We start from the raw sequence: 115,343 nt of genomic DNA, 5'->3' as shown, positions 1-115,343 counted from the left end.
ACCTCGTGCCAGAGCACGAACCGGGCCCGGCCGGGATCGCGCTCAGTGTGCGCGGAGATGAGCACGACCGCTCGCCGCCCCAGCCGGTAGCACCGATCCCCGCCGAATCCTTCGTGGACGTACACCTGCAGCTTCCGCAGACCGAGGCGTTTGAGCAGCACCTCCGCGTTGTCGGGCAGCGGCACCGCCGCCTCGGACCTGGCCGTCGACTGCCTGATCCGCCGGAGCACCTGCAGCGGGACGGTGAGCAGCACCAGCACGATGAAGCCGCCGGCCACGGCGAGCACGATCTCGGGGCCGGAGGTGTTCCAGGTGGTGGCGAGCAGACCCGCGTACAACAAGGTCCAGAGCAGCAGTGCGGCCGTCAGGCTGCCCAGCCACGCCCGCCTGGGGACATCGGCCGCGCGGTCGCGAAGCTCTTCCAGTACCGGCGCGATGCAACTGGCCACCGTCTCCGGGCAGCACTTCGCGTGGTCGGACAGCGACGGCGCGGTGTGTATCAGTTGCGCGGCCGGCCCTTCCAGCAGGACTGTGAGCAGGTCGATGGTGGTGACGGCGGTGCGGTTGTCGGCCCGGGCGCGCTGCATGGCCGCCTCGATCACGGCCTTGGCCTCCGCGGCGAACACGACGCCGCCACCACCAATGGGCTCGGGCGGGAAGCGCGCGGCACCCGCGGCTCGAAGGGTCTCGACGTCCGCGCCGAGCGCGTGTTTGGCACCGCCTTCGGCTTCGGCCAGGCCGAGCAGCAGATGCCACGCGGCGACCTGGCCGCCGGCCGCCTTCGCGGCGAGCTCGACCGCGCGCCTTGCCTGATCCGTGAGCCGCATGGGCACGAGGGTGCCACAGCGGCCGGCCCGGACGCTCACCGCGCCCGGGCCGCGTCTGCGGAGCCTTACAGCTTGCCGGCTCCCGCGCCGGAGGTGACCGACGCCTTCACCGTCGAGACGTCCTGGGCCGTGTACGCGTAGGGGATCGCGGCGACCGTGCCGTTGGTCTCGCACGGGCCGGAGTTGGTGAGGGAGTTGTTGCGGGCGACCAGGCGGCCCGGGGCCGAGTCGGCGTAGCCGCTGGCTGACCAGCAGGCCTGCTGGACGTTCTCGAACACGTTGGCCTCGACCAGGAGGCCGGCGTTCATCGTGGAGGCGATGGCGTAGGAGGACGTGTTGTGGTTGATGTTCGTGTAGTAGTTGTTGTACACGTGGACCGTCTCGCCGAAGCGGACGCGGGGGCTGCGTTCGAACGTGTTGTCGAACCAGTTGTGGTGGTACGTCACGCGCAGGTGGCCGGTGTCCTCGGAGGCGTTGCCGTCGGAGTGGCCGACCAGTGACGTCTTCCAGTGGTCACGGATGATGTTCCAGCTGACCGTGACGTAGTCGCCGGCGTGGGTGATGTCGATCATCCCGTCGTAGACGTCCGGGTCGTTCTCGATCGTGCTCCACATGGTGTTGTGGTCGATCCAGATGTGGTCGGCGTTCTCGATCTGGATGGCGTCGTTGCCGAGTACGCCGCGGATGTTCAGGTTCTGGATGATGACGTTCGCCGGGGCCATGTCCTCGATGTTCAGGGTCGCGCCGGAGATGCCCGAGTTCGCGCCGACGCCGCGGATCGTCTTGTCGGCGCTGATCTCGACGGTGCCGGAGCCGGTGAGCGCGCCGTTGACGAGGATCGTGCGGGCGCCCGCGGCCTGGGCCTGGGCGCGGAAGTCGGCGAACGTGCTCACGGTGACCGTCGGTCCGGCCGCGCCGCCGGTCGTCCCCGCGCCCCAGCCGACGGCCGAGCCCACCGGCGGCGGGGGACCGGTACTGACCGAAGGTGTCGGCGACGCTGACGTCGGGGCGGGCCCGGCGGCGTCGCTGACGACCACGTCGTCGAAGGCGCCGGCGACGTAGTTGGCCAGAAGTCCCACGCGGCCGGTGCTGTAGGAGGTGTCGGTGGCCGCGACGACCTGGGTGCCGTTGACCGAGCCGGTGAGCGCGCTGCCGTTGGCGGCCAGGGACAGCGTGTAGGCGGTGCCGGTGGCGGCGCTGAACGGCGCGGACGCGAGCGTGGTCGTCGCGCCCTTCCTGATCTGTACGGCGTTGGCGGTGAGGACGAGCGCGTAGAAGTTCGACGAGCTCTGGGCCCGGGCGGCGACGCCGATCCCGCGCGATGCCGAGCCGCCGAACGTGGACGCGGTGACCCTGGCCGTCACTGTTGTGGTGGACCAGGTGGTACTGCCGGCCAGGGCCTTGGCGGAGGCGCTGGAGCTGCTCTGCGCGTAGGCGCCGGAGCCGGCCGACCAGCTGCCGCCGGACGTGCTCCAGCCGTTGGCGTTACCGTCGTTGAAGTCGTCGGAGAAGAGCGTGGCGGCACTGGCGGCCGAGGCCAGCGCCACGACCACCGCCACGGCGGCACCGGTGGCGAGTCCAGCCTGGACGAGTTGCGCTTTCCGCACGGTGACCTCCTTCGGTCAGGGAATGCGCTTTCCTGAACACGTTCCGAGATCAAGAGAAGTCGGTCAATGGCTGGGCGTGTGCAGGTTTGTTGCAGGCTCAGGGCGCGATGCGCTCACGGGTCGCGGTGGGCGTCGTGGACGCGCTGCGCCGCCCCGATCTCGTCGACGTTGTCCCGGATCCAGGTCACCACCTCGGCCAGCCGGATGGCCAGCCCGTGGCCCAGCGGTGTCAGCCCGTACGTCACGCTGGGGGGCGCGGTCGCCCGGACCGTGCGGTAGACCAGGCCGTCCCGGGACAACGTCCGGAGGTTCTGCGCCAGCATCTTCTCGGTGATCCCGCCGATGCGGTCGCGCACTTCGTAGAAGCGCAGCTCGCCGTCGTGCAGCAGGGCCAGGATCAGCATTCCCCAGCGGTTCGTGACGTGCTCGAACACCACGCGGCCCGGGCAGGCGTTGTTGAATACGTCACCCGGGTCGTCGCCGCTGCCCACTTTGACCTCGAAGCCACCCCGCACGACCGGAGCTTACCTGTAGGTATGAGCTATCTCGGGGATAGCTCGGGTCGCTAGGTTCGCTGCTATGCATTCGAAGGCTTCGGTGCTTGTCACCGGTGCGACCGGCAACGTCGGCCGGCACGTTGTCGCGCAGTTGCGTGCTCAGGGCACGCCGGTCACCGCGTTCGCGCGCACGATCGAGGACGACGGTGTGCGGGCCGTGCGCGGCGACCTGACCAGACCCGAGACGATCCCGCCGGCCGAAACCGTCTTCCTCCTCTGGCGAAATCTGCCGTCCGCGGCCGCACCGGCCGTCATCGACCGGCTGGCCGTGCACGCCAAGCGGATCGTGCTGCTGTCGTCGGCGGTGGTCGGCGAACGAAACCCCGTCGGCGAACCGAACCCCATCGGCGAGCTTCACAAAGACCTCGAGGATCTCGTGGAGCGGGCCGGGGTCGAGTGGACGTTTCTGCGTCCGGGGCAGTTCGCCGCCAACACTCTTGAGTGGGTGCCGCAGATCCGGGGCGGTGACGTGGTTCGCGGGAGCCACGGCGACGCGGCGCTCACGTTGTTGCACGAGCGCGATCTGGCCGCCGTCGCGGTCGCGGCGCTCACCGGGGACGGGCATGCCGGGCAGCGGTATGTGCTGACCGGGCCCGAGGTGCACATCCGGGCCGGGCTGGTGCCGATCATCGCGCGGGTGCTCGGCCGGGACCTGCGCTGGGAGGAGGGCAGCGAAGCGGAGGAGCGGGCGCGCATGCGGGCCTGGATGCCGGCCGCGTTCGTCGATGTCGTGCTCGCGAGCCGGTACCACCGGCCGCATCACACCACGACCGTCGAAGCGATCCTCGGTGCGCCGGCGCGTGGCTACCGGGAATGGGTCGAGGATCACATCGCTGATTTCCGGAATGCCCCACCAAAACAATAGGTTGCGCGGGGTATGACAACGATCGGACTCATCGGCAGCGGCAACATCGGCAGCACCGTGGCCAAGCTGGCCGTCGACGCCGGCTACGACGTGGTGCTGAGCAACTCGCGCGGGCCGGAGACCCTGGCCGACCTGGTCGCGGCGCTCGGGCCGAAGGCTCGCGCGGCCCGCCCGGCGGAGGCGGCGGCGGCCGGGGACATCGTCGTGGTGACCGTGCCGCTGAAGGCGTATCGGGACGTGCCGGCCGAGCCGCTCGCGGGCAAGGTGGTCATCGACACGAACAACTACTACCCGGAGCGCGACGGGCAGATCGCCGAGCTCGACAGCGGTACCGCCACCACCAGCGGCCTGCTCCAGGAGCATCTCGGCACCGCGAAGGTCGTCAAGGGCTTCAACAACATCTACTTCAAGCACCTCGCCGAGCAGGGCCGCCCGAGCGGCACCGCGGACCGCGCCGCGCTGCCGATCTTCGGTGACGCCCCGGACGCGAAGCGCGCGGCCACCGAGTTCCTGGACACCATCGGCTACGACGCCGTCGACGGCGGGACCCTGGCCGACAGCTGGCGCTCCGAGCGGGACACGCCCGTCTACGTCCAGCCCTACCGCGACGCCCAGGCCGACACCGCGAGCGTCCGCGCCCGTCTCGACGAGGCTGCCCGCTGACACTCCCGGCGGGGGGTACATACACCCCCCCCGCCGGACCTACCTGGCGAACTGGGACGGTATCCACTCCGAGAACGCCGGGACGTACGCCAGCAGGATGATCGTGGCGAACATGACGGCCATGAACGGCAGCATCGGCCGCAGCATGTCCACGATCTTGATCCGGGCGATACCGCACACGATGAAGCAGGCCGACCCCAGCGGCGGCGTGACCAGGGAGATGCCGAACACCGCCAGGCTGAAGATGGCGAAGTGCAGCTCGCCCATGCCGGCGTCGCGGGCCAGGGGCATGAACAGCGGGATGAGCACGACGAGAGCCGGCACGCCGTCGAGGAGCGCGCCGAGGATCCAGAACAGGATCATCACGATCGTGACGAACAGGAAGTAGTTGCCGGTGAACTGCCCGGCCCACTCGGCCAGGACGACCTCGACCTGGTCGTAGGCGAGCATGTAGGCCAGCAGCTGCGCCACCCCGACCAGCGACAGCACCACGCCCGAGGTGCGGCCCGCGTTGACGAACACGGACGTCCACTCACCGCGCGGGATCGTGCGGTACACCAGAGCCAGCAAGGTCGCGTAGAGGACGGCGACGGCGGCCGCCTCGGTCGCGGTGAAGACGCCCCAGAGGATCCCGCCGAGGATGATGACCGGGGCGATGAGCGGCGGCAGGGCGGCCAGGCCGGCCCGGCCCAGCTCGCCCGGGGTGACCCGGACCCGCTCGGTGGTCGGCTCGCGATACTTGGCGTAGAAGTAGATGACGAAGCCCTTGCCGATCGCCACGACCACCGCGGGGACCAGCGAGGCCAGGAACAGGTCGCGGATCGAGAGGTTGGCGACGGTACCCAGGACGATCATGGTGATCGAGGGCGGGATGAGGATGCCCGTCCCCGACGCGGCCGCCACGATCGAGGCCGACCACGGCCGGCGGTACCCGGCTTTCGTCATCGGCGGGATCATCGTCGAGCCGATCGCGGCCGCGTCGGCGTTCACCGAGCCGGACAGGCCGGAGAACAGCATGGTCGAGGCGACCACGCTCATCCCGAGCCCGCCGGTCATCCAGCCGACGAGCATCGTGACGAAGCGGATGAGCCGCTCGGCCGCGCCCGACCGGTGCAGGATCTCGCCGGTGAGCACGAACAGCGGGATCGCCAGCAGCGTGAACGAGTTCAGGCCGTGGAACACCGCCTGCGAGGCGATGGACAGCGGCACGTCGTCGGTGCTGGCCTGGATGAGCCCGACCGCGCCCAGGGCGGCCACGATCGGCACGCCCAGCACGATGAACGCGATGATGCCCAGGAAAGCCAGCCCGAAGCTCATGCCGCCACCTCGACAACCTCTGGTACATCGGCGCCGCGCGCGAGATCGACGATGTGCGTGACGATGTGGATCAGCCCGAGCACGGCACCGAGGGGCAGCGGCAGGAAGGCCGCCCACAACGGGATGCCGACGGGGGAGACGACGTCGCGCTGCTCCCACAGGTACATCGCGCCGCCGATCCCGATGCAGGCCAGGACCACGCCCAGCACGAGCAGTTCGGCGACCCGCAGCCAGCGCCGCGTCCGAGCCCCGATGCGGCGCTCGAACAGGTGCAGGGCCACGTGGGCGTTGTCACGGATCCCGATGGCGAACCCGACGAACGCGATGTACACCAGCAGGTCGGTCGCCACCTCGTTGGACCACGACAGCGGCTGCTCCAGGGCGTAGCGGAAGAACACCTGCGCGAGGATCACCAGGACGGTGCCCGCGAGCAGGGCGAAGATGAGCGCGTTCTCGACAACGCGCAGGACTTTCGACACGTCAGGCCACCGGGAGGTACTTCACCAGGTCGCCGAACGTGGCGCGGTTCTTCTCCAGCACGGGCTTCACGGCCTGCTGGAACGCGGCGACGTCGACGTCGTCGTTGATCTTCGCGCCCTTGTCGGTGGCCTCTTTGACATACTTGTCGGTCTCGTCGGTCCACAGCTCCCGCTCGCGCTGCTCGGCCTCCTTGCCGGCCTGCACGAAGGCGTCCTGGTGCTCCTTGGACTGGTCGTTGAACCACTTCTTGCTCACCAGCAGCGCGTCGATGCCGAACTGGTGGCGGGTCCAGGACCAGAACTTGGCCTCCTCCACGTGCTTGTTCGTCACGTAGAAGATCGGGTTGTTCTCGGCGCCGTCGATGACGCCCTGCTGCAGCGCCGAGTAGATCTCGTTGGTGGCCAGGGGCGTGGCCTGGGCGCCGAGGGTGTTGAACGTGTCGATGGCGACGGCGTCCTGCGGCACCCGGATGCGCATGCCCTTGAGGTCGGCCGGGGTCTTGATGGCGTGCTTCTTGTTGTAGACGTTGCGGGCGCCGGAGTCGAACCAGCCCAGCACCTTGAGGTCGTAGCCGTCGAGGACGGAGGCGAGGTTCTTGCCCAGGTCGCCGGCGAGTGCGGTGAAGAGGTCGGCCTGCTTGGTGAACGCGTAGGGCACCGAGAGCACGCCGAGCCGCTTGTCGAACGCGGTCAGGTTGGCGAACAGCGTCTTGGTCATCTGCAGGGTGCCGTTGCGGACCTGCTCGTTCATCCGGTTGTGGTCGCCGAGCGTGCCGTTGGGGAAGACCTTGACCGTGTAGGCGTTGCCGGTCAGGTTCGCGAGCCGCTCGCCGAAGTACTTCTCGGCCGCGATCTCCGGGTTGCTGTCGTTCACGGTGTCGCCGAGCCGCACGTCGGTCTTACCACCGCTGCCGCCGCCGCTGCTGCCACAGGCGGCCAGGGAGGCCGCGGCAGCCGTGCCGACGGAGATCTTGATGAAGTGCCGCCTGTCCATGGCGCGAAGTCCTTCCGGTTTCAGGGGTGTCCGGAGACATTGACGGACTGTACTGTGTTCCGTGAGACGGAACAAGCTTCTGTACGATGGAACGGAGTCTTACATGGAAGTGCGCCACGCGTCGTCCCCGGAGGACGTCGACCGGATGGGCACCGAGGAGCTGCGGGGGCGCTTCCTGGTGCCGGGCCTGGTCGCCGGGGCGATGGTCCGCCTCGTGTACAGCCACCACGACCGCCTGGTCGTCGGCGGAGTCACGCCCGGCACGGAGAGCGTCGCGCTGCCCAATCCGGGTGCACTGCGCTCGGAGTACTTCCTGGAGCGCCGCGAGCTCGGCGTCGTCAACGTGGGCACGGCGACCGGCCGCGTGACCGTCGACGGCGAACAGTTCGAGCTGGCGCCGAAGGAGTGCCTGTACGTCGGCCGCGGCGCGCGGGACGTGGCGTTCGCCGGGCACGGGGCGAGCTACTACCTGGTCTCGACCCCGGCCCACGCGGCCTATCCGACGCGCTGCGCGGGGCTGGCCGACGCCGAGCCGGTCAAGCTCGGCGGGATCGAGGGCTCCAACGAGCGCACGATCTACAAGTACATCCACCTCAACGGCATCCGCAGCAGTCAACTGGTGCTCGGGGTGACGGTGCTGGCCCCCGGCAGCATGTGGAACACGATGCCGTGCCACGTGCACGACCGCCGCACCGAGGTGTACTTCTACTTCGATCTCCCCGCGGACCAGCGCGTCGTACACCTGATGGGGCGGCCCGATGCCACCCGCAACCTCATCCTGGCCGGTGGCGATGCCGTGATCTCGCCGCCGTGGTCCGTCCACTGCGGCTTCGGCACGCGCAACTACGCGTTCGTGTGGGCGATGGGCGGGGAGAACCAGGCGTACGACGACGTCGAGGTCGTCGCCGTCCAGGATCTGCGGTGACCCCGTTCGACCTGGCCGGGCGGGTCGCGCTGGTGACCGGGGCGGGCAAGGGCATCGGGCGGGCGATCGCGATCGGGCTGGCCCGGGCCGGGGCCGACGTGGTCCTGCACGGCCGGCGCGACGCCGACCTGGACGAAGTGGCTTCGGCGGTACGGCGGGAAGGCCGGACCGCCGAGCGCTGGGTCCAGGACCTCGCGGCCGAGCCGGAGGCGCTCGCCGTCGCCGCGGCCGCCCTCGGGGCCGTGGACATCCTGGTCAACAACGCCGGCGTGATCCACCGGTCGCCGGCGCTGCAGCAGACGTACGACACCTGGCGGGGCGTCCTCGCGGTGAACCTCGACGCCGTCTTCGTGCTCACCCGGGCCCTCGGCGCGGGCATGCTCGCCCGCGGCCGCGGCAAGGTGATCACGGTGGCGTCGCTGCTGTCGTTCCAGGGCGGGCTCAACGTCGCCGGCTACACCGCGAGCAAGCACGCCGTGGCCGGGCTGACCCGCGCCCTGGCCAACGAGTGGAGCGCCCAAGGTGTGCAGGTCAACGCGATCGCGCCGGGATACATCGAGACGGCCAACACGGACCCGTTGCGGGCCGACGCCGATCGGGAGCGGGCCATCCGCGACCGGATCCCGGCCGGCCGCTGGGGGAGCCCCGAGGACCTCGCCGGCGCCGCCGTCTTCCTGGCGTCCCCGGCCGCGGACTACGTGGCCGGTCACGTGCTCGTCGTCGACGGCGGCTGGATGGCCCGGTGAAGATAGGGTGGTCCGGTGACGACCGGGATGCCCAGCGGGTCCATCGACAAGGCCCTGACCGTGCTGGAGGCCCTGGCCGAGCACAGCCGGCTGACCGACATCGCGGCCGCCTCGGGCCTGCCGAAGTCGACCGTCCACCGCATCCTGCAGTCGCTGATCGGCTGGGGGTTCGCGCTGGCCGACGGCAACGGCGGCTACCTGCCGGGCCCGCGCATCCTGACCCTCGCGGGCCGGGTGATGAGCCGCTTCGACCCGGCCCAGCACGCCCGCGCCGCCCTGCGCGACCTGCGCGACCGCACCGGCATGACCGTGCACTTCGCGATCCGCGGCGGCGACGAGATCGTCTATGTCGACAAGATCGAGGGCCGCCGGCCGTACCAGATGAAGTCCCGCGTCGGCATGAGCGTCCCGCTGCACACCACCGCGATCGGCAAGGTCGTGCTGGCCCAGCTGGACGACGCCGAGACCGCCGCGATCGTCGGGCGCACCGGCCTGGCCGCCATCACCGCACGGTCGATCACCGACCCGGCGGTGCTGCGCGAGCAGCTGGGAGCGGCTCGCGTCCACGGCTACGCGGTCGACGACGGCGAGAACGACACCGAGATCCGCTGCATCGGCGCCGCGGTCTTCGACCACACCGGCAACGTGCTCGGCGGCATCTCCATCTCGGCGCTGTCGTTCGAGCTCGACCTGGCCAGCGAGGCCCTGATCGCCGAGGTGACGGCCGCCGCCGACGCGGTGTCCCTGGCCCTCGGCGCGCCCGCGGCCCGCCTCGAACTTTCGTCATAGACATCTTGGAGCGTCAATGCCAAACATCACCGTGGAACTGCTGTCCGGTCGCACCCTGGACCAGCGCCGCGAGTTCGCCGAGGCCGTGACGGCCGCGGCTGTGCAGATCCTCAACGCGAAGCGGCCGTCGGTCCGGATCCTGTTCCTGGAGATCGAGAAGTCCGACGTCGCGAACGGCGGCGTGCTGGAGTCCGACAAGGACTGACCCGTTGTGTGCGGTGGCCTCCTGACACGGGGTCACCGCAGCAATGGCACCAGCTGATCCCCCTGCCGCGCGATCTCCGGCAGATACGGCGTGTCCGAGAGCACGAAGTGCGTGACGCCCAGCTCGCGGTAGCGGTTGAGGGACTTCGCGACGTCCGCGGCCGAGCCGACGAGCCACGTGGTGCCGGCCCCGGCCCCGCCGACCCGCCCCGGCGCCGTGTACAGGTTGTCGTCGAGCACGTCACCGCGCGCCGCCAGCTCCTGCAGCCGGCTCTGCCCCACGGCCGCGTCCCAGTCGGCGCTGCGGGCGACTCCGGTCGCGGCCATCGTCGCGACCCGGGCCTCGGCCTCCGCCCACGCCTCCGCGGCCGTGTCCCGGACGACCGTCGTGATCCGCAGCCCGAAGTCCAGCGGCGCGTGCTCCCGGCCCACCTCGGCCTCCAGCGCACGCAGCCGGGCGATCCGCTCCCGCACCCCGTCGAGCGGCTCCCCCCAGAACAGCTGCACGTCGGCCTCGGCGGCGGCCACCCACTCGGCCTCCGCCGAGGCACCCCCGAAGAACAGCCGCGGCGGCTTCACCGGACGGGGAGTCACCGTCGAGCCACTGACAGCAAAATGCTTCCCGTGGTACTCCACGTCGTCGCGCGTCCACAGGAGCCGGACGAGCCGCAGGAACTCCCGCGTCCGTTCATAGCGCGCGGCCCGGTCGGTCGTGTCGTCGCCGTACGCCGCCAGGTCGTCGCGCCCCGTGACGACGTTGACGAGCACCCGCCCGCCGCTGAGGTGGTCGAGCGTCGCCGCGGCCGCCGCGAACTGGGCCGGCCGCCAGTACCCGGGCCGGATCGCGATCAGCGGCCGGAACGTCGTCGTGCGCGCGGCGAGCGCCGTGGCGACGGTGAACGTGTCGGGCCGCCCCCACCCGGCCCCGAGCAGCGCACCGTCCCAGCCGTACGCTTCCAGGGCCCGGGCGTGCTCGGTCAGCGTCTCCAGGCTGTTGTGCCCGTCGACGACGTCGTCGCCACGGTGGCCGGGCCGATTCTCGTTCGGGATGTACCAGAGCAGCATGTCTTAATCCTACTCAACCGATCGAGTTTAGGTCACGAGCGAACGGGCCCGCGGGCAGCTCGGCCGGCACCGCCTGCGACAACGACGCCCACCTCAGCCGCGACCGGGCCGCCACGAACTCGGCGAAGTCGTCCATGCCCCACCCCCTCTGCCTCAACAACGCGATGGGCCGCGTGCGGCGTTAACACTCGGCGCCGCAAGCCCGTCCGCCGACCGACCAACCCAGATCCACCACCGGAGCAGCCGCGGATGTGGTCGGGTTCGTGCCGTGCGGCCTCACCGACGGGCGTGGCACCGTGGCCGCCGCGCGCAAGCACGCTCGAAGGGCCACGTTGGGTCACGGACGTCGACGCGGCCGGTGCGCTGAAATGCCGATGTGCGCGCACGTGATCCTGGCGAAGAAAAATGTGTGCCTGAGTCCTGCCTGGGCTGTGAAGTGGGCTCCGGCTCAGAGATCGGGGAGCTGATCATCAGTATCCGGGTACCGGCCGTGTTGCAGCCGGAACATGAAGGCTCGAAGGTCGGTCTTGAGGTCACCGGACAGGTATGCGAGAAAGTCACGCGCGCCTTCGGCGGCCTCGAGCTCATCCGCGTTCGCCCCGCCGGCGGTCCACTCGTCGACCAGCGCCGCGACATGCTCCTCGACCTGGCCTCGCGCGTCCCACCACGCGCGGACGGCGTCCGGTGTCCACCGTGAATTGCCGTCGCAGGCGTAGCCGTCGAACGGGTCCTCCACAGCGGCCGACAGCAGGCACTCGACCTCCGCCCGGGTCTTGGGCTGGCGGTACACGAACTCGCTGTAGTACTCGCCGCCGTACAGTACGTGACGGGGCGCTGACAGCCGACCGGTCCAACAGGTATCGGTCTGGCCTGTGTAGAAGGGGCCAGGCACGTTCAACCAGTGCTTCTCGGCCCACTTCTTGCGGTCTTGGGGCGTGAAGAAGCCCGGCGGAACGTACGAGATCGGATCCCCAGGCGCAGGTATCTCGGTCACGCCATCATGATCCCCAACGCCTCTGGGCGCCGCCACCTCCAGCGTTCCCGCTCTGACAAACCTGCAGGGGTCCGATGATGGCTGAGATTTCTCCTCGGCGTGTCGCCGGGGCCGCCGATGACGTTGTCGGCCCGGCGTTGTCCAAGTGCGACGGTGAGCCTCGCGAGATCGCACAGCGGCGGATGGCCGCTTTTCGCCCGTGTTGCACACATTCGCCGCATCGAGTGACCCATTGACAGTGGCCTCGCACGCATTCGATACTCCTAATCATGTTAGGCGAAGCGAATCGAGATAGGAGATCCGAACGGCGTACGGCGACCCGTCGCGAGATCATCGACGCCGCCTGGGTGGTCGCCCGCGAGAAGGGGCTGGCCGAGGTCACCCTGCGCGACGTGGCCGGCCTGGTGGGCATGAGGCCGCCGTCGCTGTACACCCACTTTGCCTCCAAGCACGCCATCTACGACGCGATGTTCGGCGACGCCTGGACGCAGTACCTGGTGTACGCCAAGACGGCCGAGGCGGACGAGCCGCGCGAGAGCCGGGCCGCGCTGCGCTTCTACGCCCGGGTCTTCTTCGACTTCGCGGTGGACTTCCCGGCCCGCCACCAGCTCATGAACCAGCGCACGATCCCCGGCTTCACCCCGAGCCCCGACGCCTACGCGCCGTCCGTCGCCGTCATGCAGGACTTCATCGCCCGCATGGCCCGCCACGGCGTGCGCGGACAGGACGACATCGACCTCTTCGTCGCGATCGTCGGCGGCCTGGTCGACGCCCAGCTCGCCAACGACCCCGGCGGCACCCGCTGGTCCGGGCTGCTCGACCGCGCCATCGACATGTACGCCGACAACGTCGGCATCACCAGCGAGAGGAGCCGGCCATGACCACCACCGCCTTACCCCGCAGCGCCGCCGCACCGCGCCGCGCGGGCCTCGACCGGGCCGAAATAACTTCGCTCGCCGCGGCCGAGTACGCCCGCTGCGCCGAGCTCTTCGATCGCCTTGAGCCCGCGCAGTGGTCGGCGCCGACCGCCAACACCGGCTGGGACGTGCGCGACACGGCCGGTCACATGCTCGGCATGATGCGAATGGTCGCGAGCTGGGGCCAGTTCGCCGGGCAGCTGTCGACCTCGATGTGGCAGTCCAAGCGGGCCAAGGCGGCGGTGTCGGTCGACCACCTCACCGCGCTGCAGGTGCGACAGAACGCCGGCCTGACCACTGCCGAGCTCGCCGCGCGGTGGCGGACGCTGGCTCCGCCGGCCGTGCGCAACCGAGGCCGCCTGGTCCGGCTGGTCGGCGGGCGGACACTGCCGGAGCTGCAGCTGGTCGGCGGGCAACTGGAGCGATGGACCTTCGGCTTCCTGATCGGGGTGGTGCTGACCCGCGATCCGTTCATGCACCGGCTGGACATCTGCGCGGCGACCGGCCTCGATCCGCAGCCGGCGGCCGCGCACGAGGGGCGGCTCGTCGACGACGTCGTGCGCGAGTGGGCCGCTCGGCACGGACGCCCGTTCCGCCTCGAGCTCACCGGTCCCGCCGGCGGCAGTTGGGGCGACGGGGACGAGCCGATCGCTCTCGACGCCCTGCAGTTCTGCCGGATCCTTTCCGGCCGCGGTACCGGCGACGGCCTGCTCACCACCGCCGTGCCGTTCTGAGCTTCTGCTTCTCGCCCGCCACTCATCGCCCCACCGCTGCCGACACCGGCGACAGGACGCGGTCGGCACCGGCGCGGCCAGCGTCAGTTGGCATCCGGGTGTGCAGAGCGGCGGAAATGCCACTGCTGTAGTTCAGGTCGGGGTCTTGACCAGCGGAAACACCGAGTCATGATCGAACCATGAGTGTCGTGCTGCATGCCGGAGGCTGGCGGGTCGAGGAGACCGTCTGCGACCTGGACGAAACCGGCATCCGCACCTGGTTTGAAGCTGTCGATCCGTGGGGGGCTCAGCATTTCGTGACGACCGGGGGCCTGCAACAGTTGCTCCGCCGGCACGGTCTCGACGTCGGCGACCTCCGGATGGTCGCCCCGGACCGGCTTGGCGAGTTCGACGACGGCTGCGAGTAGCGGCCCCCGCCCAGCGCGCACAGCGAATTCCTGCGCGGCCGTCGGCGCGACGACCTGGCTACTCGGGGTCGGCCAGGCCGTTCCGGTACGCGTACACGACCGCCTGCACCCGGTCGCGCAGGTCGAGCTTCGTCAGGATCCGCGACACGTACGTCTTCACGGTCTCCCCGCTGATGACCAGCGTGGCCGCGATCTCGGCGTTGGACAGCCCGGTCGCGATGAGCCGCAGCACCTCCAGCTCCCGCGGCGCCAGAACCTGCCCCGCGACCGCCCCCGGCTCGGCCGGCCGGACGCGCGTCCCGAACCGCCCGATGAGCTGCCGGGTCACCGCCGGTGCGAGCAGGGCCTCGCCGGCCGCGACGGTCCGCACGCCGGCGATGAGCTGCTGCGGGGTGGCGTCCTTGAGCAGGAAGCCGCTGGCGCCGGCGCGCAGGGCTTGGAAGACGTACTCGTCCAGGTTGAACGTCGTCACGACGAGGGTCTTGACCGGCTCGGCGACGCCCGGGCCGGCCAGCTGCCGGGTCGCCTCGATCCCGTCCAGCACCGGCATCCGGATGTCCATCACAACGACGTCGGGCCGCAGCCGCCGGGCCAGGTCGACGGCCGCCCGCCCGTCGCTGGCCTCACCGACGACCTCGAGGTCCTCCTGGGCGTCGAGGATGGTGACGAACCCGGTGCGGACCAAGGCCTGATCGTCACAGACGAGGACGCGGATGCTCATGCCGACACCTCCGCAAGCTCCGGCGCCGGCCTGAGCCGAACCTGTGCCGGCCGGGTCGCGGCCACTCCGCTTCGCTGCGTACCGCTCATGTGGTGTCTCCGGCGGGGATGCGGGCGGTCACCATGAAGCCGCCGGTGGACGTCGGGCCGGCGGTCAGCTCGCCGCCGAGGATCTCGACCCGGTCGCGCAGCCCCTCGAGGCCACGCCCGGAGCCGCCGACCGGTCGGGCCGGCGCCGGTCCGGGGTCGTTGCTGACGCTGATGTGCACGCTGTCGCCGCGGTGCGCGAGGTGGACGCGGGTCGGCCGGCCGGGCGCGTACTTCAGCGCGTTGGTCAGCGCCTCCTGCACGACCCGGTAGGCGGTGAGCTCGCGCCCGGATCCCAGCCCGCCGGCCCGCCCGTCCTCGACGAGCTCGACCGGCTGCCCGGCGGTGCGGGTCTGCGCGACGAGATCGGGGAGCGCGGCCAGGGTCGGCAGGTCACCGCGGGGCGCGACCCGGTCCGGGTCCAGCACGCCCAGCAGGTCGCGCAGCTCGCTGAGGGCCCGCCGCCCGGTACCGCTGATCGCCTCCAGGTTCGCCGTCACCTTCTCCGGCGCCTTGGCCAGGAACTGCGCGGCATCGGCCTGCACCACCATCGCCGTCACGTGATGGGTGATGACGTCGTGCAGCTCCTGCGCGATCCGGGTCCGCTCGCCGGCCCGGGCCGCGGCCGCCGCCGCCCGCCGCCGCTCATCCTCCGCGATCCGCCACCGCCGCACCTGCGCCCCGGCCGCCCACCCGACCGCGACCAGGAGGAAGAACAGCGCATAACCCTGGAACGGCGTCGGCGAGCCGGCCGCGTGCAACGCGAAGGCCAGCCCGACGTACGCGCCGGCCGCCAGGACCGTCATCCAGCCCCGGAACCGGTCCTGGTGCGTCGCCGCGCTGTACAGCGCGACCAGGAGTCCGGCCCCGGCGAACGTCGGATACCCCCGCAGCTCCTGCACCGCGAACCCGGCCGCGGTCACCGCGAGCACGGCGGCCGGCCACCGCCGCCGCCCGGCGAGCGGCAGGGTCTGCGCGAGCACGGCGAGCACGGCCAGACCGTCGACCGGCCGGTGCGGCAGCTCCCCGAGCCGCGTGCCGTTCCCGTCGAACGGCGGCACGAACGCGATGAGCGCCAGCAGCACCCCGAGAGCCCCGTCCCGCACCAGCACACTCCGCGCCCGCCACCACCCGAGCGCGGCCGCTCCCCGCCGACCAAGCGGCACACGCAACACGCCCGCAGCGTAGCGACCGTCCCGAATCGATGCCGCCGGGGTCATCGCCAACCACCTCTCTCTGTGCGCATTGCGGGTGCCGATATGTCGCGCGCTGCGCGCCCCGCTTCGCTCGACACATCGCGTTTATCGCCTGCCGGGGTATAAGTCCGACATGTCGCGGCGCGGAGCGCCCGACATGTCGTGGCCACGTCAACGGCGAGCGCGGTGGACGAAGCGGCCGTTGCGGGCGGCGTGGCGGAGGAACAGGGCCGTGGCCACGGCGCCGGCCAGGATGGCGATGACGCTGCCCTCGGGGCCGAAGGTGCCGCCGCTGATCAGGTCGGAGCCGGTCGCGGCGCCGCGCAGGAGGCCGTGGGTGCCGGTCGTGCCCGAGACCACGGTGCCGAAGAGGCCCGACTCGGCGAAGTTCCAGCCCAGGTGCAGGCCGATCGGGACCCACAGGGAGCGGGTGGCGGTGTAGGCGGCGCCCAGCATCAGGCCGGCCTCGGCGGCGATGGCCAGGGCGCCCCACAGGGTGGCGCCGGGGTTGAACAGGTGCAGGGCGCCGAACAGCACGCCGGAGACGGCCAGCGCGACCCACGTGCCCAGCCACTCCTCGACCAGGCGGAACAGGGCGCCGCGGAAGAGGAGCTCCTCGGCCACGGCGGCGCCGATCATGGTGCCGAAGGTGGCCAGCATCGCCCAGAAGGAGCCCCAGCCCTCGATCGTGTACCCGCCGAACAGCGCGATGACCCCGATCGTCAGCATGAACAGGGCGATCCCGGCGGCGGTGAAGCGCAGGAGCTGCGGCCGCAGGTTCGCCGCGGCGATCTCGGTGACCGGTCGCTGTTCGAGTTTGCCGACGATCCAGCGGTACACCCACAGCCCACCGGCCGCCGTGAGCGCCCCGAAGATCAGTGCGGTCGCGAAGTTGCCCGCGGCCACGGCGTTGACGGCGGCCGAAGCCACGAGCACGATCCCGAACACCACCAGCATGACGAGCAGGCGCAGCCCGATCCGGCGGGCTGTCGGCGCCGTCTGAGTCTCGGTCATCGTGAACCCCTTCACCAGGTGCGCGGCTCCCTGCCGCGCCGATGCCGATGACGCTATGGCCCACCACCCGGCCGAAACGTCCCCGCGCGGTGGGCATCGGCTTGTAGCTCGCGCGGGGGACAACTGTCGATCGATTCCGCGGGATTCACTCCGGAGAGGGATCGAATCTTCGCTCTTCGTATAAGAGAGCCGGTTAAACGTCGCAGGATGGACTAGTTGCCATTGAAGACACAGCACAGGATGGGAAACGTGGAGCTGTCTGTGCGGCAGTCGCTCGATGGGGAGCGGTGTCTGCTGGAGCTGTCGGGCGTCGTGGACTACGCGTCCGCGCCCTACCTGCGCCAACTCGTATTCCGGGAACTCGACGCCGGGGCGCGCGAGGTGGTGCTGGAGGTCGCGCGGCTGCGGCTGCTCGACGCGGCCGCGATCCGGGTCATGCTGTATCTGCGCCGCCGGGCCGAGCAGCACGGAGCGTGCGTGCGGATCGCCGGCACGGGCGGTGCGGTCCTCGCCGCGCTGGAGATCGTCGGGGCGGCCAAGCGGCTGTCCGCGTACGACGAGTTCCGCTGGCCGCCGGAGCGGCTCCAGCGTGAGGTGGTCGAGCTGGCGGGGCTGCCGGCGATGCCGGGGCAGTTCCCGGCCGAGGTCACCGAGCTGGTCCGGCGGTTCCGGGAGCTGGCCGAGGGTGACCCGGCGCGCAAGCGGGCCCGCAACGACGTGATCGAGGTGTGCCTGCCCGCGGCCCGCCGCCTGGCCCGCCGCTACGGCCCGCCGGAGGCCCGCGGCGACCTGATGCAGGTGGCGGCGCTCGGGCTGGTCAAGGCGGTCGACCACTTCGACCCCGAGCACGGCGTCGACTTCGGGGCCTACGCGACACCGACGATCCTGGGGGAGCTGAAGCGGTACTTCCGCGACCGCACCTCCGGCGTGCGCGTCCCCCGCCGCCTGCAGGACCTGCGGCTGCGCCTCAACCGGGCCCGCGAGGAGCTCACCCAGACCCTGCGCCGCCCGCCGTCCGTCGCCGAGCTGGCCGCGCACCTCGGCGTGCCGCCGCGGGACGTGCTCGAGGTCTACGGTGCCGGGGCCGTGTTCCGGCCGCTGTCCCTGGAGGAGCCGGCGATGTCCGGCGAGCCGCAGGTCACGGTGGGTGAGACCGTCGGGGCCTACGCGCCCGAATACGAGCTGGTCGAGCACCACGAGGCCCTGCGCCGGCTGATCGCCCGGCTGCCGGTGCGGGAGCAGCGGATCCTGGCCCTGCGCTTCTACGGCAACCAGACCCAGGCCGAGATCGCCCAGGTCGTGGGGCTCTCGCAGATGCACGTGTCGCGGCTGCTGGCGCACGCACTGGACTTCCTGCGGCGGCATCTCAACGCCTGACGCTTCGGGGGTACCGCCGGTTGGTACCGTTTTGCTCCATGGCCGATGGTGCACCGATCTCGCTGTACAACTCGCTCACCCGCAAGGCGGAGCCGCTGCGCCCGCTCGTCCCCGGCGAGGTCGGCCTCTACACCTGCGGCCCGACGGTGTACTCCTACGCCCACCTCGGCAACATGCGCCCCTACGTCTTCAGCGACACCCTCCGCCGGGTCCTCGAGTGGAAGGGCCTGCGCGTCCGCCAGGTCGTCAACATCACCGACGTCGGCCACACGGTCGGCGAGACCGACCTGGGCGACGACAAGGTCGAGGCGGCCGCGCGCCGGGAGCTCAAGTCGGTCCGCGAGGTCACCGACCACTACACCGAGGCCTATCTGCGCGACATCGGCCGGCTCAACGTCCGCACGCCGTCCGACCTGCCCCGGGCCTCGGCCTACGTGCCGCAGATGATCGAGTTCGCGAAGGTGCTGGACGAGCGCGGCTACACCTACCAGCTCGACAGCGGCCTCTACTTCGACACGTCCCGCTCGCCCGGCTACGGCACCCTGGCCCAGATCTCGATGGAGGGCCAGCGCGAGGGCGCCCGCCTGGAGACCGTCCCCGGCAAGCGCAACAAGGCCGACTTCGCCGTCTGGCGCACCGAGGCCCCGGGCCAGCGCCGGGTCATGCGCTGGGACTCGCCGTGGGGGACCGGCGTCCCCGGCTGGCACCTGGAGTGCTCGGTGATGAGCATCGACCTGCTGGGCCGGCACTTCGACATCCACACCGGCGGCGTCGACCATCGCGAGATCCACCACGTGAACGAGATCGCGCAGAGCGAGGCCTACCTCGGCGACGCGGCCACCCCGTGGGTCTCCCTGTGGCTGCACAACGAGTTCGTCCTGCTACGGGCCCGCAAGGTGGCCAAGTCCGAGGGCGGCGCGCCGCTGCTGGAGGACCTCGTCGAGGACGGCGTGCACCCGCTCGCCTACCGCTACTTCCTGCTCACCGCCCACTACCGCAGCCAGCTGGAGCTCACCGACGCCGCCGTCCGCGGTGCCGTCGCCGCCCTGCGCCGCCTGGCCGGCCGGGCCGAGTCCCTGCGCCCGCTGCCCGACCTGCCGACCCTGGCCGCAGCCGCGGCGGCGATGACCACGGACGCCGGCCGGGCCGCCCTGCACCGCCTCGACGAGGCCGTCGCCGAGGACCTGAACACCCCGCGGGCCTTGGCCGACCTCAACACCACGCTCCGCGACGCCGACCTCCCGGACGCCGACCGGGCCGCGCTGCTGGCCGCGGCCGAGGTCGTCTTCGGTCTCAGCCTCGGCACGCTGACCGGGCCGGAGCTGACCGGTCAGACGGACGCGGCCTCGGCCGATGCGACGGTGCAGTCGCTCCTGTCCCAGCGTGAGGACGCCAGGCAGCGCCGCGACTGGGCCGAGTCCGACCGCATCCGCGCCGAGATCGCCGAGGCCGGCTGGCGCGTGGTCGACACCCCCGAGGGCCCCGTCCTGGAGCCGGTCTCCTAAACGGTCCGGGCTTTCGGCGGCCGGGGGAGGAATCCGCTCGTGCGGGCCAGGTAGTCGGCGTACTCGGGCCCGCGCGACCGGCTCATCCGCCGCTCCAGCAACGCCTTCCCGCTCTTGGCGACCAACATGTAAGTCATCAGCGCAGGTGCGAAGACGGTGACCAGGCCGAGCCAGTGCGAGCAGGCGAGCAGGAACAGCCCGGTCCACACGACGGAGTCGCCGAAGTAGTTCGGGTGCCGGGTCCAGGCCCACAGCCCGCGGTCCATGAGCCGGCCCGCGTTCGCCGGGTCGCGCTTGAACCGGGCCAGCTGGGCGTCGCCGATCGCCTCGAACGCGAACCCGACCGCCCAGACGACCACGCCGGCCCACAGCACGGCGGGGATCGGCTTCGCGACGTACATAGCGACCTGGACCGGCAGCGAGACGACCCACATGATGGCGCCCTGCGGGAAGTAGATGGTCCGGACGACGTACGGCACCAGTTTGCCCTGGTTGCGCTTCAGCAGTGCGGCGTAGCGCGGGTCCTCGCCCTTGCCCCGGTTACGCGCGTAGATGTACCCGCCGAGCCGCAGACCCCAGATCGCGGTGAGCGCCAGGGCCACCACCCGCTGCCGGGTGTCGCCATACGCGGCCGAGAGGAAGAACGACACGATCGCGATGACCACGAACCCGAGGCCCCAGATGGTGTCGACGATGCTCTGCTCCTGCTTGCGAAGCGCATAAGCCATCGTCAGCGCCATGACCACGACAACCGCCACGAGGGTCAGCCCCAGATTGAGCGCCAAAGCAGCAACGCTCACGGCAATGTCTCCTCGGCGAAGTCGGCGAAGGCGTCCTGGGCGGTGCGGTATTCGTGCGGCTTCCCGGCCCGGCTGGTGTCCAGCAGCGCGGCCAGCCCGGCGGCGTCGACCGTCTCCGGCACCCTGACCGTGCCCCATTCCACGGAGCTGGTCGCGCGCAGCGAACCGTTCGCGGCCACGATCACCTCGCCGTTGAGGGTGCCGTCCGGGTCGACCAGCGCGGCCACGACCGGGGCGACGGACTCGGACGTCATGGAGTCGCGGAACCGGTCGGCCATGCCGGCGTCGGTCATCTGCGTCGTCGCATAGGGCAGGAGCACATTGGTGTACACCCCGCGCGGTGCACCTTCGCAGGCGATCGTGCGGCCCAGGGCGATCACCGCCCCCTTGCTGGCGGCGTAGGCGGACACGGTCGGCTCCCCGTGCAGTCCGGCGGTGCTGGCCACGAGGACGATCCGCCCACCGCCCGCGGCCCGCATGTGCTTGGCGGCGGCGGCGACCACCCCGACGGTGCCGAGGACGTTGACGGCCTGGACGGCGGCGAACGCGTCCACGGAGGTCTTGTGGAACATGGCGGGCCCGCTGATCGCGGCGCTGGTGACACAGAAGTCGAGCCGACCGAACGCCGAGAGCGCGAGGGCGACCAGGTCCTCGCCGGCGTGGGGGTCGGCCACGTCGCTGTAGTCGGCCACGGCGCGCCCGCCCGCGGCCTCGATCTCGGCCACCACCCGACCGGCCGAGTCGACCTCGCGGTTGCGGTTGTTGACCACGATCGCCGCGCCGAGCGAGGCCAGGTGCAGCGCGAAGGCCCGCCCGAGCCCCTTCCCGCCGCCGGTGACGACACCGACCCGGTGCGAGAGATCCGGCATGCTCACGCGTCCACCCGCTCGACCAGCACCGCGACGCCGAGACCCGCGGCGCCGCTGACCGCGGCCACGCCGTAGCGGCCGCCGCGCTGGCGCAGCTCCTCGACGCACTGGCCCAGCAGGATGGCGCCGGTCGCGCCGAACGCGTGGCCCATGGCGATCGTGCCGCCGTTCGGGTTCATCCGGTCCGGGCCGGCGTCCAGGTCGCGGCGGAACTTCAGGCACAGCGCCGAGAACGCCTCCGCGAACTCGAACACGTCGATGTCGGCGGGGGTGAGGCCGGCCTTGGCGATGACCTTCTCCACCGCCTGCTGGCCCGCGGTGAGCATGATGACCGGGTCGGTGCCGCAGGTGGCGGCCGCGACGACCCGCGCTCGCGGGGCCAGGTGCGCGGCGGCCGCGGCGTCGCGGGTGCCCAGGAGCACGAGGGCGGCGGCGTCGGCGATGGCGGGGGAGGTGCCGACGGTGTGCCGGTGGTCGATGGTGCCGGCCTCGGGGTGAGCGGCCAGGGCGATCGCGTCCTGACCGGCGGCACCGAGCTCGGCGAACGCGGGCGGGAGGGCGGCGAGGGCCTCGAGGGTCGTGCCCGGGCGGACCAGCTCGTCGCGGTCGAAGCCGTCTATCGGTACCACCGCGGCCTTGAAGAAGCCCGACCCCCACGCGGCCGCCGCTTTGCTCTGGGTCTCGACGCCGTAGGCGTCCAGCTGCTCACGCCGCCAGCCGTCCAGGGTCGCGTTGAGGTCCGCGGCGATGCCCATGTGGATCGAGCCGACCCGGCGGATCGTGTCGGGGTCGCTCCAGAGCGGGCCCTCGTCGGAGAACATCGGCACCCGGGAGACGCTCTCCACGCCGCCGGCCACGGCCAGGTCGAGGTCGGACGCCTTGACCCGGGCCGCGGTCTGTGCGACGGCGTCGATGCCGGAGGCGCAGAACCGGTTCAGGCTGACCCCGGGCACGTGCTCGCCCCAGCCGGCGAGGAGCGCGGCGGTGCGGGGGAGGTTCGCGCCCTGCTCACCGTTCTGCGAGGCGAGGCCGAGGGTCACGTCCTCGATCCGGGCCGGGTCGAGGCCGGTGCGCTCGATCAGGGCGCGCTGGAGGCGCACGACGAGTTCGGTCGGGCTCAGGTGGTGCAGCGAGCCCCTCGCGGAGCCCTTGGCACGGGCCGTGCGCAGGTACTCCAGGACGTACACGTCACGTGTTGTCACTCTGTCAGATGTAGTCTGAAGCGACGGAATTGGCAAGAGCACCCCTAGGTCAGGACGCTTACACGTTGACGAGCGACTCTGCTTGTTGTAGTAAAAAAGCATGGCAACGTCGAGTACTTGGGTCGTCGGTGGGTTTCAGACGGACTTCGCCCGCAACTGGGCGCGGGCCGGCCACGGATTCGCGGAGCTCTTCGCGGAGGTGACGACCGGGACGCTCGACGCCTCGGGCATCGACCCGGCCGCCATCCAGGTGATCCACGTCGGCAACGCCTTCGGTCAGCTCTTCACCGGCCAGGGGCAGCTCGGCGGCATGCCCGCCACCGTCGACGAGCGCCTCTGGGGCATCCCCGCCACCCGCCACGAGGCCGCCTGCGCCTCCGGCGGCACCGCCATCCTCGCGGCCATGGCCGACCTCGAGTCCGGCCGCTACGACGTCGCCCTCGTCCTCGGCGCCGAGCTGGAGCGGACCGTCCCCGGTGACCAGGCCGCCGGCCACCTCGGCGCGGCCGCCTGGATCGGGCACGAGGGGCAGCAGGCGAAGTTCATGTGGCCGTACATGTTCAGCGCGCTCGCCGACGAGTACGACAAGCGGTACGGCATCGACGAGCACCACCTGCGCGCGATCGGCCGCCTCAACTTCGACAACGCCCGCGTCAACCCCAACGCCCAGACCCGCGCCTGGACGTTCACCGACGCGAGTTTCACCGCCGACGACACGGCCAACCCGCCGGTCGAGGGCCGGCTCCGGCGCAACGACTGCAGCCAGGTCACCGACGGCGCGGCCGGGGTCGTGCTGGTCTCCGACCGCTACCTCGCCGCCCACCCGGACCTGGCCCGCCGCCCGCTCGGGCGCATCCTCGGCTGGGGCCACGCCACCGTCGGGCTGTCCCTCGAGCAGAAGCTGCGCCGCAGCGCCGACGACCCGTACGTCCTGCCGCACGTGCGCAAGGCCGTCCTCGACGCGTTCGGCCGGGCCGGGATCGGCGGCGTGGACGACGTCGACGGGATCGAGACGCACGACTGTTTCACGATGTCGCAGTACGCGGCGATCGACCACTTCGGCATCACCGCCCCCGGCGAGAGCTGGAAGGCGGTCGAGTCCGGCGAGCTCGCGATCGGCGGTCGGATCCCGATGAACCCCAGCGGCGGCCTCATCGGCGGCGGGCACCCCGTCGGCGCGACCGGCGTGCGGATGCTCGTCGACGCCTACCGCCAGGTCACCGGCCAGGCCGGCCCCTACCAGGTCCCGGGCGCGCGGACCTTCGCCACCCTCAACATCGGCGGCAGCACCACCACGACGGTCAGCCTCGTGGTCGGCGCGGCCCAGTAGAAGGACGACTCATGGATGTCGAGCTGGTCGGCCACGCCCTGTCCACGCTGCCGGAGGACGACGACCACCCGTACCGCACCGGCCCCTGGCAGCCGCAGACGAGCGAGTGGCGCGCCGACGACCTCACCGTCACCGGGTCGATCCCGGCCGACCTGGACGGCGTCTACCTGCGCAACACCGAGAACCCGGTGCACCCGGCGATCGCGGGCAAATACCACCCGTTCGACGGCGACGGCATGATCCACGTGGTCGGGTTCCGGGACGGCAAGGCGTTCTACCGCAACCGGTTCGTGCGCACCGACGGCTTCCTGGCCGAGCAGGAGACCAAGGAGCCGCTGTGGGCGGGCCTGGCCGAGCCCCCGAGCAAGAGCGTCCGCCCCGGCTGGGGTGCCCGCGGCGGACTCAAGGACAGTTCCAGCACCGACATCGTCGTGCACGCCGGGGTCGCCCTTTCAAGCTTTTATCAATGCGGCGACTTGTACCGCCTGGACCCGCTCACCCTCGAGACGCTCGGCAAGTCGAGCTGGGGCGGGCGGTTCCCGTCGCAGTGGGGCGTCTCGGCCCATCCGAAGAGCGACGAGCACACCGGCGAGCTGCTGTTCTTCAACTACGGCAAGGAGGCGCCGTACCTGCACTACGGTGTCGTCGACGACCGGAACCACCTCGTGCACTACATCGACGTGCCGCTGCCCGGGCCGCGCCTGCCGCACGACATGGCCTACACCGAGCACTACGCGATCCTCAACGACTGCCCGCTGTTCTGGGAGCCCGCGCTCCTGGAAAACGGCATCCACGCGGCTCGGTTCCATCCGGAGCTGCCGCTGCGGATCGGCGTCGTGCCCCGGCGCGGTACCAGCGAGCAGGTCCGGTGGTTCGAAGCCGACCCGACGTACGTCCTGCACTGGGTCAACGCCTACGAGGAGGGCGACGAGATCGTCCTCGACGGCTTCTTCCAGGACGACCCGGAGCCCCAGGACCGCGGCGACGGCTCCTACTACCAGCGCATGTTCCGCTTCCTGGCCCTCGACCGGATGCAGTCGCACCTGCACCGCTGGCGGCTCAACCTGGTCACCGGCCAGGTCCGCGAGGAGCGGCTGCGCGACACGGTCACCGAGTTCGGCATGATCAATGGCCGGCACGGCGGGCGCCGCAACCGCTACGCCTACGCCGCCACCGGGGTCGAGGGCTGGTTCCTGTTCGACGGCGTCGTCAAGCACGACCTGGAGACCGGCCACGACGAGCGGTACGCGTTCGGCGAGGGCGTCTTCGGCAGCGAGACCGCGATGGCGCCGCGGGTGGGATCCACCGCCGAGGACGACGGCTACCTGATTACGATCGTCACCGACATGAACCGCAACCTCTCCGAGTGCCTGGTCTTCGACGCGCAGCGGGTCGCCGACGGCCCGGTCGCCCGGGTCGCGCTGCCCGAGCGGGTGTCCAGCGGCACCCACGCCACCTGGGCCGCCGGCGCCGCCATCCCGGGCTGGGCGACCGCCGACACGATGGCCGCCGGCCTGCGAATGGGCCCGGTGTGACCGCGGACCTGGGAGACACACCGACACAGCTGGAGGCGGGTGCGCAGAACGCGGTCGCGCACGCGCTCGGGATCATCGGCGACGAGTGGACGCTGCTGATTCTGCGCTACGCGACGGCGCTGGGGGTGCGCCGCTACAGCGACTACCTCGAACGGCTGCCCATCTCCAACTCGGTGCTCACCAACCGCCTGTCCCGCCTGGCCGAGCTCGGCCTCATGGAGAAGGTCGCCTACCAGCAGCGCCCGCAGCGCTTCGAATACCGCCTCACCAAGCGCGGCCGCGACACCTGGCCCATCCTCCTGGCCATCTGGGCGTGGGAGGCGACGTGGGTGCCCCAGCACGAGGAGCAGCTGCCGCTGATGCGCCACAGCCGCTGCGGCCGGCCGTTCCAGCCGCTGCTGCTGTGCGCCGCCTGCGGCAAGCCGGTCGAGCCCCGCGACGTCACCGGTGGCTTCGGCCCGAGCGGCACCTGGGAGCGCAGCGTCCCCGCGGCCACCACCCGCCGCCGCTCCTTCACCGGCGGCGGCGCCAGCCCCGGCCTGTTCCCGCAGACGATGGCCCTGATCGGCAACCGCTGGTCGTCGGCGCTGCTCGGGGCCGCGTTCCTGGGCGCGCACCGGTTCAAGGACTTCGAGCAGCGCCTGGGCGCGCCGCCGACGATGGTCGCCGATCGACTGCGCACCTTCTGCGACCTGGGCGTGCTCGACCCGGCGCCGGGGACGGAACGGGCCGACTGGCTCAGCTACCACCTGACCGCGAAGGGCCGCGCGTTCTTCCCGGTCGTCATGTGCACGCTCGACTGGGGCCACCGCTGGTTCAAGGCCCCGGAAGGGCGGGCGCTGGTGTACCGCCACACGGAGTGCCGCCGCATCTTCACCCCGCGCCTGGCGTGCGACCAGTGCCGGGAGCCCCTCCGCGGCGGCAGCGACGTCGCCATCGAACGCAAGGAACCATCATGAGCGACTGGGCCCTGCTGCGGCAGGTCGTGCTGGCCACGGCCGACATCGCGGCCGACGACCACTTCCTGCGCGAGCACTACGGCCTCGGCACCGGCTTCGCCGACCCCGAGCTGGCCGCGATCGGCATGGCCGACGACACCCTGGCCCTGGCCGGCGGCTCCTACCTGGAGCTGGTCGCCCCGCTGTGGCCCGACGTGTCGATCGCGCGCTGGCTGGCCAAGCGCGGCCCCGGCGGCTACGCCCTGTCGGTCCAGCACAGCGACCCCCTCGCGGCCCGCGACCGGGCTTTGGCCCTCGGCGTCCGGGTCGTCGCCGACCAGCTCGTCATGGGCCACCCGATCGTGCAGCTGCACCCGGCCGACGTGGGCCTGCGGCTGGAGCTGGACGGGATCGCCGACCGCGACGCCTGGTTCTGGGACGGCCTCGGCGTGGACCCGTCGCCGCACGCGCTCATCGACGACGTGGTCGCGGTCGAGGTGCCGGTCCCCGACCCCGAGGCGACCGTGAAACAGTGGGCGCAGATCCTCGGCTACGACGCCGCGGCCGCCGACACCATCGACCTCGGCGGACGCACGGTCCGGTTCCGGCCGGCCGACGAGCACTCCCGCTGGACGATCACCCTGCTGCGCTCGGCCCTCGGCACCGCCCTGCGCGAGGAGACCCTGCTCGGCGTGCGCTGCCGGTACCGCTAAGATTGGCTTACTGTGATCGGGCTATCGCGCTTCGTGGCGTAAGATCGTCCGATTTGGATGGGCCGGGTAGCATGAGGTTTGGAACAGCGCGCGGCCGCCGGAGTCACGCGCGGGCGGAGTGTCAGTTGTAATTCGTTCGCCGTCGACGTGTTGCCGGGGTAGAACGACGGGGTGACTGAGCATCGGCTGCCCGGCGGGCGCACGTTCGGAGCTGTCCGCGTCGGCGACGAGGTCCGCCGCCCCGCCCAACCGTCCACGGCATCGGTGCACGCGGTGCTGCGCCACCTCGAGGCGGCCGGCTTCGCCGGCGCACCCCGGGCCCGCGGCTTCGACGAGCAGGGCCGCGAACGCGTGACGTACCTCGAGGGCCGCACCCTCGGCGAGGAGGGCCCGACGTGGCCCGACTTCCTGCGCTCCGACGGCGCACTCGAGCAGGTCGGCGCCTGGCTGCGCCGGCTGCACGACACCACCGCGACCTTCGAGCCGCCCGCCGACGCCGTCTGGTTCACCGGCCAGCAGTGGGCACCGGGCCTGGTGATCGCCCACCTCGACGCGGCACCGTGGAACGCGGTCTGGGACGGCGACACCCTGGTCGGCTTCGCCGACTGGGAGCTGGCCAGCCCGTCCCCGCGCGAGGGCGACCTGGCGTTCTCGGCCCTGACCTGGACACCACTGCTGACCGCCGGCATCACCGAGCCCGCCGGCTTCAAGGACCCCGACGACCGCCGCCGCCGCTTCCACCTGTTCCTGGACGCCTACGGCTACACCGGCGACCGGCTCGCGATCCGGGACGCGATCCTCGGCCGCGTCGAGCGCAACGTCGGCGTGATCCGGCACCTGTCGTCGCAGGGCATCCCGACGTTCCAGCAGATGCTGCCCTGGGCCGCCGACCTCGAACAGTCCGGCACCGAGGTCGCCGCGCGGCCCGACGACTTCTGGCGGCAGTAGGGGTCAGGCGGTGTAGGCCGCGCGCAGGGTGTGTTTGAGGAGCTTGCCGGAGGCGTTGCGGGGCAGGGCTTCGACGACGTGGACCGCGATCGGGCACTTGAAGTGGGCCAGGCGGTCGCGGCACCACGGGATGAGGTCGTCGACGTCGCCGGAGGCCACGACGACGACGATCGGGGACTCGCCCCAGCGGTCGGACGGCACGCCGACCACGGCGACCTCGAGCACGTTCGGGTGGGCGGTCAGCACGCTCTCGACCTCGGCCGGGTACACGTTCTCGCCCCCGGACACGATCATGTCCTTGATGCGGTCGTGCAGGTACAGGTATCCGTCCTCGTCGAACGATCCGCCGTCGCCGGTGCGCACCCAGCCGTCCACGACGGTCGCGGCCGTTGCCGCCGGTCCGCACGCCGGCCGCCAGCAGCGCCTGCGCGACGCGGTTGGAGCGCTCGTCCAGCTCACCGAACGTCGTGGTCCGGCCCGGCTCGATGACCGCGGTGGCGTCCGGTGTGGCGGCGGCCCGGCGGCGGATGATGTCGGCGACGGTGGAGACCCGGTGGCCGTCGGGGTGGCGGGCGAAGAAGTCCCTCATGACCAGGCGCCGAAGACGGTCGGTCGCAGGATGCCGGGCGGGGCGGCGACCACGAGCGGGATGGCGTTGAGGACCGGGCCGGCCGTCACGTACTGCGCGGCCGTCGTGCGCACCCCGGGCTCGTCCGGCTCGACCAGGTTGAGTGTCATCACCACGCCCGGCCGGCCGTGCATCCGGATCGTCCAGTGGTCGCGGCCGGCGTACCGGGGCAGCTTCGGGTCCATCGTCCAGATGATCGACAGGGTGATGAACCGCTCCCCGCCGAGGATCCCGTGCCACCGCCACTCCGTCGCCACGACCGTGCCCGCGGGGATGACACCGGCGGCGACGCTCAGGTCGGCCGCCGCGAACTCGAGGTGGTGGTCGGGCTCGATCCGGTCGTACGTCACCCCGAGCGCGTCGGCCATGAAGTGCAGCGTCTCGGAGTAGAGCTCGTCGAACGTGGCCGAGACGTCGACCGACGACGAGCCCATGCCCATCACGTTGAACACGAAGTCCGGGTCGGGCATGGCGCTGGCGTCGAGGACCTCGTCGATCTCGATGCGGTCGAGCCGCACCGCCACCCCGGACAGGGCCACGGTCAGCCGCTCGCCGATGACGCCGGGGCTGACCCCGACGCCGAACAGCGTGCTGCCGCCGTCCCGGCCGGCCCGCTCGAACTTCGCGCGCCGGTCCGGGGCCGGGTAGTGGTGGCCGACGGTGGTGATGACGTTCTTGCCCGAGCGCAGGAGGCGGCAGATGTCGTCGTCGTGCGCGCCGTAATCCGGGCGCAGGCGGGGTGCGTGGATGACGACGTCGGCGTCGAGGGCCAGGATCGCCTCGACGTCCCGGGTGGCGACCACGCCGGTCGGGTCGCGCCGCGCGATGTCGCCGGCGTCGCGGCCGGCCTTGCGGTCGCCGTAGACGTACAGGCCGACGAGGTCCAGGTCCGGTGCGTCGAGGACCGCGCGCAGCGTCGTCTTGCCGATGGCGCCGGTGGCCCACTGGATGACGCGGGTACCCACTAATCCCGTCCTGTCCGCAGCGTCGTCTTGTGGACCAGGCGGCCCAGGCTGCGCTCGTAGCGGACCGGGTCGCGGGCCAGCCGGGCCCGGGCGTCGACGGCCATCCAGTCGGTGTCGAACGTCCACTCGCCCTTCGCGGCCGCCTTCAGGCCGGTCCTGGCGATGTCCCGCGGGTCCTCCTTGCGGCCGTCGACGTGGTCGGACATGCGGGTCTCGACCGAGCCGACGATGAGCGCGGTCACCTTGGTGCCCTGCGGCTCCAGCTCGGCCCGGGTGATGCCGGAGAGGAAGAGGGTGGCCGCCTTCGCCGGGGAGTAGCCGCCCATGAACGCCGTCGGCACGATCCCGGCCACCGACAGGACGTTGATGATCTGGCCGCCGCCGTTGGCCCCGAGCACGGGCGCGAACGCCCGCGTCATGTTCAGGGTGCCGAAGTAGTTGACCTCCATCTCGGCCCGGCCGGTGTCCGGGTCGTCGGTCTGGACGAGGCGGCGGTTGAGGAAGATCCCGGCGTTGTTGACGAGCAGGTTCACGTCGGTGCAGTGGGCCGCAGCCGCGGCGACCTGGGCCGGGTCGGTGATGTCCAGCTCCACCGGGATGGCGCCCGGGGTCTGCACGGCGGCGGGGTCGCGGCTGCCGGCGTAGACCTTGGCGCCCTGTTCGCGCAGCTCTTCGACAAAGGCCTGGCCGATGCCGCGGTTCCCGCCCGTCACCAGGGCAACGACGACGCTCATGCCTGGTACACCGGGTCGTTGGGGTGCTTCGCGCCTCGTTGCAGTACCCCCGGATCCGCAACGAGCAGGCCGAAGATCCAGCCTTCCGTGCGGTCCATGTCGTGATTCCACTCCCAGAGCAGCCGCCGGTGCCGGATGCCCCAGCGGCCGTCCGCGCGCTCGAACACGTCGAGCATCCGGGCCGCGGTGAGCGTGTCACCCTGCCGCACCCGGGCGAACGCGGTCACGTAGCACTCGACGTCGGCCCGGTCGCCGTCGAGCTCGATGAGCACGTTCGACAGCAGGTGCGTGGTGATCGACCTGGGGTGGGTGAGGGTGCGGGCGATGCTGTCGACGTACGCGCCGGCCGGCCCGCTGTACACCCCGCCGTGCTCCTCGATCGCGCCCGGCAGGTAGCAGGCCCGCAGCGCCTCGAGGTCGCCCCGGTCGACGGCCCGCATGTAGCGGGTGAGCACCTCCGTGATTTCCTGCTTGTCCAGCAGTGCCTGCAGCGACACTCAGCCGACCCTTCGCTCGTGACCTTCCCAGAGCGGCTCGCGCAGCACGCGCCGCAGAACCTTCCCGGACGCGTTGCGCGGCAGCGCGTCGACGAACCGGACCGCGACCGGGCACTTGTAGTGGGCCAGCCGGTCGCGGACCCACACGATCAGCTCGGCCTCGGTCAGCTCGCTGCCGGGCTCGCGGACGACGACGGCGACCGGTGACTCGCCCCACCGCTCGGACGGGGCGGAGACCACCGCGACCTCGGCGACCTCGTTGTGGGCCTGCAGCGCGCGCTCGACCTCGGCCGGGTACACGTTCTCGCCCCCGGACACGATCATGTCCTTGGCCCGGTCGACGAGGTAGAGGTACCCCTCCGCGTCGAGCCGCCCGACGTCGCCGGTCCGCATCCAGCCGTCCGGCAGCAGCGTGTGCGCCGTCTCCTCGGGCCGCTGCCAGTAGCCGGCCATCACCTGCGCGGAGCGGATCAGGACCTCGCCGACCGGTGCGTCCTCGAGGGTCACCGGATCGACGGTCCGCAGCTCGCTGCTCGGGTCCGGCCGGCCGCACGACAGCAGCAGGCCCGGCTCGTCGCGGGCCCGGTCGTGGTCCTCCGGGCTCAGGAACGTGGCCCCGCCCGAGATCTCGGTCAGCCCGTAGGACTGCTCCATCGCCGCGCCGAGCCGCTTGGTCGCCTCGACGAGCACCGGGGCCGAGATGGGCGCGGAGCCGTACAGGATGAGCCGCAGACTGCTGAGGTCGGCGGTGTCGAGCCCGGGGCTGCGCAGCACCACGTCGATGAGCGCGGGGACGAGCACGGCGATCCGGACCCGTTCCTCGGCGATCATCGGCAGCAGGGCGGTGGGGGCGGCGTCGCGGACCTGGGCGATGACGGCGCCCTGGCGGATGCTGTGCACGGCCCAGGCGAAGCCGAGGACGTGGAAGTAGGGCGAGACGTTCAGCGAGGCGTCGCCCGGGTCGAGCTGCCAGCGGCGGCGGGCCACGTCCAGCATCGAGTGCAGGTTGCGGTTGCGGATCATGACGCCCTTGGGCAGGCCCGTTGTCCCGGAGGAGTACAGCAACACGGCGAGCTCGTCCGGGTCGGTGACGACACCGGGGTCGGCCTCGGGCTGCGCGTCGAGCCACGCTTCGTAGTCGCCGTCGAGTCGCAGCGCGGTCCCGCCGAACGAGTCCGCGACGAGCGCGGCCTGGGCCGGTTCGGCGAACAGGACGACCGCGCCCGAGTCGGACAGGACCGTGGCCAGCTCGGGCCCGGCCAGGCGAAAATTGATCGGCACGGGCACCGCGCCCACCTTGGACGCCCCGGCCACGATGTCGAGGACGTCGGTGCGGTTCAGCCCGGCGTAGGCGACCCGGTCACCGCGCTGGACGCCGAGCGCGAGCAGGCCCGCGGCGACCCGGCTGGAGCGCCGGTCGAGCTCGGCGAAGGTCGCGGCCCGGCCCTGTCCGGAGACCGCGGGGGCGTCGGGGCGCTGCTTGGCGGCCTCGCGCACGACCTCGGCGATGGAGAACATCGTTGACCTCCAAACAACCCGTACGGGTGCTCACAAGCTACAACTACAAGAGTGACTTGCACAGGGGGATGGTGGCGAAATATTTCTGGCCTGTTTCACCGATGGCTGCCGCTGTCGTCCGCAGGCATCGTGAGCAGCTAGTCCTTCTGGCCGTCGGCCAAGACCATTGACGGGTTACTCCGACTGTTGTAGTAACACCAGTAGCACTGTCAATTGAAGTAAGGCCCCTCGAAGTGGAGGCGTGGCCCGTGTCAGATGCGGCTCGCTCACCGTCCTGGAGAACACCGTCAAGGCCCAGAACAACGCCGCCCCGACCAACTCCTACACCGTGAACGGCTGGGTCATCGGCGACCTGATGATCGACGTGTTCAAGAAGGCCGCGGCCTCGCCCTCGAAGCTCAGCCACGCGGGCATCATGGAGGCGGCCCGGGTGCAGGAGTACCAGCCGCCGATGTTCATCGACGGCATCAAGTGAAAGATGGCGCCGGCGGCCCCGCTCGGTATCCTCGCCTTCCGCCCGTTCCAGTGGGACGCGACGGCGGTGGCGTTCAAACCCTTCGGCGGCGTCATCGACATCTCCAGCAAGTACATCACCAAGTAAGGGGGCTTCGGGCATGCCGGGACGGAAACTGCATCCGCCGGAGCGCGTGGAGGAGTACACCGCGCGCGGCTGGTGGTCAGAAGACACCATGGACGCACTGTTCCGGGCGCAGGTCGCCCGGCAGCCCGACCGGCTCGCGGTCGTCGACCCGGCCAACAAGGCCGCGCTCGTCGGCTCCGGGCCGCGCCGCCTCACCTGGGCCGAACTGGATCTGGAGACCGACCGCCTGGCCGCCGTCCTGCTGGGCCTGGGCGCGGAGCCGGGCGACGTGTTCGCCGTGCAGCTGCCCAACACCGTCGAGCTGGTGGTCGCCTACCTGGCGGCCTGGCGGCTCGGTCTCATCGTCACGCCGTTCCCGGTCCAGTTCCGCGAGCACGAGATCGTGGAACTGGCCGGGCTGGCCGACCCTCGATTTTTCCTGACCACGCAACGGATCGGCGACCGCAGCCACGCGGAGGAGGTCGCCGGCTACGGCCTTCCCGCGGTAGCACTGGCACACGGTTCTGACCTTCCCGAGGGCGTGCTGCCGGCCGACGCGCTCATGGCCGAGGCCGATGTGTCCACGGTGGGCGTCCATGAGGCCGATCCGAACGACTGCGTCACCATCTGCTGGACGTCCGGCACCGAGAGCACCCCGAAGGGCGTCCCCCGCTGCCACTACGACTGGCTGGCCATCTGCTGGGCCACCGTCGAAGCGCCCCGCCTCACCGAGGACGACGTGTTGCTCAACCCGTTCCCGATGGTGAACATGGCCGGCATCAACGGCATGTTCCTGCCGTGGCTGCGGGTCGGCTGCGTCCTGGTCCAGCACCACCCGTTCGACCTGCCGACGTTCCTGGGGCAGATCACCGCCGAGAAGGCCACCTACACGGTCGCCCCGCCGGCCCTGCTGACGCTGCTCCTGCAGCGCGAAGAACTCCTCGCGAAGGCCGACATCAGCAGTCTCAAACAGATCGGATCGGGTTCGGTACCGCTCCAGCCGCCGATGGTCCGCGGCTGGCAGGACAAGCACGGCATCGGCATCATCAACTTCTTCGGCTCCAACGAGGGCATCTCCCTGCTCACCGACCCCCACGACGTCCCCGACCCCGAGCAGCGGGCCCGGTTCTTCCCCCGCTACGGCGTGCCCGGCTACACGTGGAGCTCCCGGGTCACCGAGTGGACCAGCGTCCGCCTGGTCGACCCGGCCACCGGCGACGAGGTCACCGCGCCCGGCGTCCCCGGCGAGCTGCGGCTCAAGGGCCCCACGGTGTTCGCCGGCTACCTGCACGGCGACCGCCTGGCCAGCCCGTTCGACGAGCAGGGCTACCTGCGCACCGGCGACGTGTTCGTGATCGCGGGGGCGGACGGGCAGTTCCTCGAGTACGTCGACCGGGCCAAGGACCTCGTCATCCGCGGCGGCATGAACATCGCCCCGGCCGAGCTGGAGGGCCTGATCGCGGCCCACCCGGCGGTCGCCGACGTCGCCGTCGTCGGCTACCCCGACGACGTCCTCGGCGAGCGGGTCTGCGCCGTCGTGGTGCTCCGCGAGGGCGCCGAGCTCGACCTGCCCGGCCTGGTCCGGTTCCTGCAGGAGCAGCGCATCGCCTCCTACAAACTGCCCGAACGACTCGAAGTACGCCCGGCCCTGCCCCGCAACCCCGTCGGCAAGATTCTCAAGCGCCAGCTGCGCGAGGAGGTCGCGTGAGCGTCGAGATCTCCCTCGGCCTGTGGCAGGACCGGCCACCGGCCGAGGCCCTCGGCACCGCCCGCCGCGCCGGCGAGCTCGGCTTCCCGGCCCTGTGGATCGGGGAGATGGCCACCTACGACGCCTTCGCCCTGGCCGCGGCCGTCGGCCCTTCGCTGCCCCCGGCGACCCGCCTGGTCCTCGGCCCGTTCGCGGTGACGGTCCGCGACCCGATGATGATCGCGATGGGCGCCGCCTCGGTCGCGGCCCTCACGGGGCTGGCCGTTTCGGTCGCACTCGGCACCTCGAGCCCGGTCGTTGTCGAGCAGTGGCACGGCCGTTCGCGCGCCGGTTCGGCCCAGGCCCTCCAGACGGCGGCCCAGTCGGTACGGGCGCTGCTGGCGGGGGAGCGCGTCAACGGGTACCGCCTGCGCCTGCCGGCGGTCGAGCCCGAGATCGTCGTCGCCGCGTTCGGCCCGCGCGCGGTCACCACGGCGGCCCGCCACGCCGACCGCATGGTCCTCAACCTGCTCGACCCACCGACGGCGGGGGAGCTGATCAACCGGTTGAGCGCACAGTCCGACGGCCGCCGGCCACGCGTGGCGGTCTGGGCGCCGGCGGCTATCGGCACCGATCTCGAGGCGGCCTACGCGCAGCTGCGCCGAGGAGTCGTCGGATATCTCGCCGCGCCCGGCTACTGCGACATGTTCCAGCGGGCCGGGTTCGGTGATGTCGTGGAGTTCGCCCGTACCGGCCCGCATCCACGAGACCTGCTGGCCGCGATCCCGGATGCGCTGATCGACGCGATCGGCGTGGTCGGCTCCCCGGAAACCGCGATGCGGCGGCTGCACGCGTATCGCGAGCACGGTGTCGACGACGTCGTCCTGGTTCCGGCCGCGACCGACGCCGATCCGCTCGGTGCGACCACGATGGCCTATGCGAAGGAACTCCTGTGACTGCCGGCATGCTGCTGCTCAGCGTCGCGCGGCGGATCCCGGGGCCGGCCGCCCTCGTGGCGTACGGAACCAGCGCCTCGGCGCCCGTCGTCATGGAGCCGGTCTTCGACGCCGACCCGATCGAGCCCCGATACGTGCCGCCGGCCGCGCCCGCCATCATCGGCTTCGTCGGCGCCGACGGGGCCGTGCACCCGCCCGGCGAGACCGGCGAGCTCCTCGTCTCGTCGGAGACACTGTTCGCCGGCTACTTCCGGCGCCCCGAGGCCACGGCCGACGTGCTGCGCGACGGCTGGCTGCACACCGGCGACATCGGGCGCGTCGACAAGGCCGGGTACGTCTACATCACCGACCGGCTCGAGGACATGATCGTGACCGGGGGCATGAACGTGTACCCCGCCGAAGTCGAACAGGCCCTGTCCCGCATGCCGGGCGTCGCCGAGGTCGCGGTGTTCGGCGCGCCCGACGAGCGCTGGGGCCAGACCGTCGTCGGCGCGATCGTGCGTGCCCCCGGCTACACCTTCGACGCGGCGGTCGTGCGCGAGTACAGCCGCCGGCACCTCGCCTCCCACAAGAAACCCACCGCCGTGCTGTTCCTCGACGCCCTGCCCCGCAACGCCGCGTTGAAAGTGCCGAAACCACGACTGCGGGAGTTGTACGGCACGAACGCCGCACGAACCTAGGACCAACTCCGGCCCGAGGCCCCCCGCGGCGAGGCGGAACCCGGAGCCGTCCGCCGGAGTCCAAGCCGTCATGACCACTCGTGTCGCGCTGGTCGCGATTCTGTTGCTGCTGTCGGCCTGCGGCGGCTCCGGTGCCGGCTCCGGGCTCGCCGGGCGCACGTTCGTGTCGACCGAGGTCACCGGCCACACCCTGGCCGGCGGGACCCACGTCGAGCTCGGCTTCCCGGAGGACGGCAAGCTCACCGCGCAGGCCGGCTGCAACCACCTCTTCGGCGACGTCGAGTTCGGCGGCGGCCACCTCCAGGTCTCGGACCTTGGCACCACCGACATGGGCTGCGACCAGGCCCGGGGCGAGCAGGACCAGTGGCTGGTGGCGTTCCTGACGGCGGGACCGGCGTTCACACTCACCGGCGACGACCTCGTGCTCACCGGCGGCCCGGCGACGATCCGGCTCGTCGACCGCAAGGTGGCCCGGCCCGACCGGGCCCTGCAGGGGCCGCGCTGGGTGGTCGAGTCGCTGCTCGACGGGCAGACGGCGAGCTCCGTGCCGGCCGGGGCGGAGGCGTTCCTGCGGTTCGACGGGGACAAGGTCACCGGCGACGCCGGCTGCAACCAGCTCAGCGGCCGGGCCGTCCGCGACGCCGACACGATCACGTTCGGCGACATCGTGACGACCAAGATGGCGTGCGCCGACGACCGGGCGGCGCTGGAGGCGGCGGTGCTCGCCACGCTCGCCGGGCCGGTCACCGTGAAGATCGACGGGGATCGGCTGGAGCTGCACGGCGCCGGCGGGAAGGGCCTGCAGCTGCGCGCGGCCTGAGGCGGATACATCCGATTCGCGACAGGCCGGCTCCGAACCGCGGGCCGGCCCGGTGCGTGCACCCGTGCATGTCCCACTTCTTGTTCGCGTCCATGCCCAGCGCGGGCCACACCAACCCGCTGAAGCCGATCGCCCGGGCGCTGGTGAACGCCGGCCACACCGTCGACTGGTACGCCGGGCGCGCCTTCCAGACCGCGGTCCAGGCCACCGGGGCCGCCTTCCTGCCCATGCACCCGGACCTCGACGTGGCCCCCGACGCGCAGCCGGACCGGCCCAACCTGACGGGTCTGGCCGGCATTCGCTGGGACCTCAAACACCTCTTCCTCGATCCGGTACCGCTGCAGGTCACCGAGCTCACCGCCCTCGTCGCGCTCAGTCCCCCCACGGCCCTCGTCGCCGACATGGGGTTCGTCGGCGCCGCCGCCCTGCACGAGCTGACCGGCATCGACTGGATCTCGGTCGGCATCTCCCCGCTGCCCGTCCCGAGCCGCGACACCGCCCCGTTCGGCACCGCGCTGAAGCCGTCGGCGACCCCGCTCGGCCGGGTCCGCAACCGCCTGCTCAACACGCTGATGCACCGCGTCCTGCTGCGCGACGTCCAGCAGCACTGGCAGCGCATCCGGGCCCGCATCGAGCTGCCCCCGACGAGCGCGTCCCCCCTGTCCGGCATCTCGCCGACGCTGCACCTGCAGAACGGGGTCGCCGAGTTCGAGTACCCGCGCTCCGACCGGCCCGCCGCGGTCCGGTTCGTCGGCGCGCTGACCGAGGGCCCGGGTGTGCCGTTCACGCCGCCGCCGTGGTGGGCCGACGTCGTCTCCGGCACCCGCCCGGTCGTCCACGTGACCCAGGGCACGGTCGCCAACAGCGATCTGGGCGATCTGGTCGCCCGCACCATCCGGGTCCTGGAAGATGAGGATGTGCTCGTGGTCGCGACCACCGGCGGCCCCGACCCGGCGGTGCTGGGCGACCTGCCGGCCAACGCCCGCGCGGCGGCCTTCGTCCCGCATCGGGAGCTGCTGCCCTACACCCGCGTCATGGTCACCAACGGCGGCTACGGCGCGGTGCAGACCGCCCTGGCCCACGGCATCCCGCTCGTCGTGGCCGGCGCCACCGAGGACAAGCCCGAGGTCGCGGCCCGGGTCGAGCACGCCGGCGCGGGCGTGCGCCTGAAGTCCGCCGCCCCGGCCGACGCCGACCTGCTCGCGGCGATCCGGCGGGCGCTGCACGAGCCGCGGCTGCGGGAGGGGGCCGACCGGCTCCGCGACGCCTACGCCCGCATCGACACCGAGGCGGAGATCGTGCGCCTCGTCGCGGGCAGACACGCACCGGTGGAGCCGCTACTCTGAGCTGCTCACACTCACGGGGGATCAACACATATGAAGACGACGATCCGTGCGGCCGTCTCGGTCGGCCTGCTCGCGGGGTTCTACCTGCTGGCCGTCGCGCTCATCGGCGGCCTCGGCGGGGTCACGGTCTGGCTGTTCCAGGAGCATCCCGGCGTGGCCGCGGGCAAGCTCGCCTACGTCACGATCGCGCTGGCGGCCGGCCTCGTCGTCGCGTTCTGGAAGATCTTGCGGGCCAAGCCCGGCGAGCCCGAGGGCCTGCCCCTCGCGCCGCACGAGGCCCGCGGGCTCTGGGACGCCGCCCACGACCTCGCGCACCGGGTCGGCACCCGGGCCCCCGACGAAATCCGGCTGATCCCGGAGGTCAACGCGGCCGTCGCCGAGCAGACCCGCCTGCTGGGCCTGGCCGGCGGCCGCCGGATCATGTACGTCGGTCTGCCGTTGCTGCAGGCGTTCACCGTCTCGCAGCTCGTGTCGGTGCTGGCCCACGAGCTCGGGCACTACTCCGGCAGCCACACCAAGCTCGGCGCCCTGGCGCACCGGGGCCGGATGGCCATCGTCCAGACCATCGTGCAGGTCGGGCCGTCGAGCATCGCCGGGTTCGTCTTCCGCGGCTACGCCCGCATCTACATCCTGGTCGAGCAGGCCGTGAGCCGCCGCATGGAGTATGAGGCCGACGAGTTCTCGGTGCGCATCGCCGGCCGCCCGGCCGCGGTCAGCTCGATGCGCGACATCCCCGTCATCGACGCCGCCTGGAACTTCTTCGTCGGCAACTACGTCACCATCGGCTGGGACTCCAAGCTCGCCCCGCAGGACGTGTTCGGCGGCTTCGGCCTGCTGCTGCGCGGCCGCTCCAACCAGCTGGCCAAGCTGCGCGACGGCGCGCCGCCGGAGGAGCGCTCGCGCTGGGACTCCCACCCGCCGATCGCCGACCGCATCAAGGCCATGCAGGCGATGCCCGACCCGGGTGTCGCCGCGGACGACCGGCCGGCCACGGTCCTGCTGGGCGACCCGGCCGGCCTGGCCCAGCGGCTGCAGCGGGCCGCGCTGAACATCGAGGACAAGACGCTGCTGCCGTGGGAGCAGCTCACCGACGCCGGCATCGCCGCCAACGCCCAGCGTGACGTCGACGCCCTGTTCCGGGCCGCGGCCCGGCTCGGCAATACTGCCCAGGGCGACCTCGGCCTGGTCCTGCACCTCGTCGAGCAGGGCCGCACGGCCGAGCTGGCCCGGGCCGCGGAGCCGCACGGCGACCCCGCGGAGCAGCGGGCCGAGCTGACCAACCGGATCGGCGCCGCGATCGCCCTCGCGGCCCGCGGTGGCGGCCAGGGCCGCTGGCGGCACTCGTGGACCGGCGGCGCCGAGTTCGTCCGCCCCGACGGGACCGAGCCGCCGATCGACGAGATCGCCAAGCTGGCCGTCGACCCGGCGACGGTGGCCGCGGCCCGGCAGCGGCTGGCCGAGCTGAGCGTCGACGTGGCCGCGGTCCGGCAGCAGTCGGCCACCGCGACCGCGCACGGCGCCGAGATCATCGGCGGCATCGCGAACATGAACGCCCCCGGCAAGCTCCACTTCGACGTGCTCATCCTCACGACCGGCCTGCTGCTCGTGCCCGGGCCGAAGTCCACCGACGACGGCAAGCAGCGGCTGATCCAGCTGATCCGGTCGGCCCCCGTCGCGCAGCTCGCGCGGCAGTGGCGGTTCCTGGCCTACGAGGACGTCGCGGCGGCGGCCATCCTCAAGAACGTACCGATCAAGGTGGCTCTGACCCTGCACAGCGGGGAAACCCTCGAGCTCGCGGAGACGTGGACCGGCGAGTCGCTGGACAAGAACGACCGCGAACTGCTCGCCGCCGCCCTCGACCCGTATCTGCCTAGCCCCGCAAATACCGGGTGAGCATCGCGACCAGCTCCGCCTCGAGCCGCTCGGGCGGGATGCCGCCCGCGGTGGCCATCTCCTTGTGCACCACGAACTCCACTGTGGACACCACCAGCTGGGCCGCGGTGTCCAGGTCGGCCACCCGCACCTCCGCCAGGCCGGCCAGCAGCGCCCGCACCTGCGCGACCCGGGCCCGGTCGTAGCGCTCGATCTTCTCGATGAGGGCCGGCAACCGGGGCGCCTCCTCGACCATGATGCGCAGCAGCTGCGGGTCGTCGCGGTGGTGGTCGACGGCCCGGCGCACGATCGCGCGGACGGCCGGCTCGAGGGCGGTCGCCGGCGGCTCGTCGAGCTCCTCGTCGATGTGTCGGAGCAGCAGCTCGGCCAGGATCGCGTCCTTGTTCGGGAAGTACTGGTACAGCGACCCGATCGACACCCGCGCGTGCTCGGCGATGCGGTTCGTGGTGCCCGCGGCGTAGCCCTGCTCGGCGAAAATGTGAGCCGCCGCGGCCAGGATCCGCTCCCGGGTCAGCGCGGCCCGGACCTGGGACGGCCAGCGACGAGGCTCGACACGACGCTTGTCCGACGGCACCGCGGGCCTCCCGAAAGCGAGTAGTCAAAATCTGAGCTTCTACTCACAATAGTGCCATGACCTCGGAGATTGCCGCCCCGCCGGCCATCGTGATGGCCAAGCAGCTGGCCCGGCTCGACGCCGGTTGCGTGACGATCCTGGCCAACTCGCCGATCGCCGGCTTCGGCTACCTGGCCGCCGACGGCCACCGCCGGGCCACGTTCGTAGGCGGCACCCCCGGCTTCGCCCGCGTCCACTCGCCCGGCCGCATCTCGTTCGCGCTCCCCGCCGGCGAGCCGCCCCCGGCCGACCGGACCGGCGTCTCGTTCGTCTTCCTGCTCCCGGGCATCGGCGAAACCCTCCGGGTCAACGGCGCCGCCGCCGGCCGCAAGGGCGTGGAGCTGACCGTCGACGTCCGGGAGGCGTATGTCCACTGTGCCCGGTGTGTCCTGCGCTCCCGGCTCTGGCACCCGATCGCGACCCGCACACCCGACTTCCTGGCCGCCGCACCGTTCCTGGTGCTGTCCACCGGCGACCGCGACGGCGGCAGCGACACCAGCCCGCGCGGCGACGAGCCCGGCTTCGCCCGCCGCCTCGACGACACCACCCTGGCCATACCCGACCGCCGCGGCAACCGCCGCGCCGACACGCTGCGCAACCTGGAGCAGGACGACCGGATCGCGTTCGCCGCCCTGCGCCCGCACAGCGGCGACGTCCTGCACGGCTACGGCACCGCCACCCGCAGCACCGACCCCGCCCTCCTGGCCACGATGACCCTGCGCGGCGTCCCACCGCAGCGCGCCCTGCTGATCCACGTCGAGGCGATGGAGGCCCGCCCGAGCGAGGCGGTGCGGCGCTCCCGCCTGTGGAGCCCGTCGTCGCGCGTCGACACGGCGGCCGTGCCGGACCTGATCGCCCTGGCCGCCCGGCACGGCGCCATCAACCAGAAGAACCTGCTGGGCCTCCTGATGCGCCGCCTGGCCGGCTGGCCGAGGCTGACCCGCCGGATCATCGACCTGGGCTACTGCCGGCAGTTGCGTCAGGAGGGCTACACCCACGCCAACCCAACCTGGTCCACACCCGCTCAGGAGACGGTGCCGCCGCCGTCCACGGGGAGGATCGTGCCGGTGACGTACTCGGCGCCGACAAGGTAGGCGACGGCGCCGGCCACCTCGGCCGGGGTGCCGATGCGGCGGGCCGGTAGGGCCGCGCTCAGGTCGGTGAACTGGGCGGTGCGCTGGTCCTCGGGCAGGAACGACCACCACGGTGTGTCGATGGCGCCCGGGGACACCGCGTTGACCCGGACCGGGGCCAGTTCGGCGGCCAGGGGTGGGACGATGCGCTCGATCGCGCCGTTGACGGCGGCCAGGACGGTCGTGCCGGGGTAGGCGGCCCGGGCCGACGCCGCCGAGATCATGGTGATCGAGGCGGTGACGGTGGCCCGCTGGATGGCGCCCAGGTAGCCGAACAGCTTGCCCTCGAAGGCGGCCCGGATGTCCTCCGCGGGGGTCTTCGCGAGCGGGCCCAGGCCGACCGGGCCGGGGCTGAACGCCAGCACCAGGTGCTCGACGGGGCCGTGGCCGGCGAAGAACCCGGCGACGGCCTCGGCGTCGGTGGCGTCCAGGCGGACGAAGTCCAGGCCCGCGACCGCGAACGACGGCCGGCGGCCGGTCACGGTCACCTCCGCCCCGCGGGCGACCAGCAGTTCCGCGGTGGCCCGGCCGATGCCCGACGTGCCGCCCATGACGATGACTCGCATGTGTGTGCTCCCTTCCTCGCACCGATCCTTTCCGGCCCGGGGGCGGGTATCCAGACAGCGTTTATACGGGTTGATCCGCTACCAGGCCGGCCAGCCGGGCCGCGGTGGTGGAGCCGGGTGCGGCCAGGTAGGCGACGAGCGTGGCGTCGGTGCCGACCGCGCGCATTTTGACGTACTCGAGCTCCACGCGGCCCAGCCGGGGATGGCGCAGCGCGCGGATCTGGGGCACGAACGGCGCCAGGTCGCCGCGCCGCCACAGCGCCGCGAACGGCGGGCTGGCGGCGGACAGCTCGTCGATGAGCGCGGCCACGCCGGGGTCCAGCACGCCCTCGGCGGTGTGCGCGCGGAACAGCGCGACCGTATACGCGGACTCGTGGGCGAAGTCGTCGCTGATCGCCTGGATGTCGGGCTCGGTGAACATCAGCCACAGGACGTTGCGCCGGTGCCGCGGGAACCGGGTGAGGTCGCCGTAGAACAGCGTGGCCGCGCGGTTCCAGGCCAGGATGTCGAAGCGGTGGTTGGCGAGCAGCGCCGGGCTCGGGTCGAGCTGGTCGAGCAGCAGCCGGTACTGGGCGGGCAGCTCACCGGCGGCCGGCGCCCCCGGCGGGACCTCGCCGGCCAGGCGATACAGGTGGGTCCGCTCGACGTCGTCCAGGCCGAGCGCGCGGCCCAGGCCGGCCAGCACCGGCCGGGAGACGCGGATGTCCCGGGCCTGCTCCAGCCACGTGTACCAGGTGACGCTCACCCCGGCCAGCATGGCCACCTCCTCGCGGCGCAGCCCGGGGGTGCGGCGGCGGCCCGCCACCACGAGGCCGGCCTGGTCCGGGCGGCGCCGCTCCCGGCGGCTGCGCACGAACGCGGCCAGCTCCTTGCGGCGCTGCGAACCGGACGGCGCGGAGCTGGTCAGGGTATCGATCGACACGCTCCGAGTGTGCCCGCTACCGCCCCGGTTCGCGAACCGCAGTGGATTGACAAGTATTGACATAACCCCGTCGCTCGGGAGAACCTTCACGGGCGTCGATTTCGGCGGTCGGCGGCCACTCACCGGTTGATTGATCGGAGCGACGTGAGAAGGCTGCTCTGCAACGTCCTGGCCGCGGCATGCGCCGCTGCCGTCACCGTGACCGCCCTCGGTGCGCCCGCCCGGGCCGCCGTTCCCGCCGACCTTACTGGCCTGGTCAATCCATTGATCGGGACGCAGAAGGAGGGCAACACGTTTCCCGGTGCGGCGCTGCCGTTCGGGATGGCGCAGGTCAGCCCGGACACCGGTTGGGGGACGGGCTACAACTACGACCACACCAAGGTCTGGGGATTTTCCCAGACGCACCTGTCCGGCGTCGGCTGCCCCGTCGCCGGTGAAGTGCCGCTCATGCCCACCGTCGGCGCCGTGAACAGCAACGACCCGAACACCTACGGGCAGGCGCTCAACCACGCCCAGGAGCAGGCTACCCCCGGCTACTACCGGCTCGGCATGGCCAACGGGGTCACGGCGGAGTTGACGGCAACGCTGCGGTCGGGGTGGCAGCGGTACACGTTCCCGGCCGGCACACAGTCCAACGTGCTGTTCAACACGGCCCAGGCGCGCGGATCGGCGACCGGGGCCAGCAGCTCCAGCGTCTCCATCCCCAACAGTACGACCGTCGAGGGCTCGGTGACGGTGAGCGGGTTCTGCAACACCTCACCCGCGCACACGATCTACTTCTCGGCGCAGTTCTCGCGGCCGTTCGCCTCCTACGGCACCTGGGCCGGTTCGACGTTCACGAGCGGGTCCGGCAGCTCGTCGGGCAGCGGGGCGCGGGGCGGCTGGGTGCGGTTCGACACCAGTTCCGACCGGGCCGTGACGGTCAAGGTGGGGCTGTCGTACACGGGGCTGGGCGGGGCGCGGTCCAACCTGAGCGCCGAGACGTCGGCGGCCGGGTTCAACTTCGACACGGTCCGCACGGCCGCCCACGACACCTGGAACGCGAAGCTGCACAAGGCCGAGGTGGACGGCGGGACGACGGACCGGCAGGTGGCGTTCTACACGTCGCTGTACCACTCCCTCCTGCACCCCAACCTCGCCGGGGACGTCGACGGCAGCTACCGCGGCTTCGACAACGCCGTGCACACAGCGTCGGGTTACACGCCGTACCAAACCTTCTCGCTCTGGGACACCTATCGGGCCCAGAACCAGCTCGTGGCCCTCCTCGAACCACAGGTGGCCCGGGACTCGGCGCTGTCGCTGCTCGCCGTCGACCGGGAGCTGGGCTGGCTGCCGCGGTGGGCCCTGGACAACACGGAGACGAACACGATGACCGGCGACCCGGTCACTCCGTTCCTCGTCGACCTGTGGTCGCGCGGGCTGCTGTCCGGCTATGAGGAGCAGTTCTACACGGCGCTGCGCAAGAACGCGTTCGGCACGCCGGCCGCGTCGACCGGGCTCAACGCCCGCAACGGCAACCCGTATTACACCGCGCTGGGATACATCCCGACCGGTGTCGTGTGCACGCCGACGAACTCGTTCGACCACGACTGCCAGTACCCGAGCTCGTCCACATTGGAATACGCCGCCTCGGACTCGGCACTGTCCATCATGGCCAGAGCGCTCGGGCACACCGCCGACGCCGACCAGCTCGCGGCCCGCGGCCAGAACTACCGCAACCTGTTCGACCCGTCGATCGGCTTCTTCCGGCCCCGCAACGCCAACGGGGTCTTCGCGCCGACCTACTCGCCCACCGACGGCGCCCACACGTTCCACGAGGCGGGCGCCTACCAGTACCAGTGGCTCGTCCCGCAGGACCCCGACGGCCTGATCGGTCTGCTCGGCGGCAAGGCGAACACCAACACCCGGCTCGACCAGTTCTTCGCCTACGACAACCTGCTGAGCGACCCGTCCGGCACGGCGCACAACACGTGGGTGAACGGCGCCTACGACTACTACAGTTTCACGACGTACAACCCGAACAACGAGCCCGACCTGCTCGCGCCCTACACCTATCTGTGGACGGGGCAGCCCTACAAGACGGCGACGGTACTGCGAGCCGCGTACACCCTGTTCGCCAACGGCCCCAACGGCGTGACCGGCAACGACGACCTCGGCACCATGTCCGCCTGGTACGTCTTCGCCTCGCTGGGCCTGTACCCGCTGATGAACGGCGCGAACTTCTACGGCGTCAGCACCCCGCAGTTCCCGTCCGCGAAGGTGACGGTGGGATCGTTCGGGTCCCAGCAGGGCGGGACGATCACGATCAACGCCCCCGGTGTCACGGACGCCAACCGCTACATCACCACCGCCAGTCTCGGCGGCACCGCCTTCACCCGGACGTGGCTGGCCCAGGCCGACATCGCCCACGGTGCGGCAATCAACTACAGCGTCGGGGGTACTCCCAGTGCGTGGGGAACCGCGGCGAGCGACACGCCACCGTCCGCCAACCACACCACGCCCCCGGCCGCGCCGGTGAACCTGGCCCAGGGCAAGGCGACGACCGGCTCGGCCGCCTGCGCGTCGACGGAGGGCCCGGACAAGGCCGTCAACGGCAGCGTCACGGGCGGCAACGCGGACAAGTTCTGCTCGACCGCCGCCGGCGCCTGGGTGCAGGTCGATCTCGGCTCCGCGCAGCCACTGAACCGCATCACCGTCAAGCACGCGGGGGCCGGCGGCGAGCAGTCGGCGTACAACACGAAAGCCTTCAATCTGCAGGTGTCGACGGACGGCTCGACCTGGAGCACGCCGGTCACCGTGACGAACAACGCGGACCCCGTGACCACGCACCAGCTCGCGACGACGACGGCGCGGTACGTCCGGCTCAACGTCACCACGCCCACCCAGACCGCGGACGGCGCGACCCGCATCTACGAACTGGAGGCGTACGGCCCCGCGCAGACCAACTGGGCGCTCAACCGGACCGTGACCGGCTCGACCGCGTGCGCGGCGACGGAGGGCCCGGAGAAGGCGGTCAACGGCAGCGTCTCGGGTGGCAACAGCGACAAGTTCTGCTCGGCCACGGCCGGCGCGACGCTGCAGGTCGACCTGGGCGCGAGCCGCTCCATCAGCCGCTTCGAACTGGCACACGCCCAGGCCGGCGGGGAGTCCGCGGACTACAACACGAAGGCCTACACGATCGACGTGTCCGCCGACGGCACGACCTGGACGCGGGCCGTCACCGTCACCGCCAACACCGCCGCGAACACGGCCCACCCGGTCGCCCTGTCGGCCCGGTACGTCCGGCTCACGGTGCAGACCCCGACCCAGATCGCCAACGACACCGTCACCCGAATCTACGAACTGCGCGCGATCGGGTGAGGGACCGGGTGAACCCTCTGCTCACCCGCTGACCACGGGATCGGCGAGGGCCGATGGGGCTTACGTTGCCTGTATGCCTCCGGCCCTCGTCCGCCCCTATGTGCGGGTCATTCCCATCGCCCACATCAAGCCCGCCCCGGCGCGCCGCTCCACGGTCCCGCCGCGCGCCGCGCCGCCGGTCTACCGCCCCCGGCACGACGCGGCCCGGCTGTTCCCGCCGCCCCCGCCGCCGCGGCCCCGCCCCCGGCGCCGCACCCCGGCCCTGGCCTGGGGCGCCCTCCTGGTCACTCTGGCCACCACCGCGATCACCCTGCGCCCGACCGCCGCGCCGACGGTCGCCAGCGCCACCGCCGCCGAGTCCGGCCAGCTCCAGACGGCCATGGTCCCCGCACAGCTGGTCCAGCAAGCTCCGTCCCCGCGCCGCCCCGACGCACCGCCGCCACCGGCCCCACCGATCAAGAAACCGCGCCGGTAGGACCGGCCGGTATGATGCCCGGACCGGCACATGCGAGACGGGCGGGGCACATGGATCAGCACGAGCGCGAGGTCCTGGACTGGCCGACCTTCGGCCGCGCCGCCCGGGAGCTGGCCCAGGCGATCGCCGACGACGGCTTCCGGCCCGACCTGGTCCTGAGCGTGGCCCGCGGCGGCCTGCTGGTGGCCGGCGCGCTGAGCTACGCCCTGGACGTGAAGAGCATCCACATGCTCAACGTCCTGTATTACACCGGCGTCGACGAGCGCCTCGACGCCCCCGTCATCCTCGACCCCCAGCCGGACCTGGCCAACCTGTCCGCGGCCCGGGTCCTGATCGCCGACGACGTGGCCGACACCGGCGCGACCCTGGAGGTCGTCCGCGACTTCTGCGCCGGCCACGTCGCCGAGGTCCGCTGCGCCGTCCTCTACGAGAAGCCGGCCTCGAGCGTCACCTGCGAATACGTGTGGCGCAAAACCGACCGGTGGATCAACTTCCCGTGGTCGAGCCTCCCTCCGGTCACCGACCCGACAGCACCCGTCACCGGCTGACCACGCGCCTCCGAGACGTCCCGCGCCGCTGCCCCGGCGTGGACGCCGGGGCAGCGATCGGTTCGAGCCGTTCAGCGGTCGTGGGCCCGCTCATGGCCCTGGTACGTGAACTGGTGCTTGTTCGCGGCCGTCTTCGCGTTCAACGCGCTCGTCTTCGCCGGGAAGGCGTTGCGGGCCTGGGCGAAGTACCAGGCGGCGTGCACGAGCGTGTTCTTGAACTGCTGCAGCGAGCGCAGCGCGTTGCCGCGCAGGCTCCTGGCCTGCTGCTGGGCCAGCGTCGGGTTCGTCGCGTACGTCTCCATCGTCGTGGCGGGGGGCTGGCCGGTGACCGTGGAGTACGTGTCGCAGGCCTCGTGGTAGCACGGGTCCAGTTGCTCGCCCTCGACGCCGCCGAACTTGGCGACCTGTTCGGCGGTCTTCGGGACCTCGGCGCCGGCGAACACGCCGCCCGCGGGAATGCCGCGGTTGACGAAGCCAACGTAGTCCGAGCGGCCGTCGAACGGGATCGGCTCGCTGACCATCCCGCGCTGGGACCAGTACTCGGTGAGCACCTTCTCGATCGTGCCGGAGCCCTCGGGCCCGGAGTTCTCGGAGCCGAACGTCGAGCCGTCGCCGTCGTAGACGAGGCGGGCGAAGTTCGGTGAGGCGATCATGTCGGTGTCGAGCAGCATGTCGATGCGCGCGACCTCGCGGTCGGACAGGTGGGCCGCGTAGTACTGCGAGCCGATCAGCCCGTTCTCCTCGCCGCCGAACCACAGGAAGCGGATCTTGTTGCGCGGCGCGGCGCCGGACTTGGCCAGCTGCTCGGCGAGCTCGAGCTGGAATGACGTACCGGATCCGTCGTCGTTGATGCCCGGGCCGGCCTCCACCGAGTCCAGGTGGGCGCCGAGCGCCACGACGTGGTTCGGGTCGCCGCGCCTGGTCTCGGCGACCACGTTCGGATACCACCTGTCCTCGTCGACGCCGTTGGTCGTGAGGTCGACGGTCGGGTTCTGGCCCGCCTTGTACGCGTTGTAGAGCTCCTGACCGACGGCGAAGCTCGACAACACCGCAGGCAGCGAGTACCCGAGCGGGGCCGAACGGAACATCGCGGGGATTCGATCCGGCGTACCGCCCTCGTTGAACACGATCACCCCGACGGCACCCGCCTGCACGGCGTTGGCCAGCTTCTGCGTGAACTGGCAGGTGCCGCGCTGGATCAGCGAGACGGCGCCGCTCGTGGCCGCGGGGAAGTCGGACATCTCACAGCCGGAGGTCGTGCCGCCGGGGCTCGGGATCACGATGTCGTCGGTCGGGACGACCTTGACGTTGGTCAGCGTCTTGGTCGGCGTGTGCTCGAACGGGATGTAGTCGACCGACGGCAAGCCGTCGTCCGCGGCCGTGCCGGCGGTGTAGGTCTTGCCGGTCGGCGCGACCTGCCGCAGCACGGGCGGCGCCGTCTCCCGCCACTCCGGCATGTTGAACATCTCGTAGTGGACGTTGTAGCCGGCCCGCTCCAGCGTGGACTTCACGTAGGCCGCCGACGCGAGGTAGCCCGACGTCCGCGTGGCCCGCGTGCCGCCGTTGCGGTCGGCGACGCGCTGCAGGTCCCGCTGATGCTCGGTGATCCCCTCCACCGTCACCAGCCGCTCCAGCCGTCCCGAATCGACGCCCGGCGGTCCCGCGGCTGCCGGTGACGCACTTCCAAGCGCAACGATGATGACGGCCGCAGCCACCAAACCGACCCGACGCATCTCGCCTCCCGTGTCCTGCATCATGGACAGCCACCGCGCCATAGGCGCATGTCTGTCACAACCTTCATCTATGGAAAACCTTCAGCCGCCTGATGGGTCCATCCGATGTGGACAGATGTAGGTCAGGCGGCGGTGCTGGCCCAGGGCAGCTCGGGTCAGGCCTGCTCGCCGTAGGGTGTCATCTGGAAGGTGACGAACCGCCAGTGGCGGTTGCTGTCGCGGCGCAGGACCTGGGTGGCCACGCCGGCGAGGGTGCGTTCACCGCCGTCGGGTGTTCGTATCAGGTTGGTGAGCGGGCCGGTCATGACCGCGACGTCGCCGATGAGTCGGATGGTGATCTCGCCGCGGGTGATGCGGAGGTAGGGCCGGCGGTTGGCGGTGTGCTCCAGCAACTGCGTCTTGGTGTGGGTGATGCCGTGCGCGTGGGTGTGCACGAGCGTGTCGTCGAAGAGGTCATCGAGTGTGTCCAGATCCACGTCGACGAGCGCTCGTTGCCGGCGTCGCTCGATGGCGTGCAGCTCCGTGGTCACCTGCTCGTCGGGTGGCTGAACCGTGGCGGTCATGCGTACCTCCTAAGCGCACTCATCCGGACGCTATCCAAGCGACCTGCCGGCGTGATGTCACAGGAAGCGGGGACGGAGTTCGCTCGTCGCGATTCACCTCCACGAGCGTCCGGTCGAACGTAGGCAACGTCGGCCGGACCGGCGCAGTCACCTGAACCGGGGGCCGTCACGGTGCCGCCGGAGCGACGAGAATGAGCGGGCGGAATTCGACATCAGGCGGACGGACCTGCAGATCAGCCAGGAAGGGTGTGGCCTTGTGGATTTCAAGCGTCGGACGATCGTTTTCGAGGCAGCCGATATCGAGACAGTGAGCGCGTTCTGGGCGGGACTCCTGGACGGCTCCGTCGAGGCGAAGGACGCCTGGCACAACGTCTGGGTCGACGGCGACTGGCACCTGGCGGTCCAGCTCGTGCCCGATCATGTGCCACCCGTGTGGCCCGACGGCGGACCGTCACAGCAGGTCCACCTCGACTTCTACCTCGAGGACCTCGAGGCCGCCCACGAGAAGGCGCTCAAGTTGGGCGGGCGGCTGTTGAAGGCGGTCGATGATCCGGCCGCACGGAAGGGGTTCCGGGTCTACGCGGACCCGGCCGGCCACACCTTCTGCCTCTCCTGGCCGTAGGGCGGCCAACGGATCGGTAAGCGGTGCGGAGCGTTCTGCGGGGACACCGCACCGCTTCGGCCTGGCGTCAACTTCTTGGCAACACAGACGAGTAGGCCCGAGCCGACGGCGGTCAGCATGATCGGGGCGGCCGTCGAGTTCAGGGCGCGGCACCTCGACAGCTGGCTTTTGCTGCGGCGGCCGCGACGGGGCGGCCGTCGCTCAGGTTTCGGCTCGGCGGGCCCCTTCGCGGGCCAGGAGTCCGGATGGTGCGTTCAGCGATCGGTATCCGGCCCGGATCCGGTCCCATGCGTCGGTGCGAGCCGTCGGCGCCTGCTGGGCCAGGTATCCGTCGACGGCGTCGGCCGCCCAGGCGGAATGGCCGGTCGCGACGTTGTCGATGGTGTTGTGGATGTCGACGAACGCGGTACTGAAGCCGTACTTCTGGAGCGACTGCCGGCCGCGGCGATAGTTGCCGCCGACCCCTGACAGCTCCATCGCCAGGTTCAGGCCGAGAATCTCCGGCTCGAACGTGCGCGGAAACCGGCCGATCGCCAACCAGTAGACCGGCGTATCGAACGACTGGTCCCGGAACCCGGACCAGGTCGCGAACTCCGGCGAGCGAGTCGGTGGGAGGTCGACGCCCATCTCCCGCATCACGGCACGGTAGATCAGCGGATGGTTCAGGCTCAGCTCGCCGTTGCCGAGCTCGTCCCAGTAGGTGTCGAACAGGAAGTGCCCGCGCTCGGAGGAGGCGAGCTGATAGTCGGTGTAGCCGGTCAGCCAGGCACCGTCGATCAGGGTGAGCGGCGCCAGTTGCACGCTCGAGTCGATCAAGTCGGCGCGGTCCGGCAAGGGATCGCCCAGGCCGTTGTGGAACTCCGTGTTGTGGAGGTCGTGCTGGTCGAGCAGCCAGGACCGCAGACCGTCCACCGGGTGCTCGTCCGGCAGTGACTGGGCGGACGACTCCATGCCCTGTCGGGACCGGGCGAGCCGCTCTTCCACGTATCGCAGCGCATACCGGCGGGTCGCCGGTGTGATCGTGCGCCGCAACAGACGGATGTATGCCTGGCGGATGTCCGCGGGAGCGTCGCCGTCATCGTGGGCGCTTGCCGAGGCCGGCCGGAGCATGATCCGCCGGGGCTGATGGGCGGGCGGTCGCCACCCTGCCCGCTGTGCGGGGTCCGCCGGCAGCGCGTCGATCCATCGCTTGATCGTGTCCAGTTCGTTGTCCGGGAATATCCGGAACATCCGGCCCTTGTGCGACACGAGCGGGCCGGTCAGGCGGCTGGCCTCGGAACTGCCCGGCCGGATGAGGCGACTGTTCGCCAGCGCGGTCAGGAACGGGATCGGGTCGGTGCGCGCCTCGGAGAGCCACTCCTGCAGCGGTCGGCCCTGCACGCTGAACCGGTCGTGATAGACGGACGCCTCCCTGGCCCGGGACCGCACGAGCTCCGCCATCTCGAAACCCGGGTCGCGAGCGGCGTCCAGCTCCTGGGCCACCTCGTCGCACCAACGTCGCAGCGCGCCGAACGCCCAGGCGAAGCCGCGCTCGACCGCGGTCGCGCCGGCCGTACCGGCTGATTCGACGAACGCGGCCGCCACGGCCCGAGCATCCTCGACCGGCGGCGGCCCGTCCGGCGTGCGCGCGCGGCTCGGATCCAGCGCGTCCCATCCGATCGCGTGCGGAAGCCGGGTCTGAACACCGTCGAGCGGCGGGAGCAGGCCGACCTCACGCAGGCAAAGGTCAAGACCAATGATCTCGCCCCGGTATGCGTCCGGGCGCCGGCTCATCGTCAACGCGACGGCCGGTAGGTAGAAGGACTGGTCGGCGATTCGGCGGTCCTGCGCCAGTTGGCTCGCCGGATGCGCATGCACGGCCACCCGGAGGTGTTGCATGAGCGAGAGGTAGACGCTGCCTCGGGACGCCCGCGGATGCCCGGCGCCGACGTCGCCCGCGAACAGGGAGAGCACCCCCATGGTGACCGCTTCCTCAGCGTTGCCCGGCTCGCTCATCCACTGCAGCCAGGCACCGGACAGCGAGGCCAAGGGAGCACACGCGAGGACCGCCCGGCGGACGAGCACATCGGCGCGGCCCTCGCGTTCCGCCGCGGCGAAGAGTGCCTCGAAGCGCGAGCGTTGCGTGGCGGCCCAGGCGGTCACCGACGGCCCGAGGTCGGCCAGCGGGACCCGCGAACCGCGATCGTCGGCGCAGCCGCGGTCCAACTCCGCAACGATCGCGTCCCGCAGGGCGTCGGGCAGTGGCGTGCTCTCGGGGTCACACGCGCGGGCGAACACCGTCTGGATCGGCAGCGCAGTCGGGTCGTCTACCGCCTGATCAGAACATCGGGTAGATGGACGCATCGCGCTTCTTCCTCTTCCTACGTCGAAAACCTGGCAACCGGCCGAACCTCCTGCCAAGAAACCTAACGCCGGGCCAGTGGGGGACTGTGTCCCGTAAAACGGCCCCCCGGCCGCGCCCATGGTCCGCGGAGCGGCCGGGCGCCGCGTCGCCGGTTCACGTGACTGCGCTGGACAGTCGGAGCTGCGTACGGTCGGTGTTCACGAGCGACGAGCGGCATTCACCCGGGTCGAACCGCCTCACGGATCGGGCCCGCCGAGGTCAGCCGGCAGGCGTGCCCGGGCTTCGTCGAAGAGGACTCGGGAAAGGTGACGGTGAGATGATCGACCGCGAGCCCGGACGGATATGGCGCAACAGCCCGGTCGACGCCATCCTGGTCGGGATTTGCATCGTGCAGTTCACAGGGACGATCGCGCTGGCCGTGCTGACGCCGGACGGGCTGTGGCCGCGGCTCGGCTCGGCGATCCTGGTCACCGCCATGATGACCTACTCGATCCTCATCGTGAACCACATGTTCGTGCACCAGCCCTGGTTCACCGACAACCGGCTGAACGCGCTCGTGTCGTTGATGAACTCGGCGAACATCGCGCAGTCGGTACAGGCGTACCAGTTGAGTCACGTGCGCAACCACCACCGGTACAACAACGACCGCAAGCGCGACGGGGTCACCGCCGACCTCAGCTCCACGTACCGATACAGCCGGGACGACGACCACGCCCCGCTCTGGCGGTACCTGGCCTTCAGCCTCGCAGCCTCGGCCCGGGACTTTGTGGGCACCTGGGCGTCCTTGCGCCGGTTGTGCGGCGTCGGCCCGGCGGAGACCGCGATGCGAGGGTGGGCCGCCCGGCACCCGGAGCGGCGCGCGGCCGAGCTCGCCCAGGTCCGCTACGACCGCTTGGCACACCTGAGTTTCATCGTGCTGCTCGCCGTCCTCTCGTGGCAGTGGCTGCTGCTGTGCTACCTGCCGGCGGTAGCGGCCGCGTTTACCTGGGTCAACGTCCAGAACTACTACCGGCACTTCGGGGCGGAGCCGGAGAGCCGGTACGCGAACTCCGTGAGCTACTACAGCCGGCTGTACAACCGGCTGACCTTCAACGACGGGTACCACCAGGAGCACCATCTGCGCCCCACGACGCATTGGACCCGGCTTCCCGCGGTCGCGGCGCAGTATCAGGAGCGGCTCGACGAGGCCGGTCGTGTCGTGTCCACGGTGCCGCCTGTGATCGGTTTCCTGGACACCGGTCGCATTGGTCGCATCGCCGAACGCTCCGCAGCGGCCCGAGCCACCCAATGAACCAGCCGGGCAGACGTCGAGGAGGGGAGCGGTACGTGCGGAATCTCGGCACGCCGGATGACCCGTACGACGTGCTGGGGCTGGGCTTCGGACCGTCGAACATCGCACTCGCGATCGCTGCCCAGGAGATCGCGCCGGATCGCAGCTGCCTGTTCCTGGAGCGCTCCGGCGAGACGCGCTGGCACGAGGGCATGCTCATCGACGGCGCCCGGATGCAGATCTCCTTCCTCAAGGACCTGGTGTCCCTGCGCAACCTGGAAAGCCCGTTCACCTTCCTCCAGTACGAGAAGGCCAAGGGGCGGCTGGAGAGGTTCGTGAACCTCGCCGAGTTCCGGCCGACCCGGCTGGAGTTCCAGGACTACCTGAGGTGGGTCGCCGCACAGTTCGCCGGCGTGGTGCGCTACCGCTCCGCGGTCCGCGAGGTGACCGCGGTCCGCGACGATGACGGCACGCTGTCGCTGTTCCGGGTGACCGCGACCGACACCGCGACCGGCGGCGTCGTCGAGTACCACGCCCGCAACGTTGTGCACGCGCTCGGCGGCGTACCCCGTTTGCCGGAGGCGGTGACGCTCGGCCCGACCGTGGTGCACTCCAGCGCGTTCCTGCCAACGGTCCCCGAGACGTTCACCGACCGCGACCGCGAGTGGGAGTTCGCGGTCGCCGGCGACGGGCAAAGCGCCGGCGAGATCACCCACTACCTGCTGGATCGGTACCGCAACGCCCGCGTGGACCTGATCCTGCCGGGGTACTCGCTGCGTGCCACCGACAACAACCCGTTCGCGAACGAGCAGTTCTTCGAAGCCAACGCCGCAGACTTCTACTCCCGCAACGAGGCGAACCGGCGCGACTACTCCGCCGGCCTGCGAACCACCAACTACGGCGTGGTGGAGGCGAGTTTTCTCGACGAGCTGTACCGGCTGGTCTACGCCGACGAGGTCCGCGGCCGCACCCGCCTCGTGGTGCACGACGGCTCCCGGCTGACCGGGGTGGAGGCCGGGGCCGACGGCACGGGCATCCGGATCGGGGTCGACGCCCGCTTCGGCGGCGGGGCCCGTGTGCTCCGAGTCGACGGCCTGGTACTGGCCACCGGGTACCGGCGCGAACTGGACTCGGTGATGTACCGCGACGTCCTTCCCTACCTGGACACCGACGCCGATGGCGGACTGGCGGTTTCCCGGGAACACCGCGTGCGCACGACCGACGAGCTGACCTGCGGCCTGTACGTGCAGGGCTTCGCCGAGGCGACGCACGGGCTCGGCGACACGCTGTTGTCGCTGCTGCCCTTCCGGTCCAAGCAGATCATCACAGCCATCGCCAAGGACGGTGGTTCGCTGGCGCGCGCGTTCCCGCCGGCAGGGCACGACGCCGGGCCGGCCGCCGCGACGCTGGTGGCGCTGATCGAGCGATGCGGCTCCGGAACGCTGGTGAGCGCCGGTGCGGGGGAGTTCCCGGTCGCGACCAGGCTGCCGCTGGTGCTGGATCGCGACCGCGGTCGCAACGGCGTCCTGTCCGGGGCGCTCGACCGGACCGATTCGCAGCTGCCGCTGCTGGACGGCGGCAAGGTGCTGGTGATGTTCCAGCCGGACGGGGCACCGCCCGGCGAGCCGCAAGTCGGGGACTCGATGGTTATCGACGTTCGCGGATGCGCCCGGGTGGTGACCGACCGGGACCGACTTGTGGCGCACCCGGCTCGCGTCGACCCGGCGGATTCCGGGCCGGCCGCACGCGCCGGCGGTTCGGTCCGGATCGAGATCGAGATCGAGGCCCTTTCCAGCCGGTTCCCCCTGTCATCGGAGCCGCGTGCGGCCCCGGCCGAGAGCGAGAGCGAGAGCACGAGGCAGTCATGACCGACACCGACGAGATGTACGTGGTTGTCCGCAACGACGAGGAGCAGTACTCGATCTGGCGGTCGGGTCGGCCGGTACCGGCCGGGTGGGAACCGGTCGGCGAGCCGGCGTCCCGGGATGACTGTCTGGCGCGCATCGGCGAGTTGTGGACGGACATGCGCCCGGCCAGCCTGCGGGCCGCCATGAGCGCCTCTGCTGCGGAGCAAGGGACGCACAGTGGCTGAGCCAGAGGAGGAAGTGGCGGTAGTGGATCAGCAGCCGGCCGCACGGCCCAACCTCCTGCGCCGGTCGGGCACGTTGCTGCTCGCCGCCTTCCGCGCCCATCCGGGTCCAATGAGCTGGGGGCTGGTCGCCTCGATCCTGTACGGAGCGGGACTGACCGGCTGGTCCGTCGCGCTCGGCGAGCTGGTCAACCGCGTGGTGATACCGAGGTTCGAGGGCGGCCAGGTGGCCACCGGAACCGCCCTCGCCGTGGTCCTGGTCGTGCTCGCGATCGGCGTGGTCAAGGGCACGGCCGGGCTGATCCAGCGATGGACCACCACCGCCACCCGGGCCCGGTTCGATGCCACCCTGCGGGTGGCCGTGGTCGAGCGGTACGACGCGCTGCCGATGGCCTACCATCGGGCCCACCCGACCGGCGAGAAGCTGGCGCACGTCACCACCGACCCGGAGGCGGCCGCGGACCTGCCGGCCCGAGTGCCGCAGGTACTCGGCATGTTCCTGATGTTCCTGGCCACCGCCGGCTGGATGCTGGCGGTGGACCCGATCCTGGCATTGGTCGGCGGTGCCTCGATCCCGGCGCTGTTGCTGGTCAACTCCGTGTACCAGAAACGGGTCGAAGCGCTCGCCGTGGAAGCCCAGGAACGGCTGGGGCGGGTGACTGCGGTCGCCCACGAGAGTTTCGACGGCGCGTTCCTGGTGAAGACGCTCGGCCGGGACCGCGCCGAGCGGGACAGGTTCGGCGCCGAATCGGAACGGCTCCGCGATGCGAATATCAAGCTGGCCGGTCGGGAATGGCTGATGAACGAGCTGTTCGATCTGATTCCGGCCGCCACGTCGCTGATCATCCTGGTGGTCGGGGCGTGGCGGGTGAACAGCGGCGCGATCACGGTCGGCAACCTGGTCAGCTTCGTCAACCTGTTCGCCCTGCTGGCGGTACCTCTCAGCGTGATCGGCAACGTGCTGGCCCACGTGCCGTACGTGCTGGCGGGGTACGGCCGGGTTCAGAAGGTGCTCGGCGAGACGCCACCGCCGGCTTTGGTGGATCCGCAACCGCTGCCGAACGGTCCGCTCGGCCTCCGCGTCCGCGGTCTCGGCTTCGCCTACCCGGACGGCCCGGTGGTCCTTGCCGATGTGAGCTTTGACGTCCCGGCCGGCGCGACGGTCGCGATCACCGGGAGCACCGGGTCGGGTAAGAGCACGCTGCTGCTGGCGCTGGCCGGCCTGCTGCCCCCGACCGGCGGGACGGTGCTGCTGAACGGGGTCGACCTGTACCGGGTCGCCGCAGCCGACCGGACGGCGGCCTGTGCGGCGGTTTTGCAGGAGCCGTTCCTGTTCGCCGGCACGCTGGCCCAGAACGTCCGACTCGACTTCGACCGTGACCCATCGGAAGCACCCGCGGACGCCGACCGGGAGCGGCTGGACGAGGCGCTCCGCCTCGCCCGGGCCACCGCCATCGTCGAGCGCCAGCCGGACGGGCTGGCGACTCGGGTCGGCGAGCGTGGGGTAAGGCTGTCCGGCGGCGAACGACAACGCCTCGCGCTGGCCCGGGCCCTGTTCCGTCGGCCCCGGGTGCTGTTGCTGGACGAGGCCACGTCCGCGGTCGACGCGACCACCCAGCAGGAGATCATGAGCGGGCTGGCCACCGGCCTGCCGTCCACCACCACGATCGTCGTCACCACCAGCGCCGCGACGCTGGCCCGGGCCGACGCGGTCGTATACCTCGACAGCGGCCGCGTGGCCGGTGTCGGCGCCCATGCGGACCTGCTCCGGATCGACGACTACGACCGGCTGATCCGGGGATTCCAGCGAGAGCAGGTAGCGGCATGAGTGCGTTCGTGGTCGACCCCGACGGTGTCGCCGGGTCGACGCCCGCGGTGCTTCGGCGCGGCTTCGCCTCCATCCCGGAGATCCGCGACGGCCTGGCCCTGACGCTCGTCCTCGCACTGGTCGGCGGGTTCGGCCGGCTGGCCATACCGATCCTCGTCCAGCAGCTCCTCGACCGGGGACTCAGCACCGGACACATCGACGTTGGCCAACTGGTTCGCCTGGGCGCGCTGGCGGGGGTGGCGGTATTGGGCACCGCCCTGGTCAACTGGCTGAGCCTGCTGCGCCTGGCGACCGCCAGCGAGCGCGCACTGTGCGGGCTGCGGGTCCGCGCTTTCGGCCACGTACACCGGCTCAGCGTGGCGTACCACTCGGCCGAGACGCGCGGGAAGCTGGTGTCCCGGGTGACCTCCGACGTCGGGACCCTCAGTCAGTTCCTGCAGTGGGGCGGCATCGCCTGGGTGGTGAACGGCGCCGCTATGCTGGCTGCTCTCGTCGGCATGCTGTACTACGACGTCTGGCTGACGCTTGTCACAGTTGCGCTGATCGTGCCGCTGGTCGTCCTCATCCACGTGCTGACCAAGCGCCTCGGGCCCGCGCACTCCGCGGTCCGGGGCCGCGTCGCCGATGTGCTCACGGTGACCTCGGAGACGATCCAGGGCGCGGCCGTCATCCGCGCCTACGGCATCACGAAGCCGAGCCTGCGGCGGACCACGGCGGCCATCCGCCGCTGGCGGGACGCGAAGGCCCGCGCCGGCTATCTGGGCAGCGTGCTGTTCTCCCTCGCCGACCTGTTCGCCGCGATCGTGGTGGTCGGCGTCGTCGCGGTGGGCCTGGCGATCGGTCCCTCGACCGGGCACACCGCCGGCGATCTGGTCGCGTTCCTCCTGCTGGTGATCATGTTTCTGGGGCCGGTGGGGCAGTTCACCCAGGTCATCGACTTCACGCAGAATGCCGTGGCCGGCTGGCGACGGGTGCTGGCACTGCTGGACATCGCCGAGGACGTCACCGAGCCGGTCGACGGCCGGCAGCTGCCGGCCAGCCCGCCGGCGGTGGTCGTACGGGATGTCACCTTCGGCTACCCGGACGCCGGCACGGCCCTGACCGACGTGTCGTTCGAGGTGCCGGCCGGTCGCCAGGTCGTGCTGGTCGGCGCCACCGGATCGGGCAAGACGACGCTGACGAAGCTGATCGCCCGGCTGGCCGACCCTGATCGCGGCCACATCCTGATCGGCGGCGTGGACGTACGGGAAATCGCGACCGAGTCGCTGCGCTCGCGCGTGGTGGTCGTGCCGCAGGAACCGTTCCTGTTCGACACCACGGTCGAGGAGAACGTCCGGTACGGGCGACCGTCTGCCACCAGTACCGACGTCGAGCGGGCCTTCCACGATCTGGGTGCGGCAGCGTTCCTCGCCGGCCTGCCGCACGGCCTGGACACCCCGGTCGGGGAGCGCGGCGAGAGTCTGTCCGCGGGCGAGCGGCAGCTGGTCGCGCTGGCCCGCGCGCACCTGGCCAACCCGGCCTGCCTGATCCTCGACGAGGCGACCTCGTCCGTGGACCCGCGGATCGAGCTGACGCTCATCGAGGCGTTGCGCCGGCTCACCGCGGGCCGCACGTCGTTGACCGTCGCGCACCGGCTGGCCACCGCCGAACGGGCCGACGAGGTGATCGTGCTCGACGGCGGCCGGCTGGTGGAACGTGGCCGGCACGACGAGCTGCTCGCGGCGGGCGGTGTCTACACCGGCTTGTACGACAGCTGGCGGCGATCCACGGCCGTCGGCACGGTCGCCTGACCCGAACGCATTGCATCTCTACAGCACGGAAGGAGGTAGGCGATCGATGTCCGATCTCTGCGTACATCAGTTGATCGAGGCCCAGGCGGCGCGCACCCCGGACGCGCCTGCGATCATGTCCGGTGACGGTGTCCTGAGCTTCCGCCAGCTCGACGAGCGGGCCGGCGAGCTGGCCGACCGGCTCGCCGTGCGCGGCGTGCGGCCGGAGGTCCGGGTCGGGGTCGCCGTCGAACAGTCCGCCCGCTGGCTGGTGACGGTGCTCGCGGTGTGGAAGGCCGGTGGCGTCTACGTTCCGCTGGACGCCGCGCTGCCCGCCGGGCTGGTGGCGGGGATGCTTGCCGACGCCGAGGTGGAGCTGGTGCTCCGCGGTGGACCGGAGAGAACGTTCGACGGTGCCGGGTTCTCGGTGGTCGACCTGGCCGACCTCATGGCCGAACCGGCCGGCTCGGCCGAACCGGACCCGACTGGTGCCCGGCCGGCGCTGTGGCCCGGCAATCTCGCGTACTGCGCCTTCACATCAGGCTCGACCGGCCGGCCGAAGGCCGTCGGGGTCTCGCATGCCAGCCTGGCCGAACACGCCGCCGCGATCCGGGCGGAGCTGGGCCTGCGGTCGTCCGACCGGTTCCTGCAGTTCACGTCGATGCACATCGACGCCTCGCTGGAGGAGGTGCTGCCGGCGTGGCTGGCCGGCGCCGCGGTCGTGCTGCCGGACACGCCCCGTCCGACGAGCGTCGAGCTGACCGACGTGATGAAGGCCCGCGGCGCGACCATCGTGAGCCTCCCGAGCAACTACTGGCACCAGTGGGCGGACGACCTCGTCGCCGGGATCGTGTCGCTGCCCGACAGCCTGCGCACCGTGTTCGTCGGCGGGGACAAGCTGCGGATGGACCGGCTCGCCCTCTGGATGGAGGCTGTCGGCTCGCGACCCGTGGACTTCGTCGCCGACTACGGGCCCACTGAGACCACGATCAGCTGCACCACCTACCGGCCGGATCCGGCGAACCTGCCCGACGTCGCACTCGTGCCGATCGGCCGACCACTGCCCGGGGTGACCGTACACCTGCTCGACGACGAGCTGGCGCCGGTGGCCGACGGGGAACCGGGGGACGTGTGGATCGCCGGCTTCGGGCTGGCCCGCGGCTATCTGGGTGCGCCGTCCACCACCGCCGACCGGTTCTGGCCGGACCCGTTCGGGCCGCCCGGCGCCCGGATGTACCGGACCGGTGACCGGGCCGACCGGCTGCCGGACGGGAACCTGCAGTTCCTCGGCCGGTCCGACCGCCAGGTCAAGATTCGCGGGTTCCGGGTCGAGCCCGGCCAGGTGGAGAACGCGGTGCGGGCCTGTGCCGGCGTACGCGACGCCGTCGTGGTCGCGGCCGACGACCCGGTTTCCGGCGCCCGGCTGATCGCATACGTCGAGGGGGAGCACACGCCGGCCGCGGACGCAGCGCTCCGCGCCGAGCTGGCCGACCGGCTGCCCGCCGTCATGCTCCCGCGGACCATCGTCTGGCTGGACCGGATCCCGCGGTCCCCGCTGAACAGCAAGGTGCTGCCGTCCGAGCTGCCGCCACCACCACCCGCCGACCCCGCCTTGGACGGCGGGGGCGAGCTCGACGCGGCCACGTCCTCCGGTGTGGAAGGCGTCGTCGCGCGACTCGTCGCCGGCGTGCTGGGTCGGCCGGCCGGCGCCGACGAGGACTTCTTCGCGGCCGGCGGCGACTCCCTGCGCGGTCTGCAACTGCTCAGCGGCATCGCCCGGGCCACCGGTGCGGCTCTGTCGTTCAACGAGCTGCGCTCGGCCCCGACCGTGACCGCCCTCGCCGCGCTGGTCAAGGGGACCAGCCGGCGGGACACCGGCGGCGGAGTCGTCGCGGCGTCCGGCGAGCACGACGAATGGCGGCCGGCCTCGCGCGGCCAGGCCGCGCTGTGGTACCTGGACCGGCTGCAGCAGGGTGTCGCGACCTACGCCGTACCCCTCGGATACTGGATTTCCGGACCGCTCGACATCGAGCGGATGGATGCCGCGCTCACCGCGCTGGTGGAGCGGCACGAGGCGTTGCGGACCACCCTCGCGGAACGGGACGGCCGCGTCTGGTCCCGGCTCCAGCCGCCAGAGCCGGTCCGTACCGAGGTGCGATCCGTCGCCGACCGGGCGGCCGCGGCGCGCCTGGCCGAGGCCGAGGCGGCCCGGCCGTTCGACCTGTCCGCCGGACCGCTGGTGCGGTCCTGCTGCTACCGGGTCGACGACGAGCAACACCTGTGGTTGCTCGATGTGCACCACAGCGTCTTTGACGCATGGTCGCTGGGAGTGTTCTGGCGCGAGTTCGCCGCGCTGTACCAGGACCGCCCCCTGCCTTCGCCGTCCGTGCGGTTCGCCGACTACGTGGCCTGGCAGGAGCGCTGGCTGGGCTCGGCGGAGGCGGCCGAGCAGCGGCGGTACTGGGTGGAGCAGCTCGACGGCGACGCGCCGGTGCTGGAACCCGGTCGGCCGACCGGGGCGGAGGGGCAGGCCGGGTTCTCGATACCGCTCGAGCTCGCCGGCGTCGGCCTGGCCGCGGTGGAGCGGGTGGCCCGCGCTTATGGATCTACTCCGTTCGGCGTGTTGCTGGCCGGCTTCCTCGCCACGCTGCACCGGATGACCGGCGGCGCCGACGACGTGGTGGTCGGGGTCCCGATGGCCGGCCGGGTCCGGCCCGGTACCGAGGACCTGATCGGCTACCTGGTCAACACCGTGCCGCTGCGGATGCGATTCACCCCCGGCATGCGCTTCCGGGACCTGGTGGAGCGCACCGACGCGGCGGTGGCCGAGGCGCTTTCCCGGCAGGACCTGCCGTTCGTGGAGATGGTCGGCGGTGTTTCCCCCGGCGGGGCCGACAACCCCGTCTTCCAGACCATGTTCGTCTTCGAGTCCACCCCGATGGACGGCGGCGGCGAGATCGACGGCCTGCACATCACCGAGCAGGTGATCCACTCCGGTACCGCCAAGGTCGCGCTGACCTGCACGATGCGGCTGGACGACGGGACGCTGGCCGGCGAGGTGGAGTACGCCACCCGCCGGTTTGACCGCCCGTCCGCCGGCCGCTGGCAGGAAGCCTTGTTGACGCTCCTCGAATCGGCACTGGCGGACCCGTCGGCCCGGCTGGCCGAGCTGCCGCTACTGCCGGCCGCCTCGGCCACCGCCCAGCTGGCCGCGATCAACGCCGGCCACGAGGAACGCGGCGCCGCCCGGACGCTGCTGCACGATGGTTTCCACGCCGCGCTGGCCCGGGACCCGGACGCGGTGGCCGTGCAGGCGTGGACGAGCTCGGTCAGCTACGCCGACCTGGACGCCCGCGCCGAGGCGGTGGCGACCGCGCTGGCGGCCGCTGGCATCGGGCCGGAGTCCTTGGTCGGGGTGTGCGTCCCGCGCTCGGTGGAGTCGATCGCGGCGCTGCTCGGGGTACTGCGCGCGGGTGCCGGCTTCGTACCGCTGGATGCCGGCTACCCGGCCGACCGCCTGCGCTGGATAGCCGCCGACTGCGAGATGGCGGCGGTGATCGCCGCCGGGCCGCCGCCGGCCGGGCTGGAGGGCCTGCCGATCGTCGACGCGGCCGCGCCGATCGTCGACGCGGCCGCGCCGGACCGGAGTCACCGTCGGATCCATCCGCGGAACACGGCCTTCGTCTACTACACGTCCGGGTCCACGGGCCGGCCCAAGGGCGTCGTCATCGACCACGGCTGCGCGGCGTCCCGGGTGGAGTGGATCGCCCGGCGGTACGAGCTCGAGCCGGGCCGACGAGTCGTGCACAAGACGCCGTTGATCTTCGACGTCGCGATCTGGGAGATCTTCGCGACGCTCGCCGCCGGCGCCACCGTCGAGCTGGCCGAGGCGGGCTCGGAGACGGACGTGCCGTACCTGGCCGAGCTGCTCGCCACGCCGGGCACCGTGCTGGCCCACTTCGTACCGTCGATGCTGGACATGTACCTGGCCACCGTTGCGGCCACCAAGTACCCGGACCTCGGCTGCGTGCAGACCTCCGGCGAGGCGGTGCCGGCGGCGCTTCTGGAGCGGTTCGTCGCCCACTTCGATCTCGACCTGCACAACGCGTACGGCCAGACGGAGACCTCGGAGGTCGCGCTCTGGACCGGGCGCGCCTGGCCGGCCGGCTGCGGCGTCCCGATGGGCCGGGCGGTCAACGGCTACCGGCTGTACGTGCTGGACGAAGCGCTCCGGGCGATCCCGCCGGGCGTGGTCGGCGAGCTGTACGTCGCCGGCGTGGACGGCCTGGCCCGCGGCTACCTCGGACAGCCGGAGCTGACGGCGCAACGGTTCCTGCCGCACCCCTGCCCGGTGGTGCCGGGGGAGCGGCTGTACCGCACCGGTGACCTCGCCAGCGTGGACGACGACGGCCTGCTGCACTACGCCGGCCGGGCGGACAACCAGGCCAAGGTCAGGGGCGTGCGGGTGGAGCCCGGCGAGATCGAGGCGGTGCTGGACAGCCACCCGGCGGTCGAGCGGGCGGTGGTGGCGATCCGGGAGGACGAGCCCGGCGTCAAGGAGATCGTGGCCTATGTGGTCGGGCCGGACGCCTTCATCCCCGAGGTTGCCGAGTACCTGGCCGGGTACTTGTCCCAGTATCTGCTGCCGGCGGTGTACGTGAAGCTGGATGCCCTGCCGCTGACCCCCTCCGGCAAGGTGGACCGGCAGGCGCTGCCCGTTCCCACCGTCCGGGACCGGGAGGCCCGGACCGGTGTCTCGGAGGTCACGTCGGTGATCGAGGCGGAAGTCGCCGCGGTGTGGTGGGACCTGCTGCAGGTCAACCAGGTCGGTCGCAACCAGAACTTCTTCTCCGTCGGCGGCACCTCACTGTCGGCCCTGCAGATGCTGCACCGAATCAAGACCCGGTTCGGGATATCGATCACCGTCCGGCAGTTCTTCGACGCACCGACGATCGCAGGCGTGGCCAGGTACCTGGAGACGGCGCTGGCCGCCGAGGTGGCCACGATGTCCGACGACGACGTCGCCGAGCGGCTCGGCGATACGGGAGGGGTAACCCGATGACCACGTTGGACGCGAACAAGCAGCGGCTGCTCATGAAGTTGCTGCGCGAGCGGGCCACCGTGGTCGAAGTGCCGCGCATCACCCCGGTGCCGCCGGGTACCGCCGTTCCGCTCAACCCGCCGCAGGCGGGGATCTGGTTCTCCTGCCGGCAGTACCCGGACAGCAGCGAGTACAGCATTCCGGACCTGCAGGTCATGGAGCGGGCGCTGGACCATTCGACACTGCGCGCCGCCACGGCGGAGCTGATGGCCCGGCACGACATCCTGCGAGTGCGGATGTTCGAGCGCGACGGTGTCCCGATGCAGCAGGACTGCGGCCTGATCGAGCCGCCAGTGACCTGGCACGACCTGCGGCACCTGCCGGCGGACGAGGCGGCGGCGCGCGCCACCGACATCAGCAACCGGGCCGCCCAGCGTCCGATCCCGCTCGACGAACCGTGCTTCTTCACGATCATCGGATTCGCGCTGCCCGGCGAGCGCACCATGCTGGCGACCAACTTCCACCACCTGGTCGCCGACGGACTCTCCCGGGAGCAGGCCGTCCGGGAGTTGAACGCGTTGATCGCCGGCCGGACACTCGACCCGCCCCCGCCGGTCGGCTTCCTCGACTACGTGGCCTGGGAACGCGAGAACACCGACGAGGCGAGGGTCCAGCGCGACCTGGCCTACTGGACCCACAATCTGACCGGCCACCTGCCGGTGCTGGACCTGCCGAGGGACCATCCCCGGCCGGCCCGAGCCAGCCGGGCCGCATCCACCGTGCCGGTGACGATTCCCGGTTCGTTGCTGACTCGGCTGCAGCGGCTGGCGGCAGACGACGGGGTCACCCTGTTCGTTGTCGTCCTGGCCGCGTACAAGCTGTTCCTGGCCCGGATGGCGGGGCAGCGGGATATCCTCGTCGGCGTCCCGCTGGCCGGCCGGGACCAAGAGGTCGCCGAGTCGATGGTGGGCTGCTTCGTGAGGACGATGCCACTGCGCACCGACTTGTCCGGCGACCCGACGTTCCGCGAGGTCGTCCGCCGGGTGCACGAGGCATTCCTGGAGGCCCACGACCATCAGGCCGTACCGTACGCCCGGGTGGTGGCCGAACTAGGGCTGCCCCGGCTGTCTGGGGTGCACCAGGTGTTCCAGACCATCATCACGCTGCTGCACCCGGTCGGCGGCTCGGGCCGGGCGGCCGAGAAGAGTGTGGCGCTGAACACGAACGCCATGCCGGTAGACCTGGCCCTGATCCTGCACCCGGACGGCGACGCGCTCGACGGCATCATGTTGTACTCGGGCGACCTGTTCGATCGGGGGACCGCGCTGCGATACGCAGGTGCCCTCGAGCGTCTGCTGGCCGCGGCCGCCGAGCGGCCGGACGCGCGAGCGTTCGAGCTGCCGCTGCTGTCGCAGGCAGAGCGGGAGCGCGTGCTGCACAGGCTCAACCGGGACGTCCGGCCCGACGTCGCGTACCGCACGCTGGCGCAGCCGTTCGAGGAGCAGGTCCAGCGCGCCCCGGACGCGATCGCGGTGCGCGATGCCGAGGGCCAGGTCAGCTACGCCGAGTTGAACGCCCGGGCCAACCGGCTGGCGTGGTTCCTGCGCGACACCGGGATCGGTCCGGGAAACGTCGTGGCGCTGTACCTTGCCCCCGGGGTCGACCAGACGGTCGCGCTGCTTGCCGCGGCCAAGGTCGGCGCCCCGTACGTGACGCTCGACCCGGAGGAGGGCCGGCTCGGGGCCATGCTGGACGATGCCGCCCCGGCTGCGGTGATCGTTGACGGGTCGACGGCGGGCCGCGTGCCGGCAGGACCGTGGCCGGTGCTCTCGTTTGCGGAGTCCGGCCGGTGGGCCGGGACGCCCGCCGACGACCTGCCGGTCGAGGCGGCTGGGCACGACCTGCTGTGCCTGCGCTACGCGGCGCACGCCACCGACCGGCCGGCCGCGATCGCCTACCCGGTCGAGGGGGCGCTGGCCGAGCTGGCGCGACTGCAGCACGACCATCCCCTGGGTGCCGGCGACGTGGCGCTCCTGGCGACGCCCGAGGACTGCTTCTGGCCGCTGTCGCAGGGCGCGACGGTCGCGTTGGCGCCGCCAGCGGTGTACCGGGACCCGCGGCGGCTGGCGGACCATGTGGAGGCATACGGCGTCACGACGCTGTCGGTCGTGCCGTCGATGGTGCCGGACGTGGCCGGGTTCCCGGGCGACCTCGTCGCCGGCTACGGGCCGGCCGAGACCGGACGGGTCACCGACCAGGGCCGGCCAGCCGGCCACCGTGCCCTCTACGTACTGGACGAGGCGCTGGCGCCGGTGCCGATCGGCGTGGTCGGCGAGCTCTACGTCGGCGGCGAGATCGGCCTCGCCCGCGGATACCACCGGCGGCCGGCGCTGACCGCGCACCGGTTCGTGGCCGACCCGTTCGCTGCCCCCGGCGCCCGCATGTTCCGCACCGGCGAGCTCTGCCGGCACCGGGAGGACGGCGTGCTGGAGCACCTTGGCCCGATCGACCGGCAGGTCCGGATCCACGGCCTGCGCGTCGAGCCGGCCGAGATCGAGGCGGCCTTCACCGACCAGGACGGCGTGTGGCGCGCCGTCGTGACCGCGGCGCCGGACGGCGGCCTCGCCGCCTTCGTGGTGCCGAACGGGGAACGTGAGCTGTCCGGGAGAAGACTCGTCGACGGCGCCGCTGCGCGGCTGCCGGAGTACCTGATGCCCGCCACCGTCACGGTCGTGGAGGAGATCCCCCGCGGGGCTGGCGCCGAGATCGACGTGGCCGCGCTGCTCGACCTCCGGAATCGCGACACGGAAGCTGACCGCATCGACGCACCCGAGACCGAGCTGGAAACGCGGCTGTTCGGGATTTTCTGCCGGATCCTGCGCCGGGACTCGGTCTCGGTCACCGAGAGCTTCTTCAACATGGGTGGCCATTCGCTGCTGGTCTTCAAGCTGATCGAGGAATGCGCGAGCGAGTTCGGGCTGAAGCCGAGCGTCCTGGACGTGTTCACCGGCCCGACGGTCCGCGCGCTGGCGGCGACGCTGGGCGCGATGCGACCTGCGGCGGGCGTGGACCCGCTGGTGAGCCTGGTCGAGCACCCGGGCGCGCCGCTGGTGGTCTTCGTGCACGCCGCGAGCGGTTCGGTGCTGCCGTTCTACCAGGTGGCCAAGCGGCTCGGGCGGGAGTTCGCGGTGTACGCGCTGCAGTCGCCGCCGGACGTTCCGCCGGCGTCGATCGAGGAGATCGCGGCCCGCTACGTGGACGAGGTCGACGCGGTCCGCGGCGTCGCCCCGGTCGTGGTCGCCGGCTGGTCGATGGGCGGCGCCGTGGCGCTGGAGATGGCCCGCCGCTGGTTGCATCGCAACGAGCGGGTCGCCGCGACCCTGCTGCTGGACACCTGGGCGCCGCCCGCGTTCATGTCCGCGGCGGCGGACGCGGCCCGGGTCCGGGCTTCGGTCCTGGCGCTGGACGTGCTGCGCCTGGAGGGGGCCGACGCCACCCCGGCGACGCAGGCCGAGCTGGCCGAGACCGTCGAACGCAACCGCGCGGCGTTCCTCGACTACCGGCCGGAGTACTACCCGGCCGAGGTGGACCTCCTGCGCGCGAGCGACCCGCTGCCCGCCGACGCGCCGCCGTTCCCGGCCGGCTACATGGACGGCGACCGTGGCTGGTCCGCCGTCGCCGCCGAGGTGACGACCGTCGAGATCAAGGGAAACCACCTGAGCCTCTTCGACCAGGAGCACGCCGACCAACTGGCGGCGGCGATCAGCGCCGCGATCGCCCGGCGGATAGGCTACGAGGAAATCTGAGCGCGGCGCTCCTACTCGACCTTGAGGAAGGGGAAGCCGTTGAGGTTCTCGCGGTACATCCGGTTGTGCCCGTACCTGTCCTCGCCGGACACCATGACGCATCCGTGGTGGTCGAGGTCGATCGAGTCGCCGTAGACCCGCACGGACGGCGAGACGTAGCGCGACGCCAGCCCCACGCGCCTGGCGGCACTCGTGTTGGCGTGCGAGGCGTGGACGCACGTGGCCAGGAAGATGACGAACTGGCCGGCCTTCAGCTCCAGGTCGACGATCTCGTGACTGTTCGGATCCCAGTCGCTGTCGAGCTTGAGCTCCGCGTAGTCGTAGCCGTTGTGGGACTTGTTCTCCACGTTGTAGGACTGCTTGTGGCTGCCGGGCAGGAAGCGTAGGCAGCCGTGCTCCTTGTCCGTCTCGGAGAAGGCCGTCCAGACGAACAGCTCCTGCGTGGCGGCCGTCGACTCCTCGGTGTACGCAGGGAATGCCTCGACCTGGTGCCAGCCCGTTCCCGAGGTGCCGGGCTCCTTCTCGAAGATGTGCGTCTTCCAGCACATGATGTCGTCGCCCATGAGGCTGCGAAGCTTGTGGACGATCGCCGGCTGGGCAATGTCCCGCGACAACGTGTCGCAGTCCAGGTGCCGGTCGCAGGTGATGGTGGTCGAGTCCTGCGGCTTGTTCGCCGACGTGACCATCTCGGTCATGGCCTGGCTCCAGACCAGCGGAGCCTCTTGCTCGGCATAGAGGTCGAACGGCCCGAGGAACCCGTTCGCATTGAAGGACTCCACCTGTTCGGCCGTCAACCCTCGGATCGCCGGGTCGCTCGTGCTTTCCGCCACCTTGACCCCCTTCGTTCTTGGATCATCGGTATCTGGTGCGGTGGGGCAGGTCAGAAGGGGCAGGAGGACTCGGTGCCGTCCGGCGACCCGGCGGAGCCGCCCATCCCGGCCTCCCGCATCAGCCGGGCGATCGGCCAGCCCGCGCCGCTGGGATCCGCCTCGTAGCGGCGGATCACCGACTCCTGCACGTCCGCCGGCTTCTCCTGGCTGAGTTTGAACAGCGCCTCCACCGACTCGATCGTCAGCCGGAAGGCACCGACGCCGTGCACGATCCGGCGGAAGTAGTCGACCGAGGCGGTCTGGTCCCAGCCCGCGCCGAAGCGATCCTCCAGGCGAGCGGCCGTCCACCGGACGACCTCAAGTGTCTCCTCCCGCCCGCGGATCAACCGGAGGCGGCCGCAGACGTGCACGGCCGCGAAGTTCCACGTTGGCGCGGAGGGGTCGCCGGGGTAGACGGCCGGCGTGACGAAGCCGCCCGGCCCGTCGAACATCAGCCGGGCGTACGTGCCGTCCGTGAGCGCCTTCCAGTGCGGGTTGGCGCGGTTGAGGTGGCCGAGGATCTCGGTGCCGGCCAGCGGGCCGGACTCGGATTCACCCGGTGCGACCAGGGCCGGCAGACGGGTGGCCAGGGGAACGGTCGTCCCGTTCGTGGTGAGCGTCGCGAGCGGGTGGCCGTCGATGATCCGGCGGTGCCAGTCCTCGTCCTTGATCCGGTAGTGGCTCGGCACGAACATGGCTACCGGCACACACCGTAGGCCTGGCGGCCGCGCGGGCCGGTCGCGGCCCGAAGGAAGCCGGTATCCGGGTCGACACCTGCGGCGCAGACCTTGCCGAGGGTGGACGCCGGCACCACGTCGAGCCGGTGGCCCTTCCGCTCCAGGCCGGCGAGCACCTCGGGCCCGAGCGAGCGCTCCGCGACCAACACGCCCGGCCGGGAGGCGCGCGGCGCGAACGACTGCGCGAAGTGGTCGATGTTGACGGCGGGGAGCTCGGTCGCGGCCTGCGGTTCCAGCCCGAACTCCGCGATCGCGAGGAACGCCTGGAGCGTCCACTGGTCCTGCTGGTCACCGCCCGGCGTGCCGAACGCCAGGAACGGCTCGCCGTTGCGCAGCACGATACTGGGGCTCAGCGTCGTACGCGGACGCCGGCCGGGCGCCAGCGAGTTCGGGTGGCCGTCGACGAGCCAGGCGGTCTGGCCGCGGGTGCCGAGCGGGAAGCCGAGATCGGGGATCACGGGTGAGCTCTTGAGCCAGCCGCCGCTGGGCACGGCCACGGCCAGGTTTCCCCACCGGTCCGCGACCGCGACGGTGCAGGTGTTCCCGGCGCCGGCCGGCGGCGCCCCGGCGGTCACGGTGGGTATGCCGCTGCGCAGCTGGGTCATCCAGTCCGGCTCGTCGGCGCCCGGCTGCTCCGGTTTGGCCTGCGGGATCCAGGGCTGGCCGGGCCCCACCAGGCCGGGTTGGGGGTCGAGGGCCGCCCGGTCGCCGATCAGCGAGCGCCGCCGCGCTGTGTACTCCGGCGCCAGGAGCTCGGCCATCGGCACCGGTGTGTGCGCCGGATCCCCGTACCAGGCCTCGCGGTCGGCGAACGCGAGCTTGGCCGCCTCCGCGAGGGTGTGGACGTAGTCGACGGTGCCGAGCCCCATGCCGCGCAGGTCGCAGCCGGACAGGATCGCCAGCTGCTGGAGAAAGACCGGGCCCTGCGACCACGGCCCCGGCTTGTAGACGGTGAAGTCGCCGTACGGCAGCGCGCACGGTTCCTCGACGGCAGGCCGCCAGGCCGCCAGGTCGTCGCCGGTGAGCAGGCCGCGGTGCCGGCCGCCGGTGGAGTCGAGCACCTCGGTGGTGCGCGCGAAGCTGTCGATCGCATCGGCGACGAAGCCCTCGTAGAAGGCCGCCCGGGCCGCCTCGAGCTGGGCCTCCCGGTCGGTCGACGCGGCCCGCGCCTCGCGCAGCAGCCGCTCGTAGGTGCCGGCCAGCGCGGCGTTGCGCATCCGGGCGCCGGCCGCCGGTACCGCGTCGCCGGGCAGGTAGGTGCGCGCGGACGCGGTCCACTCCGTCCGGAACAGCGGAGCCATCGCCGCGACCGTCGCCGCGGCGCCGGGCAGCAGCGGGTAGCCGCCGGAGGCGTACCCGATCGCCGGTTCCAGGACGGTGGCCAGTGGCATCGTGCCGAACTCGGCGAGCAGGCGCATCCAGGCGCCGAACGCGCCCGGCACGGTCGCGGGGAGCAGGCCCGCCGCGGGCATCTGCTCGATGCCGAGCGCGCCGAACCGCTCGATGGTCGCCGCCTGCGGCATCGGGCCCTGTCCGCAGATGACGCGTACCACGCCGGCCGAGCGCGGGTAGACCGAGATCACGACGTCGCCGCCGGGCCCGTTCGAGTGCGGCTCGATCACCTGGAGGGCGAAGCCGGCGGCCGCCGCCGCGTCGAAGGCGTTGCCACCCCGGTCGAGGATGCTCATGCCGACGGCGGACGCCAACCAGTGCGTGGAGGCCACGGCGCCGGAGGTACCGGTGAGCTGGGGTCGCAGGACGGTCATCGCTGGGCTGACCCGGTCAGCAGCAAGCCCAGGCAATACGTGCCCGGTTCGGCCTTGCGGGTGACGAAGTGGTGCACCGTACCGGCCGGGATGAAGAACGTCGCCGGCGAGGTCAGCGTGTGGTGGCGTCCGTCGGCGACCACCTCGATCACGCCACCGCCCGGATTCGGTGACAGCAGCAGATAGATCTCGGGACACTCGTGGGTATGCGGAGCGGCCACCGGCTTTCCCACCTTGTCGCTGAGCTCGCCGCCGGCCAGCTCCAAGCACAGCCCGCCGTACATGTCGTCGGTCAGGTAGAACGGCGTCGGTGCGTAATGTCCGGGAATCTCACGGAACAGCGGAAGATCCATTCGGGAGGCCGGAGCGGCGGCCGCGACTGCGGAGCTTGCGGAAGGGACGTCCATGGGTGTTCCTCCGGATACGGCGGCGTCGATGACGGATCAGGCTGGGGTCAGGTGGAAGATGAAGCTGAACGCGGGAAGTTCGATGAGCCGCTGATCAGCGAGATGCCAGCCGCTCTCATCGATCACCGAGTACCACTCGTCGAGCGTGGGCAGGTACTGGTCCATGATCGCGTGCACGGTCTCGAAGCCGACCGTGAACATGGGCAGGTCCGGGCCTTCGACGCCGACGGACCGACAGGTGTCGCCGAGGAGGAGGTTCCGCGCGTTGGGGAAGGTCTCTCGGAGCTTCTGCAGTGTCTTCACGCAGTTGTCCCGAGGCCAGAAGTCGTGCCCCATGAGGAAACAGGTGACCAGTTCGGCGTCGGCGTACTCCGGCCTCGGCGACATGTTCAGCACATCATCCCGGAGCAGCGTGATCCGGTCCGTCAGGTTCGCATCCCGGATCGCTTCTCCCGCGACCGCCAACGCCCCCGGGGCGATATCGACGCCGATGGCCCGGATCGCGGGTCGCCGCTCGGCCAACATGATGATCCGATCGCCGCTGCCACAGCCGAGATCGGCGACGGTCGTGTAGTCGATACCGTCGAGGAGATCCCGCAGCGGCGGGTCGAAGAAATTGCGGGCGATGCTCCGGCAGGCCACGCTGATCGCCCGCGAATCGCGGCGCATCTGGCGGTCGGAGCGTTCATCGGTGCGAACCAGGGTGGTGAGATTGGTGAAGAGCTCGCCACAGCCCCTGGTCAGCCAGTAGAAGAAGCCCCTGGTGCGGAACGCCTCGTCGAATCCCGGTCCGCGTCGGGCCAGGTCCGTCCCGGCGTCGACGACCACGATCCTGCGGCTGGACAGCGCGACAAGGATCCGGCGAACCGCCTGCGGGTGGGTGCGGGTGCGGGCGGTGAACTCGGGTACATCGACAGCGTCCCGGTCGGCGAGCTCGTCCAACAAGCCGATGTCCCAGGCCGCGCCGAGAGCGGCTGCGGCCACGGCACCGTTGAAGGTATCCGCACAGTATCGTGCTTCCTTGGACAGGTGGGTTGTCGCGGCGGTCATGTCTTCCTCAACTTTCGCATCGTGGAGCTGGTCCGGACCGTTCTCGATGGTGGGTCTGGGTGGCCGGCGCGCTCACGAGGCTCAGGATCTCCAGGACGCAGTCCGTCAGTCCCGCCTTGCGTCGCATCACCTCCGGGGTCCGCAGGCGGGGCGGTTCCTCGTGCGCGCTCGGCGCGAAGGAGGGGTACAGGCCGTTCGCGGTGACGTCGAGAAAGATGGCGTGCAGTCGGCGGATCAGCTGGCTGGCGACAGCGAGCTGGGAGACGGCCGCCGCCCGGCTGGTCAGGAAGATGCCGTCGTACAGCCACATCAAGGTGTCCCGGGAGATCTGCTGCCGGCCCTTCGGTTTGGGACTCTGCAGCAAGGACACCTCTCCCGAGGACAGGACCTTGTCCGGGATTCCCTCGTGAACCTGCTCGTTGACTTCGCACTCGTGGCGCAGGGCTTCCGCCACGGTGCCGGAGCCGATCGTCACCTTGCCCCGGATCAGCGGCCGGACCGCTGCATAGTCGCGGGCCCAGGCGCCGGTGAGATTGACGTGCTGGCGGGCCATCGGCATCCGGATGACCGGTCCGTAGATGTGCCGGGGGGCGGAGCTTCCGTACATCAGCATCAGCGAATAGCCGCACACCAGCAATCGCGCCTGCGTGGCGAGCTCCTCGTGGTCGACCCGCTCGGCCTCGCTCTCCCGCAGGATGGCCCCGAGCATCTGCCACAGCAGGAAGGTGGTCTGGTGGGCGGTGATCCACCGGAACCAGAACAGACGATCGATGTCCTCGGTACTGTCCGGACGCAGGTCGCGGATCGAGGCGGGTGACGCGTGCGCCAGCCGTTCCCGCAGGTCCTCGATCCGCATCGGGTCCACGGACATCGTTCCGGGTACCCATCGGGAGGGCAGCGCCAGCGGCTCGAGCCCGTAAGGATGACCGCCGAACTCCCATACCGCACCGGACGGGAGGCTGGTGACGACGGCCGGTGCCTCAAGCAGGTGCATCGGCGGCATCCGTTCCCTCGGAGGCATCCGGAAGGTAGGTGAATTCGAGCTCCAGGCCGTTCACGTCGTACGCGTAGAAGCTCTGCATGCCCTGACCGTCGATGTCGATCTCGGTGGCCGGCTCGGCGCGAGCGAAGGTGAAGCGGCCCGATTCGTACAGCTCCCGATACCGGCCGAGCCACAGTCGCAGCTGTTCCGGCGTGTCGACCCGGATGCACAGGTGCTGGAACTGGTTCACCTCGCCGGCCGGCGGCCCGTGCGTGCCGCGGTCACGGGTGAACAGGTGCAGGCGGATGTCGCCCACGGCCACCTCGACCACGCGGGTCAGGCCGGGGAGCCGCCGCCGGCTCAGGTCGGAGAAGCCGCCGCTCATCTCCCAGGAGACCGTGCCGCCGAGAAACTCCCGGTACCAGAGGACGGCATTCTCCAGGTCCATCGTCTGGATGCCCACGTGGTCGATCGCCCCGGTCAGCGGAACCGGGCGGGCCGAGGGCTTGCCCGGCGCGGCCACGTCAGATGTGGTTGGGGCCAAGGTTCTTTCCTGTCTTCGGAGGAGTTCCGCAGTTCTCGGGCCGCCGGCGGCTCGCGTGGTTATGCGTAGGGGGACCGTTCGATGGTGAAATAGCGACGCAGCTCCTCGATGTGCCGGAGGATTTCGGTGTCCTCGCAAGCGCGCGCGATGTCAGTCATCGTGCTCCACACGAAGTCGTCGCCACCGTCGTACCGGTAATGTTTTTTGATGACGATGCTGAATATCTCGTCGACCGTTTCCATTGTCATGACGTCGGCGAGCCGCAATAGGCTGGCGCGGTCGGCATCGGTGATCGGTGGCCGTTTGACGATCCGGTCCTCCGGAATGCCGGCGTCGGCGCCGTGGCCAGGGATCGTGATCAATGGCTTTGCGGACGGCGCGTGCACGAAGTCGAGCATGAGGTGGATCCGCGCCTCGGTGGAGAGCACCGCCAGCGAGTGGATCACTGAGGCGTCGAGGAACCAGATCTCGCCCCGGCGCATCTGGTACACGGTGTTGCCCTCGCTGAAGAAGCAGTTCTCGTTGGTGGCGAGGGGGATGTGCGCCCGGTGGGCGTTGCGGGTGTCGTCCGGGATGTCGCTGAGCTCGAGCAGGTCCCGGTGCGGCAGGGCCACGCTGTTCTGCACCTTCGCCAGCCGCACGAAGTTCAGCCGATCCAGATCGACAACCGTGCTGATCAGTTCGCGGAGATAAGGAAGCTGGTTGCCGTACTCCGTGAACGCGCCGGGCCGGTGGTGATCGTATTTGGTGACCACTCCGTCACCATCGGCTCCGCCCGGGGTCCAGAGCATGCAGCTCTTATAGGCGCCGCGGGAAAGGTAGTCGCTGTGCGCTTCGGACCACGGGAGTGAATCGCTGTGCTCGAGGTCTTTGGCGAGGCGGACGTCATCGAGTGGGGTGTCCGCTACATAGTGGGTTCGCATCGGATCACGCAATCCCTCTCAGCCGAATTCGGGGCTCCTCCGGTACGCTAGGCGACTCCCGCTTTGGTACGCAGGTCACGTGTTCCGGTGACGATCCAGATCCTCGGCCACTTTCTCCAGGATCTCCACGTTTCCCGAATAGGGTTCGCTGGGCCGGGGCCAATGCACGACGATATCTGTAATGCCGGCTTCGGCGAATCGGCCCGCCGCATCGGAGAACGCCGTCGGCGACTCGAGAACACCGCCCACGGACGGGCCGCAGACCAGCAACCGGGCCACCGTGGCCGGGTCGCGGCCGACCTCCACGCAGGCCTTCTCGAGCGCCTCCACCTGCCGGCGGACGATGGGGAGCGCCTGTTCGTACGGCGCGCTCTCGACCCGGTTGGGCTCGCCCGTCGTCACCCAGTACGAGCCGTACTCGGCCGCCAAGCGCATTCCGCGGGCCCCGCCGGCGGCGACGGCGAACGGGACGCGGGGCCGCTGCTGGCACAGCGGGTACGAATGAACCTCGTCGGCGACGTAGTAGCGGCCGTCGAAGGTAGTGACCGGCTGCCGCAGGAGCGAGTCGGTGAGCCGCACGTATTCCGCGAACCGCTCGGTCCGCTCCCGCCGGCTCCACGCGGTCCGGCGGGTCATGGTGGCGTCGAAGCCCTCGGCACCGGCGCCGAGACCGAGGATGAGGCGGCCGCCGGAGATGTCCTCGATGGCGGCGACTTCCTTGGCCAGGTACACCGGATGTCGCAGGTTGGGCGAGGCGACCAGGACGCCCAGCCCGATCCGTTCGGTCTCCATGGCCGCCGCGGTCAGCGTCGGGACGAAGGTGAACCAGTCCTTCGCGCGGAACGCCCGCCAGTTCAGGTGGTCATAGGTCCACGCGTGATCGAACCCCATCTGCTCGGCCCGGCGCCACTTCACGCGCGCCGTCTGCCAACGGTCCTCCGGGACGATCTGGATCCCGAATCTCATGTGTTGTCCTTCATCCGGCCAACCCGGATCTCGTCTCGGGTCGGCGCCCTCCGTCGCGGATCGTCGCGGCCACGTCGCGCAACGTCCCGTCGAGGAGTTTCGTCACGTCGGGCGCGGTTCGCAGGATCGCCTGGCACTCGTCGCGCAGCCGGAGCGTGAGGATCGAGTGGCCGCCGAGCTCGACGAACGTGTCCAGGACGCTGATCTGCGACCGCCCCAGGACCCGCCGGTAGATCTCGACGAGGGTGGCTTCCAGCTCGTCGGCGGGGGGCACGACCGTACGCTCGGGCTCGGTCGACGCCTGCCAGATCTTGATCAGCTCGTCGTGGTCCAGCTTTCCGTTCACCGTCGCCGGAAGACGGTCCACGGGCACGACCTGCGCGGGCCGCATCTGGCGGGGCAGTCCGGCCGCGAGTCCGAGGAGCGCCGCGGGGTCCAGGTCGGCGGTGGTGCGCCCGCCGGCGGGGACGACGAAGGCGAGCAGGAGGGGCGGCGGCCCGTGGGCGATCACCGCGCAGTCGCCGACCGTGGGGTGAGCGGCCAGTACCGCCTCGACCTCACCGGGTTCGATCCGCAGGCCACGGATCTTGACCTGCCGGTCGATCCGGCCGAGGTGCTCCAGCGCGCCGTCCTCGCGAAGCCGACAGAGGTCACCGGTGCGGTACATCCGCGACCCCGGCGGCCCGTGGGGATCCGCGACGAACCGCTCCGCGGTCCTGCCCGGCTGCCGCCAGTAGCCGTCCGCCAGGCCGACAACACCGCTGATGTACACCTCCCCGGGTGTGCCGACCGGGACAAGATCGAGGTTGGTGTCCAGGACGGTTGCCCGGAAGTTGTCCGCGGGCCGGCCGACCGGAACGACGACGCCGTCCCAGCCGGGCTCGATGACGTTGTCGGTGACCGAACCGGCCTCGGTGGGACCGAAGGCGTTGACGAGGGTGCTGCCGGGCAGCGCGGCGTGGAAGGCCGCCGGGATCCGCGGGCTCATCGACTCGCCGCCGCACACCAACCACCGCAGCGCGTGGGCCCCGACCCGAGACATCTCGTCCAGGAAAGCCGGCACCAGCGTCGTCACCAGGAAGATCATCGACACGTCGTGGTCCCGGATGAGCCCGGCGAGGTGCCGCGGGTCGCGCTCGCCGCCGGGCCGGCAGATCACCAACCGCGCCCCGTGGTAGAGCGGCCAGAAGATCTCCCAGATGTGCACGTCGAACCCGGTGTAGGTCTTGTACAGGGCCGTATCGCCGGGATGGTACGGGTACTGGCGCTGCATCCAGAAGACGTTGGCCAGGGTGCCGGCCGTGCGGGAGGCCACGCCCTTGGGGCGGCCGGTCGTCCCCGACGTGTAGAGGATGTGGACCGGCTCGGAGGCCACGTCACCCGGGCCGCCGTCGAGATCCGGATTCGTCGCGGGCCGGCCGGACCATGTGCGCTCCGCGTGGACGTCGTGGATCTCCCACGCGCCGCCGGGCAGGCGAGCGCGGCAGGCCGGGTCGGTCAGCACGTGGCTTGGCGCCGAGTCCGCCAGCATCAGGGCGATGCGCTGGTCCGGCAGGTCGGCGTCCAGGGGAACGTAGGTGGCGCCGGTCTTGGCCGCGGCGTAGAACGCGACAACCTGGTGGATGCCGCGCTGGAGAAAGACGCCTATCCGAGTACCCGGGCGGGCACCGCACGCGCGCAGGTGGTGAGCCATCCGGTTCGCGCGCTCGTTCAGCTCCCGGTAGCTGACCGTGTCCCCGTTCTCGTCCTGCAACGCGACCGAGTCCGGGGTTCGCTCCGCCTGCGCCTGGAACGGTTCGGCCATCGTGCGGTATCGGATATCCGGGTCGCGCTGTGGGTTGAGGCCGTGCAGGATCCGCTCGCGTTCCTCGGCGCCGACCAGCGGATGGTCGCGCATCGGCCGATCGGGTTCGTTCGCCATGCTGGTCAGCAGTTGCAGGAAGGAGCGCGCCCAGGCCTGCGCGGTGGGCAGGTCGGACGAGTCCGTCATGGTCTCGACGTACAGCTGCTGGCCGGCCCGGTCGAGCAGGATCGTCACGACAACCGGTGCGTCGTCGCCCCCCGGTCCGGGCACGATGGTGTACCGCGGCCGGCGGGCCTGCCGGAGCGCCTCGCGGAAGTTCAGGGACAGGGCCGGGGCGCCGGTCGCCCCAACGATCGCCTCGACCGGCCCCCGGGTGACCAGGATGCGGCAATGGGTTCCCGGGCGTGGCAGCCGCTCGGCCAGTACACCGGCGCAGAGGGACAGCGGGTCGAAGTTGTCCACGCCGGCCGCCCGGGCGAGGGAGTGCAGGGTTTCCAGCACGCCGTCCGGTAGGGCGATCGGTCCGATGCAATCCGTTGTGGACAGATACCCCCTCACTGCGCGCTTCCTTCGAAGAGTCCGCAGGCGTAGAACCCCGGCGCCAGGGACTGCGCCATATACGTCTGTCCGGGCTGAATGCCGAACCGCTCGTGATAATCGGCCAGGTTGATCATCCAGTCGGCGTTTCCACAGTGTCCGTAGGCGGCGAGCGTGTCGGCGAAGTGCAGGGTGTCCGGCAGCAGACCGACGGATGTCGCGTTGAACAGCGTCAGCGGCTTGTGCAGGTTGGCCGCGAACACCTTGGATATCTGTGCCTGCTGCCGGCCACCGGCCCGGAGCACCGCGGACAGCGTCCGTTCGGCGACGACCTGGCGCGAGACGAACGTGTCGCGGCCGCGCAATCCCTCCGGGTCGATCTTTACCGCGGACGAGACCAGTCGCACGAGTCCCGGCCGGCGGGACAGCAGGCAGCTCGCGGCCGCGTCACCGAACATCGCGTAGGGGAGCACCCGGTCGCGGTCGTGCGGCACGAAGTCCACGGCGACGACCACCACGTGGGTCGCCTCCGGATCGGCCAACAGCCGCTGACCGTGCCGAAGCGCGGTCAGCGAGCTGCAGCACCGCTGATAGGAAATGACATGAGGGACGCAGTTGTCCATTCCCAAGGCGAGTAGCACTCGGCCCGCGAAGTCGGACGGCAACAGAGCCAAGGTCGGGTCGCTGGTTGCGAACACAAGGTGGTCGATGTCCGCGGCGGCGACGCCGGCGTCCCGGAGGGTTCGGCGCACGGCGTCCACGACATAGTCTTCGACCGGCCCGGACATTTTCCGGTACGTCGTACATCCCATCTCATGGAAGTCGGTGCCGAACGACACGGTCTCCCAGAGGGCCTCGAAATCAGGGATGTTCTCCGGCTTGCCTTCCACATCGCCGAAGGTGCACGTGAATGAGCCGATGCCGATGTCGTCGTGATCCGAGATCATGGTTCCCTTCGATCGGCAGAGGGTTGGGATTGCCGGGTCCGGCGGGGTGGCGACGTCAGGGCCGAGCCGGTTCGACGCCGATCGCGTCGATCTCTTGGAGGACGGAGACGATGTCGTCGATGTCGTTGAGCCGGGGGACCCATTCCGCGCGGACTGTGATGGTGCCGTCGGTGTATTTCTTGATGTAGTTCATCAGCACGATGATCATGTTCAGCGAGCTGATGCCCAGTTCCTGCCGCGATTGCGCCCGGACGATCTGCTCGTGGGTGAGACCGTCGCCGACAGGTTGCGTCGCGAGGATTTCGGCGAACCTCTGCCGGTGGTCGTCAGTGGCCATCGGACTCGACCTTCGGGAAGGGGAAGCCGTTGAGGTTCTCCGAGTACATCCGGTTGTGCCCGTACTTGTCGTCGCCGGAGACCAGGACGCATCCGTGGTAGTCGAGGTCGATCGAGTCGCCGAACCCGCTGAGACGGTCGATGTGCTCGTAGACCCGCACGGACGGCGAGACGTAACGCGACGCCAACCCCACGCGCCTGGTGGCACTCGTGTTGGGGCGCGAGCCGTGGACGCACTTGGCCAGGAAGATGACGAACTGGCCGGGCTTCAGCTCCATGTCGACGATCTCGTGACTGTTCGGATCCCAGTCCTTGTCGAGCTTGAGCTCCGCGTAGTCGTAGCCGAAGAAGTCGTGGGCCTTGTTCTCCACGTTGTACGTCATCGGCTTGTTCTCGTCGTAGTACCACTGTTTGTGGCTGCCGGGCAGGAAGCGTAGGCAGCCGTGCTCCTTGTCCGCCTCGGAGAAGGCGGTCCAGACGGTCAGCTCCTGCGTGGCGGCCGTGGATTCCTCGGTGTAGCGCAGGGAGGGATACGAGACGGTTTCCGCCTCGTTGTACACAGTGAATGCCTCGACCTGGTGCCAGCCCGTTCCCGAGTCGCCGGGCTCCTTCTCGAAGATGTGCGTCTTCCAGCACATGATGTCTTCGCCCATGAGGCTCCGCAGCTTGTGGACGATCGCCGGCTGGGCGATATGCCGGGACAGCGCTTCACAGTCGAGATGGCGGTCGTAATTGATGATGGTCGAGTCGTGCGGCTTGTTCTCGGACGTGACCATATCGATCATGGCCTGGCTCCAGACCAGCGGAGCCTCTTCCTCGGAGTAGAGGTCGAAGGGGCCGATGAATCCGTTCTCCGTGAAGAACTGGACTTGTTCGGCCGTCAGACCCTGGGTCACCTTTTGGACAACGCTTTCAGTCACCGTGATTCCTCCTCGTAATGACCGTGATCGCTGGTCGGACGTGTCTGACCTCAGCCGACGCGTTAGCCACACCGTAGGGTTCGGCGGCTGGGCCGTCTTGTCACCGGAACCAGGGTCGAGCCGTCGCCCCCGGGATGGATTCGGTGCGCGTCACCGGCGGCGTCATGCAACCTCCCTGATGAGCGACACGGTCTCCGGCTGTTGAGGCAACCGGGTGTTTCGGCTCTAGGCGGCCGGTCGGCCGAGCAGCGCGGCCCGGGTGAGTTCCGCCTTGTTGCCAACGCCGAGCTTGGCCCGGATGCGCTTGACATAGGTGTCGACCGTATGCGGGCTGATGTACAACCGGGTGGCGATCTGACTGTGGGTCAGGCCGCGGGAGATCTGCCGCAGCACCTGCGCCTCGCGCTTGGACAGGTTGTAGCCCGATATGTCGGCGTCCAGCGCGGTGGACTCGCCACCGGACTCGGTCGGCCAGACGCGGCTTCCGGACGTCACCGCCCGGATCGCGCCGATGATGCCTTCGCAGGACTCCATTTTGCTCACGACGCCCAACGCTCCGGCCCGTAAGTACGTCTCGGCCTCGATGCAGTCCGAGTTGCCGAGGACCAGGACCGCCGCGCTCTTGGCCACCTCGGTGATATGCGTCAGGTCGTGGGGTATCCGAAGCGCGTCAACGTCGATCACAGCTGCGTCCGCGAGGCAGGACGCGTCCACTGTGGGCGAGGTTCGCATGGCGACGACCTTGATGCCGGCCTTGGTCAGCGTGTCGACCAGGCCGATGACAAAGATGGGTGAATTAGCGAGAATGTCGGTGCGGATCATTTCGCCCCCCGGTTTGCGATTCGTCCATATTCGACGACTGGATCTCTGCGCCGGTCGCTGCCGGCGCAGCCGCCGGCAGCCGTCCTCTTGGTCGGTCAGCACCTCCTTCCGTCGTCCATGGTGGCACCGGCGCACGGCCAATGCAGTGAAGTGATCAAAGACGGCCAATGTAGGAGTTGATCAAAGATGGCCAATGCGGTGAGTTGATCAAAGGTACGTGCCGACGCTAGCAAAGCGAATCAACCGGACGCTTGTCGCTGCTTTCGGGGACCAGCCAAAGCGAGACCGCACGGTGTCACGGCATTGGCGGCGGCCGAAGCGAACGGTATGCTTCCGGCCAGGCAAGATCGCACCTTGGCACATCCCGGGGGTGAAGCTCATGAGCAGCCTTGAGTTCGCAACTCGACCGAACGCCACCCCCGTCGCCGTGGCCGAACGGGAGGCGCTGCTGGCGAACCTGGGCTTCGGGCGGACCTTCACCGACCACATGGTGTCGATCAGTTATGCCGACGGCAAGGGCTGGTACGACGCCCGACTCGAGCCCTATGCCCCGCTTTCGATGGACCCGGCCACCGCGGTGTTGCACTACGCCCAGTCCGTCTTCGAGGGGCTGAAGGCATACCGCGCGCCCGACGGCGGGGTCGTGATGTTCCGCCCCGACGCCAACGCCGCGCGGTTCGCCAGGTCCGCCGAGCGCATGGCGATGCCGCCGCTGCCGCCGGAGCTGTTCGTGCATTCGCTGCGAGTGCTCATCGAGCAGGACCGGGATTGGGTTCCGGGCAGCGGGGAGTCCAGCCTCTACCTGCGGCCGATCCAGTACGCCTCCGAGGTGTACCTGGGGGTGCGGCCGGCGTTGGAGTACCGGTTCCTGGTGCTGGCCTCGCCGGTCGGCTCGATCTTCGCCGGTGGGGCCAAGCCGTGCTCGATCTGGCTGGAGCGGGAGTACAACCGGTCGGGCCCCGGCGGCACCGGTGCGGCCAAATGCGGGGGCAACTACGCCTCCAGTCTGCTGGCCCAGGCTGAGGCCATGCGGCACGGCTGCGAGCAGGTGGTCTTCCTCGACGCCACGGAGCACCGGCACTTCGAGGAGTTCGGCGGCATGAATGTCTTCTTCGTGCTCGGGGACACGCTGGTCACCCCGCCTCTGACCGACACGATCCTGCCGGGTATCACCCGGGACTCGGTCATCACCCTGGCCCGGCACCGCGGGCTCACCGTCCAGGAGCGGTTGTACTCGATCGACGAGTTCCGGTCCGACGCCGCGAGCGGTGCGCTGACGGAGATGTTCGGCTGCGGTACGGCGGCAGTGATCACGCCGATCGCCCGGCTGCTGTCCGCTGATGGCGAGATCGTCGTGGGTGACGGTGGGTCGGGGCGGGTGACGATGTCGCTGCGCTCCGCCCTGCTGGATATCCAGTACTGCCGGGCCGAGGACGAGTTCGGCTGGGTCCAGCGCATCGTCTGACCCCACGCCGCCGGCGACGGTCATGTGACGAAGTCCGGCTGCTGCGCGCGATCGAGGCCGAGCTGGCCGAACACGCCACCGCCCGTGAAGACGCCTGACGGTGGGCCGATCCCGGACGCCACGCCCGGACCCTGCGGTGGACCGTCCCGGCGAACGTCCGCGCCCGCCGCCGGTCAGGAAAGACGCAGGTGGGGAAGGCCCCTCAGCAAGTCCACGCGGGACATGTCAGGTCAGACGCGTGAAGCGCCGACAAGCGAGGCGACCTTCCCCACCAGCGATCCTCTAACCAACACAACCCAGGTCAAGCCAGGCTTGACATCAGATCCCCGATTGGGAATCAGGTGGGGAGTTTCCGGGCGGCGGGGATACCGTGGCCGGGGGGTGGTACGCAGCAGCCAGCTCGATCGGCGTGGCGCCCCGGCCGTGTAGACCACGACGACTGGGCTGGTCATGTGTGGGCGAGCGCGGGACCGGTGTGGTCCCGCCGCGGGGGCAGCGATCGGTAGATCTGCTCCAGGCCACCCAGGGCGCCGCCGAGCCGGGGCAGGGCCGCGTACACCGGGTCGCGGCGCAGGATCGCGTCGACCTCGCGCAGCCGCCACATCGGCGTCCGGGGGTACAGGTGGTGGACCAGGTGGAAGCCTTCGCCGTCCTTCTCACCCAGCAGGAACCGGGTGCCCAGTCCGTAGACCCGGTTCCAGGACATGTAGATGTCCATCCGGGGGGCCGTCTCGATGAGCGGAAAGTGCTCCATCAGCTCCGACACCGCGCCGACCCACACCTGCGTGGTGACGAGCGGCACGAACCAGAGCAGCAGCAACCAGGGCCACCAGCCGCCCAGGACGGCCCAGGCGAGCACCGCCGCCAGCAGGGTCACCCGGAGCACCCGCTCGGCCGGGTGCTCGCTGGCTGTCATGATGCGGTGCCGCAGCAGGTACAGCACGTACGAGGCGGTCGCCCGGGGCGTTATGACGCGCCACAGGTACCGGCGCAGCGCCCGGCGGCTCAGGTCGTCCCCGCACAGCCCGTTGTCCCGGTACTGACGGTAGTCCGGGTCCCGCTCCGGGTCACCCAGTCGGCCGTGGTGCTCGCCGAGATGTGAGGCCCGGTAGCCGGTGTAGCTCTGCAGCACGGGATATCCGCCGAGGACCGCCCCGATCACGCTGCCGACCCGATGGTTGGCCATGAACGCCCGGTGCGTGGCCATGTGCAGCATGCCGGCGATGCCCCGCTGCCGGCCGCCGATGAAGAATATCGCCACGATGCACACCGGTACCCCCAGCCACCAGGGGGTGTGCCGCCACGCCAGCACCGACGCCGCGCACCAGACGGCGATCCAGGTCCAATGCTCGACGGCCTCCAGCACGCCGTGCCAGTTGTCCGGTCGGGACGCCGCCCGGACCGCGGCGAGGATGTCCGGCGCGAAGCGGTACCGCTCGGCGAGACCCGAATCGGCCACGGTTCTTCCTCCTTCGCTCACAGGCGTCTAACTGAGGCATTTCCCCAATTAGACATCCGGGTCAGGATGTCGGCGACCAGCTCGGCCTCCCGGGGCTGGAGGTAGAAGTGATCGCCGTCGAAGCGCCGCCAGGCGGCCCGGCCGGAGGTCAGCTCGCCCCAGGAGGCCAGCTGGGCAGGCACGTCGGCGGTACCGTCGCTGCCCGCGTAGGCGACGATCGGGCAACGCAGCCGCGCCGGATCGCGGCGGCGGTAGGACAGCACCGCCCGGAAGTCGGCCAGCAGCGCCGGCAGCACGAGCTCGCGCAGCTCCGGGTGCTCGAACACCATCGGATCGGTCCAGCCGGACGCCCGGATCTCCGCCTCGATGATCGCGTCGTCGAGCACCTCCCGGGGCGGCCGGAACCGGTGCGGGGCGAGCGTGCCGGAGACGAACAGGCCCGCCGGACCCGGCCCGGCGCCGGCCTCCAGCCGGGCCGCGACCTCGTAGGCGACCAGGCCGCCCATGCTGTGCCCGAACAGGTACAGCGGCCGGTCGGCGTAGGGGGCCAGCGCCGCAACGAGCGCGTCGGCGATCTCCTGGACGGACCGCGCGCAGGGCTCGGCCAGCCGGTCCTGCCGGCCGGGGTACTGCACGGCGATCAGCTCGATCCGGGCCGGCAACCGGGCGGCCCAGGAAGCGTACGCGCTGGCGGTGCCGCCGGCGTGCGGCAGGCAGACCAGACGGGTCGCCGGGTCGTGGCAGGGACGCGGCCGGCGCAGCCACCGCGCCGATGCCTCGAAGGTGCTCTCTGTCGAGGGTGCGGTCATGAGGGGTCCCGTCGGTCGGTGGTCGGGGGCCAGAATCGACATGTGTTTCGCTGCGAGGGATGCGTGTGGGACGGTCTTGCGATGGATAGTGCCCCGGGCGATGCGCCGGCCGCGATCGGTGGCCGCCTCGACCCGGCGACCGTGCTCGCCGGCTACCGGCACGGCGCCTTTCCGATGCCGGCGGTATCCGCGGCCGAGACCGAGGTGAACCACTTCCTGTACGAGGATTCGGTGGCGGCCGGGACGACCGCGGTGCTCGACTCGCCGCTCCCCGATCCGTTCGCGTTGACCTGGTGGTCACCGGACCCGCGCCCGGTCGTCCCGTACGGGCGGCTCGCCAAGCCACGCAGCCTGATGAGGCTGTTGCGCAACCGGCTGCGCTGGACCACCACCGCGAACCAGCACTTCGACCGGGTGCTCGCCGAGTGCCGCGCGAACCGCACTCCCGAGTGGCTCACCGACGAGCTGTGCGGGTGCATGGTGGAGCTGCACAAGCTGGGTTGGGCCCACAGCGTCGAGGTCTGGGACGGCGACGAGCTGGTAGGGGGCGCCGTCGGTATCGGCGTCGGCACGGTATTCACCCTGGACACCTGCTTCCACCGGCAGACCAACGCCTCGAAGGTGGCGCTGCTCGACATGGAGTGCCGGCTGGCCGGCACCGGTGTGACGCTGCTGGACGTCGAGTGGGACAGCGAGCCGAGCAGGCGGCTCAATGCCGGGCCAGTGCCGCGCCGGGAGTTCTTCGCCGCCCTGTCGCGCGGCGCCGATCCGGTGCCGCTGGCCGGCGGCGTGGAGGAGGTACGCCGCCTGGGCTTCCTGGGCACGCCCGCCGAGTGAGTCGTTGACCCCAAAATAGGTGAATCCCGTACGTCCGGCCGCAAGGTCAGGATGAGTGAAGGCCGTGCCTTCGCTCGCCGGCCGTGGCCGTGACAACGAACGGGGGCTCCCCAGTGTCGGTCAACACCTCTCGATCCCCAGGCGAACCCCGATCGTCCACCGATGGCCAGAGGTCCGCCGAGCCGGTCCCGGCCCGGGACAACGCCGTTGTACGGCTGCCGATCTCCGCGGTCCGCGACGCCGACTCGCCGCGCTCCGCGGGCGTGGACATGGCTCACGCGAGATCGCTGGCGCAGACGGAAGCGAGCCTGCCACCGATCGTGGTGCACCGCAGGACGATGCGGGTGATCGACGGGGCGCACCGGCTCACCGCCGCCCGGCTGCGCGGCGAGCGGGAGATCTCCGCGAAGCTGTTCGACGGCGACGACAACGAGGCGTTCCTGCTCGCCGTCCGGCTCAACGTGTCACACGGCATGCCCCTCTCGATGGCCGATCGGCGTGCGGCGGCCGTGCGGATCATCCGCGCCCAGCCGCGGCTGTCGGACCGGGCGATCGCCCTCACCGCCGGTCTGGCGGCGAAGACCATCGGATCGCTGCGCCGCGAGATCGACGGCCCGCCGGTACAGGCGCGGATCGGCCGGGACGGCCGGGTCCGGCCGATCAACGGCGCGGCCGGGCGGGGGATCGCGGCCGAGCTGATCGCCAGCCACCCGGACGCGACCCTGCGCCAGATCGCGAAGGACGCCGGCATCTCCGTGGAGACCGCGCGGAGCGTCCGAGCGCGCCTGCGGGCCGGCGAAGACCCGGTACTGGACCGGCGGACCCGGCCGGACCGCGCCGACCGGGCGGAGGACCGGCAGATGACCGTGAAACTGCCGGAGGCGGACCCCTCCGACGAGCTGCGGTCGCTGCTCAAGACCATGCAGCGCGATCCGTCGCTGTGCTACACCGAGTCCGGCCGGATGCTGCTGCGCTGGCTCGGTCCGCGGGTGCTGCTGACCGACGAGATCCCGCTCCCGCTGCGCCATATCCCGCCGCACTCCCGGATCAACCTCGGCGCGCTGGCGAGAGCCTGTGCGGCGGCCTGGATCCAGCTCGCCATGGGGCTCGAGGACGACCAGGCGAGCGGTCAGCACGGCTGATCACGTCCATCGCCGGCGCCCGGTGTCCGATGGGACCCGGCCGGGCTCGCGTATGCCCGAGCCGCTCATCGCTCTTCGGCGTCGCTCAGGCGGCCGGCGAGGGCGGCCACCGTCGGCGCCTCGAAGAGGGCGCGCAGGGCGACCGTGCGCCCGACAATCTCGCTGAGCCGGGTGACGACGGTGACCGCCAGCAGCGAATGCCCGCCCAGTTCGAAGAAGTTGTCGCGTCGCCCGACCCGGGGCACGGCCAGCACCTCGGCCCAGATCGCGGCGATGTGCTCCTCCATCGGCGTGCTCGGCGACTCGTACTGGGCCGCCCCGGCCCACTCCGGCCCGTCGTACAGCTGCGGCAGCAACCGCCGGCTCAGCTTCCCGCTGGGCGTACGCGGCAGCTCGGTCACCGGCTGGTAGGCGGCCGGCACCATGTAGTCGGGCAGGCGGTCGGCGAGGAAGGCGCGGAGTTCGGCGCCGGTCGGCGGGGCGTCCGAGTCCGGCACGACATAGGCGACCAGGCGTACGTCGCCGGCGCCGTGGCGGTGGGCGGAGACGGCGCACTCCCGCACGCCCGGGCCGCCGGTGAGCACCGCCTCGATCTCGGCGACCTCCACCCGGAACCCGCGGATCTTTACCTGGTCGTCGAGGCGGCCGATGAACTCCAGCTGGCCGACGGCGTTCCAGCGGACTCGGTCGCCGGTGCGGTACATCCGGGCACCCGTGCCGAACGGGTCGGGCAGGAACCGCTCCGCCGTCATCTCCGGGCGACCGAGGTAGCCGCGGGCCAGCGCGAGGCCGCCGACGAACAGTTCGCCGGCGACGCCGGGCGGCACCAGCCGCAGCTCGGCGTCGAGCACGTACGCTCGCACGTTGTCGAAGGGCCGGCCGATGGGCGGCAGCTCCGGCCACGTCGTCGGATCGGGGTCGAGCTGGTGGGAGGTGGCCAGGTGCACCTCGATCGGTCCGTACTGGTTGTACAGGGTGCAGGCGGGCATCTGTTCGAAGAAGGTTCGAATCGCCGGGGTGGCCTGGAGCTGCTCGCCGGCCGTGAGCACCGCACGCAGCGACCGCGGGATCCGGTCCAGGCGCACGGCCAGTTCGGCCAACCCCCGCAGGGCCACGAACGGCATGAATATCCGCTCGATCCGCTGCTCGGAGATCACGTCGAGCAGCCGTTCGAAGTCGTGTCGGACCTCCTCGCTGACCAGGACGAGCGTGTCGCCGACCGACAGCGTGGTCACCATCTCCTGGTAGAAGATGTCGAAGCTGAGCGCGGCCCACTGCAGCGTGCGTCCGCGTCCGCCGGGGCCCTGGCGCTGCTGCCACTGTGCCTGGTTGTGCAGGGCCCGGTGTGACATGGCCACGCCCTTGGGCCGGCCAGTGGACCCCGAGGTGTAGAGCACCCAGGCAATGTTGGCCGGGTCGGCCAGGTTGGGCGGTCCGGTCGCGTCGCACGGTGTACCGAACACGTCGAGCGCCAGCACCGGCTCCGGATCGGCGGCCCTGTCCGGTCCGTCCTGATCGCGGATCAGCAGTCGCGGTGCCGCGTCCTCGACGATCAGCTGCTGGCGGGCCATCGGGTAGGTCGGGTCGATCGGCACACAGGCTCCGCCGGCCTTGAGCACCGCCAGGTTGGCGACCACCAGGTCCAGCGATCGGTGTAGCGCGATGCCGACCCGTTCGTCGGGGCCGACGCCCAGCTCGCGCAGGTGTCGGGCCAGGGCGTTCGCTCGCTGGTCCAACTCGCGGTAGGTCAGCGCCCGGCCCTCGAACACCACCGCGGTGGCGTCCGGCGCGGCGGCGACCTGCCGCTCGATCACCTGGTGCAGGCAGCTGCCGTCGTCGAACCGGTTGGCGGTGTCGTTCCAGACCTCAAGGACCTCGTGCCGCTGCCCGGCGGACATCAGCGGCAGGTCGTCGATCGACACGTCGGGTGCGGCGACGACCGCGGTGAGGAGGTTGATCAGGTAGCCGGCCAGGCGCTGCACGGTGGAGCGATCGAACAGCGCGGTCCGGTACGCCATGCCGACGGACATGTCCCCCGCCTCGGTCTCCGAGACCGAGAGCGTGAGGTCGAACATCGCCTTCGGCTCGCCCGGCTCGATCGGCGTGACGGTCAGCCCGTCGAGGAGGTCGAACGGCTCTGCCGCCAGGTAGGTGAACAGCACCTGGAAAAGCGGATGTACCGCCAGGTCCCGCTGCGGCCGGAGCTCGGCCACCAGCCGGTCGAACGGCACGTGCCGGTGCTCCAGGGCCTCGACCAGCCGAGGCCGAAGCTGGCCGAGCAGCCCGGTGAAGGTCGGCTGCCCGGCCAGGTCGGCCCGCAGCACCACCGGGTTGACGAAGTGGCCGATGTTGGCGGCGACGTCGGGGTGCGCCCGCCCGTCGGCGATCATCCCGATGTTGACGTCGGTCTGCCCGCTCCACCGGTACAGCAGCGTGTGAAACGCCACGAGCAGCACCATGAACAGCGTGGTGTCCTCGCGCCGGGCCAGCCGGCGCAGCCCGTCGGCCACCTCGGCGGGCACCGGCACCTCGACCATGCCGCCGGCGAGGTCGGCGACCGCCGTCCGGGGCCGGTCCGTCGGCAGGTCGAAGACGTGCGGCGCGTCGGCCAGCCGCTCCTTCCAGTAGTCCAGATGCCGCTCCGCCACGGCACCATCCCGGCCGTGCTGCCACAGTGCGTAGTCGGCGTTCTGCATGGTCAGCTCGGGCAGCGGGGACGGGATCCCGGTCCGGTACGCCGCGTAGAGCGTGCGCAGCTCGTGGAAGAGGTGGGCGTACGAAGACCCGTCGATCACCAGGTGGTAGGAGCGGAAAACCAGCACGTGCTCGGCCGGGCCGAAGCGGATCAGCTCGGTGCGGAAGTTACGCGCCACGGAGATGTCGAACCGGTACTCCGCGTACATCCGCTTTCGGTCGTCCAACCACCGGTCCTGCTCGGCGACGGACAGGCCGGACACGTCCAGGACGGTGAAGCGGGGGTCGCCGGCCGGCTCCACCACCTGTACCCCGATCCCGTCGCGCGCGGGAAACGCGGTCCGCAGGATCTCGTGTCGCCGCATGATCTCCGTGATGGCCGAACGCAGGGCCGCCACGTCCAGATCACCAGCGATGCGGTGCAGGGACGTCTGGTTGTACGCCGGCCCCAGCAGGCCCATCTGATCGAGGAACCACATGCCCTGCTGGTGCTCGGACAGCGGAATGCTGTCCGGCCGGGCCGCCGGCGCCGGGTCGGCGCGTATCGCGGAGATCAGCTCGTCGCGCCGCTCACGGAGCACCGCCAGCCGCTCGCCGTCCAGTGCGCCGGCCGGCCGGTATCGCAGCCGGCCGTCCTGCAGCCACAGCTGGATGCCGGCCAAGCGCAGTTCCTCCAGGAGATCGGAGATCGCACGCACGGGCTGTCCCTTCTCTGCGGGCGGCGCGGGGTCCGCTCAGCGCACGCTGAGCGGACGCAGGTCGGTCCAGTGCTGCTCGACGTAGTCCAGACACGCCTGCCGGCTGTCCTCGCCGTACACGGTCCGCCAGCCGGCGGGAACCGCCCGGCGGCTCGGCCACAGCGAGTGCTGCTCCTCGTCGTTGACGAGCACCAGGAATCGGCCCTCCGGGTCGTCGAACGGGTTCATGTATCGACCTCCTCCGCAACGAACGGATTCATGGCATCGACTCCCTTTCCAGCAATGGTGTGACCGGCCGGGACTCGCGCTCCCGGGTCGCCTGCTTCGGGTAGACGAAGGACAGCAGCAGGCCCGGCATCAACGTGGTGACCAATGCCATGACGACCATCAGCGAGTACAGCCGCTGGTCGAGCAGGCCGAGTTGAAGGCCGACCGCCAGCACGATCAGCTCCGTGAGCCCGCGAGTGTTGATCAGCAGGGCGAGCCCGAAGCTGTGCCGGACGGACACCCGGCACAGCCGAGCGGTCCCGAAGACGCCGGCCATCTTGCCGCCGATGGCGACCAGCAGGATCAACAGCAGCAGGCCCACCTCCCGCCAGTCCATCCCGGACAGGTTGACCGCGAAACCGGCGACCACGAAGAACAGGGGCAGCAACACCACTCGGTCGATGCGCTCGATCCACGGCAGCACGTACGCGCGCAGGGCCGCCGCGCCCGTCCGGGGCATGACCGCACCGAGCAGGAAGGCGCCGAAGATCTCGTGCAGCCCCATCCACGAGGTCGCCGCGCACGACAGCACCAGGGCGGCGGCGATCGCGATCGCCAGTCCGGCATCGAGGCTCACCCTGGCCGCCCGGCTCCGTACCGGGGTCCGGGGGGTGCGCTCCGCCAGCTTGGCCAGCAGCGGTCGCACCACCCCGACGAGGATCGCCACGAAGGGCAGGACCAGCAGCACCTGCCACGGCAGCGTGCTTCCGTGCGCGAGGGCGACCAGGACCGTGAGCATCGACCAGGCGAGGACGTCACCGACCGCGGCCGTAGCGAGCGCCAACCCGCCGATGGGAGTGTCGATCAGGTCGCGGTCGGTCAGGATCCGGGCCAGGACGGGGAACGCGGTGACCGACATCGCCGTACCGACGAAGAGGCAGAAGAGCACCGCGGCCCGGCCGGACCGGTCGCCGACGATGCCGATCGCGAACAGGGTGCCGAGCACGAACGGCACGACCATCGAGCCGAGCGACAGCGCGACGGCGATTCGGCCCTGCCCGCGCAGGCCGCCGTCGGCCAGGTGCAGCCCCACGAGGAAGATGAAGACGCAGATCCCGACGGTGGCCAGCATCTTGAGCGCCGGGCGGATGTCGGTCGGGAACAGCTCACGGGTGATCGCGCCGTGGAACAGGGTCGGACCGAGCAGGATGCCACCGACGATCTCGCCGATCACCTCCGGCTGCCCGAACCGCCGGCACAAAAGCCCGAGCAGCCGGGCCACCACAATGATCACGAGAATGGCGCAGACGAGCGTTGCGAGCGTACCGATGTCCACGCGTCCGTCTCCCGATTCGCCCTCTGTTTGAGACGGACCTTAGGCCGCGCCACGCGGGGCATCGCAGTCACGTGAACCGGCGACGGGACAGCCCGGGGCCGCCGACGGCATCCTTCCGTTGGACGGCACGCGTCGTTGGACGGCACGCGTGGTCGGGAGGCACACATGGGAGGCGCACATGACCGGCACGGATGTGGTCCAGGGCGAGGGCTTCGTCTGGCGCGCTCGGGAGCCTGACGGGCACCTGCCGTCCGTCTCGTACGGGGTGACGCTGGTGGGTAAGGCCACGGTCACCAACCCGTCGGGTGCGGGCCTCGCGCGTCACATCGCGGACGTGGCTGCCTACGGCGACTACGCGTTCCTCACGGTCTACCGGCATCCGACGTGTGTGCGGACCGGCGCCTACGTCATGAACATCAGCGACCCGAAAGCGCCCTTCGAGGCCGAGGGCGCGTTCATCGAGACCACGAATGGCAACTACGTCGGCGAGGGTCCGTGCGTGATCGAGATCGCCAACGAGTACTTCAGTGGTGCGCTGTTCATCCACCCCCACGAACACTACATCCTGGCCGATGCACCCGATCCGACCGAGCCGCGCCAGCGGGGTGGCATCAGCATTTGGGACGTTTCCGACCCAGAGCACGCCCAGCTCCTCGCCGCCCACGCCGGCGACTACACGGATTCGCACAATGAGCCGGCGGACCAGGCCCTGGCGGCGTACTACACCTGCGCCTGGACGGACAGCTCCACCAGCCGCACCTACGTCAGTCTCGTCACCGACAAGCCCACCACCGACATCGTCATCATGGAGATCACTGATCCCCGTAACCCGGTGATGGTCAACGCCCTTGACCTGAGGATTGCACCGTTCCATGTGACCGGAGACCCTTCGAAGGGCCTCATCTCGGTGTTCGGGCACGCCGTCGACGTACGCCGGGTCGGCGACCGGTACGTCATGACCGCGACGTACTGGGACGGCGGGTACGTGCTGCTCGACGTCACCGACCCGACGCCGGGCAACGTCTCGCTGATTGCCCGGACCGAGTACGCCGAATTCGACGAGGAGCGGGCCAAGCGCGGGCAACAGATCTGGCCGGAGGGCAACGCCAACCATCACGACCTCTCGCCCGACGCCGAGTATCTGGTGGGCGCCGACGAGAACATCGAAGCCTATCGCCTTTTCGGCACGATCACATCGGGCCCGCACGCCGGCACCGAGTACGTCGCGGCCTGGAGCTCGGGTTCGGCACCGGTCAATGCCGAGCACCCCATCTCCGGTACGCCCACCTTTGTCGGCTCCGGCTGCCCCGGCACCGTGGCGCCCGGGCGCGGGATCGCGCTCATCGAGCGTGACGCCTCGATCCTGACCGGCGGGTCGGCCCCGGGATGCGCGTTCCAGGAGAAGCTGGATGCCATCACCGCGGCCGGCTACAGCGCGGGCATCATCTTCAACCACCAGGGGCCGGACGCTATGCAGCAGTTCCCCACGGCGGCCAGGGGAACGATCCCGCTGATGTTCGTCAACCGCCTGACGGGTCTGCGGCTTCTCGGCGTGCCCGACGTAACCGAGGAGACCGCCGGCCACACCCCGACACCGGCCAATCCAGAGATCTGCGCGACCGATGTCAAGTCGGAGTTCGTAGGCTGGGGCTACCTGCGGCTGTACAAGACGGACATCCCGGGCAGCGGCACCGGCTCGGTCACCCAGATCGACACGTACGCCATCCCCGAGTCACAGGACCCGAGGTACGGCACCGGCTTCGGCGACTTCTCGGCGTCGCACGTGGCGATCGACCCCGATCGCCGGCTGGTGTACGCGACCTTCTTCGCCGGTGGCCTCCGGGTGCTGAGCTACGGCAGCGATGGCCTGCGGGAGGTCGGCGCCTTCCGCGAGCCCGGCATCGACTTCTGGGGCGTCAAAGTCCACAAGATCGGTGAGAAGAACTACGTCCTGGTCTCCGACCGGAACTTCGGCCTCTACATCTTCGACTTCTGATCACGCGCTGAGTGTCGTCATCCAAATCTGAGGAGCCCGGGGTGTCCAATCCGACCATGAGGTCGTCTGATCTCGTATTCGCCGCTGGCGCCAAGAGGCCGACCAAGGCTGATGTGGTGATCATCGGCAACGGCGCGCTCGGCATGTTTCTTGCTGACGAGTTGGTCGAGCGCCAGGTCGGATCAGTGGTGGTAGTGGGTCCGAGTCATCGCGACACGGGCGCCAGCCAGGCGGCCGGTGCGATGCTCGGCTGTTTCGGTGAGACCACGACCGAATCGCTGCGGACCAACGCCGCGCGGACGAGGTTCGAGCTCGGCATTTCCGCCCATGACAAATGGCCCGAGACGCTGCGGCGGCTCGATGAGTTCGCGCCATCCGACCGGCCGTTGCAGACAACGACGGAGTCGCACATCATCCTGAACTCGGTCGGAGCCGAGTTGGACACGGTGAACTTCGCCGCGATGATCGACGCCCTCGACCAGTACGACAAGCCGTGGAAGGAGATCGACCCGACCGACATCCCCGGTTACAACCCCCGGACGGAGTCGCGCGCATTGCGTGCCATTCATCTGCCGGCGGAGGGGGCCGTGGATGCTCGCGGGGTGCTGGCGGCGCTGGAACGCCGATTGCGCCATGGCGGAGCGATCCTGCTCGATCAGACGGTAAAGAGGCTGGTCGGCAGCGACGAGGCGGTGACCGCGGTCGAGCTGGACGACGGCCACCTCATCGAAGCCGGCGCTGTCGTCGTGGCCGCCGGCATCCACAGTGAGTCGCTGGTGCGAACCGTGTTCGACGTGCCCGATCTGATGCCGACCTTTCCGGGGCTCGGCTTCGCGATGATCGCCAAGCGGACGGGGGGTGAGCCGTTCACCAGCGTGGTCCGGACGCCGAATCGCGGTTTCGCCTGCGGACTGCACGTGGTGCCGCAAGGCGGCGGGCTGGAGTACTACGGCGCGACCAACCGCTTGGTGAACACCATCTCCAGTGTCACCTGGATGGCCGACGTCCGCTTCTTGGCCCAGTACTCAATGCACCAGCTCGACGAGCGGGCCGCCACCCACGAGGTCACGAAATGGTGCACCGGCAACCGCCCCGTCACGCTCGACGGATTCCCGTTGATCGGCTGGATGCCACCCTCGGGCCTGTATCTGATGACGGGCACCTACCGTGACGGCTTCCACTGCGCGCCCCTGCTGGCCGAGCACGTCGCCAATGAACTGCAGGGAAAGTCCGGAATCATCGACTCGATTTTCCAGCCGATGCGCAAGCCGGTGGCGACCAGGACCGTAGAGTGGTCGATCGATGAATATGTCACACACAGCCTTGCCGCCTGGTTCGAGACCGGCGCGCAGGCCGCACCACAGATGACGACCTCGCAGCTCACCGACTACTACCGGACCATGGCCGGGCAGACCTATGAGCAACTCGGCGTCGATTACGGCCTGGGCCCCGACATTCTCTGGTACGCCCAGGGGAACCTGCATGGTGCACGTCGTGTCGCGCGCTATCTGCGCACCTTCAAGGGCGATAGCGACGTGGCCCAACCGGCTGGGGTCACAGCCGGCACCGGGGGGACGCGGTAGCAATGCCCGCTTATCAACCATCGGTCGCGGACACCGTTCGCAGCCTCGTGACGAAGCAGCTCAACCTGAACGGGTACAGCCAGGATCTTCGCCCTGACGACAATCTCTGGAGCCTGGGCATGACATCCCTGACCTGCCTGGGTCTGATGTTGTCCATTGAGGACACGTTCGAGATCGAGCTGCCGGAGGAGGCGCTCAAGGAGGCGACCTTCCGCAGCATCAACACGATATCCGCGGCGGTTGAGAGTTCGCGCAAATAGGCACGAGTTTGGGGATGGCAATGCCGGCACGCCAGTCGCGCCCGAGGAACCCGATTCCACCGTTTCGCGACAGCACGGCGAGCGAATTCCCGTTGTCGGCGGGACAGGAGCGAATGTGGTGGCTGCGCCAACTGGACTCGTCGCACGACCAGTACCACATCAGCTGTGGCTGGCGGTTTCCGGCTGAGGTGAACCGCGAGGCATTGCTCGCCGCCCTCGACGCCCTGGTGCGGCGACACGAGATCCTGCGGACGAAGTTCCTCATGTCGCCGGACGGGGCGGTCACCCAGGAGATCGTCGACCATGTCGAGATCCCGCTCGTCTGGGCCGGCCCCGACTGGCCGGAAGCCGTCGAACAGGCTGCCGTGCGCCCCTTCGACCTGGCGCGGCCCCCGCTGTTTCGAGCGGTGGCCGCGGAGTTGGTCGACGGGCCCGGCCTGTTGGTGACGATGCACCACATCATCACCGACAGGTGGTCGATGGACGTCTTCGCCAGGGATCTGTTCGAGCTGTACGAGGCGGCCTTGACGGCCAGGACACCGCGCCTGCCGGGGCTGCCCGTCCAGTACGGCGACTACGCCCGGTGGCAGCGCGACTTCCTGACCGACGAGCTGCTCCGATCCCAGCTGAACTACTGGACCGAGGCGCTGGCCGGCTACGAACCGTTGGAACTGCCCCTGGATCGGCCTCGGCCCACGGCGACCGACGCGGTCGGCGAGACGGTCGTCCTCGAGCTGCCGAGGGAGGCCACGGCGGCCATGACCGCCCTGGCCTGGCGTACGCGCGCGAGCCCGGCGATGGTGGTCAGTGCGGCGTTCGTCGCGACGCTGCGGGCCTTCTGCGGCCAGTCCGACGTCGTCATCGGCGCCATCGTGTCCGACCGGACACACCCGGACCTGCGAGATCTGATCGGGTTCTTCATCAACACCATGATCCTGCGGGTCGACCTGACCACGACGGAGCTGACCTTTCGCGAGGCGATCACCCGAACCCGGGACGCCTGGATGGCCGCGGACGCGCACCAGGACGCGCGGCTCGAGCAGATCGTGGGTGCGCTCAACGCCGGGTCGGAGGCGCACCGCAATCCGATCTTCGACGTCGTCGTGAATCACGCCGGCGACCGGGATGACCTGGCCGAGGATCCGGACGCGCCGGTGTGGTGGGAACCCGACCTGCCGGTGACGGCCAGGTTCGACCTCTCGCTTACCACTCGGATCGTCGATGGGCGGCTGCGGGCGACCTTCGTGTATCCGACCGCGCTGTTCAACCGGGCCACGATCGCCACGCTCGCGGACCGCTACATCCGCACGCTCGAACTGGGCGTGGCGACGCCGGACGCGCCGATGCGCGACTTCGACCTGCTCACCCGGGCCGACCGCACGCTGCTGCGGCGCGGCAACGATCGGACTCCGGCATCCGGGACCACCGTTGTCGAACGTCTGCAGACCCGGGCCGCCCGCACGCCGGACGCGCCGGCGGTGGTCGGCGACGGCGGCCCGCTGTCCTACGGGCAGCTGAACGAACGCGCGAACCGGCTGGCCCGACACCTGCTGACCCTGGGCGTCGGACCGGAGAAGGTGGTCGGCGTCTGCCTGGAACGCACCGTCGACCGCTTCGTGGTGCTGCTCGCGCTGGCCAAATGCGGCGCACCGTACCTGCCCGTCGACCCCGACTTCCCAGCCGATCGGGTCCGCCTCCTGATGTCGGATGCCGCCGCCGTCCTGATGATCGTCGGCTCACCGCTTCTGGCCCGCCTGCCCTCGATGGAGACGCCGGTTCTCACAATCGGTGACGGCCGCCCGGACCTGACCGGATACGCCACCGGCAATCTTGCGACTCTCCCGGCTCCGGACAGTCTGGCCTACCTGATATCGACATCCGGATCGACCGGAAACCCCAAGTCGGTGGCGATCTCACATCGAGCCCTGAGCCGACTGGTGGACGGCGCACCGCACTATCTCGAGGTGGGCCCGGGATCGGTGTTTCTCCAGACCGGTCCGCTGACATTCGATGTCGCCGTGCTCGAATGGGCGCCGCTGGCCCACGGCGGCCGGGTGGTGGTCGCCGATCCCGGGTCCCTCCTCGACGGTCTGGGGGATGTCCTTCGCGAACACCAGGTCACCACGCTCAAGCTGGTCTCTCCGCAGCTCGACATCCTCGTCGAGCAGGATCCTCACATCCTGTCCGGGCTGCGCCAGCTCGTCGTCGGCGGCGACGTTGTCAACCCGAGGAGCTTCGCCCTGGTGGAGGGACTCCTACCCGGCTGCCGGGTCGTGGCGTCGTACGGTCCGACCGAGTGCACGGTGCTGGCCACCGTGTTCGAAGGCGGGCCGTGGTCGGGCAGAGTTCCGATCGGCCGCCCCATCCCACACACGAGTGCCTACATCCTCGACGGGGATCTCCAGCCGGTCTCGGTCGGCATGCGCGGCGAGATCTTCCTGGCTGGCGACGGATTGGCCAGGGGGTACCATTCCCGCCCCGGCCTGACCGCGGCGTCGTTTGTTCCCGATCCGTTCGGGCCGCCCGGGTCGCGCATGTACCGCACCGGAGACCTGGGCCGCTACCTGCCGAACGGAGCCATCGACTTCCTCGGCCGCACCGACCACCAGGTCAAGATCCGTGGCTTCCGGATCGAGACCAGCGAGGTCGAACACGCCCTGCTGCGCCATCCCGATATCACCGCGGCGGCGGTCGTCCGGGCCACCCTGGCGACCGGTCCCGCGCTGGTCGCCTACATCGTGGCGGCCGGATCGGTGGACGTGGGGGCGCTGCGTGACATGCTCCGCGAAACACTGCCCGCGTACATGCGCCCGGACCACTTCGTCACGATCCCCCGATTCACCCTGACCGCGCACAACAAGCTCGACCGCGCCGCGCTGCCACCGGTCACCACCGCCACCACGCGCGCCGGAGTGGACCTGCCGCCCGCGACCGGGCTCGAAGCACGGGTCGTCGCGGCATGGTCCGCCGTGCTCGGCCGGCCGCTGTCGGCCTCCGACGACTTCTTCGACCAGGGCGGGCACTCCCTGCTGGTGCCGCGCGCGACCGCGACGGTCCGCCGCGAACTCGGCCGCGAAGTGCCGTTGCAGCTGATGCTGGAATATCGGACGCCTGCGAGCTACGCGGCCGCGATCCTGCGTGAGAGCCTGCCCGACCTCAGCGCGGCCTCGCGTGCGGACCGGCTCGTCCAGCGAACCTGGCGCGGCGAGAAGCTCGCCGGCGGCCGACGCGTGGATCTGTTCATCTCCACCGAAAACCCGCTCCGGAAGCATGCCGACCTCCCGTTGCTGGTCGTCCTCGACGGCTCCGAGTTCGTGGAGATCATGCGCCTGCCGGCGATTCTGGACCGGCTCTCCCTGCAGGATCGGATCCCTACCACCGCGGCGATATTCCTGAGTCCGAGCGAGTGGTCGACCCGCCGCAGCGAGCTCCTCGACGACGGGATCGTCGACGCGCTCGCCGACGAGCTGCTCCCCTACCTGCGCACCTGGCTCGGGAACCGGCCGGTCGGCCGCGCCGTCGCGGTGGGCGCGAGTCTGGGGGCGGTCACGGCGATCCGCTCCGCGCTGCGCCGGCCGGATCGCTTCGACGGCGCCGTGGCCATCTCCGGCCCGCTGAGCGAACATCGGCTCGGCCCGGCGCGGCCCGACCGGTCGAGAGGCGGGTCGCGGTTCTTCCTGTCCGCGAGCCGGGAGGAGAAGGACATCATCCTCGACGACGGACTCAGCTTGGTGGAAGCGACCGAACGCACAGCCGACGAGCTCGCGGCCGACGGACATGTCGTACGAAGCGCGATCGGGGAAGGCGGCCATACCTACGCGGCGTGGGAGTCGATGCTCCCCGATGCGATCCGCTGGTCGCTGGGCGACCAAACTTAGTCGATAGGTGGTGCATGGGTGCAGGATTCTCGACGGTCGGCCCGGACCGCGGGTGCACGGACCCTGGTCGATCTCCTGGAGCGCCAGTTTCGCGACCGGCCGGCGGCCACGGCCATCCGGACCTCGGCCCGCTCGTGGACCTATGCCGAGCTCGATCGGCTGACGGCGCGACTCGCGCGGCAGCTGGTGGCCGACGACGCCGGACCGATCGTCGGTCTCATCGCGCGGCACTGCCCGGCCGCGTTGATCGGCATCGTCGCCATCCTGCGAAGCGGCGCGGCGTGTCTGCCGATGAGCCCCGACGATCCGCCGCTGCGCAATCGCGGGGTGCTCGACGACGTCGGCTGCGGACGCGTCCTTGCTACCGCGCCGGTCGACTGGCTGCCCGGTGCCCAGCTCATTGACATAACCGGCCCGCAGACGAGCCACGACAGCCTCGCCGCCACGCAGCTCCCCTCGCCGAGGCCGCTCGACCTGGCATACGCGCTCACCACGTCGGGCTCGACCGGGCGGCCCAAGATCGTCGGCGTGCCGCACGAAGGCATCCTGAACCTGATCATCGCCTCGTTCGAGGACATCGACCTGATCCGGACCGACGACGTGATGCTGTGGACGACCGCGCTCACCGTGGACAGCACCATGCACGACTGCCTGATGCCGCTCTGCTTCGGCGCCTGCGTCGCCATCGCCGACGGCGGCGACCTGCCCGCCAACCGCATCCTGCGCACCGTCCGCGCGCTCGGCGTGACCGCGCTGGAAGTCCCGGCCGCGGTGCTCGGGCCGTACGGGACGTCCCTGCTTCCCCGGCTGGCCGCGGCCGGCGTGCGCCTGGTCATCACCGGCGGGTCCCAACTCGACGGGCCGGACCTGGGCAGCAACGACTCGCTGGTGGTCCACAACGGCTACGGCCCGACCGAGGCCTCGGTGGCCGCGACGTGGTATCCCTGTGACGCCTCGACCCCGCAGTGGGTCCCCATCGGGCGCCCGATCCGCAACGTGCGAACCTATGTCCTCGACGAGGAGCTGAACCCCGTCCCGGCCGGCGACACCGGCCAGATGTACCTGGCCGGCGCCGGTCTTGCCAGAGGCTATCTCGGCCATCCCGGCCGCACGGCGGCCTCGTTCCTCCCGGACCCGTTCGCCGAGAGGCCCGGCGAGCGCATGTACGCCACCGGCGACAACGTCCGGCTTCAGCCGGACGGGAACTACGTGTACGTCGGCCGAATCGACGACCAGATCAAGGTCAGTGGGTACCGGGTTGAGATCGGCGAGGTCGAGCACAACCTGCGCGCGTGCCGAGGCGTGGTCGACGCGGCAGCACTGTTGCGCGAGGACACCCCGGCCGGCGCGGCCATCGTCGCCTATCTGGTCGGCGAACGGCGACCCGACGAGCTGATCAGGAGCCAACTGGGTCATTGGCTACCCGCGCCGATGATTCCACGCGTCTACGTCTGGCTGGACGAGATGCCGCTCAACCGCGCGGGCAAGATCGATCGTCGAGCACTCGCCAAGATGCTCGATCCCGCACTCTCCCACCCCGACGCAACCCGCAACCCTCACGTTGTGCCATTCACTTGCGGGGGCGAGACGGATACGAAAGGCTGTCCCGATGCCTGCTGAGGACATTCAAGGTGACCAGTTCCGTGGTGGCCGCATCTACCAGAGCGACCTCTCCGGCCTCGAGATTCGCGATTGCGACGTCACCGGTCTGAAGATCGTGGACTGCTATGGGGGTACCGTCTCCCTCGGTGGCGGCTTCGAGCGTGTCGTCGTCAATGACGTCGACGTGACCGCCTATGTCGAGGCCGAACTCGATCGGCTGTATCCCAACCGGGTGCTGGCCCGTGAGGCCGCGTCCGCCGCCGAATACCGGGCCGCTTGGGATGCCATCGAGAAGCAATGGGAGGAGACGCTCGACCGCGCCCGGCGCCTGCCCGAGGCGAAGCTGCACGAGCAGGTCGACGGCGAGTGGTCGTTCGTCGAGACGCAGCGGCATCTGCTGATGGCCAGCGATTCCTGGATCGGCAACGCCGTGCTCGAGGAGGATGCGCCGTACCACCAATTGGGCCTTCCGGGCGGCGGGATACCGGCCGCCGAAGTATCGGCGAAGCTCGGGCTCACCCTCGATGCCACCCCGACGCTTGACGAGGTGCTCGCGCCGCGGCTCGCCCGCATGGCCACGGTGCGCCGGGTCGTCGACGAGCTTACCGAGGCCGGGCTCGACCGGGTATGCGGTCGCAAGCCGGCCGACTTTTACCCGGACAAGGACTACGTCGTACGCCGCTGCCTCAGCGTCGTGCTCAAGGAAGAGGCCGAGCATCACCGGTACGCGGTGCGCGACCTCACCGTGCTTGAGGCCGATACCCCAACCGAGTAAAAGCGCGTCCCGGCAATGGTGGGGGATCCCGTCCCCGGCACCCGCCACGACGCGGCGGCGTTCTTCGTCTCCGGCCTCGCCGAACGGGTCTCACCATGCTGGAGATCTATCGAGCGAGGCGGCGGGGCGCCTGCACGCGATAGCTGTCCGTCACCAGCTCGGCGACCTCGACCCAGTCCGTCTCGTCGTCCAGCACCATTCCGACGACATTCACTGCCCAATCGGCCCGGAAGAACGGAGGGCCGGCATGCGCGAGTGCGGCCAACTCCTCGGGCGGCACCCGGAAGGTCATCAGGATGGCCGGATCGTCTATATCGATGTACGCCGACCCTCTTTCGTCGGTGGTGTAGACATGCAGGAACGTCCGCCGGCGAATCCGCCACCGCAGGCCGATCCACGCCGGCTCCTCGTACGCCTCGGGCAGTTCCCCGCAGATCGCCCGGAGCCGGCCCACAACGGCGGGTGGAACGTCCGCGATGTCGCTCATCTGTACCTCCCGCGCCCATTCTGCCCGCCGGGTAGGACATCAGCACATCAGCGTCTCCGGGGTTGAAAGCGCCGTTCCGATGTCATAGGACTATCGGGCCCAGCCCGGCCACAATGACCAGCCAGCCGAGCACCACCAGCAGCACCCGCATCGACCGACTATCGCATCCCGGGCGGCGGGGGAGCGGTGCTGCGGCGCGGGACCAGGGTCGGGGACAGCGACATCAGGACCGAGCGGCGGCGCTTGTCCTCGACCCGCTCCAGCAGGAGCCGGGCCGCGTTGCTGCCCATGAGGTGGCCGTCCTGGTCGACGCTGGTGAGCGAGATCGGGCCCATCGCGGCGAGGGTCGTGTTGTCGTAGCCGGCGACCGAGATGTCCTCGGGGATGCGCAGGCCGGCCTCGTAGACGGCGTTGATGACGCCGATCGCGGCCACGTCGGCGCCGGCGAAGATGGCGGTCGGGCGGGTCGGGCGGGCCAGGAGTTCGCGGGCCGCGGCGTAGCCGCCCTCCGGGCTGTAGGTCGACGAGACGATGTCGACCTCGCCGGCCAGGTCGTGGCGCTGCATCGCCTGGCGGTAGCCCTCGGCCCGGACCGTCTGCGGCATCGTCGTCGGGATGCCGCGGGTGGTGTCGCGGTGCTCGATGTGGGCGATCCGGCGGTGGCCGAGCTCGGCCAGGTGGTCGACGATCAGGCCGGCGCCGGTCATGTCGTCGTCGACGACGGCGTCGAACTCGGTCGAGCGGCCGTGGCGGCCGATCACCACCGTCGGGATCGTGCGGGCGGTGGCCTCGAGCTGGCCCCGGGGCACGACCGGCGCGATCATGATCAGGCCGTCCATCCGCCGGTCGATCATCGCCTCGGTGATGCGGGCCTGCGACTCCGGGGTGCTGCCGCCGGGGCCGAGCAGCGCCTGGTATTCGGTGCCCGCGAAGTGCTCGCCGATGCCCTCGATGAGCTCGGGGAAGAACGGGTTGCGCAGGTCGGGGATGAGCACGCCGATGGTGTAGGTCTGGCCGCGCATGCCCCGGGCGGCGGCGTGCGGGCGGTAGCCGAGCTCGGCGATGGCGGCCCGGACCCGCTCCTGCATCGCGGGGCTGACCCCGTAGGCGTTGCGCAGGACCTTCGACACCGCCGCGGTGGACACATTGGCCCGGCTGGCCACGTCCGCGATGGTCGCCCGCCGACCGCTGTCCAAACCCGTGCTCCTTCGCGCCAACTGTGTAGAACGAACTACACACTCCCGGAAGTGTAGCGGGCGGCGAGCACCCGGACCGATGGCGGATATTGGTCTACACAATCGACACATCCACGCGCTTGACACGCCGACAGGCACGCACCAACATGTGGAGAACGCTCTACAAAAACACCCCACAAACCACTGCACCGCCCGGTCGCCGCCGGGGCGTTGAATCGTTTCACAGACTCTCATCAGCGAGGCACCCCACCATGCGCGTTGCCGATCTGCGGGCCGAGCACGTCCGCGAACCGTTGGGCCTGGGCACACCGAGCCCGAGACTGTCCTGGCGCCTGGAGACCGACGCCCCCGGCGCCACCCAGGTCGCCTACGAGCTCACCATCGGCGACTGGACCACGGGCCGCATCGAGTCCGCGGACCAGGTCCTGGTCGCCTGGCCGGCCCCGCCCCTGGCGTCCCGCGAGGCGCGCCCGGTGACGGTCCGCGTGTGGACCGACGCGGAGACCTCGGCGGTGAGCGAACCGCTGCGGCTGGAAGCGGGCCTGCTCGACCCGGCGGCGCAGTGGCAGGCCGCCCTGATCGACGGACCGCGCACAACCGCTGCGGACGGCCCGGCGGTGCTGCTCCGGCGCGAGTTCGAGCTGCCGGGCGAGCCGGTCCGGGCCAGGCTCTACGCGACCGCGCACGGCGTCTACGAGCTGGAGCTGAACGGCGGCCGCGTCGGCGACCACGTGCTCGCCCCGGGCTGGACCAGCTACCACCATCGGCTGCGCTACCAGGCCTTCGACGTCACCGAAGCGCTGCACGAAGGGCCCAACGCGATCGGCGGCTGGCTGGCCGAGGGCTGGTACGCCGGAAGGCTCGGGTTCCGGGGCGGCAAGCGCGGCGTCTACGGCGACCGGCCCGGCCTCGCGGTGCAGCTCGAGATCACCTGCGCTGACGGCTCCCGGCACGTCATCACGACCGACGGCCGGTGGCGGACGGCCCCGAGCCCGATCACCGCCACCGGCCTGTACGACGGCGAGCGCTACGACGCCCGCCAGGAGCTCGGCGGCTGGTCCCGGCCCGGGTTCGACGACCGCGACTGGGCCGGCGTGACCACCCGCGCTCTGGACGCGACGAAGCTGGTGGCCGCGGACGGGCCACCGGTCCGGCGCACCGAGGTCCTGCAGCCGGTGTCGGTCACGCGGTCGCCGTCGGGCCGCACGATCGCCGACTTCGGCCAGAACCTCACCGGCCGGCTGCGGATCACGACGACGGGGGAGCGGGGCACCACGGTCACCCTCCGCCACGCCGAGGTCCTGCAGGACGGCGAGCTGTACACGCGGCCGTTGCGGGAGGCGAGGGCGCAGGACCAGTACACCCGCAAAGGCTCGGAGCCCGAAACCTGGGAGCCGCGCTTCACCGTCCACGGCTTCCGCTATGCGGAGATCGACGGGCCGGGGGACACCACGGTCGAGGCGGTCGTGTGCCACACCGACATGACCCGGACCGGCTGGTTCTCCTCGTCCGACCCGCTGCTCAACCGCCTGCACGACAACGTCGTGTGGAGCATGCGCGGCAACTTCCTGGACGTGCCGACCGACTGCCCCCAGCGCGACGAGCGGCTCGGCTGGACCGGCGACCTGGCCGTGTTCGCCCCGACCGCCGCGTTCCTCTACGACTGCGCCGGGCTGCTCACGTCCTGGCTGGCCGACCTCGCGGCCGAGCAGGCCGAGCTCGGCACCGTCCCGTTCTACGTGCCCTGGGTCGAGCTGCTCGGGCCGCCGCGGCCGGCCGCCGTGTGGGGCGACGCCGCCGTCGACGCGCCGTGGACGCTGTTCGAGCGGTTCGCCGACACCGGCATCCTGCGGACGCAGTACCCGAGCATGCGGGCCTGGGTCGACCAGGTCGCCGCGCTCGCCGGCGAGCACCGCCGCTGGGACGAGGGGTTCCAGTTCGGCGACTGGCTCGACCCGGCCGCCCCGCCCGAGCGCCCGGCCGCCGCCCGCACCGATCCGGGCCTGGTGGCGACGGCCGCGCACGCCCGCAGCGCCCGGCTCCTGGCCGCGATCGCGGGCCAGCTCGGGGAGAAGGACGACCAGGCCCGCTACGCCGCCCACGCCGCCGCCGTGGGGGAGGCGTTCAACGACGAGTACGTCACGCCGAGCGGCCGCCTGGCCAGTGACGCCCAGACCGCCTACGCGCTCGCGCTGACCGGCGGCCTGCTGGCGAAGGAGGAGCAGCGGCGGCGGGCCGGACGGCGGCTCGTCGAGCTGGTCGCGGCCGAGGGATACCACATCGGGACCGGTTTCGCGGGTACCCCACTGATCTGCGACGCGCTCACCCTGGCCGGCGCGGACGAGGACGCCTACCACCTGCTCCTGCAGCGCGAGTGCCCGTCGTGGCTCTACCCGGTCACCATGGACGCCACCACGATCTGGGAGCGCTGGGACAGCCTGCTGCCCGACGGCTCCGTCAACCCCGGCGAGATGACCTCGTTCAACCACTACGCACTCGGCGCGGTCGCCGACTGGCTGCACCGCACCGTCGCCGGCCTGGCCCCGGCCGCACCCGGATACCGCCGGGTCCTCGTCCGGCCCCGTCCGGGCGGCGGCCTCGAGCGCGCCGAGGCCGTGCACGACAGCCCGTACGGCCGGATCCAGGTCGCCTGGCGGCGATCCGAGCACCGGCTCCACGTCCAGGTGGCTCTCCCGCCCGGGGTCACCGCCCAGGTGCAACTGCCCGGCGACGACAAGACCTTCGAAGCCGGGTCCGGCCTCAGCGAGTACACCTGCGAATTCCGAAACCCCGCGGACGATCCCCGGCCGTCCGAACCGGTTCACCCCTTCGACACCCCTGAGGAGTAAGCCAATGCAACGAAAGATTGCGGCCGTGATCACCGCGGGCGCCCTGGCGCTCGGCGGCTGCAGCGCCGGCGACCTCGGCTCCAGCGACAGCGGCGACGGCACCACGCTGTCGTTCCTGGCCGACAACTCCGACGCCAGCCTGACCACCGCCAAGGGCCTCGCGGACGCGTTCAACGCCAAGAACACCGGCGTCACCGTGAAGGTGGAGACCCGGCCCCAGGGCGGCGAGGGCGACAACATCGTCAAGACCCGGCTGTCCACAGGGGACATGACCGACGTCTTCATGTACAACTCCGGCTCGCTGTTCGCCGGGATCAAGCCCGAGCAGAACCTGGTCCCGCTGGACGACCAGCCCTACGTCGGCGACGTGGACGGCACGTTCAAGTCAACCGTGTCGGCCGGTGGCAAGCTCTACGGCGTGCCGTTCGGCGGCGCGACCGGCGGCGGCATCCTCTACAACAAGGCCGTCTACGCGAAGCTCGGCCTGCAGGTGCCGAAGACCTGGGCCGACTTCATGAGCAACAATGCGAAGATCAAGGCGGCCGGGATCGCGCCGATCGTGCAGACCTACCAGGACACGTGGACATCGCAGGTGATCGTGCTGGCCGACTTCCACAACGTGGCCGCGGCCCAGCCGGACTTCGCCGAGCAGTACACCGCCGGCAAGGCCAAGTACGCCACCACCCCGGCCGCGCTGAAGAGCTTCCAGCGGCTGCAGGACGTGCACGACGCCGGCTACCTGACCAGCGACTTCGCCTCCACCAAGCTGGAGGCCGGGATCAAGCACCTGGCCGACGGCGAGGCCGCGCACTACCCGATGCTGACGTTCGCGGTCGGCACCATCCAGTCCCAGGCCCCGGGCAAGATGAACGACATCGGCTTCTTCGCGCTGCCGGGCGACGACGCCGGCAAGAACGGGCTGACGGTCTGGGAGCCGGCCGGGGTGTACATCCCGAAGTCGACGAGCGGCAAGAAGCTGGACGCGGCCCGCAAGTTCCTGGCCTTCGTGGCCAGCAAGGACGGGTGCGACGCGATGGCCAAGGCGACCACGCCGTTCGGCCCGTTCCTGGTGAAGGGCTGCGCGCTGCCGGCCGACGTGGCCGCCCCGATCAAGGACATGCAGCCTTACTTCGACAACGGCGCCAACAGCCCGGCGCTGGAGTTCCTGTCGCCGGTGAAGGGCCCGGCCCTCGAACAGATCACGGTCGAGATCGGCTCGGGCATCCGCAAGGCCGCCGACGGTGCCGCGCTCTACGACCAGGACGTCAAGAAGCAGGCCCAGCAGCTCGGCCTGCCCGGGTGGTAACGATGCGCAGAAGCCCCTACCCGTACTGGTTCTACCTGCCGGCCGCCCTGGTCTACGGCGCGCTGTTCCTCGTCCCGACGTTCGCGTCGTTCTGGTTCAGCCTGACCCGGTGGAGCCTGTTCGACGCGCACTTCATCGGCCTGGACAACTTCCGGCAGTTCTTCGCCGAGCCGGCGCTGGTGCAGGGCTTCACCAACACCATCATCTACGCCGTCGTCACCTGCGGCCTGAAGGTGGTGCTGGGGCTGCTGCTGGCGGTGCTGCTCACGTCGCAGCTGTCGGCCCGCGGCTACCTGCGCTCGGTCGTGTTCTTCCCGGTCCTGGTCAGCACCATCGGGGTCGGGCTGACGTTCACCGTGCTCATGAACCCGGAGCACGGGCTGATCAACGAATCGCTCGGGGCCGTCGGCATCGACGGCCCTGGGTGGCTCACCGATCCGCACCTGGCGCTGCTGTCGGTGGCGCTGGTCGACGTGTGGAAGGGCGTCGGCCTGGCCACCCTGATCTACATCGCCGGGATCGTGTCGATCCCGCAGGAGTACTTCGAGGCGGCCCGGGTCGACGGGGCGAGCGGCGGGCAGAACTTCCGGCACATCGTGCTGCCACTGGCCCGCCCGGCCACCGTCACGGTGATCATCCTGTCGCTGATCGGCGGTCTGCGCTCGTTCGACCTGATCTGGGCGATGACCCGCGGCGGCCCGGGCTTCACGTCCGACGTCATCGCTTCCGTGATTTACAAGCAGTACCAGAGCGGCTTCTTCGGGCTTTCGACGGCCGGCAATGTCGTGCTCTTCCTCGTCGTGACCGCGGTGGTGCTTCCGTTGTACTGGTTCCTGAATCGCAAGGAGGTCGAGCAGTGAAAAGACACCTGACCGGCGCGGCCGCGATTCTGGTGTCCGGTGTGGTGTTCGTGGTCCCGTTCATCTTCATCGTCCTCAATGCGATGAAGGACCGGCAGGACGCGGCGCTGCCCGCGTTCAGCTGGCCCAAGCATTTCCAGCCGTGGCGCAACCTGGTCGACGTGATCCAGGCCCGCGACTACATGCTGGTGATCGCGTTCATCAACAGCACCATCCTGACCGTCGTCAGCGTGCTCTGCATGGTCGTGCTGGCCGCCATGGTCGCGTTCGTCCTGCAGCGCCGCCGCAGCCGCTGGAACCGGCTCATCGACCTGCTGGTGCTCTCCGGCCTGATCATCCCGCCGGCGGTGGTGCCGACGATCTGGGTGCTGCAGGGCCTCGGGCTGTTCAAGACCATGGCCGGGCTGATCCTGGTCGAGATCGCGTTCGGGCTCTCGTTCAGCATCCTGCTCTTCCGCGCCTTCATCGCCACCATCCCGAAGGAGCTCGACGAGGCCGCGACCATCGACGGGGCCGGGCCGCTGCGGCTGTTCTTCCGGGTCGTCCTACCGCTGCTGCGCCCGGTCGCGATCACCACCGTGGTCGTGCAGTCGGTCGCGGTGTTCAACGACTTCACCAACCCGCTGTACTTCCTGCCCGGCGACCAGAACGCGACCGTGCAGCTGACGCTCTACAACTTCAACAGCCAGTACACCTCGCAGTACAACCTGCTGTTCATGAACATCCTGCTCATCACCGTCCCGCCGCTGATCATGTACATGTTCTTCAACCGGCAGATCGTGGCCGGTATGACCTCCGGGGCCGTCAAGGGCTGACCGGATGATCGGCTACGCCACCTGGCCGGGTGGCGTAGCCCGGGCGGATGGAACCACGCTCGAAGCATCGGTGAGGATCATCATTCGCGGTACCGTGTGACCGACCGAGTACCGCGAGTGAGGTGACAGCGTGGTGGGTACCGCGACCCTGGCTGGCATGCAGGCCGGCGACCACGTCTGCGTCCCGTTCAGCGGCGCCCGGGTCCGCACGCAGATCATGGAGCAATTCATCCGCACCGGCCTCGACGAGGGCGACAAGGTGATCTGCTGCACCGTTGCCGACGACCCGGCCGCGTTCACCGCCGCCTTGGCCGCCGCCGACCCCCGGGTCCCGGGCGCGCTGCGGGACGGGCGGCTGCAGATCGGCAGCGCGGCCGACAGCTACCTGGCCACCGGCCGCTTCGACGCCGAGCGGGTCGCCCACGACTGGCGCACCGTCATCGGGGCGGCCAAGCGCGAGGGCCACCCCGGCGTCCGGGTCATCGCCGACATGGGCTGGGCGACCGGGACCGTGCCCGGGACCGAGCGGCTGGCCTGGTACGAGGCCGAGGTGAACCGGATCTTCGCCGACGGGTTCGCCCGCGGGGTCTGCCTCTACGACCGGGGCGCGTTCCCGCCGGTGCGGCTGCGGCGGTACATCGGCACCCACCCCGGCACCGTCGAGCCCGGCGATCCCCAGCCGCCGCAGCTGCGGATGCGGCACACCGCCGAGCCGCGCGGGCTGGCCCTGACCGGGGAGGCCGACATCGCCAACCGGGCCGCGCTCATCGCCGTCCTCGACGGGCTGCGGTCCGACCTGCCCGGCGACGATCCGCTCACCGTCGACCTGTCCGGGCTCACCTTCGCCGACGTCGCCGCGGCCGCCGCGCTGGTGCGCCTCACCCGCCGCGTAAGCGGCCTGCGGCTCACCGGCGCGAGCCGGCGCATGACCGGCCTGCTCGACCTCGTCCGGCAGGCGGACGCGTGAGGACCGGCGCCCCGGCGGGGCTGCCCGGCTTCTTCCACGAGGCCGCGTTCTACTCCTCCGACGAGGAGTTCGTCGCGATCGTCGCGCCGTTCCTGGCCGGGGGCGTGGCCGCCGGGGAGCCGGTCGTGGCCGCGTTCCGCCCGCACCTGCTGGCCCTGCTGCGGGCCGCGCCCGGGCTCGCCGGCAACGTGCACTTCCTGGACGGCGAGGAGCACTACAGCCGCCCGGCCACCGCCATACACCGCTACCGCACGCTGGTCGCCGGCCACGTGGCGGCCGGCGCCGGGCAGGTCCGCGTCGCCGGGGAGATCCCGCACCCGGGCGTCGGCGTGCCGTGGGACTGGTGGGCCCGCTACGAGGCGGTGATCAACCACGCCTACGACGACCTGCCGCTGTGGGGCGTGTGCCCCTACGACATCCGCTCGTGCGCGCCGGAGGTCATCGAGCAGGTCCGGCGCACCCACCCCTACATCGCGACCACCGCCGGGCACCGGCCCAACCCCGACTTCGCCGACCCCGAGGACTTCCTGCGCACCCGCCGCACCGCGTGGCGGGACCCGCTGGAGTCGACCCCACCCCGGGCCCACCTCACCGACCCGATGCCGGCCGAGATGCGCGCGGCGGTCATCGCGGCCGCGGCCCACAGTGCGGTACCCCCGCCGGATTTGAAGGGTCTGGTCCTGGCCGCGACCGAGGTCGTGACCAACGCCCTCGTGCACGGCGCCCCGCCGGTCGACGCGCGCGTCTGGACCGCCGAGCGCCGGGTCCTGGTCACGGTGGCCGACGCCGGCCCGGGCCCGCGCAGCCGGCTCGCGGGCATCCGCCCGGTCCGCACCCCGACCGGCGGTCTCGGCCTGTGGATCGCCCACCAGAGCTGTGCCCACGTGGACCTGCGCCACGAGGAGGGCCGCTTCACCGTCCGGCTGCTGGCCGGCTCGCCCGAGCCGTGAGCGGGGCGGGCCTCAGCGCAGCACGCGCCGGCAGAACTGCTCGAACTCCGCCGTCGAGTCGCCGATCCACACCATCCCGTGCTCGCGGATGATGAACCAGTCGGAGCGCCGCCCGCGCAGCTCCGTGAAGAACCGCCGGCCGGCCGCGAACCGTCCACACTCGACGGTGCCGTCGGTGACGAGGTCCCGGTAGCGCCGGCCGCGGGTCAGCTCGCGGTGGTGGAAGTGCACGATGAGCCGGGGCCGCTGCCCGTGCATGCTCAGCAGCGTGCTCAGCATCAGGTATTCGGGCGCGTCCGACGTCGGCAGCCGCGGCCCGGTGTAGGTCAGCGCCTGCTGCCCCTCGTCGTAGGAGGTGATCAGGTCGAAGTCGGCCGCGGTCATCGCCGTCTTGTCGGTCAGGGTCTGCGACACGTACCAGTAGCCGTCGTGCGCGAACACGATCGACCCGTCGGTCCACGGCTTGCGCTGCCAGAGCCGGTGCTCGCGGTGCAGCCGGGCCAGCTCGGCGATCTCACCGGCGTGCTCGGCGCCGAGCCGGTGGCGCACGGCGAAGTCGCCCGGTTCGAGGCTGCGGGCCGGGGTGTACTTGAGCCGGATCGTCTCGCCGATGACGTTGGTGTAGACGTCCTGCCAGGTGTTGGTCCGGATGTTGCGGCACCGGTCGAGCCGGTCCGGGAAGATGGCGTTGACGTCGAGCTCGTCGCACAGGTCCGGCACGAGCGTCGCGGCCCGCTCGTAGCCGGGCCGGTCGGTGCCGTCCACGGCCAGGTCGTAGGCGGAGATGAGGTTGGTGCGCACCCCGGAGGCGGCGAGCGCGGCGAGGTAGGCCTTCTCCTCGTCGCACATCAGCAGCGGATCGGTCGGACCGTAGAGCACGTAGGTGATCAGGTCCGGCCGCGGGGCCGGTAACTCCTGATAGGGCAGGGCCTCGACGGAGAGCCCGAGCTCGGCCCGCAGCGCCAGGAACGCCGGCCGGACGATCTCCCGCAGAGCCCAGTCCCCGTGCGCCGACCACGGGTTGATCACGTAGAAGCACCGGACCTCGGCCGGCCCGCGCTTGTGGCAGTAGTCGGCGGCCTGCGCTTTGCCCGAGGTTAACGCCGCAGTGACCACCCGGTTACTCTACATTGATCATTGCCGTCTTCGCGGGGAGCCATCGTGGTTTTGTGGGAACAGCACTGCTGCCTGCCGTTGATCCCGGACGCTGCCCTTGAGGAATTGGCCCGATACCAGCGCCCCGGCGGTGCCTACGTATCCGTCAACGTCGGCTACGCCCCGCACAGCTACGACGACGTGGTCGGCCTGATCGCGGCCTGGTCCCTGCGGATCGCCGCCTCCGAGCGGCTGCGACAGGCGTTCGCGGTGACCGACATCGCCGCCGACCGGGTGGCCGTCGCCTTCGACCTCGAGGACTCCGGCCCCCTCGGCGGCCGCCTCGACCGGGTGCAGGAGTTCTACGACCTCGGCGTGCGCACCATGCTGCCCACCTACAACCACCGCAACCAGGCCGGCCACGGCTGCCTCGACGCGGTCGACGAGGGCCTCACCGCCTACGGCCGCGACCTGGTCCGGGCGATGAACGCGGCCGGCATGGTGGCCGACGGCTCGCACTGCAGCATCCGCACCGGCCTCGACCTGTGCACCGTCTCCGAGCAGCCGGTCATCTACAGCCACTCCTGCATGCGGGCCGTGTGGGACCACCCGCGCAACATCACCGACGAGCAGGCCCGCGCGTGCGCGGCGACCGGCGGGGTCATCGGCATCACCGGCGTCGGCATCTTCCTCGGCGCCAACGATGTGACCGTGGACGCGTTCGTCCGCCACATCGACTACGCGGTCGAACTGGTCGGCCCGGAGCACGTCGGACTGTCCACCGACTTCTCCTTCGACGGCGACGACCTCAACGACGAGATGCGCCGCAACCCGCACCTGTTCCCGGCCGCCTACACCGCCTGGGGCCCGATCAGGTTCACGCCGCCCGAGGGCCTCTTCGCGATCGAGGACGCCCTGCGCGATCGGGGGTACCCGCCGGACGCGATCGCCGGCATCCTGGGCGGCAACTTCCTCCGCGTCGCCACCCAGGTCTGGAAGTAGGGGCGGGCGGCGGCCCGGGCCGTCAGCGGCCCCCGGCGTGGTGCCGGGGGCCGCCGGTGTTGGTGGTGGTTAGGCGAGGGTGCCGCCGAGGTTTTCGTTGGTGGTCCAGGTGTGTTGGGTGATGTTGAATGCCCAGTGGTGCAGGTGGGTGTCGG

General features: G+C 70.8%; 100 protein-coding genes and 1 pseudogene (1 of these 101 running past the window's edge). 52 read left to right on the top strand and 49 right to left on the bottom strand.

All coding sequences use genetic code 11. From position 1 onward, the window contains the following. The 3 genes from ACIA8L_RS51320 to ACIA8L_RS51310 form a co-directional block, all read right to left on the bottom strand. On the bottom strand, positions 1-827 hold the 5' portion of the coding sequence (locus tag ACIA8L_RS51320) for a hypothetical protein (protein ID WP_395916814.1). Its footprint begins 343 nt before the window's first position; 827 of the gene's 1,170 nt are visible here — the first part of the coding sequence; it begins with the start codon at positions 825-827; the stop codon falls past the left edge of the window. A gap of 65 nt (positions 828-892) precedes the next feature. Beyond that, positions 893-2,434 (bottom strand): polysaccharide lyase family 1 protein, encoded by a 1,542-nt coding sequence (locus tag ACIA8L_RS51315; RefSeq protein ID WP_395916812.1) that lies wholly within the window; start codon positions 2,432-2,434, stop codon positions 893-895. Positions 2,435-2,547: 113 nt separating this feature from the next. Continuing rightward, a complete protein-coding gene (locus tag ACIA8L_RS51310) occupies positions 2,548-2,949 on the bottom strand; it encodes a winged helix-turn-helix transcriptional regulator (protein ID WP_395916810.1) in 402 nt (133 codons plus the stop codon). Positions 2,950-3,013: 64 nt separating this feature from the next. Here ACIA8L_RS51310 and ACIA8L_RS51305 point away from each other — a divergent pair, with 64 nt between their 5' ends. After that, positions 3,014-3,856 carry an SDR family oxidoreductase gene (locus tag ACIA8L_RS51305; RefSeq protein ID WP_395916808.1) on the top strand — a complete coding sequence of 281 codons (843 nt, stop codon included), beginning with the start codon at positions 3,014-3,016 and terminating at the stop codon, positions 3,854-3,856. Positions 3,857-3,868: 12 nt separating this feature from the next. After that, positions 3,869-4,519 (top strand): NADPH-dependent F420 reductase, encoded by a 651-nt coding sequence (locus tag ACIA8L_RS51300; RefSeq protein ID WP_395916807.1) that lies wholly within the window; start codon positions 3,869-3,871, stop codon positions 4,517-4,519. Positions 4,520-4,558: 39 nt separating this feature from the next. On the opposite strand, the gene ACIA8L_RS51295 is transcribed toward ACIA8L_RS51300, so the two are convergent. Genes ACIA8L_RS51295 through ACIA8L_RS51285 form a run of 3 tightly spaced genes read right to left on the bottom strand, consistent with a single transcriptional unit; the run spans position 4,559 to position 7,309 of the window. Continuing rightward, the gene (locus ACIA8L_RS51295) at positions 4,559-5,836 is read right to left on the bottom strand and encodes a TRAP transporter large permease (protein ID WP_395916805.1); all 1,278 of its coding nucleotides are present in this window, start codon (positions 5,834-5,836) and stop codon (positions 4,559-4,561) included. Beyond that, positions 5,833-6,315, bottom strand: a complete 483-nt coding sequence (locus ACIA8L_RS51290; protein ID WP_395916804.1) for a TRAP transporter small permease — start codon at positions 6,313-6,315, stop codon at positions 5,833-5,835. Before ACIA8L_RS51290 ends, ACIA8L_RS51295 begins: the two co-directional genes overlap by 4 nt. Position 6,316: 1 nt before the next feature. Next, on the bottom strand, positions 6,317-7,309 hold the full coding sequence (locus tag ACIA8L_RS51285) for a TRAP transporter substrate-binding protein (RefSeq protein ID WP_395916802.1): 993 nt from the start codon (positions 7,307-7,309) through the stop codon (positions 6,317-6,319). Between the two features lie 103 nt (positions 7,310-7,412). Here ACIA8L_RS51285 and kduI point away from each other — a divergent pair, with 103 nt between their 5' ends. Genes kduI through ACIA8L_RS51265 form a run of 4 tightly spaced genes read left to right on the top strand, consistent with a single transcriptional unit; the run spans position 7,413 to position 9,974 of the window. Next, on the top strand, positions 7,413-8,234 hold the full coding sequence (kduI, locus tag ACIA8L_RS51280; RefSeq protein WP_395916800.1) for a 5-dehydro-4-deoxy-D-glucuronate isomerase: 822 nt from the start codon (positions 7,413-7,415) through the stop codon (positions 8,232-8,234). Beyond that, positions 8,231-8,980 carry an SDR family oxidoreductase gene (locus ACIA8L_RS51275; RefSeq protein WP_395916799.1) on the top strand — a complete coding sequence of 250 codons (750 nt, stop codon included), beginning with the start codon at positions 8,231-8,233 and terminating at the stop codon, positions 8,978-8,980. Before kduI ends, ACIA8L_RS51275 begins: the two co-directional genes overlap by 4 nt. Positions 8,981-8,995: 15 nt before the next feature. Continuing rightward, the gene (locus tag ACIA8L_RS51270; protein ID WP_395916797.1) at positions 8,996-9,769 is read left to right on the top strand and encodes an IclR family transcriptional regulator; all 774 of its coding nucleotides are present in this window, start codon (positions 8,996-8,998) and stop codon (positions 9,767-9,769) included. Positions 9,770-9,785: 16 nt separating this feature from the next. Then, a complete protein-coding gene (locus ACIA8L_RS51265; RefSeq protein ID WP_395916795.1) occupies positions 9,786-9,974 on the top strand; it encodes a tautomerase family protein in 189 nt (62 codons plus the stop codon). A gap of 32 nt (positions 9,975-10,006) precedes the next feature. On the opposite strand, the gene ACIA8L_RS51260 is transcribed toward ACIA8L_RS51265, so the two are convergent. From ACIA8L_RS51260 to ACIA8L_RS51250, 3 genes are all read right to left on the bottom strand, one after another. Further along, positions 10,007-11,038 (bottom strand): LLM class flavin-dependent oxidoreductase, encoded by a 1,032-nt coding sequence (locus ACIA8L_RS51260; protein WP_395916794.1) that lies wholly within the window; start codon positions 11,036-11,038, stop codon positions 10,007-10,009. 13 nt (positions 11,039-11,051) lie between these two features. Then, complete coding sequence (locus tag ACIA8L_RS51255) at positions 11,052-11,174, bottom strand: hypothetical protein (protein ID WP_395916793.1); 123 nt, start codon at positions 11,172-11,174, stop codon at positions 11,052-11,054. 312 nt (positions 11,175-11,486) lie between these two features. After that, entirely contained in the window at positions 11,487-12,032 is a 546-nt protein-coding gene (locus tag ACIA8L_RS51250; protein ID WP_395916791.1) for a hypothetical protein, read from the bottom strand. A 269-nt stretch (positions 12,033-12,301) separates the two neighbouring features. Between ACIA8L_RS51250 and ACIA8L_RS51245 the strand changes: the two genes are divergently transcribed. The 3 genes from ACIA8L_RS51245 to ACIA8L_RS51235 all read left to right on the top strand — a co-directional run bounded on the left by ACIA8L_RS51245 (position 12,302) and on the right by ACIA8L_RS51235 (position 14,090). Continuing rightward, positions 12,302-12,913: a TetR/AcrR family transcriptional regulator gene (locus ACIA8L_RS51245; RefSeq protein ID WP_395916790.1), complete on the top strand. Its 612-nt coding sequence runs from the start codon at positions 12,302-12,304 to the stop codon at positions 12,911-12,913. Continuing rightward, a complete protein-coding gene (locus ACIA8L_RS51240; RefSeq protein WP_395916788.1) occupies positions 12,910-13,683 on the top strand; it encodes a maleylpyruvate isomerase family mycothiol-dependent enzyme in 774 nt (257 codons plus the stop codon). The genes ACIA8L_RS51245 and ACIA8L_RS51240 overlap by 4 nt, the downstream gene beginning before the upstream one ends. Positions 13,684-13,862: 179 nt before the next feature. Further along, positions 13,863-14,090 (top strand): hypothetical protein, encoded by a 228-nt coding sequence (locus tag ACIA8L_RS51235; protein WP_395916786.1) that lies wholly within the window; start codon positions 13,863-13,865, stop codon positions 14,088-14,090. 58 nt (positions 14,091-14,148) lie between these two features. On the opposite strand, the gene ACIA8L_RS51230 is transcribed toward ACIA8L_RS51235, so the two are convergent. The 3 genes from ACIA8L_RS51230 to ACIA8L_RS51220 all read right to left on the bottom strand — a co-directional run bounded on the left by ACIA8L_RS51230 (position 14,149) and on the right by ACIA8L_RS51220 (position 17,065). After that, positions 14,149-14,811, bottom strand: a complete 663-nt coding sequence (locus tag ACIA8L_RS51230; RefSeq protein ID WP_395916784.1) for a response regulator — start codon at positions 14,809-14,811, stop codon at positions 14,149-14,151. Positions 14,812-14,896: 85 nt separating this feature from the next. Next, positions 14,897-16,072, bottom strand: a complete 1,176-nt coding sequence (locus ACIA8L_RS51225) for a sensor histidine kinase (RefSeq protein WP_395916783.1) — start codon at positions 16,070-16,072, stop codon at positions 14,897-14,899. A gap of 192 nt (positions 16,073-16,264) precedes the next feature. Then, on the bottom strand, positions 16,265-17,065 hold the full coding sequence (locus ACIA8L_RS51220) for a lysostaphin resistance A-like protein (protein WP_395916868.1): 801 nt from the start codon (positions 17,063-17,065) through the stop codon (positions 16,265-16,267). Between the two features lie 291 nt (positions 17,066-17,356). Between ACIA8L_RS51220 and ACIA8L_RS51215 the strand changes: the two genes are divergently transcribed. Both ACIA8L_RS51215 and cysS read left to right on the top strand, forming a co-directional pair. After that, complete coding sequence (locus ACIA8L_RS51215; RefSeq protein WP_395916781.1) at positions 17,357-18,484, top strand: SigB/SigF/SigG family RNA polymerase sigma factor; 1,128 nt, start codon at positions 17,357-17,359, stop codon at positions 18,482-18,484. A gap of 38 nt (positions 18,485-18,522) precedes the next feature. Continuing rightward, positions 18,523-19,989 (top strand): cysteine--tRNA ligase, encoded by a 1,467-nt coding sequence (gene cysS, locus ACIA8L_RS51210; RefSeq protein WP_395916779.1) that lies wholly within the window; start codon positions 18,523-18,525, stop codon positions 19,987-19,989. On the opposite strand, the gene ACIA8L_RS51205 is transcribed toward cysS, so the two are convergent. From ACIA8L_RS51205 to ACIA8L_RS51195, 3 genes are read right to left on the bottom strand one after another with little or no spacing between them, the layout of a single operon-like run. After that, complete coding sequence (locus ACIA8L_RS51205) at positions 19,986-20,789, bottom strand: DUF1295 domain-containing protein (protein WP_395916777.1); 804 nt, start codon at positions 20,787-20,789, stop codon at positions 19,986-19,988. The genes cysS and ACIA8L_RS51205 overlap by 4 nt on opposite strands. After that, positions 20,786-21,658: an SDR family NAD(P)-dependent oxidoreductase gene (locus ACIA8L_RS51200; RefSeq protein WP_395916866.1), complete on the bottom strand. Its 873-nt coding sequence runs from the start codon at positions 21,656-21,658 to the stop codon at positions 20,786-20,788. The genes ACIA8L_RS51205 and ACIA8L_RS51200 overlap by 4 nt, the downstream gene beginning before the upstream one ends. A gap of 2 nt (positions 21,659-21,660) precedes the next feature. Continuing rightward, complete coding sequence (locus ACIA8L_RS51195; protein ID WP_395916775.1) at positions 21,661-22,860, bottom strand: acetyl-CoA C-acyltransferase; 1,200 nt, start codon at positions 22,858-22,860, stop codon at positions 21,661-21,663. A 100-nt stretch (positions 22,861-22,960) separates the two neighbouring features. Here ACIA8L_RS51195 and ACIA8L_RS51190 point away from each other — a divergent pair, with 100 nt between their 5' ends. The 5 genes from ACIA8L_RS51190 (at position 22,961) to ACIA8L_RS51170 (ending at position 28,324) form a co-directional block, all read left to right on the top strand. After that, a complete protein-coding gene (locus ACIA8L_RS51190) occupies positions 22,961-24,190 on the top strand; it encodes an acetyl-CoA acetyltransferase (protein ID WP_395916774.1) in 1,230 nt (409 codons plus the stop codon). Between the two features lie 11 nt (positions 24,191-24,201). After that, positions 24,202-25,725, top strand: a complete 1,524-nt coding sequence (locus ACIA8L_RS51185) for a carotenoid oxygenase family protein (protein WP_395916772.1) — start codon at positions 24,202-24,204, stop codon at positions 25,723-25,725. After that, a complete protein-coding gene (locus ACIA8L_RS51180; protein ID WP_395916770.1) occupies positions 25,722-26,684 on the top strand; it encodes a winged helix-turn-helix transcriptional regulator in 963 nt (320 codons plus the stop codon). Before ACIA8L_RS51185 ends, ACIA8L_RS51180 begins: the two co-directional genes overlap by 4 nt. Continuing rightward, on the top strand, positions 26,681-27,376 hold the full coding sequence (locus ACIA8L_RS51175) for a hypothetical protein (RefSeq protein WP_395916769.1): 696 nt from the start codon (positions 26,681-26,683) through the stop codon (positions 27,374-27,376). The genes ACIA8L_RS51180 and ACIA8L_RS51175 overlap by 4 nt, the downstream gene beginning before the upstream one ends. Positions 27,377-27,547: 171 nt before the next feature. After that, a complete protein-coding gene (locus tag ACIA8L_RS51170) occupies positions 27,548-28,324 on the top strand; it encodes a phosphotransferase (RefSeq protein WP_395916767.1) in 777 nt (258 codons plus the stop codon). 3 nt (positions 28,325-28,327) lie between these two features. Here the strand turns inward: ACIA8L_RS51170 and ACIA8L_RS51165 are convergent, their stop codons facing one another. The 6 genes and pseudogenes from ACIA8L_RS51165 to ACIA8L_RS51140 form a co-directional block, all read right to left on the bottom strand. Beyond that, positions 28,328-28,687 (bottom strand): hypothetical protein, encoded by a 360-nt coding sequence (locus ACIA8L_RS51165; RefSeq protein ID WP_395916765.1) that lies wholly within the window; start codon positions 28,685-28,687, stop codon positions 28,328-28,330. A gap of 43 nt (positions 28,688-28,730) precedes the next feature. After that, positions 28,731-28,913: pseudogene (locus tag ACIA8L_RS51160) on the bottom strand (AMP-binding protein); the annotation flags it as partial. Further along, positions 28,910-29,917: a hypothetical protein gene (locus ACIA8L_RS51155; RefSeq protein ID WP_395916763.1), complete on the bottom strand. Its 1,008-nt coding sequence runs from the start codon at positions 29,915-29,917 to the stop codon at positions 28,910-28,912. The pseudogene ACIA8L_RS51160 and the gene ACIA8L_RS51155, both read right to left, overlap by 4 nt. Next, positions 29,917-30,651: an SDR family oxidoreductase gene (locus tag ACIA8L_RS51150; protein ID WP_395916761.1), complete on the bottom strand. Its 735-nt coding sequence runs from the start codon at positions 30,649-30,651 to the stop codon at positions 29,917-29,919. The genes ACIA8L_RS51155 and ACIA8L_RS51150 overlap by 1 nt, the downstream gene beginning before the upstream one ends. Continuing rightward, positions 30,648-31,148 carry a nuclear transport factor 2 family protein gene (locus tag ACIA8L_RS51145; protein ID WP_395916760.1) on the bottom strand — a complete coding sequence of 167 codons (501 nt, stop codon included), beginning with the start codon at positions 31,146-31,148 and terminating at the stop codon, positions 30,648-30,650. Before ACIA8L_RS51145 ends, ACIA8L_RS51150 begins: the two co-directional genes overlap by 4 nt. Continuing rightward, positions 31,149-32,666, bottom strand: coding sequence for an AMP-binding protein (locus tag ACIA8L_RS51140; protein ID WP_395916759.1), 1,518 nt, complete (start codon positions 32,664-32,666; stop codon positions 31,149-31,151). A gap of 241 nt (positions 32,667-32,907) precedes the next feature. On the opposite strand from ACIA8L_RS51140, the gene ACIA8L_RS51135 reads away from it, so the two are divergent. The 8 genes from ACIA8L_RS51135 (at position 32,908) to ACIA8L_RS51100 (ending at position 40,628) form a co-directional block, all read left to right on the top strand. Further along, the gene (locus ACIA8L_RS51135; protein WP_395916757.1) at positions 32,908-33,141 is read left to right on the top strand and encodes a hypothetical protein; all 234 of its coding nucleotides are present in this window, start codon (positions 32,908-32,910) and stop codon (positions 33,139-33,141) included. A 3-nt stretch (positions 33,142-33,144) separates the two neighbouring features. Further along, on the top strand, positions 33,145-33,267 hold the full coding sequence (locus ACIA8L_RS51130) for a hypothetical protein (protein WP_395916755.1): 123 nt from the start codon (positions 33,145-33,147) through the stop codon (positions 33,265-33,267). A 13-nt stretch (positions 33,268-33,280) separates the two neighbouring features. After that, a complete protein-coding gene (locus ACIA8L_RS51125) occupies positions 33,281-34,954 on the top strand; it encodes a class I adenylate-forming enzyme family protein (RefSeq protein ID WP_395916753.1) in 1,674 nt (557 codons plus the stop codon). Continuing rightward, positions 34,951-35,889, top strand: coding sequence for an LLM class F420-dependent oxidoreductase (locus ACIA8L_RS51120; RefSeq protein WP_395916752.1), 939 nt, complete (start codon positions 34,951-34,953; stop codon positions 35,887-35,889). Before ACIA8L_RS51125 ends, ACIA8L_RS51120 begins: the two co-directional genes overlap by 4 nt. Then, positions 35,886-36,569 carry a class I adenylate-forming enzyme family protein gene (locus ACIA8L_RS51115; RefSeq protein ID WP_395916750.1) on the top strand — a complete coding sequence of 228 codons (684 nt, stop codon included), beginning with the start codon at positions 35,886-35,888 and terminating at the stop codon, positions 36,567-36,569. The genes ACIA8L_RS51120 and ACIA8L_RS51115 overlap by 4 nt, the downstream gene beginning before the upstream one ends. Positions 36,570-36,639: 70 nt before the next feature. Further along, positions 36,640-37,389 carry an META domain-containing protein gene (locus ACIA8L_RS51110; RefSeq protein WP_395916748.1) on the top strand — a complete coding sequence of 250 codons (750 nt, stop codon included), beginning with the start codon at positions 36,640-36,642 and terminating at the stop codon, positions 37,387-37,389. A gap of 68 nt (positions 37,390-37,457) precedes the next feature. Then, entirely contained in the window at positions 37,458-38,735 is a 1,278-nt protein-coding gene (locus ACIA8L_RS51105; protein ID WP_395916746.1) for a glycosyltransferase, read from the top strand. Positions 38,736-38,765: 30 nt separating this feature from the next. Further along, entirely contained in the window at positions 38,766-40,628 is a 1,863-nt protein-coding gene (locus ACIA8L_RS51100; RefSeq protein ID WP_395916744.1) for a M48 family metalloprotease, read from the top strand. On the opposite strand, the gene ACIA8L_RS51095 is transcribed toward ACIA8L_RS51100, so the two are convergent. Beyond that, the gene (locus tag ACIA8L_RS51095) at positions 40,606-41,202 is read right to left on the bottom strand and encodes a TetR/AcrR family transcriptional regulator (protein ID WP_395916743.1); all 597 of its coding nucleotides are present in this window, start codon (positions 41,200-41,202) and stop codon (positions 40,606-40,608) included. The genes ACIA8L_RS51100 and ACIA8L_RS51095 overlap by 23 nt on opposite strands. Before the next feature lie 56 nt (positions 41,203-41,258). Between ACIA8L_RS51095 and ACIA8L_RS51090 the strand changes: the two genes are divergently transcribed. Beyond that, a complete protein-coding gene (locus tag ACIA8L_RS51090; RefSeq protein WP_395916741.1) occupies positions 41,259-42,335 on the top strand; it encodes a pyridoxamine 5'-phosphate oxidase family protein in 1,077 nt (358 codons plus the stop codon). Here the strand turns inward: ACIA8L_RS51090 and ACIA8L_RS51085 are convergent. Then, entirely contained in the window at positions 42,266-42,940 is a 675-nt protein-coding gene (locus tag ACIA8L_RS51085) for an SDR family oxidoreductase (RefSeq protein WP_395916740.1), read from the bottom strand. The two genes, ACIA8L_RS51090 and ACIA8L_RS51085, sit on opposite strands and share 70 nt — an antisense overlap. A 61-nt stretch (positions 42,941-43,001) precedes the next feature. Continuing rightward, positions 43,002-43,862, bottom strand: coding sequence for a helix-turn-helix transcriptional regulator (locus ACIA8L_RS51080; RefSeq protein WP_395916738.1), 861 nt, complete (start codon positions 43,860-43,862; stop codon positions 43,002-43,004). Between the two features lie 144 nt (positions 43,863-44,006). Between ACIA8L_RS51080 and ACIA8L_RS51075 the strand changes: the two genes are divergently transcribed. The 3 genes from ACIA8L_RS51075 (at position 44,007) to ACIA8L_RS51065 (ending at position 48,245) form a co-directional block, all read left to right on the top strand. Continuing rightward, positions 44,007-47,222, top strand: a complete 3,216-nt coding sequence (locus ACIA8L_RS51075) for a GH92 family glycosyl hydrolase (RefSeq protein WP_395916736.1) — start codon at positions 44,007-44,009, stop codon at positions 47,220-47,222. A gap of 73 nt (positions 47,223-47,295) precedes the next feature. Next, the gene (locus tag ACIA8L_RS51070; protein ID WP_395916735.1) at positions 47,296-47,697 is read left to right on the top strand and encodes a hypothetical protein; all 402 of its coding nucleotides are present in this window, start codon (positions 47,296-47,298) and stop codon (positions 47,695-47,697) included. 50 nt (positions 47,698-47,747) lie between these two features. Then, on the top strand, positions 47,748-48,245 hold the full coding sequence (locus tag ACIA8L_RS51065; RefSeq protein WP_395916734.1) for a phosphoribosyltransferase: 498 nt from the start codon (positions 47,748-47,750) through the stop codon (positions 48,243-48,245). Positions 48,246-48,316: 71 nt separating this feature from the next. Here the strand turns inward: ACIA8L_RS51065 and ACIA8L_RS51060 are convergent, their stop codons facing one another. Then, complete coding sequence (locus ACIA8L_RS51060) at positions 48,317-49,867, bottom strand: M28 family metallopeptidase (RefSeq protein ID WP_395916732.1); 1,551 nt, start codon at positions 49,865-49,867, stop codon at positions 48,317-48,319. A gap of 266 nt (positions 49,868-50,133) precedes the next feature. Further along, positions 50,134-50,541 carry a YybH family protein gene (locus ACIA8L_RS51055; RefSeq protein ID WP_395916730.1) on the bottom strand — a complete coding sequence of 136 codons (408 nt, stop codon included), beginning with the start codon at positions 50,539-50,541 and terminating at the stop codon, positions 50,134-50,136. A 256-nt stretch (positions 50,542-50,797) separates the two neighbouring features. Between ACIA8L_RS51055 and ACIA8L_RS51050 the strand changes: the two genes are divergently transcribed. Further along, positions 50,798-51,163 carry a VOC family protein gene (locus tag ACIA8L_RS51050; protein WP_395916728.1) on the top strand — a complete coding sequence of 122 codons (366 nt, stop codon included), beginning with the start codon at positions 50,798-50,800 and terminating at the stop codon, positions 51,161-51,163. Positions 51,164-51,364: 201 nt separating this feature from the next. On the opposite strand, the gene ACIA8L_RS51045 is transcribed toward ACIA8L_RS51050, so the two are convergent. Then, a complete protein-coding gene (locus ACIA8L_RS51045) occupies positions 51,365-53,440 on the bottom strand; it encodes an iron-containing redox enzyme family protein (RefSeq protein ID WP_395916726.1) in 2,076 nt (691 codons plus the stop codon). Positions 53,441-53,823: 383 nt separating this feature from the next. Between ACIA8L_RS51045 and ACIA8L_RS51040 the strand changes: the two genes are divergently transcribed. From ACIA8L_RS51040 to ACIA8L_RS51010, 7 genes are read left to right on the top strand one after another with little or no spacing between them, the layout of a single operon-like run. Next, positions 53,824-54,798: a fatty acid desaturase family protein gene (locus ACIA8L_RS51040; RefSeq protein WP_395916725.1), complete on the top strand. Its 975-nt coding sequence runs from the start codon at positions 53,824-53,826 to the stop codon at positions 54,796-54,798. Positions 54,799-54,833: 35 nt separating this feature from the next. Then, positions 54,834-56,645, top strand: a complete 1,812-nt coding sequence (locus tag ACIA8L_RS51035) for a SidA/IucD/PvdA family monooxygenase (RefSeq protein WP_395916723.1) — start codon at positions 54,834-54,836, stop codon at positions 56,643-56,645. Then, positions 56,642-56,869: an MbtH family protein gene (locus tag ACIA8L_RS51030; RefSeq protein ID WP_395916722.1), complete on the top strand. Its 228-nt coding sequence runs from the start codon at positions 56,642-56,644 to the stop codon at positions 56,867-56,869. Before ACIA8L_RS51035 ends, ACIA8L_RS51030 begins: the two co-directional genes overlap by 4 nt. Beyond that, entirely contained in the window at positions 56,862-58,694 is a 1,833-nt protein-coding gene (locus ACIA8L_RS51025; protein WP_395916720.1) for an ABC transporter ATP-binding protein, read from the top strand. Before ACIA8L_RS51030 ends, ACIA8L_RS51025 begins: the two co-directional genes overlap by 8 nt. Then, positions 58,691-60,484 carry an ABC transporter ATP-binding protein gene (locus tag ACIA8L_RS51020; protein WP_395916719.1) on the top strand — a complete coding sequence of 598 codons (1,794 nt, stop codon included), beginning with the start codon at positions 58,691-58,693 and terminating at the stop codon, positions 60,482-60,484. Before ACIA8L_RS51025 ends, ACIA8L_RS51020 begins: the two co-directional genes overlap by 4 nt. A 46-nt stretch (positions 60,485-60,530) precedes the next feature. Continuing rightward, positions 60,531-65,525: an amino acid adenylation domain-containing protein gene (locus tag ACIA8L_RS51015; RefSeq protein ID WP_395916717.1), complete on the top strand. Its 4,995-nt coding sequence runs from the start codon at positions 60,531-60,533 to the stop codon at positions 65,523-65,525. Further along, a complete protein-coding gene (locus tag ACIA8L_RS51010) occupies positions 65,522-69,310 on the top strand; it encodes a condensation domain-containing protein (RefSeq protein WP_395916715.1) in 3,789 nt (1,262 codons plus the stop codon). The genes ACIA8L_RS51015 and ACIA8L_RS51010 overlap by 4 nt, the downstream gene beginning before the upstream one ends. A gap of 11 nt (positions 69,311-69,321) precedes the next feature. On the opposite strand, the gene ACIA8L_RS51005 is transcribed toward ACIA8L_RS51010, so the two are convergent. The 14 genes from ACIA8L_RS51005 to ACIA8L_RS50940 form a co-directional block, all read right to left on the bottom strand. After that, positions 69,322-70,140 (bottom strand): phytanoyl-CoA dioxygenase family protein, encoded by an 819-nt coding sequence (locus tag ACIA8L_RS51005; protein WP_395916713.1) that lies wholly within the window; start codon positions 70,138-70,140, stop codon positions 69,322-69,324. Positions 70,141-70,190: 50 nt separating this feature from the next. After that, positions 70,191-70,874 (bottom strand): FMN-binding negative transcriptional regulator, encoded by a 684-nt coding sequence (locus tag ACIA8L_RS51000; RefSeq protein WP_395916712.1) that lies wholly within the window; start codon positions 70,872-70,874, stop codon positions 70,191-70,193. Between the two features lie 2 nt (positions 70,875-70,876). Next, positions 70,877-72,682 (bottom strand): gamma-glutamyltransferase family protein, encoded by a 1,806-nt coding sequence (locus ACIA8L_RS50995; protein ID WP_395916711.1) that lies wholly within the window; start codon positions 72,680-72,682, stop codon positions 70,877-70,879. Further along, positions 72,679-73,089: a cupin domain-containing protein gene (locus ACIA8L_RS50990; protein ID WP_395916709.1), complete on the bottom strand. Its 411-nt coding sequence runs from the start codon at positions 73,087-73,089 to the stop codon at positions 72,679-72,681. Before ACIA8L_RS50990 ends, ACIA8L_RS50995 begins: the two co-directional genes overlap by 4 nt. A gap of 36 nt (positions 73,090-73,125) precedes the next feature. Continuing rightward, positions 73,126-73,917 (bottom strand): class I SAM-dependent methyltransferase, encoded by a 792-nt coding sequence (locus ACIA8L_RS50985; protein WP_395916707.1) that lies wholly within the window; start codon positions 73,915-73,917, stop codon positions 73,126-73,128. Between the two features lie 229 nt (positions 73,918-74,146). Beyond that, on the bottom strand, positions 74,147-75,133 hold the full coding sequence (locus tag ACIA8L_RS50980; protein ID WP_395916705.1) for a hypothetical protein: 987 nt from the start codon (positions 75,131-75,133) through the stop codon (positions 74,147-74,149). Next, positions 75,120-75,665 (bottom strand): VOC family protein, encoded by a 546-nt coding sequence (locus tag ACIA8L_RS50975; protein ID WP_395916703.1) that lies wholly within the window; start codon positions 75,663-75,665, stop codon positions 75,120-75,122. The genes ACIA8L_RS50980 and ACIA8L_RS50975 overlap by 14 nt, the downstream gene beginning before the upstream one ends. Positions 75,666-75,724: 59 nt before the next feature. Next, positions 75,725-76,588 (bottom strand): aspartyl/asparaginyl beta-hydroxylase domain-containing protein, encoded by an 864-nt coding sequence (locus tag ACIA8L_RS50970; RefSeq protein WP_395916701.1) that lies wholly within the window; start codon positions 76,586-76,588, stop codon positions 75,725-75,727. Between the two features lie 75 nt (positions 76,589-76,663). Continuing rightward, positions 76,664-77,554, bottom strand: a complete 891-nt coding sequence (locus tag ACIA8L_RS50965; RefSeq protein WP_395916700.1) for an LLM class flavin-dependent oxidoreductase — start codon at positions 77,552-77,554, stop codon at positions 76,664-76,666. A 10-nt stretch (positions 77,555-77,564) separates the two neighbouring features. Continuing rightward, on the bottom strand, positions 77,565-79,916 hold the full coding sequence (locus tag ACIA8L_RS50960; RefSeq protein ID WP_395916698.1) for an amino acid adenylation domain-containing protein: 2,352 nt from the start codon (positions 79,914-79,916) through the stop codon (positions 77,565-77,567). Beyond that, positions 79,913-80,842: a hypothetical protein gene (locus tag ACIA8L_RS50955; RefSeq protein WP_395916696.1), complete on the bottom strand. Its 930-nt coding sequence runs from the start codon at positions 80,840-80,842 to the stop codon at positions 79,913-79,915. The genes ACIA8L_RS50960 and ACIA8L_RS50955 overlap by 4 nt, the downstream gene beginning before the upstream one ends. Positions 80,843-80,897: 55 nt before the next feature. Beyond that, complete coding sequence (locus tag ACIA8L_RS50950) at positions 80,898-81,179, bottom strand: hypothetical protein (protein WP_395916695.1); 282 nt, start codon at positions 81,177-81,179, stop codon at positions 80,898-80,900. Further along, the gene (locus tag ACIA8L_RS50945; protein ID WP_395916693.1) at positions 81,169-82,098 is read right to left on the bottom strand and encodes a chlorinating enzyme; all 930 of its coding nucleotides are present in this window, start codon (positions 82,096-82,098) and stop codon (positions 81,169-81,171) included. The genes ACIA8L_RS50950 and ACIA8L_RS50945 overlap by 11 nt, the downstream gene beginning before the upstream one ends. A gap of 225 nt (positions 82,099-82,323) precedes the next feature. Then, positions 82,324-83,088 (bottom strand): response regulator transcription factor, encoded by a 765-nt coding sequence (locus ACIA8L_RS50940; protein WP_395916691.1) that lies wholly within the window; start codon positions 83,086-83,088, stop codon positions 82,324-82,326. Positions 83,089-83,299: 211 nt separating this feature from the next. Between ACIA8L_RS50940 and ACIA8L_RS50935 the strand changes: the two genes are divergently transcribed. Next, entirely contained in the window at positions 83,300-84,385 is a 1,086-nt protein-coding gene (locus tag ACIA8L_RS50935; protein WP_395916690.1) for a branched-chain amino acid aminotransferase, read from the top strand. A 448-nt stretch (positions 84,386-84,833) separates the two neighbouring features. Here the strand turns inward: ACIA8L_RS50935 and ACIA8L_RS50930 are convergent, their stop codons facing one another. Next, positions 84,834-85,844, bottom strand: a complete 1,011-nt coding sequence (locus tag ACIA8L_RS50930; RefSeq protein WP_395916688.1) for a fatty acid desaturase — start codon at positions 85,842-85,844, stop codon at positions 84,834-84,836. Between the two features lie 17 nt (positions 85,845-85,861). Then, entirely contained in the window at positions 85,862-86,653 is a 792-nt protein-coding gene (locus tag ACIA8L_RS50925) for a thioesterase II family protein (RefSeq protein WP_395916686.1), read from the bottom strand. An 81-nt stretch (positions 86,654-86,734) separates the two neighbouring features. Here ACIA8L_RS50925 and ACIA8L_RS50920 point away from each other — a divergent pair, with 81 nt between their 5' ends. Both ACIA8L_RS50920 and ACIA8L_RS50915 read left to right on the top strand, forming a co-directional pair. Further along, on the top strand, positions 86,735-87,490 hold the full coding sequence (locus ACIA8L_RS50920; protein ID WP_395916684.1) for a leucyl/phenylalanyl-tRNA--protein transferase: 756 nt from the start codon (positions 86,735-86,737) through the stop codon (positions 87,488-87,490). A 269-nt stretch (positions 87,491-87,759) separates the two neighbouring features. Further along, positions 87,760-88,632: a ParB N-terminal domain-containing protein gene (locus tag ACIA8L_RS50915; RefSeq protein ID WP_395916682.1), complete on the top strand. Its 873-nt coding sequence runs from the start codon at positions 87,760-87,762 to the stop codon at positions 88,630-88,632. Positions 88,633-88,697: 65 nt separating this feature from the next. Here the strand turns inward: ACIA8L_RS50915 and ACIA8L_RS50910 are convergent, their stop codons facing one another. The 3 genes from ACIA8L_RS50910 to ACIA8L_RS50900 are packed head-to-tail and all read right to left on the bottom strand — an operon-like array spanning position 88,698 to position 93,567. After that, positions 88,698-92,024 carry an amino acid adenylation domain-containing protein gene (locus ACIA8L_RS50910; RefSeq protein WP_395916680.1) on the bottom strand — a complete coding sequence of 1,109 codons (3,327 nt, stop codon included), beginning with the start codon at positions 92,022-92,024 and terminating at the stop codon, positions 88,698-88,700. A 36-nt stretch (positions 92,025-92,060) separates the two neighbouring features. Further along, positions 92,061-92,252 (bottom strand): MbtH family protein, encoded by a 192-nt coding sequence (locus tag ACIA8L_RS50905; protein WP_395916678.1) that lies wholly within the window; start codon positions 92,250-92,252, stop codon positions 92,061-92,063. 28 nt (positions 92,253-92,280) lie between these two features. After that, a complete protein-coding gene (locus ACIA8L_RS50900) occupies positions 92,281-93,567 on the bottom strand; it encodes a cation:proton antiporter (protein WP_395916677.1) in 1,287 nt (428 codons plus the stop codon). A 178-nt stretch (positions 93,568-93,745) separates the two neighbouring features. On the opposite strand from ACIA8L_RS50900, the gene ACIA8L_RS50895 reads away from it, so the two are divergent. The 6 genes from ACIA8L_RS50895 to ACIA8L_RS50870 are packed head-to-tail and all read left to right on the top strand — an operon-like array spanning position 93,746 to position 103,661. Continuing rightward, complete coding sequence (locus ACIA8L_RS50895; RefSeq protein ID WP_395916675.1) at positions 93,746-95,563, top strand: hypothetical protein; 1,818 nt, start codon at positions 93,746-93,748, stop codon at positions 95,561-95,563. A 41-nt stretch (positions 95,564-95,604) separates the two neighbouring features. Beyond that, the gene (locus ACIA8L_RS50890) at positions 95,605-97,146 is read left to right on the top strand and encodes an NAD(P)/FAD-dependent oxidoreductase (RefSeq protein ID WP_395916673.1); all 1,542 of its coding nucleotides are present in this window, start codon (positions 95,605-95,607) and stop codon (positions 97,144-97,146) included. A gap of 2 nt (positions 97,147-97,148) precedes the next feature. Then, positions 97,149-97,406 carry a phosphopantetheine-binding protein gene (locus tag ACIA8L_RS50885; RefSeq protein ID WP_144122864.1) on the top strand — a complete coding sequence of 86 codons (258 nt, stop codon included), beginning with the start codon at positions 97,149-97,151 and terminating at the stop codon, positions 97,404-97,406. 14 nt (positions 97,407-97,420) lie between these two features. Next, complete coding sequence (locus ACIA8L_RS50880) at positions 97,421-101,284, top strand: amino acid adenylation domain-containing protein (protein ID WP_395916671.1); 3,864 nt, start codon at positions 97,421-97,423, stop codon at positions 101,282-101,284. A gap of 18 nt (positions 101,285-101,302) precedes the next feature. Beyond that, entirely contained in the window at positions 101,303-102,904 is a 1,602-nt protein-coding gene (locus ACIA8L_RS50875) for an amino acid adenylation domain-containing protein (RefSeq protein WP_395916669.1), read from the top strand. Further along, the gene (locus tag ACIA8L_RS50870; protein ID WP_395916667.1) at positions 102,894-103,661 is read left to right on the top strand and encodes a DinB family protein; all 768 of its coding nucleotides are present in this window, start codon (positions 102,894-102,896) and stop codon (positions 103,659-103,661) included. Before ACIA8L_RS50875 ends, ACIA8L_RS50870 begins: the two co-directional genes overlap by 11 nt. A gap of 106 nt (positions 103,662-103,767) precedes the next feature. Here the strand turns inward: ACIA8L_RS50870 and ACIA8L_RS50865 are convergent, their stop codons facing one another. Then, positions 103,768-104,148 (bottom strand): MmcQ/YjbR family DNA-binding protein, encoded by a 381-nt coding sequence (locus ACIA8L_RS50865; RefSeq protein WP_395916665.1) that lies wholly within the window; start codon positions 104,146-104,148, stop codon positions 103,768-103,770. 158 nt (positions 104,149-104,306) lie between these two features. Next, positions 104,307-105,344: a LacI family DNA-binding transcriptional regulator gene (locus ACIA8L_RS50860; RefSeq protein WP_395916663.1), complete on the bottom strand. Its 1,038-nt coding sequence runs from the start codon at positions 105,342-105,344 to the stop codon at positions 104,307-104,309. Positions 105,345-105,595: 251 nt separating this feature from the next. Between ACIA8L_RS50860 and ACIA8L_RS50855 the strand changes: the two genes are divergently transcribed. The 6 genes from ACIA8L_RS50855 (at position 105,596) to ACIA8L_RS50830 (ending at position 113,091) form a co-directional block, all read left to right on the top strand. Then, complete coding sequence (locus ACIA8L_RS50855) at positions 105,596-108,193, top strand: family 78 glycoside hydrolase catalytic domain (protein ID WP_395916661.1); 2,598 nt, start codon at positions 105,596-105,598, stop codon at positions 108,191-108,193. A gap of 4 nt (positions 108,194-108,197) precedes the next feature. Next, the gene (locus tag ACIA8L_RS50850; protein ID WP_395916659.1) at positions 108,198-109,499 is read left to right on the top strand and encodes an ABC transporter substrate-binding protein; all 1,302 of its coding nucleotides are present in this window, start codon (positions 108,198-108,200) and stop codon (positions 109,497-109,499) included. A 2-nt stretch (positions 109,500-109,501) separates the two neighbouring features. Next, positions 109,502-110,359 carry a carbohydrate ABC transporter permease gene (locus ACIA8L_RS50845; RefSeq protein ID WP_395916657.1) on the top strand — a complete coding sequence of 286 codons (858 nt, stop codon included), beginning with the start codon at positions 109,502-109,504 and terminating at the stop codon, positions 110,357-110,359. Continuing rightward, positions 110,356-111,174, top strand: coding sequence for a carbohydrate ABC transporter permease (locus ACIA8L_RS50840; protein WP_395916655.1), 819 nt, complete (start codon positions 110,356-110,358; stop codon positions 111,172-111,174). The genes ACIA8L_RS50845 and ACIA8L_RS50840 overlap by 4 nt, the downstream gene beginning before the upstream one ends. A 130-nt stretch (positions 111,175-111,304) precedes the next feature. Continuing rightward, positions 111,305-112,141 (top strand): MEDS domain-containing protein, encoded by an 837-nt coding sequence (locus ACIA8L_RS50835; protein ID WP_395916653.1) that lies wholly within the window; start codon positions 111,305-111,307, stop codon positions 112,139-112,141. Then, entirely contained in the window at positions 112,138-113,091 is a 954-nt protein-coding gene (locus ACIA8L_RS50830) for an anti-sigma factor RsbA family regulatory protein (protein ID WP_395916651.1), read from the top strand. The genes ACIA8L_RS50835 and ACIA8L_RS50830 overlap by 4 nt, the downstream gene beginning before the upstream one ends. A gap of 12 nt (positions 113,092-113,103) precedes the next feature. On the opposite strand, the gene ACIA8L_RS50825 is transcribed toward ACIA8L_RS50830, so the two are convergent. Continuing rightward, a complete protein-coding gene (locus tag ACIA8L_RS50825; RefSeq protein ID WP_395916649.1) occupies positions 113,104-114,207 on the bottom strand; it encodes a hypothetical protein in 1,104 nt (367 codons plus the stop codon). A gap of 45 nt (positions 114,208-114,252) precedes the next feature. Here ACIA8L_RS50825 and ACIA8L_RS50820 point away from each other — a divergent pair, with 45 nt between their 5' ends. Continuing rightward, positions 114,253-115,188, top strand: a complete 936-nt coding sequence (locus tag ACIA8L_RS50820; protein WP_395916648.1) for a dipeptidase — start codon at positions 114,253-114,255, stop codon at positions 115,186-115,188. Positions 115,189-115,343: the final 155 nt, after the last annotated feature.

This window comes from Dactylosporangium sp. NPDC051541 (assembly GCF_044454505.1).
Taxonomy (GTDB): Bacteria; Actinomycetota; Actinomycetes; order Mycobacteriales; family Micromonosporaceae; genus Dactylosporangium.
This window is presented reverse-complemented; position numbering and strand designations above follow the sequence as displayed.

Excerpts from the sequence above, each read along its gene's own strand:
- ACIA8L_RS51055 (WP_395916730.1), bottom strand. The coding sequence starts at position 50,541 with ATGACCGCCACGGTTCAGCCACCCGACGAGCAGGTGACCACGGAGCTG.
- ACIA8L_RS50935 (WP_395916690.1), top strand. The coding sequence starts at position 83,300 with ATGAGCAGCCTTGAGTTCGCAACTCGACCGAACGCCACCCCCGTCGCC.
- ACIA8L_RS51140 (WP_395916759.1), bottom strand. The coding sequence starts at position 32,666 with ATGTTCTCCATCGCCGAGGTCGTGCGCGAGGCCGCCAAGCAGCGCCCC.
- ACIA8L_RS51070 (WP_395916735.1), top strand. The coding sequence starts at position 47,296 with ATGCCTCCGGCCCTCGTCCGCCCCTATGTGCGGGTCATTCCCATCGCC.
- ACIA8L_RS51295 (WP_395916805.1), bottom strand. The coding sequence starts at position 5,836 with ATGAGCTTCGGGCTGGCTTTCCTGGGCATCATCGCGTTCATCGTGCTG.
- ACIA8L_RS51090 (WP_395916741.1), top strand. The coding sequence starts at position 41,259 with ATGACCTCGGAGATTGCCGCCCCGCCGGCCATCGTGATGGCCAAGCAG.
- ACIA8L_RS51175 (WP_395916769.1), top strand. The coding sequence starts at position 26,681 with ATGAGCGACTGGGCCCTGCTGCGGCAGGTCGTGCTGGCCACGGCCGAC.
- ACIA8L_RS50880 (WP_395916671.1), top strand. The coding sequence starts at position 97,421 with ATGGCAATGCCGGCACGCCAGTCGCGCCCGAGGAACCCGATTCCACCG.
- ACIA8L_RS51230 (WP_395916784.1), bottom strand. The coding sequence starts at position 14,811 with ATGAGCATCCGCGTCCTCGTCTGTGACGATCAGGCCTTGGTCCGCACC.
- ACIA8L_RS50865 (WP_395916665.1), bottom strand. The coding sequence starts at position 104,148 with ATGAGCGACATCGCGGACGTTCCACCCGCCGTTGTGGGCCGGCTCCGG.
- ACIA8L_RS50925 (WP_395916686.1), bottom strand. The coding sequence starts at position 86,653 with ATGACCGCACCCTCGACAGAGAGCACCTTCGAGGCATCGGCGCGGTGG.
- ACIA8L_RS51010 (WP_395916715.1), top strand. The coding sequence starts at position 65,522 with ATGACCACGTTGGACGCGAACAAGCAGCGGCTGCTCATGAAGTTGCTG.
- ACIA8L_RS50850 (WP_395916659.1), top strand. The coding sequence starts at position 108,198 with ATGCAACGAAAGATTGCGGCCGTGATCACCGCGGGCGCCCTGGCGCTC.
- ACIA8L_RS51200 (WP_395916866.1), bottom strand. The coding sequence starts at position 21,658 with ATGCCGGATCTCTCGCACCGGGTCGGTGTCGTCACCGGCGGCGGGAAG.
- ACIA8L_RS51100 (WP_395916744.1), top strand. The coding sequence starts at position 38,766 with ATGAAGACGACGATCCGTGCGGCCGTCTCGGTCGGCCTGCTCGCGGGG.
- ACIA8L_RS51065 (WP_395916734.1), top strand. The coding sequence starts at position 47,748 with ATGGATCAGCACGAGCGCGAGGTCCTGGACTGGCCGACCTTCGGCCGC.
- ACIA8L_RS51105 (WP_395916746.1), top strand. The coding sequence starts at position 37,458 with ATGTCCCACTTCTTGTTCGCGTCCATGCCCAGCGCGGGCCACACCAAC.
- ACIA8L_RS50915 (WP_395916682.1), top strand. The coding sequence starts at position 87,760 with ATGGCTCACGCGAGATCGCTGGCGCAGACGGAAGCGAGCCTGCCACCG.
- ACIA8L_RS51235 (WP_395916786.1), top strand. The coding sequence starts at position 13,863 with ATGAGTGTCGTGCTGCATGCCGGAGGCTGGCGGGTCGAGGAGACCGTC.
- ACIA8L_RS51185 (WP_395916772.1), top strand. The coding sequence starts at position 24,202 with ATGGATGTCGAGCTGGTCGGCCACGCCCTGTCCACGCTGCCGGAGGAC.
- ACIA8L_RS51300 (WP_395916807.1), top strand. The coding sequence starts at position 3,869 with ATGACAACGATCGGACTCATCGGCAGCGGCAACATCGGCAGCACCGTG.
- ACIA8L_RS51190 (WP_395916774.1), top strand. The coding sequence starts at position 22,961 with ATGGCAACGTCGAGTACTTGGGTCGTCGGTGGGTTTCAGACGGACTTC.
- ACIA8L_RS51110 (WP_395916748.1), top strand. The coding sequence starts at position 36,640 with ATGACCACTCGTGTCGCGCTGGTCGCGATTCTGTTGCTGCTGTCGGCC.
- ACIA8L_RS50845 (WP_395916657.1), top strand. The coding sequence starts at position 109,502 with ATGCGCAGAAGCCCCTACCCGTACTGGTTCTACCTGCCGGCCGCCCTG.
- ACIA8L_RS50990 (WP_395916709.1), bottom strand. The coding sequence starts at position 73,089 with ATGGACGTCCCTTCCGCAAGCTCCGCAGTCGCGGCCGCCGCTCCGGCC.
- ACIA8L_RS50950 (WP_395916695.1), bottom strand. The coding sequence starts at position 81,179 with ATGGCCACTGACGACCACCGGCAGAGGTTCGCCGAAATCCTCGCGACG.
- ACIA8L_RS51305 (WP_395916808.1), top strand. The coding sequence starts at position 3,014 with ATGCATTCGAAGGCTTCGGTGCTTGTCACCGGTGCGACCGGCAACGTC.
- ACIA8L_RS51030 (WP_395916722.1), top strand. The coding sequence starts at position 56,642 with ATGACCGACACCGACGAGATGTACGTGGTTGTCCGCAACGACGAGGAG.
- ACIA8L_RS50905 (WP_395916678.1), bottom strand. The coding sequence starts at position 92,252 with ATGAACCCGTTCGACGACCCGGAGGGCCGATTCCTGGTGCTCGTCAAC.
- ACIA8L_RS51020 (WP_395916719.1), top strand. The coding sequence starts at position 58,691 with ATGAGTGCGTTCGTGGTCGACCCCGACGGTGTCGCCGGGTCGACGCCC.
- ACIA8L_RS50920 (WP_395916684.1), top strand. The coding sequence starts at position 86,735 with ATGGATAGTGCCCCGGGCGATGCGCCGGCCGCGATCGGTGGCCGCCTC.
- ACIA8L_RS50995 (WP_395916711.1), bottom strand. The coding sequence starts at position 72,682 with ATGACCGTCCTGCGACCCCAGCTCACCGGTACCTCCGGCGCCGTGGCC.
- ACIA8L_RS51285 (WP_395916802.1), bottom strand. The coding sequence starts at position 7,309 with ATGGACAGGCGGCACTTCATCAAGATCTCCGTCGGCACGGCTGCCGCG.
- ACIA8L_RS51260 (WP_395916794.1), bottom strand. The coding sequence starts at position 11,038 with ATGCTGCTCTGGTACATCCCGAACGAGAATCGGCCCGGCCACCGTGGC.
- ACIA8L_RS50855 (WP_395916661.1), top strand. The coding sequence starts at position 105,596 with ATGCGCGTTGCCGATCTGCGGGCCGAGCACGTCCGCGAACCGTTGGGC.
- ACIA8L_RS50980 (WP_395916705.1), bottom strand. The coding sequence starts at position 75,133 with ATGCACCTGCTTGAGGCACCGGCCGTCGTCACCAGCCTCCCGTCCGGT.
- ACIA8L_RS50970 (WP_395916701.1), bottom strand. The coding sequence starts at position 76,588 with ATGCGAACCCACTATGTAGCGGACACCCCACTCGATGACGTCCGCCTC.
- ACIA8L_RS51040 (WP_395916725.1), top strand. The coding sequence starts at position 53,824 with ATGATCGACCGCGAGCCCGGACGGATATGGCGCAACAGCCCGGTCGAC.
- ACIA8L_RS51245 (WP_395916790.1), top strand. The coding sequence starts at position 12,302 with ATGTTAGGCGAAGCGAATCGAGATAGGAGATCCGAACGGCGTACGGCG.
- ACIA8L_RS51000 (WP_395916712.1), bottom strand. The coding sequence starts at position 70,874 with ATGTTCGTGCCGAGCCACTACCGGATCAAGGACGAGGACTGGCACCGC.
- ACIA8L_RS51130 (WP_395916755.1), top strand. The coding sequence starts at position 33,145 with ATGGCGCCGGCGGCCCCGCTCGGTATCCTCGCCTTCCGCCCGTTCCAG.
- ACIA8L_RS50895 (WP_395916675.1), top strand. The coding sequence starts at position 93,746 with ATGACCGGCACGGATGTGGTCCAGGGCGAGGGCTTCGTCTGGCGCGCT.
- ACIA8L_RS51240 (WP_395916788.1), top strand. The coding sequence starts at position 12,910 with ATGACCACCACCGCCTTACCCCGCAGCGCCGCCGCACCGCGCCGCGCG.
- ACIA8L_RS51150 (WP_395916761.1), bottom strand. The coding sequence starts at position 30,651 with ATGAGCGTCGTCGTTGCCCTGGTGACGGGCGGGAACCGCGGCATCGGC.
- ACIA8L_RS51015 (WP_395916717.1), top strand. The coding sequence starts at position 60,531 with ATGTCCGATCTCTGCGTACATCAGTTGATCGAGGCCCAGGCGGCGCGC.
- ACIA8L_RS50965 (WP_395916700.1), bottom strand. The coding sequence starts at position 77,554 with ATGAGATTCGGGATCCAGATCGTCCCGGAGGACCGTTGGCAGACGGCG.
- ACIA8L_RS51255 (WP_395916793.1), bottom strand. The coding sequence starts at position 11,174 with ATGGACGACTTCGCCGAGTTCGTGGCGGCCCGGTCGCGGCTGAGGTGG.
- ACIA8L_RS50885 (WP_144122864.1), top strand. The coding sequence starts at position 97,149 with ATGCCCGCTTATCAACCATCGGTCGCGGACACCGTTCGCAGCCTCGTG.
- ACIA8L_RS50870 (WP_395916667.1), top strand. The coding sequence starts at position 102,894 with ATGCCTGCTGAGGACATTCAAGGTGACCAGTTCCGTGGTGGCCGCATC.
- cysS (WP_395916779.1), top strand. The coding sequence starts at position 18,523 with ATGGCCGATGGTGCACCGATCTCGCTGTACAACTCGCTCACCCGCAAG.
- kduI (WP_395916800.1), top strand. The coding sequence starts at position 7,413 with ATGGAAGTGCGCCACGCGTCGTCCCCGGAGGACGTCGACCGGATGGGC.
- ACIA8L_RS51265 (WP_395916795.1), top strand. The coding sequence starts at position 9,786 with ATGCCAAACATCACCGTGGAACTGCTGTCCGGTCGCACCCTGGACCAG.
- ACIA8L_RS51085 (WP_395916740.1), bottom strand. The coding sequence starts at position 42,940 with ATGCGAGTCATCGTCATGGGCGGCACGTCGGGCATCGGCCGGGCCACC.
- ACIA8L_RS50955 (WP_395916696.1), bottom strand. The coding sequence starts at position 80,842 with ATGATCTCGGATCACGACGACATCGGCATCGGCTCATTCACGTGCACC.
- ACIA8L_RS51125 (WP_395916753.1), top strand. The coding sequence starts at position 33,281 with ATGCCGGGACGGAAACTGCATCCGCCGGAGCGCGTGGAGGAGTACACC.